Genomic DNA, 83304 nt, shown 5'->3' on the forward strand with positions numbered 1-83304 from the left:
GGTACTGCGTCTTAAGACGTGGGAGAGTAGGTCGCCGCCAGGTCACTTAGGCTCAAGAGACGCTCCATACACGAAGCTCATGCTTGCATCTTCACTGTCCATCATCTCACATCAGGAACATCCGCGGGGTGGAGCAGCCCGGTAGCTCGTCAGGCTCATAACCTGAAGGCCGCAGGTTCAAATCCTGCCCCCGCAACCAGATCGACAAGAAGCCCGCCTCCGTAAGGAGCGCGGGCTTTTCGCTATGGGAAATTGCCTGATCGATACCCGCACCATCCGACTGATCCGCTTGTCTAGGAACCGAAGGGCGGCTTGCGTCCGCCCCGCTCAAGACAAGGACAGTCGTGACTTCCATGCTCGACTGCCCGATCGTCGGCGGTGGCCCCGCCGGACTGACTGCCGCCATCCATTATCTGGCTCGCCACCGTCGGCCGGCGCTGGTGGTCGATGAGGCGAAGAGCCGCTGCACCCGGATCCCGACCTCCCACACTCTCGCAGGCTTCACCGGCGGTATTCGCGGCACCGACCTGCTGGCCCGCAGACATCCCCGCACCCACTTGTCACGACCCGCATTCTCTGGGCTGCGGTCATTGCGGTTGCGCCGCAGGGGCGGCATGTCGTACCCATTCCGCAAGCTGCGTCCACACGGATGCCCCCGCCGCGCATGCCGTCCCGTGTGCGCGCAAGTTGCGAGCAGATGGCGAGCCCATGGCCAAGCGCAAGGTTTTCGACGATTTCGATCCGGCCCAGTCCGGTCCCTCCGTCTCCGAGACTCTGCGCGCGACGCGCATGGCGCATGGCTATGACCTGCGTGACGTCGCGACGATGCTGCGTATCCGCTACCCCTATCTGCTGGCGATCGAAGAAGGGCGGTATCAGGAGCTGCCGGGCAGCACCTATGCCATCGGCTTCCTGCGCTCCTACGCGGAATGCCTTGGATTGGACCCGGACGCGGTCGCCACGCGATACAAGGAGGAGGCGGCGGGCACCGTCCGCCGTCAGGAGCTGTATCTGCCGACGCCGGCCGCCGAAGGGCGCGCGTCGGGTGGAACGCTGTTGCTCGGCACGCTGGTGCTGGCCGGCATCGTCTATGGCGGCTGGTATTATCTTTCCGCCACCGATCGCTCCATGGCGGACCTCGTGCCGACCTTGCCGGACCGGCTGGTTTCGCTGCTGGACGGCGTGCCCGCCAAACCAGCCGAGCAGGTGGCTGAGCAGCCCGCCGCTGCGCCGCAATCAGGTGCCGCACCTTCGGTGCCGGCGGCCACATCCGCTCCCCAGGCGAACCCGACCCCGGTCAACCCGTCTTCGGTCAACCCGGCTCAGAACGGTTCCGCGCCCGGATCGTCCACAACGGCGGTGCCCACCGGTGCGGCGCCTTCCGCCCCGTCGTCATCAGCCGCGGGCAAGCCGGCGCAGCCCGCCACGCCCGCACCGGCCACCCCACCGAACGGCGCGGCCAAGCCGCCGGTAACCGCGGCGGCCCCCTCCGTGCTGCCGCCCCCGGCCCAGTCGCCGCTGCCGTCCGCCAACGCGCCGACCACAAACCAGACGGGCGGGCAGGGGATCGTCAATGTGCCGGCCCCGCCGGCCGAGGATGACGACGAGGCTTCGCCGCAGGAACCGACCCCGTTGAACGCCGCGGCATCTCCGCCGGCCGCTCCTGCCGCGCCTGCGGCGACGGTACCGGCCAACGGCAAGGTCTATGGCACGTTGAATACCAATGCGAAGCTGATCCTGAAGGCGACGCAGGAAAGCTGGCTGCAGGTGCGCGACGGCAGCGAGATCGTCTTCACGCGCGTGCTGAAGCCGGGCGACACCTTCCGCGTTCCCGACAAGCCGAACGTGAAGATCCGGACCGGCAATGCCGGCGGTCTGGTGGTGATGGCCGACGGCGGTGAAAGCCCGCCGCTGGGGTCCGTCGGACAGGTTCTGCGCGATGTCGCCATCGACGGTCACGGAGTGGTGCGGCGCTGAAACCGGGCGGGCGGGCGCCGGCAGTCATGCATCGACAGCGCCCCACCACCCCCCTCCCTTGAATCCCGGGCGCCGCAGCGCACTTCTGGCCTGACGCCGGCTGCGCTAGGATGCGGCACCCGGCACCGCTTTTCGCTGTCCAGAGGCTGACCTGAGATGACCGTGCGCGCCTACCGCCAGATCCTTCGCCGCAAATCGCGCCAGATTCGCGTCGGCAACGTGCTTGTCGGCGGCGATGCGCCGATCTCGGTCCAAACCATGACCAACACGCCGACCACCGACGTGAAGGCGACGGTGGAGCAGATCCAGGCGGCCGAGCGCGTGGGTGTGGACATCGTCCGCGTCTCCTGCCCCGACCGCGACTCGGCGCTGGCGCTGAAGGACATCGTGCGCCAAGTGAAGGTGCCGATCGTCGCCGACATCCATTTCCACTACAAGCGCGCCATCGAAGCGGCGGAGAGCGGGGCCGCCTGCCTGCGCATCAACCCCGGCAACATCGGCTCGGCCGAGCGGGTGCGCGAGGTGGTGAAGGCCGCCAAGGACCATGGCTGTTCGATGCGCATCGGCGTCAATGCCGGCTCGCTGGAACAGGATCTGCTGGAGAAATACGGCGAGCCCTGCCCGGAAGCGATGGTCGAAAGCGCGTTGAACCATGCGAAGATCCTGGAAGACAACGATTTCCGCGAGTTCAAGATCTCGGTGAAGGCCTCCGACGCCTTCCTGGCCGTCGCCGCCTACCAGGGTTTGGCCGAGGCCTGCGATTATCCGCTGCACATCGGCATCACCGAGGCGGGCGGCCTGCGCGCCGGGACGGTGAAGTCGTCCATCGGGCTCGGCATGCTGCTGTGGTCGGGCATCGGCGACACGCTGCGGGTCTCGCTGTCGGCCGACCCGTCGGAAGAGGTGCTGGTCGGCTACGATATCCTCAAGTCGCTGGGCCTGCGCCGCCGCGGCGTCACGGTGATCTCCTGTCCCAGCTGCGCGCGGCAGAACTTCAACGTCATCAAGACGGTGGAAGTGCTGGAACAGAAGCTTGCCCACATCACCACCCCGCTGACCCTGTCGGTGATCGGCTGCGTCGTGAACGGCCCGGGCGAGGCGCGGGAGACCGACATCGGCCTCACCGGCGGCGGCAACAACACCCATCAGGTCTATCTGTCCGGCGTCACCGACCACCGGTTGAAGGACCAGGACATCGTCCAGCATCTGGTCGGGCTGGTCGAGAAGAAGGCCGCCGAGATCGAAGCGGCGAAGGCCGCGGCGGAAGCCGAGGCCATCCCGGAAACCACGCGAGACGTGGCTCCCGCCGCGGAGTAAGCTGCCCGGAATTCGGGCAGGGACAGCGACCCTAGGCGTGACCACCACCTCCTACCTCGTCATCGGCGCCAGCCACCGGACCTGTTCCGGCGCCGTCCGCGACCGCCTGTCCACCGAGGAGGCGGAAGTGGCGGGCATGCTGGACCGGCTGCGTGCCGCAGGGGTGGGGCAGGCGCTTTGGCTCAGCACCTGCGACAGGGTCGAGGTGCAGGCGGTCCACGAGCGTCCGAACGAGGCGGCCCTGGCGATCGCCGAGGTGATGGCCGACCGCGCCGGTCTGCCCACCGCCGATCTGGCGCCGCAGCTCTACACCCGCACCGGCATCGACGCGGTGCGCCACCTGTTCGCGGTGGCCTGCTCGCTCGACAGCCAGATCGTCGGAGAACCGCATATCCTGGGCCAGCTGAAGGCCGCCCATCGCGATGCCGCCGGTGCCGGGCTGACGGGGCCGGAGTTGGAGGCCGAACTCCAGGCCGCCTATGCCGCCGCCAAGCGGGTCCGCAGCGAAACGCCGATCGCGGAGGGGGCCACCTCGCTGGCCGCCGCCGCCATCCAGGTGGCGCGCGACCTGCACGGCGACATCAAGCGTTGCGGCGCCCTCCTGGTCGGCTTGGGCGACATGGGCGCCCTGGTGCTGGAGGGGTTGCGCGAGGCCGGACTGCCGCGGCTGACGGTGGCGGCGCCGGTGGATCGGCGGGCGGAAGCGGCGGCGCGGCGGCTGGACGGGCATTTCGCCCCCTGGACCGATCTGGAGGCGGCGATGACCGGCGCCGATATCCTGGTGACCGCGGCCGGTCTCGGGCGCTATATCCTGACTGCCCCGATGATGGAGGCGGTGTTGAAGCGCCGCCGCCGTCGGCCGGTCTTCGTGGTCGATGCCGCCATCCCGGCGGATGTCGATCCGGCGGTGGCGGGCATGGACGGCGCCTTCGTCTATGACCTGGGCGATCTGGAGCGGGTGGCGCTGAAGGGGCGCGTCGGGCGCGAGGCGGCGACCCAGGCGGCCTGGACGATCGTGGACGAGGCGGTGGCCGCCTTCGCCCGCGACCGTGCCGAACGTGCGGCGGTGCCTGCCGTGGCGGCCCTGCGCAGCCATTTCGAAGCGGAGCGGCGGCGCCTGCTGGCCGGGCACGCCGATCTGGACGCGGCGTCGGCGACGCGGCTGCTGGTCAACCGGCTGCTGCATGCCCCGTCGGAGGCTTTGCGGGGACTGGCTGCCGACGGCAGCGGCGAGGGGCTGGCCGAGCGGGCTGCGGCCGAACGGCTGATGTTCCGCCTGTTCGGGCTGGATAGGATCGGGCTGGACAGGCTGTCCGGCACGGCGGTGGAAGAGACTGAACGGGATAAGGACGAGCGACGTGAGCCTGGACGAGAAGTTCGATAAGGTGATGGCCCGGTACGACGAGCTGCGCGACACGCTTGCGGCCGGCCTTGCCGAGTCCGGCGACTTCGCCCGGCTGTCCAAGGAATATGCCGACCTCACCCCGATCGCCGAGGCCATCGCGGAGCTGAAGAAGGGCCGCGCCGAAGCCGGCGATCTGGCCGAGATGATATCGTCGATGATGGGCGATCCCGCCGCCGATCCCGAGATGAAGGCGATGGCGGAGGAGGAATTCCACGTCCTGACCAAGCGCATCCCGGAACTGGAGCGCAAGGTGCAGATCTCGCTTCTGCCCAAGGACGAGGCGGACGAGAAGAACGCCATCCTCGAGGTGCGCGCCGGAACCGGCGGCGACGAGGCCGCGCTGTTCGCCGCCGAGCTGTTCGAGATGTACCGCCGCTATGCCGGCCTGCGTGGCTGGCGGTTCGAGGCGATGGACGTCAGCGAGACCGGCATCGGCGGTTACAAGGAAGCCACCGCCAACATCACCGGCCGCGGCGTGTTCGCCCGGTTGAAGTTCGAGTCCGGCGTGCACCGCGTCCAGCGCGTGCCGGCGACCGAGGCGCAGGGCCGCATCCACACCTCGGCCGCCACCGTCGCCGTGCTGCCCGAAGCGGAGGAGGTCGACATCCATATCGACGAGAAGGATCTGCGGATCGACGTCTTCCGCTCCTCCGGTCCCGGCGGCCAGTCGGTCAACACCACCGACAGCGCCGTGCGTATCACCCACCTGCCGACCGGGCTGGTGGTGAGCCAGCAGGACGAGAAGTCGCAGCACAAGAACAAGGCCAAGGCGCTGAAGGTGCTGCGCGCCCGCCTGTACGACCGCGAGCGCGCGGAGAAGGACGCCGTCCGCGCCGCCGACCGCAAGAACCAGGTCGGCAGCGGCGACCGCTCGGAACGCATCCGCACCTACAACTTCCCCCAGGGACGGGTGACGGACCACCGCATCAACCTGACGCTCTACAAGATCGACAAGGTGATGGCGGGCGAAGCGCTGGACGAATTGGTGGATGCCCTGATCGCCGAAGACGAAGCGGCACGGCTGGCCGAGCTGGGGTGATTGCCTTAGCGATGCAACGCCTAATCCCCTCCCCCGCCCAGCGGGGGAGGATCAGGGTGGGGGCGAGTGTCCGCATCTCTTGGCCCTCCCAAAGCCTCCAGAACGCTGGTCACCACCCCTTCGGGATTGCGAAGAACATCATTGTTCCAGAACCTTAGAATCCGCCATCCGCGCTCCATCAGGAACGCCGTGCGCGCTTCATCATAGCTGGAGTCCGCATGCTGCCCGCCATCGACCTCAACCGCGACGCAGACCTCGAGGCACGCGAAATCAAGGATGTAGGGAGGGATCGGATGCTGCCGTCGGAACCGCCAGCCGCCAAGCTGACAATTACGCAGGTACTGCCACAGGCGGCGTTCGGCCTCGGTCGGCAACGTGCGCATGCCGCGGGCGCGCTTTTTGAGAATGGGGTCGCGCATCGGGTGAGTGCATATGTGTGCAGGGCTTGTCCCCACCCTAACCCTCCCCCGCTGGGCGGGGGAGGGGATGAGTTGTCGCGGGAGAGGGGAGTATATCCATGAACCTCCGCACCCTGCGCGTGCAGGCCGAGGCGCGTCTGCGCGAGGCCGGCATCGACACGCCGGAACTCGACGCCCGCTATCTGCTGGAACATGCGCTGACCCTGACCCGCACCGACTTCGCCACCAAGGCGGAAGCAACCGTCCCCGACGCCGATGCCGCCCGCGCCCTGGCGCTGGTCGAACGGCGCGCGGCGCGCGAGCCGGTGGGGCGCATCCTGGGGCATAGGGAGTTCTGGACCATCGACCTCACCCTCAACCCCGACACGCTGGAGCCGCGGCCGGACACCGAGACCGTGGTGGAGGCGGTGCTGGCGGCGGTCCCCGACCGCAAGGCCGCCCTGCGCCTGCTCGATCTCGGGACCGGGACGGGGTGCATCCTGCTGGCGCTGCTGTCGGAACTGCCGAACGCCACCGGTCTCGGCGTCGACCTCAGCCCCCTGGCGGTCGAAGGGGCGGCCGGCAATGCCGAACGCAACGAGCTGGCGGAACGCGCCCGATTCCGGACCGGCGACTGGGCCGAGGGAATTCAGGAGCGTTTCGACATTGTGGTCTCCAATCCGCCCTACATCCCCAGTGCCGAGATCGCCGGGCTGGAGCCGGAAGTGCGGGAGCATGACCCATTGCGGGCGCTGGACGGCGGACCGGACGGGCTGGAGCCTTATCGCATCATCGCCGCCGAACTGCCGCGCCTGCTGGTCGCCGGCGGGCTGGCCGCCTTCGAGGTCGGGCAGGGTCAGGCGGAGGATGTGGTGGCACTGGTGGAGGCGCAGGGGCTGGGGGAGACGGCGATCCTGTGTGACCTCGGTGGGGTAAAGCGCTGCGTGCGAGCCCGGAAGGGACTGTAAGGCGGGTGCTCCTCCAAAAAAACGGTTGGATCGGCCGGCTTTGACGGGTAGTGTGCGGTACACGACCGCGAACCTACGGCCTGCGGAGCAAGAATCTCGGATGGTTTTCTGCCGAGCGCTGACCGCCATGGCCTGCCGCACGCGATGCGGACGCGTCGTTTGAACCCCGTGAGCGACCCATGGAAATCGTCCATGGCGTGCTTGGTGGCCGGGCCGGAAGGCCGGATGGCCGCCGGAGCGTTCCGGGGACTGCGCTTCTCTTGCATGGGGCCTTAAGAGCCGAATGAGACAGGGACCGAACTCCAGGCGTTCGCGTGGTCGTGGCAACAGCGGCGGCGGGGGCAGCGGCGGCAGCGGCGGAGGTGGGGGCGGCAGCGCCGGCGCCGGCCGGCGCCAGAACGTTCCGCTGCGCCACCAGACCTTCGACAGCAACGGCCCCGACGTCCGCATCCGCGGCAATGCGTGGCAGGTGCAGGAAAAATATCAGGCGCTGGCCCGCGACGCGATGTCGTCCGGCGACCGCGTGCAGGCGGAAAACTACCTGCAGCATGCGGAGCATTACCTCCGCATCATCAACCAGATCCAGGAATCGGAAAACCGCCAGCGCGGTGGCCAGCCCATCAGCGGGCACGGCCATCAGCCGCAACCCTCCCTGCACGGCGGCGATGACGACGACTCCGCCGCCGAGGACGAGACGGACGGCGAGGAGCGGACGGCCGTCAACGCCTGATCCCCGATGCTCAATCGAACGGCGTGACCGGGTCGCCCATTGCGATCCGGCCGCCGCCGGTCACCCGGGCGCGCAGCAGGATTTGGCTGTGGCCATAGCCGCGATCCATGATGGTCGGCAGGCTGATATCGGCAATGCCGGTATCCGGGTTGACGTCGTTGCCGGGCGTGCAGTCCAGCGCCTCCACCACCTCCAGCGTCGCGCTCCCCACGGTCAGCTTGCGGCCGACCCAGCCGCGTTCCGCCCAGGGATCAATGCCGCCATCGACGCCACCGAACAGCAGGTTGGCGCGCAGGCGGCGGGGATCGACCGGCTGCTTGGCGATCCGCTCTTCCAGATCGCGCAAACTGGCGAGGTTCAGCAGCGTGATCGACGGCTCCTCGCTGTTGCCGAAAGCGCCGTGCCGCGCCTCGACCAAGCGGGGCATGCCGGGGACGATGCCGGCCAGATAGGCGGCGAAGAACTGTTCGAGCAGCGTGCGGCCCATCGGCTGGTCCAGCCGGCCGCGCGAGACCTGCCGCCCGCCCCGGCGGATCACCAGAGCCCGCGTCACCTCGTCGAACTCCGTCTGCAAGGCCGCCAGCTTTTCCGTGCGGTCCAGCGTGAAGAAGTCCGATGGCAGACGCCATCCTTCCGTTTCCGCATCCAGTGCCGCCGGGCCGTGCAGCAACCCGTAACGGCGGTCGAGCGGGATCGCCTGACCGGCGGTCAGGTCGGTGGCGGGAAGGTCCTGGCCGCTCATGCCCTTGACGGGGTAGCGGCGGATGGCGGTCAGTGTGGCGTTCATTGCACTGCACAATGAAAGGGCCGGAGCATCCCTGTCAACCGATGCGGTGCCCGTTTCTCACGCTGTGGCGAGGGGGGCGGCAAGGGTCGTGGCGGGTTGGATTGTCCGGACCGCCTGCTCCACCCCCGTGATCTGGTGCCGCTACCAGCGTTCGGCGACCGGCCGCCGGCCGAGAAATTCCTCCAGCCGCCGCCCGGTGGCCGGCGACAGCCCCGCCGGCAGCCGGTCGAGCGGGAAGAACCGGGTTTCCACGATCTCCACCCCGTCGGGTCTCGGGCTGCCGCTCCAGCCGCGCACGACGAAGACCGCCACATGGTCGCTCGCCCCGTTGCGGAAGCGGGCATAGATGCCGAATGGCTGAGCGGGACGGTCGGCGATCAGCCCGACTTCCTCCCGCACCTCGCGCCGCATGGCGTCGACCAGCGTCTCTCCCCGCCCGACACCGCCGCCCGGCAGGTGCCAGCCGTCGACATAGCTGTGCCGGATCAGCAGGACGCGGGGAACCGCCGGGTCCGACTCGTCCAGGATGATCGCCCGCACCCCCATGGTCAGCGGACGCGCCACCCGGTGCCAAGCCCCGCGCAGGCTCCAGGCGAGACGGAGCAGGCGGGCCGTCAGGGTGCGGGGCATCGGTTGGTCGACGGGCACGGGCTTCGTGCTGGTGCGGGAACCGGAGGCGGCCAGATCGGTCATGGTGAAATCCGGAACGGGGAACCATCGAAGGCGGGATGGCGGCAGTCTAGCGGTGGGAAGCAGGGGTGGTGTAGGGGGCAATCGGCGGGTCGCGCGCTACCCCTTTTTCCCGGTCCTAGGCGGTCTGGTGGGGGAGGCCATGGCCGGGGTTCTCCCCCGATAACCTTTCTGCACGGATGGTCTTGCATGGCCTGCCGCCTTGCCTACATCTTCGGCAGCATCCTTGCGGATCGCACAGTTACGTGGATCGGATCGACCGGGCTGCCTCGCGGACGGTCGATAGGAGAAGGGGAGCATCATGGATTTCGAGCAATACACCGAGCGGAGCCGCGGGTTCATCCAGGCCGCGCAGACCCTGGCCGTGCGCCGGGGGCATCAGCGCCTGACTCCGGAACATCTGCTGAAGACGCTGCTGGACGACAAGGAAGGCCTTGCCGCCAACCTGATCCGCGCGGCGGGCGGCGACCCCAAGGCGGCCCTGTCGGCGGTGGACGCCGAACTGGACAAGCTGCCGAAGGTCGAGGGCAGCGGCGCCGGCCAGCTCTATTTGACTCCCGAGCTTTCCCGCCTGTTCGAGCAGGCGGAGAAGGTTGCGGAGAAGGCCGGCGACAGCTTCGTCACCGCCGAACGCATCCTGCTGGCGCTGGCCATGGCCGACGGCACCCCGTCCGGCAAGGCGCTGAAGTCCGCCGGCGTGACGCCGCAGGCGCTGAACACCGCCATCAACGACATCCGCAAGGGCCGGACCGCCGACAGCGCCGGTGCCGAGCAGGGCTATGACGCGCTGAAGAAATACGCCCGCGACCTGACGGCCGCGGCGCGCGACGGCAAGCTCGACCCGGTGATCGGCCGCGACGAGGAAATCCGCCGCACCATCCAGGTGCTGGCGCGGCGCACCAAGAACAACCCGGTCCTGATCGGCGAGCCCGGCGTCGGCAAGACCGCCATCGTCGAAGGGCTGGCCCAGCGCATCGTCAAGGGCGACGTGCCGGAAGGGCTGAAGAACAAGCAATTGCTGTCGCTCGACCTCGGTGCGCTGGTGGCGGGCGCCAAGTACCGTGGCGAGTTCGAGGAACGGCTGAAGGCCGTGCTGTCCGAGATCCAGGCGGCGGCCGGCGAGATCGTCGTCTTCATCGATGAACTCCACACGCTGGTCGGCGCCGGCAAGTCCGATGGCGCGATGGACGCCTCCAACATGCTGAAGCCGGCATTGGCCAGAGGCGAGCTGCATTGCGTCGGCGCCACCACGCTGGACGAGTTCCGCAAATACATCGAGAAGGACGCGGCGCTGGCCCGGCGTTTCCAGCCGGTCTTCGTGTCGGAGCCGACGGTGGAGGACACCATTTCGATCCTGCGCGGCCTGAAGGAGCGCTACGAGGTCCACCACGGCGTGCGCATCACCGACAGCGCCATCGTCTCGGCCGCCACCCTGTCCAACCGCTACATCACCGACCGCTTCCTGCCCGACAAGGCCATCGACCTGATCGACGAGGCGGCGAGCCGCCTGCGCATGGCGGTGGACAGCAAGCCGGAGGCCATCGACGAGCTCGACCGCCGCATCATCCAGCTGAAGATCGAACGCGAGGCGCTGAAGCGCGAGCAGGATGCCGCGTCGCGCGACCGGCTGGTCAACCTGGAGCGCGAGCTTTCCGACCTGGAGCAGGACTCGGCCGAGCTGACCGCCAAGTGGCAGGCCGAGAAGGACCAGCTGCAGGGCGCGCAGAAGATCAAGGAGGATCTGGAGAAGGCCCGCACCGAGCTGGAGACGGCGCAGCGCGACGGCAACTGGGGCCGCGCGGGCGAACTGGCCTATGGCGTCATCCCCGGCCTGGAGAAGGCCCTGAAGGATGCCGAGGAGCATGCCAGCAACCGCATGCTGAACGAGGAGGTGCGCGACGGCGACATCGCCGCGGTGGTCAGCCGCTGGACCGGCGTGCCGGTCGACAAGATGCTGGCCGGCGAGCGCGAGAAGCTGCTGGCGATGGAGGACAAGCTGCGCGGCCGGGTCATCGGCCAGGACGAGGCGATCGTCGCCGTGTCCAACGCCGTGCGCCGGGCGCGGGCCGGGTTGCAGGACCCGAACCGTCCCATCGGCTCCTTCCTGTTCCTCGGTCCGACCGGCGTCGGCAAGACCGAGCTGACCAAGGCGCTGGCCGAGTTCCTGTTCGACGACGAGACGGCGATGGTCCGCCTCGACATGTCGGAATATATGGAGAAGCACTCCGTCGCCCGCATGATCGGCGCGCCTCCGGGCTATGTCGGCTATGAGGAAGGCGGGGCGCTGACCGAGGCGGTGCGCCGCCGGCCCTATCAGGTCGTGCTGTTCGACGAGGTGGAGAAGGCCCATCCCGACGTCTTCAACGTGCTGCTACAGGTGCTGGACGATGGCCGGCTGACCGACGGGCAGGGTCGCACCGTCGATTTCCGCAACGTCGTCATCATCATGACCTCCAACCTCGGCTCGCAGGCGCTGGCCGAACAGGCGGAGGGCGAGGACAGCGCCGCCGTGCGCGACGAGGTGATGGAGGCGGTCCGCGCCCATTTCCGGCCGGAATTCCTCAACCGCCTGGACGAGATCCTGCTGTTCCACCGGCTCGACCGCCGGCATATGGGCGGCATCGTCAAGATCCAGCTCGGCCGCCTGACCAAGATGCTCGCCGACCGCGAGATCACGCTGACGGTGGACGAGGCCGCGACCGAGTGGCTGGCCGAGGCCGGCTACGACCCGGTTTATGGTGCCCGTCCGCTGAAGCGGGTGATCCAGCGCGAGTTGCAGAACCCGATGGCGACCCTGATCCTGGAAGGCCGCATCAAGGACGGCCAGACGGTGGCGGTCGGTGCCGAAGGCGGCTCGCTGACCATCGACGGTCAGCCGGTCAGCGGGCTGGTGCGGAAAGGGTGAGGGTATGCCCGGACCATTCCCCTCTCCATGGAGAGGGGAATGGTCCGGCGATTTCTTATCAGCAATACGGCGCCGCCAGCCCCTCCGCCTCGAACACCGCCTTTACCGCCGGACGCTCCAGCACGCGGGCGAGGTAAGGTCCGAGATTGCCCAGCTTGCGGGCCGGGCGGCCCATGAAACGGGTCCAGCGGCAGAGCATGAACAGGTACGGATCGACCGCGCTGTACGTGTCGCCCAGCAGCCACCTACGCCCAGCCATCGCGCGGTCCAGCCCGTCGAAATGACCGTTCAGCCGCGCCTCGGTCGCCGCCTTGAAGGCGGCCTGCGCCTCCGCGCCCTCGACATAGCGTTCGGGATAGAAGTACAGCAGCATCTCGGCCTGGACGCTGTTGGTCAGGTAGACCAGCCACTTGTAGAACGCCGCCCGCTCGGGCGTGCCGATCGCCGGAGCCAGCTTCGCCTCCGGATGGCTGTCGGCCAGATGCAGGCAGATGGCGGCGGATTCGTACAGCACCAAGCCGTCGTCGCGATTTCCGTCCACCAGCGTCGGCACCCGGCCATGTGGGTTGAGTGCCAGATAGCCGGCACTCTTGTGTTCGCCCTTTTCGCGGTCGAGCAGCACGAGGTCGAAGGGCCGGCCGATCTCGCGAAGCAGGATGTGCGGCGCCATCGACGCGGTGCTGGGCATGCCGTAAAGCGTGGGCAAAGCGGTTCCTCCCTTTCGTCCGTTCGGATCAAGCTGTCCCATCGGCTCCGGCCTCCTGCCAGCGTCTTGCGCGCATGGCACGGATGACCAGCAAGCAGGTTTGTCGAGGGAGCGAACTGTGCGTATGATCGGCGGGAGTGTTTAACAAATCGAACACCCCCCGGTGGGCCGTCAGCAGCCGGCCGGGGGACCGAACCCGACAAGACAACAGCAAGACCGAACAGGAAGACCCTACTCCATGACCGCTCCGGGCAGCACCGCCGGCAACTCTGCCGCCAGCCGCGACAAGGCCTTCGTCCTCCATCCCTACACCAACCTGGATGTCCACGAGACGCAGGGCCCGATGATCATCGAGCGTGGCGAAGGCATCCGCGTCTTCGACGATGGCGGCAAGGATTACATCGAGGGCATGGCCAGCCTGTGGTGCGTCTCGCTCGGCTGGGGGGAAGAGCGGCTGGTCCAGGCGGCGACCAGGCAGATGCGGCAGCTGTCCAGCTATCACATCTTCGGCCACAAGTCGCACGAGCCCGGCATCGATCTGGCGGAAAAGCTGATCGCGCTGGCGCCGGTGCCGATGTCGAAGGTCTTCTTCGCCAATTCGGGGTCGGAAGCCAACGACACCGCGATCAAGCTGATCTGGTACTACAACAACGCGCTCGGCCGTCCGGAGAAGAAGAAGATCCTGTCGCGCCAGCGCGCCTATCACGGTGTGACGGTGGCGACCGCCAGCCTGACCGGGCTGCCCAACAACCACCGCGACTTCGATCTGCCGATCGCCCGCATCATCCACGGCGACTGCCCGCACCATTACCGCAACGCCCAAGAGGGCGAGAGCGAGGAGGCCTTCGCCACCCGCTTGGCCCAGCAGCTGGAGGCGCTGATCCTGGCCGAGGGGCCGGACACCGTCGCCGCCATGTTCGCCGAGCCGATCATGGGCGCCGGCGGCGTCGTGGTGCCGCCGGCGACCTACTTCGCCAAGATCCAACCGGTGTTGAAGAAATACGACATCCTGCTGGTCGCCGACGAGGTGATCTGCGGCTTCGGCCGCACCGGCAATTTCTGGGGCAGCCAGACCGTGGGCTTGCAGCCGGACATCCTGACCTGCGCCAAGCAGCTGTCGTCGGGCTACCTGCCGATCTCCGCCGTCCTGGTGACGGATGCGGTCTATCGCGCCTGCGTCGACGAGAGCCGGAAGATCGGCACCTTCGGCCATGGCTACACCTATTCCGCCCATCCGGTGGCGGCGGCGGTGGCGCTGGAAACGCTGAAGATCTACGAGGAGCGCGACATCGTCGGCCATGTCCGTTCGGTCGCCCCTGCCTTCCAGAGCCGTCTCAAGGCGCTGGCCGAGCATCCGCTGGTCGGGGAAGCCCGCGGCATCGGCCTGATCGGCGCCGTGGAACTGGTGGCCGACAAGGCGACCAGGATGCCCTTCGATCCGCCCGGCCGCGCCGGCGCCCTGGTCAACGGGCTGGCCCAGGACAACGGCCTGATCGTCCGCGCCATGGGCGATTCCATTGCGCTCTGCCCGCCGCTGGTGATCTCCGAGGCGGAAATCCACGAGACCTTCGACTGCCTGACCAAGGCGCTCGATGCCGCGGTACCGGTTCTGCGGGGATAAGGACCGGCCGGGGATGGGGCTTTCCGCCCTATCCCCGCCGCAGATGCATCTTGCCCAGCCCGCCCAGCGCATCGAACAGCTGGCGGAACTGGGTGAGGAACTGGTCCCAGGTCGCCTTCGTCGTCGGTTCGATGGCGGCGTGGAGGGCGCCGAGGCTGGTCTTGCCGTCGATCCGCGACAGGATCGGCCCGGCCAGCCGGGGCAGGGGAAGGGCGACCACGCTGCCCATCAGGTCGAATTCCAGGCTGCCGCCGGGCGGCACGCTCTTCGCCACGGTCGACCCGTCGATATCGCGCAGGACCGGGATCACCTCCGGCCGGTCGGGTGCGATGCGGGCGGCGTCCAGATCGGTCGGGCGCAGCAGATAGGCGATGTGCTTGGTGAAGGCGCCGGTGATGCGCTCGGTCCAGGCGGCGCGCTCCAGCATGCCCATCCCTTCCAGCCGCTTCAGGACGCGGGCATCCTTGATCCACAGAGACGGCTCGTAGCTCAGCGGGTCGATCAGCGTCGCGACGGCGAGGCCGGCACTATCCGCCAGTTCCGCCAGCTGCGGCACGCTGTAGGGACGGTCGCGGCTGTGCAGCAGCAGGTCGTAGAGGTTGGCGTCGGCCAGCCGGTGGTCGCTGATGTGCGGGTTGTTCAGCAGCCAGTTGGTCGGCGGCAGCGCATGGATCAGCCGGCGGGCCAGCGCGACCTTCTCGGCCGGCGGCAGCCCTTCGGTCATGCCGCGCAGAGCCTCCTGCATCGGGTAGACGCCGGTGCGGCCGTGGGGAGCGTAGACCATGATGCCGATGCCGCCGCCGGGCGCCAGCGCCCCGGCCAGCGAGCGCAGGCCCGCCGTCGGGTCGTCCAGATGGTGCAGCACGCCGCAGCAGTCGATGTAGTCGAACGGTCCGGCTTCGGACACCAGCCCGCCCAGTTCCAGCAGCGAACCGCGGCGGAAGTCGATGTTGGTCAGGCCGCGGGCCTTGGCCCGCGCCTCGGCGACGGCGCGGCTGGCGTCGGAGAGGTCAAGGTAGGCGATGCGGCCGGGATTGCCGGCATCGGCCATCTGCTGCGCCAGCATGATGGTGCCGTCCCCCGTGCCGCCGCCGGCCACCAGCACCCGCAGCGGCTTGCCATGGTCGATCCGTCCGCCGAAGACATGCTGGACCAGTTCGTCCAGGTGGCTGGGCGAGCCGGTGATCAGGCGCTTGGACTCGTCGGCCGGATTGCGCGCCGGGTAGGGATAGGCTTCGTACTGGGCGCGCAGATCGTCGATGCTCATGGGAAACCGCTCAACGGGGAAATGGGCGCGGCGACCATAGCACCGCGCCCGTCCGCTGGCAGCCCTTCGCCGGAACCTCAGCCTGCCAGCGGAATGCAGATCTCCGTCAGCCACTCGGCGGGCGGCAATGCCCGCGGGTTGTTGAGATATTCCTCGTAGCAGGGGGCGTCGCCGGGTGCATGGCCGCTGTTGGGCAGCCACTCGCCGTAGAGCCAGCGGTAGACCGCGCCCAGTTCGGCATACGGGCCCTTGTGCCGGACCACGGCATGAGGGCCGCCGGGGATATCCACCCCGTGGATCAACCCGTCTTCGACCACGCCCGGGTTCAGCATCAACCCGGCGAAGGAGCGCAGTTCCTCCGGCTTCACCGACTCGGGATCGTCGTAATAGATGGCGAAGCTGCGGGTGCCTGGACCGACCAGCCCCTGCTTGTAGGCCCAGGCATAGAGCCGGTCGAAGCTGACGCCGATGGTCATATAGGGGCCGGTGTGAGGCAGCCCGACGATGCGGTGGGCGGGAAGATCGCGGATTTCGACGTCGTACATTCTGTCCTCCAGTCGATGGTTGGCCGGGACTGGAGGATTGAGACGCCCCCGCTTGCGGTAGGCGGCCGGCGTCGCGCCATAGCCCTGTCCGAACGCGCGGGTGAAGGCCTCGACGCTGCCGTAGCCCGCCCGCCGGGCAATGGCCGGGATGGCGATGCCGTCGCGCACCAGATCGCCCGCCGCCCGGTGCAGGCGCAGTCGGCGCAGGGTCTCCGCCGCCGTCTCGCCGGTGATCGCCCGGTAGACGCGGTGGAAGTGGTAGGGCGAGAAGCAGGCGACCTCCGCCAGCCGGTCGAGGTCGAGCGGTTCGTCCAGATGGGCGGCGATATAAACCACCACCCGATCGATCCGGTCACCGTAGTCGAGCCGCGTGCCGGCTTTGGCCGCAACGGCGGAACACGGCACGGGCCAAGCTGCCGTTGCGTCCGCGGAGATGCTGTCGTTGGTCATGGCGTGACGTCCTCCAGTCCCGCCGATGCTAGCCGGCAGCCGCTTGATCGCGCTTGCGGAGTTAGGCCGCCGGCCAACCTGTCGCAGGCCGTACCTCGCCCACCCGCGTGCCGGCGCGGTTCAGCAGCGGCGTGGCCAGCAGATGCGGCACGCGGGCCCATTGCGCCTCGGTCAGCGCCCGGGTCGAGCGGATCAGGGCGGCCAGCGCCACCTCGCGGGCGCGGGCGGCGCCGTCCTCGATCTTGAGCGCGATGCCGATGCCCTGCTCCGGGATCACGGCGCAGCCCACCCCCTCGGCCCCGCCCTTGACGAGGACGGCGCCGCCGGCGGCTTCCATCAGCGCGGTGTCGAAGGTCCCGGTGCCGCCGATCAGGAAGGGGTGTTTGCCCCAGGCGGCGGCGATGCGGGTCACGGCCTCGGCCCGCGCGTCGGGCAGGTCGACCGGGTCGGCGATGCGGGCCATGGCATAGGCGATGGCACCCAGGGGGATGCCGATGGTGGGGATGGAACAGCCGTCGACTCCCCAGGGCGCGCCGAACAGATCCTGGCCGGTCATCTGTTCCATCACGCCCAGGATGCGCTGCTGCACCGGGTGTTCGTAGCGGACATAGCCCTTCAGCCGCTCGCCCTTGTGCTTCGCCGTGGTCAGGAAACCGCTGTGCTTGCCGGAGCAATTGTTGTGGAAGGCGGTCGGCGCCTCGGCCCGGCGGACCAGATCCTCGGCGGTGGCCGGATCATAGGGGATCTGTGCGCCGCATTCGTAGTCGTCCAGCGTCAGCCCGACCCGTTCGGCCCAGGACCGCACCAGGCCGGTATGGCGCGCCTCGCCATTGTGCGAGGAGCAGGCGAGCGCCAGTTCCTCATCCCCCAGCCCGAAGGCGTCGAGCGCACCGCTCTCCACCAGCGGGATCGCCTGCAGCGACTTGATGGCGGAACGCGGATAGACGGGAGCGTCGATGTCGCCCCAGCGCGCCAGCACATGGCCGCCGGCATCGACGATGCAGGCGCGGGCACGATGGACCGACTCCACCAGGCTGCCGCGCGTCACCTCGACGATGATCGGGCTTTCCGCCGGGCCGGAGAGATCGGCGCGGCCCTCGGAGCCCTCACGATGCGGATGGCCGTGGTGATGGTGATCGCCACCGCCGCAGCAGGAGGAATGGTCGTGGGCATGATCGGGGGTATGGTCTTGGCTCATGGCGGCAAGCTTGCCTCGGGCCGGCGGTGGCGGCAAGCTCCCGCCCGGTCATATCCTTACCTAGAGCAGCGGGTTCTTCATGCGTGGCTATTTCGGAATTGGAGTGGAGCGGATCAGCAAGCCGGGCAATGTCGGCAACCTGATGCGCACCGCCCATGCCTTCGGCGCCTCCTTCTTCTTCGCCATCGATCCGGAGCCGGATCTGCGGGAGACGAAGCTGGTCGACACCTCGGGCGCCACGCTGCATCTGCCGCTCTACATCCACCAGCGCGTCGCCGACTTCACCCTGCCGAAGGATTGCATGCTGGTCGGGGTGGAACTGACCGACGACGCGGTGGAGCTGCCGAGCTTCCGCCATCCGTCGCGCGCCGCCTATGTGCTGGGGCCGGAGCGCGACAGCCTGTCGCCCGCCCTGCTGGCGCGCTGCGACCATGTGGTGAAGATCCCGATGTCCTTCTGCATCAATGTCGGCGTCGCCGGTGCGCTGGTGATGTACGACCGCATGATCTCGCTCGGGCGCTTCGCCGAACGGCCGGTGCGTCCGGGCGGCCCGCTGGAGGGGCCGGCCCTGCACAAGCACGGGAAGCAGATCATGCGCAAGGCCGACCGCCGCCGCCGCATCCGCGGGGAGCAGAAGCCGGCGGAGGACGATGGCGGCGACGAGTGAGCGCGACGGTCAGAGCGGCAGCGGATCGTCTCCGGCGACGGCGCAGATCCGCTGCACCACGGCGGGCTTGGGCGCCGACACTTCGCCCTGTTCGAAAGCGACCACCTGGAGCCTGCCGTGCACGGCTTCCAGCAGCTCGCCCCGGCGCAGCAGGAAGCCGGGGGAGGAGGGGCGGCCGAAGCGGGCGTTGCCGTCGGCGAAGGTCTCGTAGATCAGCACGCCGCCGGGCTCCAGCGCCGCCAGCAGGGCGGGGAAGAGCGGGCGGTGCAGGTAGTTGGTGACGACGATCCCGGCGAACCGGCTGTCCGGCGGCAGGGAGCCGGGCGAGCCGCCCGATTCGCGGCTTGGATCGCCGCTTTCCAGGTCGGCCCGGATCAGGGTGATGCCCGCGCCGCCTTCCAGATCGGCGACGCCGGAAAGATCGCGGTCCAGGCCGACCACCGGATGGCCGCGCCGGTGGAACAGCCGCAGATGCCGTCCGCCGCCGCAGGCGAGGTCGAGCACCGGGCCGCCCGCACGCACCAGGTGGGCGAACCGCTCGACCCAGGGGGAAGGCGGGGACGGCGGATGGGGCGCGGAGGGCTTCGGCGCAGACATGGCGGACTTACCTTTCCGGGCTTTTCTTCGACGGTCGCGGGAACGATATCACAGGAGGTATGGGAAACAGGCTCGTCCGGCGTTTGACGGCGCGGTCCGGCCGTGGTGAATTAAGGCGATTCCCGAGTCGTGCCGCAACCCGGAGCGGCCGTGCCGGGGCCTTGTCTTTCCTGCTGCGGGTTAGTTTTGAGGCTTGTGGGGATATGATCCTCTTCGCGTTGAGATGTTCGGCCGACCACCAGTTCGAGGCGTGGTTCCGCAACGGTGCCGCCTATGACGAACAGTCGGAGGCCCACCAGATCGCCTGTCCGATCTGCGGCGACACCGTCGTCGGCAAGGCGCCGATGGCCCCGCGCATCGCCAAGGGGGTCGCCAAGGCCGCCGACCGCGCCCGCGAACAGGCCGAGGCGGTGGCGGCGAACGCCGCTCCGGCGGCGGTGCCGGCCGTTACGCCCAACGCAGTGCCGGCCACCCTTCCCGCGCCGATTCCCGCCCCCGTTCCCTTGCCGAGCGCCGCCGACGTCGTCGCCGCCCTGCCGCCCAGCCTGAACGATGCCCAACGCGAGGCGGTGGCGGAGGTGATGCGGCAACTGACCGAGGTGCGGCGCAGCGTCGAGAAGAACTGCGACTATGTCGGCGACCACTTCGCCGAGGAGGCGCGGCGCATCCACTACGGCGAGGCCGACCCGCGCGGCATCTATGGCGAGGCGTCGGACGAGGAGGTCGCCGAACTGCACGAGGAAGGTGTGACATTCCACCGCATCCCTTGGGTCCCGCGCACCGACTCCTGAGTTGTGCCCGGAGGAGGGGGGGGCCGGAAGGACCAAGCCGCCGCTCCGGCCACCCGACGGCATCCCCACCGGTTCCGGGCGGAACCGTTTGAAAAACCGACGATTTCCGAGGCGCGCCCGAAAGGGCGCGCCTTTCGTGTTCCTGCCGTTACAGCCTTGATCGGCCTTGGGTTTCCGGCACCGCCGCCTCGCTTGGCGCAACGCCCCATCGACCAAGGTAGGGGGTGCGCCAAACAATGATCTGTATCAAACAATTGGGCAGGTCAAGGGCGTACGAATTACGGGGAGAGAACCCGGACGCGACCGCCCGGACGGCAAATGCCCGCGTGTTCCATGGACTTGTCCCGAAGACTTTGTCTTACGGACCGCCGAACGCTTGCCGGCACTCGATGAGGGGACGCACATGAATCAAAATGCACAACGGATCGTGAACAATCCGAAGTTCCAGGAGTTGGTGACCAAGCGGTCCGCCTTCGCCTGGACTTTGTCGATTGCCATGCTGGTCATCTATTTCGGCTTCATTCTGCTGGTCGCGTTCGGGAAGGAGTTCCTGGGCACGCCCATCGGTTCGGGCGTCACCACCTGGGGCATGCCCATCGGCGTCGTCACCATCCTGTCCGCCTTCATCCTGACCGGCATCTACGTGTATAGGGCGAACGGCGAATTCGACGAGCTGAACCGCCAGATCCTGGAGGAAACCAAGTGATGCGCGCCGTCACCACCCGCATCGCCAGCACGGCCGCCGCCTCGGCCGCCGCGGCCGGCGCACTGCTTCCCATCTCGGCCTATGCCGCCGGCGCCGTCGACGGCGCGGTGCAGAAGCAGGCGACGAACGTCTCGGCCATCGTGATGTTCCTGGTCTTCGTGCTGTTCACGCTGGGCATCACCTACTGGGCGGCGCGGCGTACCAAGTCGGCGAAGGACTTCTACGCCGCCGGCGGCGGCATCACCGGCTTCCAGAACGGCCTGGCCATCGCCGGCGACTACATGTCGGCGGCCTCCTTCCTGGGCATCGCCGGCTTGGTGTACGCCAACGGCTTCGACGGCCTGATCTATTCGGTCGGCTTCCTGGTCGGCTGGCCGATCGTGCTGTTCCTGATCGCGGAGCGGCTGCGCAACCTCGGCAAATACACCTTCGCCGACGTCGCCTCCTACCGCTTCAAGCAGACGCCGATCCGCACGCTGTCGGCCTGCGGCTCGCTGGCGACGGTCACCTTCTACCTGATCGCCCAGATGGTGGGTGCCGGCAAGCTGATCCAGCTGCTGTTCGGCCTCGATTACATGTTCGCCGTCATCATCGTCGGCGTGCTGATGATCGGCTACGTGACCTTCGGCGGCATGCTGGCGACCACCTGGGTGCAGATCATCAAGGCGGTGCTGCTGCTGTCCGGCGCGTCCTTCATGGCCTTCATGATCCTCGCCAAGTTCGGCTTCAGCCCGGAGGCGATGTTCAAGGCCGCCGTCGACGTGCATCCGAAGGGCGTCGCCATCATGTCCCCGGGTGCCTTCGTCTCCGATCCGGTCGACACCATCTCGCTCGGCCTGACCCTGATGTTCGGCACCGCCGGCCTGCCGCACATCCTGATGCGCTTCTTCACCGTCTCCGATGCCAAGGAAGCCCGCAAGTCGGTCTTCTACGCCACCGGCCTCATCGGCTACTTCTACATCCTGACCTTCATCATCGGCTTCGGCGCCATCGTGCTGATCCTGGGCAAGGATGCCAACGGTGCCTATCCGTTCCTGACCGCCGCCCCGGCGGAGGGTATCAAGGCGGCCGTCGCCTCGGTCATCGGCGGCACCAACATGGCGGCCATCCACACCGCCCACGCGGTCGGCGGCGATCTGTTCTTCGGCTTCATCTCCGCCGTCGCCTTCGCCACCATCCTGGCGGTGGTCGCCGGCCTGACGCTGGCCGGCGCCTCGGCCGTCTCCCATGACCTCTACGCCTCGGTCTTCGCCCGCGGCCGCGTCAACGAAGCCGACGAGATCCGCGTGTCGAAGATCACCACGGTGGTGATCGGCATCGTCTCCATCGTGCTGGGCGTCGCCTTCGAGAACCAGAACGTCGCCTTCATGGTGGGCCTGGCCTTCGCCATCGCCGCCTCGACCAACTTCCCCATCCTGCTGATGTCGATGTTCTGGGGCAAGATGACCACCCGCGGCGCGGTGATGGGCGGTGCGATCGGCCTGATCTCCGCCTGCGTCATGATCGCCCTCGGCCCGACGGTGTGGAAGGCGGTGCTGGGCCATCCGACCGCGATCGTCGGCTATGCCAACCCGGGCGTGTTCTCGATCATCCTCGCCTTCGCCGGCATCTGGTTCTTCTCGATCACCGACAACAGCGCGCAGGCCCAGAAGGAGCGCCGTGACTTCGAGGACCAGTATGTCCGGTCGCAGACCGGGCTGGGTGCCGAGGGGGCGTCCGCCCACTAAGGGGGGCGAAGCAAGCAAGGGAAGGGATCGCGTCTCGCACCGCGTCCCTTCCCCCCTTCGGGGAAAGCGAAGCCCGTGCGGTGAAGCGAACACGCCGCCAAATGTCGCACCCGCTTCCGGCATTCCGCCCGGCGGGTGTATCCTGGAAAGCGCCCCCGGACCCGATCCGGAGGCGCTTTTTTCATGACCGGCCACCCCGCGATCCAGCCGCCCCGCAACGGAGTCCGCCCGTGCAGCATGCGACGCCGCCCGCTTCTCCGGACTTCGATTTCGGGCGTCCGCCCTTCGACCTGCTGACGGAGGGGCAGCGGACCGCGCTGGCCGGTGCGCTCGACATCGCGCTCCATCCGCGTGGCGCCGTCATCCTCAGCCGGGAGGAGCCGACCGACTCGCTGTTCGTCGTTCTGCGCGGCAGCGTCCAGGAGCGCCGCGGCGGCGAGGTGGCGGTGGTTCACGGACCCAGCGACCGTTTCGGTCTGCAGGCGCTGTATGGCACGGCGGGTGGGGATGGTACCGGTTCCCGCCGCTTCATCGCGGCGGAGGACTGCGTCTGCCATTTGATCCCGCGCGCCGCGCTGGAAGCGCTGGCTGGGGAGAATCCGGAATTCGGTTCCGCCATTCTCGGCGATTTCGCCCAGCGCATGCGCGATCTCGCGGCAGTGCGTTCCAACCGCGAGATGGCGGCGCTGACCATGGCGCGCATTCGGCAGGCCCATCTTCACCCGCCGCTGTTCGTCGATGCCGCCGCCAGCCTGCGCGACGCGGCCGACGCGATGCGGCGGAACCGCGCCAGCAGCGTGTTGGTCCGTGGGGAGGATGGACGCAGCGGCATCCTGACCGGCACCGACCTGCGCGATCTGGTGGTGCTGGACGGCCGGCCGGTGGCCGACCCGGTCGGGCCGCTTGCCCGCTACGGCTTGGTGACGCTCGACCGCGACGACCTGCTGTTCAACGCGCTGGTGCTGATGACCAAGCATGCGGTGCGCCGGCTGGTGGTGACGGAAAACGGCGCCATCGTCGGGCTGTTGGGGCAAAGCGACCTGCTGGCGGTGCTGTCCAACCATTCCCAGGTCATCGGGCTGCAGGTGGAGCATGCGACCGATCCTGCCGACCTGCGCCGGGCCAGCCGCTCCATCGTCGAGCTGATCCGCACCCTGCACGCTACCGGGGTCAAGGTCGCCTTCATCGCCGATCTGGTCACGGAACTGAACCGCCGCATCTTCCGCAAGCTGTTCGAATTGCTGGCCCCGCCGGACCTGCTGGCGAACAGCTGTCTGATCGTGATGGGCAGCGAAGGGCGCGGCGAACAGCTGCTGAAGACCGACCAGGACAACGGCCTGATCCTGCGCGACGGCTTCGACTGCCCCGATCTGCCGCGCATCGCGGCTGACTTCACCCGCCATCTGGTCGAATTCGGCTATCCGCCCTGTCCCGGCAACATCATGGTGTCGAACCCGGATTGGACCCGGTCGCTCGCCGGCTACAAGGATGCCCTGTTCAACTGGGTTCACCGCCCGGACGAAGCGGCGCAGATGAACCTCGCGATCTTCTACGACGCCGCCCCGGTGGCCGGGGACGCCACGCTGTTGGCCGACGCGAAGAATTATCTGTTGAGCCGCCTCCAGGACAACCAGATGTTCTTCACCCAGTTCGCCCGTCCGGCCCTGTCCTTCGACACGCCGAGCGGCCTGTTCGCCGCATTGTTCGAGCGGCGCCGGGCGGAGCCGGTGGACATCAAGAAGGCCGGTATCTTCCCCATCGTCCATGGCGTGCGCGCGCTGGCGCTGGAACGGCACCGGGCGGAGACCAACACGGTGGAGCGCATCCAGGTGCTGGCGGAACTGGGGGCGCTGGACCGCAAGATGGCGGCCGATCTGGTGGAGGCCTTCACCATCCTGTCGACCATCCGCCTAAAGGCACGAGTCGATCTGCCGGAAGAGGGGCCGGAGGCGGAACCGGTCATCGACAACCTCGTCCATCCCGACCAGCTGAGCAAGCTCGACCGCGACCAGTTCAAGGATTGTCTGGCCCTGGTGAAAAGCTTCAAGGAGCTGATCGCCCACCATTTCCGCCTGAATCATTGAGGCGGCGACGATGGCGCACTCCGATCACAGCGACGGCAGCCGGGGCCCCGATCACCGTCTTTCAGATCGCCGGGGCCATGATCGAAGAGACCGCGTGGCGATCCATTGCGAAGCGACCAGCTTCGATCCGGAGGCGGCAAGGCCGCTGTCCTTCGCCGCCATCCGCATCCGCGGTCCCCGCATCCTGACCGGCAGCGCCCTGCTGCTCCATCCCGGCAGCGACACCGGTCTGGCCGAGGCCGGCGACCGGCTGCATGCCTTCATCGGCGACCGCCCGCTGGTCGGCTATTACCTGGATTTCTCCGTCGCCATGGCGGAACGCCTGACCGGGCGGCCGCTGTCGGACGAGCGGACGGAGGTGTCCAGCCTCTATTACGACCGCAAGATCCGCAGCCTGTCCAAGCAGGCGGTCGATCTGCGGCTGGACAGCATGGTCCGCGACCTCGACCTGCCGGTGCGGCCCGACGGGGCCTTCGGCATCGCGCTGACCGCCGCCATGGCATGGCTGCGGCTGACGCAGGACGGGCGCTGAAGGCTCAGAACCCGACACGCTCCACGTCGAAGGCGCGATCGTGGGTCAGCGACGGGACCATGCCGCGCGCTTCGGCGATGCGGTCCAGGTCGAGGTCGGCGGTGATGAATCCGACCTCGGTTCCGGCATCGGCCAGCACCTCGCCCCAGGGGGCGACCAGCAAGGAATGGCCGTAGGTCTGGCGGCCCTGGTCGTGGCTGCCGGTCTGGGCCGGGGCGATCACGAAGCAGCCGGTCTCGATGGCGCGGGCGCGCAGCAGCGTGTGCCAATGGGCGCGGCCGGTCGGCACGGTGAAGGCGGCCGGCACGGTCAGGATCGATGCCCCCGCCTGGGCCAGCGCCCGGTAGAGAGCGGCGAAGCGCAGATCGTAGCAGACGGTCATGCCGATGCCGCCCCACGGGCTGGAGGCCACCACCGCCCGCTCACCCGGCCGGAAGCTGGCCGATTCGCGATAGGTCTCGCCATCCTTCAGCGTGACGTCGAACATGTGGATCTTGTCGTAGGAGGCGACGGTCCGCCCATCGGCGTCGAACAGGTAACTGCGGTTGGCGGCGCGCCCGTCGTCGAGCAGGACATGCAGGGTGCCGCCCAGGATCCAGGCCCCGGTCTCCCGGGCCAGATCGGCGAAGAACGGAATGGCGGGATGCTCCGCCTCGCTCCGGACTCGCTCCATGGTCTTGGCGCGGCCCTGGACGATCCAGCCGACATTCTCCGGCAGGGTGATGAAGGCGGCACCGGCGTCGCGGGCGCGGCGGACGATGTCGCCCGCCGCCCGCAGGTTCGGTTCGAGCTCCGTGCCCGCATTCACCTGGACGCAGGCGGCCTTCAGCAGGCCGCCCCCAGTGCCGCCCCCAATGGCGCCCCCGGCCGCATCGTCGCTCATGCGGCGATGCCGAGCAGCGGATCGAGCCTGCCGTCGCGGTCGAGCGCATGGATGTCGTCGCTGCCGCCATACGGCTTCCCGTCGATGAAGATCTGCGGGACGGTGGTCCGGCCTTCCGACCGCTCGATCATCTCGCTGCGGCGGCCCGGCTGGGCGTAAAGGTCGATTTCCTCGTAGGTCACGCCCTTGCGGTCGAGCAGGCTCTTCGCCCGTATGCAGTAGGGACAGAAGGGCGTGGTGTAGATCACGACGTCGGCCATGCCACTGGGCTCCTCTTTGACTTGGACAAACTATAGGATCAACCCACGGGAGGCGCCAGACGTTGCAGCCCGTGCGAAACGCCGGTCAGCGTCGCCGGATGCGGCCCTTCCCAAGCGTCAGCGCTGCACCACCCGCGCCAGCGTCAGCACGTCGACCCGGGCCGCCCCGGCTCGCAGCAGGACCCGCGCGCATTCGGCCAGCGTCGCCCCGGTGGTCATCACGTCGTCGACGAGCACCAGCCGCCGCCCCGTCACCTGGTCCGCCGCCGCCTGTCCCGGCCGCAGGCGGAAGGCGCCCTTGACGTTGCGCTGGCGCCCCTGGCGGTCCAGCCCGCCCTGGGTCGGGGTGGACCGCCAGCGTTGCAGCAGGTCGGGCGTGGTGGGGATGCCGCTGTGCCGCGACAGCGCCTGGGCCAGCAGGGCCGCCTGGTTGTAGCGGCGGCGGAACAGGCGGGCGCGGTGCAGCGGCACCGGCAGCAGCCGGTCGGCATCCTCCAGCAGCTCCTTCCCGGCGCGGGCCAGCCAGATGCCGTAGGATTTGGCGGCATGGATGCGGTCGCCGTGCTTGAAGCCCAGCACCAGCGGCCGGCTGCCGTCGTCATAGACCAGCACGGCGCGGGCGCGGGCGAAGCGGGGCGGGGCGGCGATGCAGGCACCGCACAGGGCTCCCTGCTGCGCCTCATATTCGAAGGGAACGCCGCAGCAGGCGCAGAGCGGCGGAGCGATGAAGGTCAGCTTGGTCCAGCAGGCCGCGCACAGCCCGCCCTGGCGGTCCACCGCCTCGCCGCAGCAGAGGCAGCGCGGCGGCAGCAGCGCGTCCAGCAGCAGGGTCGCCGCACCGGCGGCGGCGCGGCCCAATCCGGCGAGCGAGGTGACCAAGGGTGCCGGTGCCTGCATCGCCGCCGATCCGGTCACTGCAGCATGGCGATGCGTTCGAAGATCACGCCGGTGTAATCGCGCAGAGCCAGATAGATCGCCGGGCCGGTGACGAACAGGATCAGCAGGGTGGCGAAGAACTTGGTGTCCTGCTGCAGCGACGATTCGTTGATGTTGGTGGCGCTCTGGAACAGCATCAGCGCCGCCGACAGCAGGGCGGTGATGCCAAGCGGCGGCAGCGAGATCTTCAGGATGACCATCAGCGCTTCATGGCTGACGGCGATGGCCTCATCGATGCCCATTCCGATGCCCGTCCGGTTGCGGTCCCGACCGGTCTTCGCCGATCGGGGTTGGTGGCGTGGAGAAGGTGGCTGGCCTGCGAGTGTAGCACGGTTGTCGCGTCGCCGGGCTGGGGTATAGTGCGGCCATGACAAGCCCCGACAGCATGACCGTCTTCGACCGCGCGCTGGTCCGCCGCCGCCGCGACCGCGCCGTCGCCGAATTCACCGACCATTCCTTCCTGTTCGAGGAGATCGCCGACCGCTTGGCCGACCGGCTGGAGGACGTGATCCGTCCCTTCCCGCTGGCGCTGGACGTCGGCTGCCACGACGGGGCGATGGGCCGCATCCTGAAGGGTCGCAAGGGGATCGAGCGGCTGGTCGCCTGCGACCTGTCGCCGGACTTCGCCCGTGCCGCCGGCGGCACGGGCAACCGGGCGGTCGCCGCCGCGATCGCCGCCGACGAGGAGTTCCTGCCCTTCGCCCCCGGCAGCTTCGATCTGGCGGTCAGCAATCTCAGCCTGCACTGGGTCAACGACCTGCCGGGCGCCCTGGTCCAGATCCGGCAGGCGCTGAAGCCGGACGGTTTCTTCTGCGCCTCCATGCTGGGCGGCCAGACCCTGGCCGAGCTGCGCCGTTGCCTCTACGAGGCGGAGATGGAGGTTTCGGGCGGCGTCTCTCCCCGCGTGTCGCCCTTTGCCGAGATCAAGGATGCCGGCGGGTTGCTGCAACGTGCCGGCTTCGCCCTGCCGGTGGTCGACAGCGACGTCATCACCGTCACCTATTCCGACGCCTTCGCCCTGATGCGCGAGCTGCGCGGCATGGGCGAGACCAACGCCGTGCTGGCGCGGCGCAAGGTTCCGGCCTCCCGCGCCCTGCTGTTCGATGCCGCCCGGCGCTATGCCGAGCTCTATGCCGAGCCGGACGGGCGCATCCCGGTGACCTTCGAGGTGCTCTATCTCGCCGGCTGGTCGCCGCATGAAAGCCAGCAGCAGCCGTCGAAGCGCGGCAGCGGGCAGATCCCGCTGGGCGATGCGCTGAAGGGTGGCGGCCTGCAGTGAGAAGATGGTGACCGGCTGGTTTACGCAACCAGCTTCCACGCCATCCAGCCCAGCACCCCGGCGTTCACCAGCATGACCGCCGGGGCGATGCGGGCGACGGCGGTCCGCCAGGTGCGGCCGGCGATATGGCCGGCCAGCCCGACCGCCAGCAGGCTCGGCACCGTGCCGAGCGCGAAGGCGGCCATGCCGAGCGCGCCGGTCAGCGCGCTGCCGCTCGCCGCCGCCACCGCGACGGCGCCATAGAGCATCCCGCAGGGAATGAAGCCCAGCGCCACCCCCAGCCCATAACCGCGCCAGCCGGTCGGGTTGCCGAACAGCGGCCGGGCGAGGCCGGACACCCGCTCCGCCCACCGGCGCTGCAGCGGATTGCCGCCCGGCGACGGCATTTTCGGCAACCAGGACAGGACGCCGCGCGCGGAATAGCCGAGGAAGAACAGCGCCGCCAGCGCCAGCAGCGCCACCGACAGCCAGCGCAGCCCCGGCAGCGCCCCGACATGCCCGGCGACCGAGGCCGACAGCGCGCCGACCAGCGCGTAGGTCGTCGCCCGCCCGGCATGATAGGGCAGCACCGCCGCTCCGGTCAGGCGCCGGAACTCCGACATCGCCGACAGCGGCACCCGCTCCAGCCGCGCCGACACCTGGGCCAGCACGAAGGGGCCGCACATGCCGGCGCAATGGGTGGTGCCTCCCACCAGCCCGGCGGTCAGCAGGGCCAGCAACAGCCCGCCGTCGCGGTCGACGACCACGGCGCACTGGTTCAGTCCGGCATCCAGCAGCGACAGCGCGTCCAAGGGATAGCCTCTCCGTTTCGGGACCTGTCGGCGATCTTAGGGGGAGGGGACGGACGGTCCAATGACGTGGGTCAATGGAAGGAGCGGCCCTCCGGGGATGTGGGGGGAAGCGACCGGGGGATGTCCGTCGCAGGGCGTGCCGTGCGCGTTCTCCGGCCGCGGTCGCTTAACCCCACGCCCTCACGCCAGCAGGCGGGCGATGGGCGGGCGGCTGGGGTAGAGGACGACGCCGTCGTCGGCCGGCTCGACCTTGGCATCCGGATAGGCGGCCAGGGCATATTGCAGAGCCTGGACGAAGCGCGGCTTGAAATGCTTCATCTGGTCGTAGCCGGCGCCGAACTGGGCATAGAGCGACGGCCAGGAGATCGGCTGCGGCCGGCTCAGCGAATGCAGCCGGTAGGCCAGCCAGACATAGAGGTCGAGGCTGAGCGAGCGGTCCTTCAGCTGCCGCACCGCCTCTTCCAGCAGCGGGACCGGGTGGTCGCGCAGCGCCTGGAAGAAGGTTTCGTCCAGCTGGACCACGTCGTTCCACAGCGTGCCCTGGCGGTCGTCGCCGAGGTCGTCGTGGAAGATCAGGCCGCGCTTGACGATGCCGCCCTTCTCGAAGACATCGGCATCCTCGCCGTCCCAGAAGAATTTCAGCGAGCAGGCGGAAATGCGCAGAGACTGTTCGCGGAAGCCGCGGAAGGTCTCGCCGCCGACGCTGATGCCCATGCGGGTCAGCCAGTCGCGCATCGAGCGGCCGAGTTCGACCTCGCGGCGGCCGGTGCGCACGGCCTGGGTCTGCAGATAGATCAGGATCATCCGCGCCCGCGCGCCGTAGGGGACGCCGAACAGCTTCATCTTGCCGTTCACCTTCAGCCGGCCCGGTTCGACCAGCAGCGTCACCTGATGGCCGCGCTTTTCCCAAGGGACGTCGTCGGCCAGCTTCTTGTGCGGCAGGCTGGTCAGGCAGAATCCACTGTAGGTGATGCCGAGATGCTGGTTCTCGTCCGCCAGGATATCGGCGGCGATGTCGACCAGCGTCCGCTCCTCGGGCCGGACCAGGGCGCGCGCCTTGTCCCGCCCATGTTCGATCACCAGCCTGTGTATGTCGCCCATGGCAGCCTCACCCGGATGTTGTGGCATCCTGGTGAGCGGTGGGCGGCGGAGTCAATGTGGGGTTAGGCGACCGTGCTAATCGACGGTTAGTTGTTAGGCTTATTAGTTGAGTCGCCGCTTGTCCCCATGGGGAAAGCCCGAGTCGTGCCGCTTGTCCCCACGAATCCGCCGCTTTGCCCCACGGGGAACGGGGTGGAAAACCGCCTGCGGTCGCTTTTCCCCACGGATGGCCGAGGACGACTCGCGGTGGTTGCGGAGGGACTCGGGGGAAAGCAGGCGAGGACATCGGAGGAAGAGGGCTGGGCGGTCGCTTAACCCCACGGGTGGGGCGAGACGCGCTCCCCACCCGGCCATCCTTCCGACCTCGTCAATGGCTCATCAGCACCGGAACCGTCATGTGCCGCAGCATGAAGCGTGTCATGCCGCCAAGAACCAGCTCGCGGAAGCGCGAGCGGCCGTAAGCCCCCATCACCACAAGGTCGCAGCTCTCGTCGGCGGCCATGTTCAGCAGGGTATCGCCGGGTTCCACGACATCGGTGGCGACATGGGTGGCTTCGACGCGGCAGCCGTGCCGGGACAGGTGGCGGGCGATGTCGGCGCAAGGTTCGTCGCCCAGGCCGTTCGGGCCGGGTTTCGGGTTGGCGGCCATCACGACGACGCGCTTGGCGGTGGTCAGCAACGGCAGGGCGTCGCCGACGGCGCGCGCCGCCTCGCGGCTGCCGTTCCAGCCGACCAGAACCCGCTCGCCGATGGTGGGGAAGCGGCCGGCATAGGGGACAACTAGAAGCGGCCGGCCGCATTCGAACAGAAGGTCGCCCGGCTGGGCCACGAGTTGCTCGCGGTCGCGGTCCGGATCGGGCTGGCCCACCACGATCAGGTCGGCATAGCGGCCGCGCACGGCGGCGGTGATGGTCGGATCGCCTTCCTGCACCAGCCATTCGGACCGGTCGGTCAGGCCATGGCGGCGCATGGCGTCGTCGAAAGCCATTGCCAGACGGTCCGTCTGGTCCTTTCGGGACTGCCGACGGCTTTCGCGCAAGTCCTGCGGGATTTCAGCTTCGATGTAGCCGGGCAACACCATGTCGGTGAAGGCATAGAGTACGGTCAGGTGCGCATCGCATCGGGCTGCGAGCCGTGCCGCAAGGTCGAGACGCGCCACGGACGCGGGCGTATCGTCGACAACGACCAAGAAGTCCTTGAGAGCCATGGCGTAATTCCTTCCCAAATTGTGAGCGCCCGGATTGTGATCGTTGCCTTCCCGGCGGGAGACGGCCAGAGCGGCATCCGCCCGAACGACCGCTCGGCAGCTTTGGCCCCACTTGGATTGGCAGTATAAATCCGCTTACGCCCGCCGAAGCCTTTCCATTGCAAGGCACAGCCATGCCGCCTCCGCGTTCCTGCACTGCACAAAATCTACCACAAGTCGGATTTCCGTCCAAAAGCGCAATCAAAGGCGGCAATCTACGCCCCAGGGAAAGAAGAGAAGTCTTATGTTCCCCGAATACGGAACGAAAAAATCGGGATTGTGTGTGTTACCGTAACGCAACCCGCACTTGAATGAATACTATGATATGCCCATGCCTATACCCATGTGTCTCCGTTGCATCGCCTGTAGAAATGTCCAAGCTCTGCTGCACTTGGGCAGCTTTGGTTTTGACGGGCGGGTGACACTTCGCGTAAGTGTTGGGTATCGATTTCCTGTTGGGTACCTCGCTCTTACCTCGCCATGAGTCCTGATCCCCGAATCTCCGCGCTGGCCGACGCTTTATCGGGTGCCGCTTCCGGCGCGCCTGGGCTTGACGCCCTGCGTCAGATTCTCGACACCATGACGGTGAAGGTGGCGTTGATGGACCCGCAGCGCCGGCACATCTACGCCAACCGCTCCTATCTGGAGATGATGGCGACGACGCTGGACAAGGCGGTCGGCAGCACCGTCGGCGACCTTCTGGGCCCGGATCTTCTGCGCAACACCCTGACGGCTGCCGAACGCGCGCTGGCGGGCGAGACGGTGCAGACGGAAGGCTGGATCACCCAGGCCGACGGCCAGCAGCGTTACGTAACGCGGCTGCATGCGCCGCACCGGGCGGAAGACGGTGCCGTCACCGGTTATTTCGTCATCCTGCAGGACATGACCGAACGTCGGCAGGTCCAGGACGACCTGTTCCGCCTCGCCTACTACGACCCGGTGACCGGCCTCGCCAACCGTCTGATGCTGCTGAAGCACATGGCGGACTACCGCAACATGGGCGAGCCCTTCACGCTCGTCATCCTGGACATCGACCGTTTCGCCGAAATCCGCAGCAGCATGGGGCAGGGCTTCGCCAACGAGCTGCTGGACGGCTTGGCGCAGCGGATGGCGGCGCAGGCCGCCGCCTTCGACCTGATCGCGCGCGTCAGCGACCATGCCTTCGCCATGCTGGCCGGCGGCGCCTGCGACCGGCCGGCACTGGAAGGCGCCATCGACGATCTTGCGGCGGTGGTGCGCTCCGCCCGCTCCAGTTCCGGCGGCACGGTGTTCCTGTCCGCCAGCGTCGGCGTCGCCGTCGCGATGCCGAGCCACGAGCGCCCGGACGACGTGCTGCGGGATGCCGAGATCGCCACCGCCCGCGCCCGCGAGCAGGGCGGCGGGCGGCAGGCTTGGTTCGATCCGGCGATGCATTCCCATGTGGTCGAGCAGGTGCGGCTGGAGCACGACCTGCGCAGTGCGCTGGCCAGCGGCATCGACCTGTGGGTGGCCTACCAGCCGATCGTCGAGATGGTGACCGGCGGGCTGGCGGGGTTCGAGGCGCTGATGCGCTGGACCCACCCCGAACGCGGCAACATTCCGCCCGGCATCTTCATCCCCATCGCCGAGAGCACCGGCTTGGTGGTGTCGCTCGGCACCTGGGTGCTGCGGCAGGCCTGCCTGCAGATCGCCGAATGGCAGGACCGGCGCGAACCGGGCTCCGCCCCGCTGTTCATGAGCGTCAACCTGTCCACCCACCAGCTGTCCGATCCCAACTTCGTCCAGGTGGTGCGCGAGGTCCTGCGCGAAACCGGGGTGGAACCGTCCTGGATCAAGCTGGAGCTGACGGAAAGCGCCGTCATGGACAAGGCGGAACAGTCGATCCGCCTGCTGCGCGACCTGCGGGCCCTGGGCATCAAGCTATCGATCGACGATTTCGGCACCGGCTACTCGTCGCTGTCCTACCTGCACAAGCTGCCGATCGACAGCCTGAAGGTCGACCGCTCCTTCGTCTCCGCCATGCACCAGTCGGAGGAAAACCGCGCCATCGTCCGCATCATCATGGATCTGGCGCGCCTGCTCGGCTTCGACGTGATCGCCGAGGGGATCGAGACCAGTTCCGACGCCAACCTGCTGCGCGCCCTGGCCTGCGACTATGGCCAGGGCTACCACTTCGCCCGCCCGCTGCCGCCGAAGGAGGCGGGCAAGCTGGTCGGCGGAGAGCTGCCGTGGCAGATGCCGCGGTGAGAGGTCCGGTTTAAGCTCCCGCCGCGTGGCCTCTGCCTAAGCTTGCCGCCCCGGAAACGCCCCCGAACTCACTTCCCCCGAACGAATTTCGGCGTTCCCGCGGCTCCGGGCAGCAGGCGGATGGCGTAAGGGCTGGTGCGCATCTGCGCCACCGCCTGGGCCGGGCCGGGCACCCTCTCGTGATAGCCGACGACCAGGTCGGTGCCCGTCTGCTGCACGCTGTCGATGGCGACGCCGTAGCCCGCCGTGTCGCGCGGACCCAGGAACACCGCCACCGCCATCCGCCCACCGGGCAGCGAAGCCGGAGCAGGTTCGCCGACCCTGGCCCACAGAGCCGTCCATTCGCCGGTATCGCGGGCGACGACATAGGCACGTTCGGCGGCGCTGCTGTGGTCGCCCTGCCAGACGGTGCCGGCCTCCGCCTGGGCCGGCAACAGATTGCCTTCGGCGCGATCGTTGCCCCCCTGGCAGCCAGCCAGCAACAGACCAGGGAGCAGCAGCAAGGCCGGGAGCGGGCGGGGACGGAACGGCATCTTCATGGGACGGTCAGGCGCTCCGCGGCAGGATCGTCTCGACCAGCGATGCCCAATAGCTGGCACCGGTGGTGAGGATCGCGTCGTTGAAATCATAGTGCGGGTTGTGCAGTCGGCAGGACGGACCGCGGTGGCCGCCATGACCGAGCCAGATATAGGCACCCGGCCGTTCCTTCAGCATGTAGCCGAAATCCTCCGCCGCCATGGTCGGATCGGGAGCCCAGACCACGTTCTCCTCGCCGACCACCTTGGCGGCGGCGGCGGCGGCGATGCGCGCTTCGGACTCGCTGTTGATCGTGGCCGGGTAGCCGGGGCGGAAGCGCAGCTCGGCCTTGGCGCCCAGGCCCTCGGCGATGCTGGAGACGAGGCGGCCGAACTGCTCCTGGATGCGGCGGTGGTTCTCTTCGGAGAAGGTGCGCATGGTGCCGAGCATCCGCGCGCTGTCGGGAATGACGTTGGCCGCGGTCCCGGCCTCCACCACCGTGATCGACACCACGGCGCTCTCGGCCGGGTTGGTGCCGCGGCTGACCAGGCTCTGCGCCGCGGTGATGATGTGGGCCGACACCAGGACCGGGTCGATGCCGCGGTGGGGCATGGCGGCGTGGGCGCCATGGCCGCTCACATGGATTTCGAACTGGTTGGCCGCGGCCATCACCGGACCGGGATGCACGGCGATCCGGCCGGCCGGCAGCTCCGGCCAATTGTGCAGGCCATAGACCTGCTCGCAGTCGAACTGCCGGAACAGCCCGTCGTCGATCATCCGCTTGGCGCCGCCCAGCCCTTCCTCGGCCGGCTGGAAGATGAAATGGACCATGCCGTCGAAGTTGCGGGTCTCCGCCAGATAGCGGGCGGCCCCCAGCAGCATGGTGGTGTGCCCGTCATGGCCGCAGGCGTGCATCTTGCCGGCATGGCGCGAGGCATGGTCGAAGTCGTTGGCTTCCGGCATCGGCAGCGCATCCATGTCGGCGCGCAGGCCGATGGCGCGGCCGCTGCCGGTGCCGAGCCCCGTCAACGTGCCGACCACGCCGGTCCCGCCCAGGCCGCGGTGCACCGCGATGCCGAACTCCTCCAGCTTCGCGGCGACGATGCCGGAGGTGCGCTCCTCCTCGAACCCCAGCTCCGGATGGGCATGGATGTCGCGCCGCCACGCGGTCATGTCGTCCTGGAAGGCGGCGATGCGGTTGTTGATCGGCATGTCTCTGACGTCTGGTTGGAACGGCCGGATGGCGTTCGGGGGGGCCGAGGGAGTGGGGAAGGGGCGCAGGGCGTTCAGCCGGAAGCGGCCATGTCGGGAATCGCCATTCCGCGTTGGACCGCCGGTCTCGCGGCGACGGCGTCGTGCCAGCGCTTCAGGTTGGGAAACCGGTCCAGCAGCCCGCCGCCCGCCACCGCCGCGGCGGCGATGAAGGGGAAGCAGGCGATGTCGGCGATGGAGTAGGTGGCGCCGGCCAGATGCTCAGCCATGCCCAGGCGCTCTTCCAGCGCGGCGTAACAGCGCATCAGTTCGCCCTTGTAGAGGTCGATGGCGTAGGGAATGCGGTCGGGGGACCGGGCGGCGAAGCGCTGCATGTCGATGGCGGTGGGGCCGAGATCGCTGACGCCCAGCATGAACCAGCTCATCGCTTCGGTCCGCTCGTCCTCGTCCTCGGGCAGCAGGCGGCCGGTGCGCTCGGCGAAATGCAGCAGGATGGCACCGGAGCCGAACAGGCGCCGCACCCGGCCCCCAGGCAGTTCCTCCACCAGCGCCGGAATCTTGGTGATCGGGCTGACCGCCAGGAAATCCGGCCGCTTGTTCTCGCCGGCGGCCAGGTCGACGCGGTGGACGGCGTAAGGCAGTCCCAACTCCTCCAGCAGGATGGAGGCCTTGCGTCCGTTGGGCGTGGGGAAGCTGTAGAGCGTGAGCATGCTGAGACGGTCCCTGCGCTCCGTCCGAGGCCAAGTCTCCCGGGAGCGATGGCGCCAGTCTGGCCGATTTGCGCGGCGAACGCCAGCGACAGCAGGGGGCAATTCCGGGACTTAGAACAGCGAAGCGCAGCCGTCCGGCTTCACGACACGCATGGCCGACGGCGGGTTGGCCGCAAGCTTCGATGCCGGACGGATCGGCCGCCGCACCAATTCGCCCCCGCAGTTCGGGCAGCGCCGTTCCGGCAATCGGGTCCGGCAGTCCGCGCAGAAGGTGCATTCGAAGGAACAGATATAGGCGTCCGGCGCCTCGGGCGGCAGGTCGCGGTCGCAGCATTCGCAGTTCGGGCGCAGGTCCAGCATGGCGTGGTCTCCGGTCGGGGATGCGCCATGGAGGATAGCCGGGATCGTCTCGGGCGGTGAGTGGCACGAATGCCGATGGACGTGAAGATTTTGCCAAAAGCGACGCCGCCTTACCCGGGCTCCGGAGCTGCATCGCTTCCGCTCGGCGGCGGATGGAGCCACCCGACATGCCGTCGTCTCCGCGACCGGCACACAGGCGAAAACGGCCTCCGGAGCTGTGAGAAACGCACCGGCGCCGGACCGGCGGTCTTGGAATGGTCCGTCCGTTTGGGGTAGTGTCCGCCCGCACCCCACGGACCAACAACGAGCAGACGCAAGACCGATGTTGCTTCCCAACGCCGTCCGCCGAATTGCCGGGGCCGCCTTTGCCGGTTCTGTCCTCTCCACCTTCCTCGCCGCCGGCCTTGTCGCCGCGGGCCTGACCGCCGCAGGATTGACCGCGGCTCCGGCCGCCGCCGCCGACCCGCGCCATCTCGGCACCTTCAAGGACTGGAACGCCTTCCTGTTCGAGGAGAAGGGGCAGAAGGTGTGCTACATCTCCAGCCAGCCCAAGAAGACGGAGCCGAAGGCGAAGCGCGGCGACATCTACACGCTGGTCACCCACCGTCCGGCGGAGAAGGCGCTGGACGTCGTCAGCGTCATCGTCGGCTATCCGTTCAAGAAGGGCAGCGACGCCGAGGTCAGCATCGACGGCAAGGACTTCAAGCTGTTCACCGATGGCGAGACCGCCTGGGCCCGCGATGCCGACGGCGACCGCGCCGTGACGACGGCGCTGCGCAACGGCAAGCAGATGGTGGTGAAGGGCGTGTCCGGTCGCGGCACCAAGACGACCGACACCTACAGCCTGGCCGGCGTCGGCCAAGCCTATGAGGCCATCAACGAGGCCTGCGGCGTGAAGCGCTGATCGTCACAGCGCTTCACTTGGTCTTTTTTCACTTGGTCTTTTGACTCCGAACGCTCATGGCCCTATGTAATGGGGCCATGAGCGCCTCCAATCATGCCTCCGCCTTCGTTCTGCCGGCGACCGATGCCGACGGACGCAAGAACCTTGTCGGCCTGTCCCGCGAAGAGCTGGAAGCCGAGATGCTGTCCGTCGGCCTGGAAAAGTTCCGGGCGCGCCAGCTCTGGCACTGGATCTATCACCGCGGTTCCACCGATTTCTCCGAGATGACCACGCTGGCCAAGCCGGTGCGGGAAAAGCTGGCCGACGCCTACATCGTGGCGCGGCCGACGGTGGTGACGGACCTGAAGTCGGCGGACGGCACCCGCAAGTGGCTGCTGCGCATGCCCGACGGCCAGGAGGTGGAGAGCGTCCACATCCCCGAGGAGGATCGCGGCACGCTCTGTGTCTCCTCGCAGGTCGGCTGCACGCTGACCTGCCGTTTCTGCCACACCGGCACGCAGCGCCTGGTGCGCAACCTGGATGCGTCGGAGATCGTGGCGCAGGTGATGCTGGCGCGCGACATGCTGGGCGAATGGCCGGCGCCGCCCGACGGGCGCATGCTGTCCAACATCGTCATGATGGGCATGGGCGAACCGCTGTTCAATTACGACAACGTCGCCAAGGCGCTGAAGATCGTGATGGACGGCGACGGCATCTCGATCTCCAAGCGGCGCATCACCCTGTCGACCTCCGGCGTCGTGCCGATGATGGAGCGCTGCGGCGAGGAGCTGAACGTGAACCTCGCGGTCAGCCTGCACGCGGTGACCGACGAGCTGCGCGACATCATCATGCCCATCAACCGCAAATACCCGCTGCGCGACCTGGTGGAGGCCTGCCGCACTTATCCGGGCCTGTCCAACGCGCGGCGCATCACCTTCGAATATGTGATGCTGAAGGGCGTGAACGACACGCCGGCCGATGCGCGGGCGCTGGTGAAGCTGCTGGAAGGCATCCCGGCCAAGATCAACCTGATCCCCTTCAACGAATGGCCGGGCGCTCCCTATGAACGGTCGACCGCTCGGGCGATCCAGGTCTTCGGCGACATCGTCAACAACGCCGGCTATGCCAGCCCGGTCCGCACCCCGCGCGGCGAGGACATCATGGCCGCCTGCGGCCAGCTGAAGAGCGCCAGCCTGCGCCTGACCGCCGCCGAGCGCGCCGCCATCGCCAACGTGATCGCAGAGAAGGACGCGGCGCTGGCGTCCTGACGGCGGCTTGCGGGACGCCGGGAAAGGGCGCTTGACCATGGTTAGGGACGGCGAGGCAGGGGGGATCGGACAAGATATCCGGGCACCGGTGCCTTGCCGGCTGTGCGGGGCCGACAGCACCCCGACGTTCGAATTGCGTCTGATGGGACGTCATCGGGCGGGCTTCTTCCAATGCACCGGCTGCGGATCGATGCAGACGGAACGGCCCTACTGGCTGGCCGAGGCGTATGCCGACCCCCGTCCGCTGACCGATGTAGGGATCGTCACCCGCAGCCTGGATCTGTCGATGCGGGTGGACCTGATCCTGTCGATGCTCGGTATCGGCGCTGACGCTCTCTGCCTCGACTGGGCCGGCGGCAACGGACTCTACGCCAGGATGATGCGGGACCGCGGCTGGAACGTCTTTCTGCATGAGCCCTACACGCCGAATTTCTACGTACCTTTCCATTCCGCCGAACTGGCCGGGCTGGAGCGGGCGGACGTCGTCACCGCCTTCGAGGTGCTGGAACATCTTCCCGATCCGGCGCGCGATACCGAGGCATTGTTCGCCTTCGATCCGGACATCCTGATCGTCACGACCGAACTCTACGCCGGGCAGGACCGGGGCTGGTATTATTTCGGCGAGGACAACGGCCAGCATGTGTTCTTCTACAGCCGCAAGGCGCTGGAACTGATCGCCCGCCGTCATGGGCGCGGCCTGATAACCGCCGGATCGATGCATTTCCTGCTGCGCGCCAAGCCGCGGCGCTGTGCCTATGGCATGGCCGAGGTCCGCGCGCTGGCCGATCTGCTTGGGGATCCGGATCGCTTTCATGCCAGAGCGATGGAGCGGATGTCGGACCATATGCGCCATCCCTTCCGCCACGCCCTGCGCGATCATCAGGAGATCCTCGGCAGGCTTCAGGCGGGGGAGAAACCAGCCTGACCGGCGCCACGACCGGATTGCACCATGCCCGCCGCCTATGACAGGGTGTCAGCGCTTCCGCCAACCAGACCCGGTTCCAGCATCGGCATGCCCGCCCCCATCGAGGACATTATCGCCAAGGCGATCAAGGACGCCGACAAGTCCTTCTTCAACGAGGATTATGCCAAACAGGCGAAGGCTGTGACCGCCGCGCTGAAGAAGGCGGGGTACGAGGTGGCGCCGCTGAAGCCGCCGCCCGGGCTGGTCGAATGGGCCAAGGACAACATTCCGTTCGGCCGTCTTCGTCCGACGGAACTGATTACGCAGATGTACTCGATGATGGTGGAGAACGTGCGCCGTTTCGACAAGTAGCGGTGGGCCAAGCGCGACGGTCCCCGACTAGCCGCATCCGCTGGTAATACCACAGAACCGGAAGGCCGTTTCTTTTCAGCGACTTCCCGCGCTGCGCCAAAATCGTCACACCAGCACTTTCGGCCACCCCCCGCCGTTGACTCGGCTGCTGCGGGAGCGTAATTCATTGCGCCAACCAATAGGACGGGACAGCCGTCCCAAAAGGGCACGCACCACCCAGCCGCCGCGGCAATCGTCATGTTGCGCCGCGTCCGGCCGCGAACAGAGGACGACGCAATGGCAAACGGCAGCGGTCGGCCGCTCTCCCCGCACCTTCAAGTCTATAAACTCCCGTTGACCGCAGTCATGTCCATCACGCACCGCATCACGGGCGTCGGGCTGGCTGTGGGCACGCTCCTGCTGGTCTGGTGGCTGGTCGCCGCCGCCGCCGGTCCGGAGGCGTTCGCGCGCGCACAGGGCTTCATCGGCTCCTTCTTCGGCCTGCTGCTGATGTTCGGCTGGTCGGCGGCGCTGTACTACCACCTGTGCAACGGCATCCGCCATCTGGTCTGGGACGCCGGCAAGGCGATCGAACTGCCCGATGCCGAACGCAACAACAAGGTCGTCCTCGGCGCGACGGCGGTGCTGACCGTGCTGACCTGGATCGTCGGCTTGGCCGTGTGGTGAGGAGATAAGACATGGCGTCCAATAGCAAGACCCTCCGTTCGCCGCTGCAGGTCGCGCGCGGTCTGGGTTCCGCCAAGCATGGCACCGAACACTGGTGGTCGCAGCGCCTGACGTCGATCGCCCTGGTCCCCCTGACCGTCTGGTTCGTCTTCGGCGTCATCGGCCATCTGGGTGCCGGGCATGCCGAATTCATCGCCTGGATGAGGTCGCCCTTCTCGGCCGTCATGATGGTCCTCACCGCCGTGGTCACCTTCCACCATGCCCAGTCCGGGCTTCAGGTGGTCATCGAGGACTACGTGCATGCCGAATGGCAGAAGATGGCGCTGATCATCGGCGTCAAGTTCCTGTCCTTCGCCCTGGCGGCGGCCTGCGTGCTGGCCGTCGTGAAGATCTTCATCGGAGCCTGACGACCATGGCGACCGCCTACAACATCATCGACCACACCTATGACGTCGTCGTCGTCGGCGCCGGCGGCGCCGGTCTGCGCGCCACCTTCGGCATGGCCGAAAAGGGCCTGAAGACCGCCTGCATCACCAAGGTGTTCCCCACCCGCTCGCACACCGTGGCGGCGCAGGGCGGCATCTCGGCCGCGCTCGGCAACATGGGCGAGGACGACTGGCGCTACCACATGTACGACACCGTCAAGGGGTCGGACTGGCTGGGCGACCAGGACGCCATCGAGTACATGTGCCGCGAGGCCATCCCGGCGATCATCGAACTGGAGCATTACGGCGTCCCGTTCTCGCGCACGCCGGAAGGCAAGATCTACCAGCGCGCCTTCGGCGGCATGACCGCGCAGTACGGCAAGACCCAGGCCTACCGCACCTGCGCCGCCGCCGACCGCACCGGCCACGCCATCCTGCACACCCTCTATCAGCAGTCGCTGAAGCACGAGGCGGAGTTCTTCGTCGAGTACTTCGCGCTCGACCTCATCATGGAGGACGGCGTCTGCAAGGGCGTGCTGGCCTGGAACCTGGACGACGGCACGCTGCACCGCTTCCGCGGCCAGATGGTGGTGCTGGCGACCGGTGGCTACGGCCGCGCCTATTTCTCGGCGACCTCGGCCCACACCTGCACCGGTGACGGCGGCGGCATGATCCTGCGCGCCGGCCTGCCGCTGCAGGACATGGAGTTCGTGCAGTTCCACCCGACCGGCATCTACGGCTCCGGCTGCCTCATCACCGAAGGCGTGCGCGGCGAGGGCGGCTACCTGACCAATTCCAACGGCGAGCGCTTCATGGAGCGCTATGCCCCGTCGGCCAAGGATCTGGCGTCGCGCGACGTCGTGTCCCGCTCGATGACCATCGAGATCCGCGAAGGCCGCGGCGTCGGTGAGCACAAGGACCACATCCACCTGCACCTGGAGCATCTGCCGCCGGAGATCATCCACCAGCGCCTGCCCGGCATCGCCGAGACGGCCAAGATCTTCGCCGGCGTGGACGTGACCAAGGAGCCGATCCCGGTCCTGCCGACCGTCCACTACAACATGGGCGGCATCCCGACCAACGTCCATTGCGAGGTTCTGTCGCCGACGGCCTCGAATCCGGACCAGGTGGTGCCGGGCCTGATGGCGATCGGCGAGGCGGCCTGCGTGTCGGTGCACGGTGCCAACCGCCTGGGCTCCAACTCGCTGCTCGACCTCGTGGTGTTCGGCCGCGCGGCCGCCATCCGCGCCGCCGAGATCGTCCAGCCGGGCAAGGCCCCCTCGGTCAAGCCGGGCAGCTGCGACAAGGCGCTGGAGCGGTTCGACCGCATCCGCAACGCCAAGGGCTCGGTCAAGTCGGCCGACCTGCGGCTGGAGATGCAGCGGACGATGCAGAACAACTGCGCCGTCTTCCGCACCGGCGAGGTCCTGGACGAGGGCGTGAAGAAGATCGACGCGGTCTATGCCAAGAAGGGCGAGATGGCGATCTCCGACCGCTCGCTGGTCTGGAATTCCGACCTCGTCGAGGCGCTGGAACTGGACAACCTGCTGGGCCAGGCGGTCGCCACCCTGCATTCCGCGCAGAACCGTCCGGAAAGCCGCGGCGCGCATGCGCGTGAGGACTATCCGAACCGCGACGACGAAGGCTGGATGAAGCACACCGTCATCTGGGTCGCGGACAATGGCGAGACGAAGATCGATTACCGCCCGGTCCACATGTACACCCTGACCGACGAGGTCGAGGTCTTCCCGCCCAAGGCCCGTGTGTACTAAGGCCCGCCGGATAAAGGAAATCAGCCATGGTTGAATTCAACCTGCCAGCCAACTCCAAGGTCGGCGTCGGCAAGACCGTCAACGTCGCGAGCGGCGCCAAGCGGGCCAAGACCTTCAAGATCTACCGCTGGAACCCGGACGACGGCCAGAACCCGCGCGTCGACAGCTATGTCGTCGACCTCGACAAGTTCGGGCCGATGATCCTCGACGCGATCATCTACATCAAGAACCAGGTCGACAGCACGCTGACCTTCCGGCGCTCCTGCCGCGAGGGCATCTGCGGGTCGTGCGCGATGAACATCGACGGCACGAACACGCTGGCCTGCCTGAAGGCGATCGAGGACGTGCCGGGCGACGTCAAGATCTACCCGCTACCGCACATGCCGGTGGTCAAGGATCTCGTCCCCGACCTCAACCACGTCTACGCCCAGCTCGCCTCGATCAAGCCGTGGCTGCAGACCCAGTCGCCGGCCCCGAGCCGCGAGCGCCTGCAGTCGCCGGAGGACCGCGCCAAGCTGGACGGCCTCTACGAGTGCATCCTGTGCTTCTGCTGCTCGACCTCCTGCCCCAGCTACTGGTGGAACGGCGACCGCTATCTCGGCCCGTCGATCCTGCTCCAGGCCTATCGCTGGATCGCCGACAGCCGCGACGAGATGACGGGCGAGCGCCTCGACAACCTCGAGGATCCGTTCCGTCTCTACCGCTGCCACACCATCATGAACTGCACCAAGGCGTGCCCGAAGGGTCTGAACCCCGCCAAGGCCATTGCCGAGATCAAGAAGCTGATGGTCGTGCGCCGCTGATCGCGGATCGCGTTCGCGACAAGGAAAAGGCGCTCCCTCGGGAGCGCCTTTTCTGTTTCCGGGCCTCATACGCGGTCAGAAAAATTCTGACCGCTGCGTTCATACGCCACGCAGGCTTCGCGCCTGGCGGCGCGCGCCCGCAGTCGCGGGCGATACCGGGTTCGAAAAGTCAGAACTTTCCGAATCCGGTATCAGGCGAAGTCCGGATCGGTCGGCCGCGATGGCGGCAGGTCGTTGCCGGGGACCGGACTGTCCGTGGTGCCGGGACCTCCGGGGTCGGGCAGATCCGGGTTGTCGGTTCCCGGCAGACCGACGCCGGGGATATCCTCGTGCGGGCCGGGGAAGGGGTTGGGCGGGGTGGCGCTGAAGCCTGGATCGGTGATCGGCATGAGGTGTGTCTCCTCCATTTGGATGGCCGCGGTCGTGCGCTTCCCCCTATCAACGGCCGAATCCGCAATCCGCTCCATCGCACGGGACGATTGCGCGCGGACCGGTTGACCGGCGGCGGCGAGGGGGTATGCTCTTCGGGAGATCACCAACGACGACGAACCACGAATGGGCGGTGCCGGCCGGCGGCGCCCAGCGCAGGATCATATTTTCATACTAGGGAAGGACCAATCATGGGCGGCATGGCAGGCCAGGCGTGGAGCTGGATCCAGGGCGAATGGGTGGAGGGCAACCCGCCGATCGTCGGACCGCTGTCCCACACGCTGTGGCTCTCTTCGACGGTCTTCGACGGTGCGCGCGCCTTCCAGGGCGTCGCCCCCGACCTGGACCTTCATTGCGCCCGCGCCATCCGCTCGGCCCAGGTGATGGGGCTGGAGCCGATGGTCACCGCCGGCGAGATCGAGGAGCTGTGCTGGGACGGGATCCGCCGCTTCCCCAAGGAGGCGGAGCTGTATATCCGCCCGATGTTCTATGCCGAGGACGGCTTCGTCGCCCCGGCGCCGGAGAGCACGCGCTTCGTCCTGTCGATCTACGAGGATCCGCTGCCGCAGCCGACCGGCTTCGCCGCCTGCCTCTCCACCCGCCGCCGCCCGATCCCGAGCATGGCCCCGACCGAGGCCAAGGCCGCCTGTCTCTACCCCAACGCCGGGCTGGCGCTGACCGAAGCGCGCAAGCGCGGCTTCCAGAACGCGATCATGCTCGACGCCATCGGCAATGTGGCGGAGTTCGCCACCTCCAACATCTTCATCGCCAAGGACGGCGTCGTGCGGACGCCGGTGCCGAACGGCTGCTTCCTGAACGGCATCACCCGCCAGCGCGTCATCGCCCTGCTGCGCGGCGACGGCGTCACGGTGGAGGAATGCACCCTGACCCCGCGGGACGTGCTGGAGGCGGACGAGGTCTTCTCGACCGGCAACCACGCCAAATGCGTGCCGGTGACCAAGGTCGAGGATCGCAGCTTCGCGGCGGGGCCGCTGTTCCAGCGGGCGCGGGCGCTTTACTGGGAATTTGCGTTCCGCTGATCGAGCAGCGCCACCGCCGCCCGGCGGTGATGGGCCAGCGTGGCGGCCAGCCGGGTCAGCCACGCGTCGGCCCGGCAGGTCGCGGCGGTCAGGCCGTCGCGGCGCCGGGATGCGGCGAGGCGCGCTTCGGCTGCGAGACTGGTGTGGAGATGGAGCGTCGCGGCACGCTTGAGGGCTATGGCGCGGCCGGGTCCGCCCAGCAGGGTGACGCGCAGCTCGGGCTTCGGCGCTGGGCCGTCATGGGTGCGGTAGAGGCTGTCCAGGCGGGCGATGCGGTCCATGGGATGGACGGTACCGCCTGCCTGGGTGAGTAGTAAAGGTAAATCTTCCTAGGACGCTGCGCCGGTGCCGGAGGTGTCAGTTCCAACCCTCACTGGCTCGACCAGATGATCCGCGCCATCCAGGCGACATCCGACAACGGAATGCTGCGGTCGGGGTGGGCACGGTTGATCGACAGCAGTTCGATCTTGGTCGCGGTCTCGCGGATCAGCTGCTTGGCCATCACCTCGCCGCCCTTGGTGCGGACGACGACGCGATCGTTGCGGCGGATTTGGGCGGCCGGCGAGACGATGATGGTATCGCCGTCGCGATAGACCGGCTCCATGCTGTCGCCGGAGATCTCCAGCGCATAGGCATGCGGGTCGCCCAGGCTGGGGAACAGCAGTTCGTCCCAGCCGCTGCCGGCCGGGAAGCCGGCATCGTCGAAATAGCCGGCCGATCCCGCCTGGGCATAGCCGATCACCGGAACCCGCTGCAGCGGGGTGGTGCCGGCACCGTCGCCGACCAGCGACACGAATTCCGACAAAGACGCGCCCGTGGCGTCCAGCACCTTGGAGATGCTTTCCGTCGACGGCCAGCGCAGCTTGCCGTCGTTGGTCGTGCGCTTGCTCTTGTTGAAGGTGGTCGGGTCCAGTCCGGCGCGCCGCGCCAGCCCGGAGGCGGAGAGCCCGTGCTGTGCCGCGAGGCGGTCGATGGCCCGCCAGATGTCCGTATGTTTCAGCATGGGACGATAATCTCATAAACCGGCGACAGCGTCCCTAGGAACTTTTTCATATAATTATTGACCGCGCGCATCGGCCGGATCATAACGCAACCGGACGACGCGGCCGCGATCCCGGGCCCGCGCACCCCCTTTCAAATATCCGAAGCCGCAAGGAGACCAGCATGCTGAGTCCGGCCGCCCCCGCTTTGCCCGCCGCCCGCCGATCGGAGATCGTCCCGCTCAAGCCGGAGCCTTACCGCGCCGACGGCGAACCCTTCGCCACCGCGGAGGAGGCGTGGTTCTGGGCGGTCCAGGCGCAGGACGCCAAGGCGGCCGGGGCCCGGGTCGTCGCCGGATGCGGGCGGGTCGCGCGGCCCTGCGAGCCGCAGGACGTGCTGCGCGTGGTCGACCGGCTGTACCGGATGCGCAAGCTGACGCGTGACCATCTGCATGTGCTGGTCCATTACGGCCGCCGCCAGAGCGTGCCGGAACCGGAGCGCTTCCGCGAACAGCGCGCCCATTCCCTGTGGCGGGAGGCCTTCGACCTCATCGCCCCGGCGCTGGGCGACAAGGGCATGACACGGGGCGTCGCCCGATGACCGCGGTCCGCGCAGGCGCCTGGGTGGTCTACCGGGGGGAGGCGTCGCTGTGGTGGCTGCGGCTGCTGAAGCCGGGCTTCCGCCATTGCCTGGCCCTGCTGAATGACGGGCGGCGCTGGGTGGCGGTCGATCCGCTGGCCGGCTTCACCGACGTGGCGGTGCTGGATTTGCCGGCCGACTTCGACCTGCCGGGCTGGTACCGCGCCCAGGGGCTGACGGTCGACGCCGCATCGTTGCGCCGCTTGGCCGGTCCCGCCCCCTGGGGGCCCTTCACCTGCGTCGAGGCGGTCAAGCGCCTGATCGGCCTGCGCGACCGGCGGGTGCTGACCCCCTGGCAACTGCACCGCCACCTGACCGGAGGAGACCGCGAATGCCCGCATCCGCAGCCGTGAAGCCGCCCACCCGCCGGAAAGCCGATCTGTCGGAGCCCGAAGCCCTGCTGGAGCGCTACCGCATCGCCCGCGAGCGGCGCACCGTCTGGGAAAGCCATTGGCAGGACTGCTACGACCACGCGCTGCCCAACGGCCGGCCCTTCCGCGGCGGCGGCACGCCGGGCGAACGCCGCGTCGACCGGCTGTTCGACGGCACCGCCCCCGATGCGGTGGAGCAGCTGGCGGCCAGCCTGCTGTCGGAATTGACGCCGCCCTGGTCGCGCTGGTTCGGCTTCCAGCCCGGTCCCGCCCTGGCGGGGGCCGAGCGCGACCGCATCGCTCCGCTGCTCGACCGTGCCGCCGGGATCGTCCAGGCGCATTTCGACCGCTCCAACTTCGCGGTGGAGGTGCATCAGGCCTTCCTCGACCTCGTCACCGTCGGCACCGCCAGCCTGCTGATGGAGGAGGCCGCCCCCGGCGCTCCGTCCAGCCTGCGCTTCACCGCCGTGCCGCTGGTCGAGGCGGTGCTGGAGGAGGGGCCGGACGGACGGCTGGACGCCACCTTCCGCCGCAGCGAGACGACGCTGGCGCAAATCCTCCAGCGCTTTCCGGGCGCCGAGCTGCCGGAAGATCTGCGTCGGCAGGCGGAAGAGGAACCCGACAGCCGCTTTCCCCTGGTCGAGGCGGTGCTGCCCGACGGTGCCGCCTATCGCTGGGCGGTGGTGCTGGACAGCGGGCTGGCCGAGCCGTCCTGGCTGGCCCAGGGCCGCTTCGCCCAGTCGCCCTTCGTGAATTTCCGCTGGCTGAAGGCACCGGGCGAGACCTACGGCCGGTCGCCGGTGATGAAGGCGTTGCCCGACATCAAGACCGCCAACAAGGTGGTGGAGCTGGTGCTGAAGAACGCGTCCATCGCCGTCACCGGCATCTGGCAGGCGGAGGACGACGGGGTGCTGAACCCGGCCACCATCCGGTTGGTGCCCGGCACCATCATCCCGAAGGCGGTGGGGTCGGCCGGGCTGACGCCGCTGGCCAACCCCGGCCGGTTCGACGTGTCGCAACTGATGCTGGACGATCTGCGCGGGCGAATCCGCCACGCGCTGCTGGCCGACCGGCTGGGGCCGGTGGAGTCGGCGCGGATGACGGCGACCGAGGTGCTGGAGCGATCGGTCGAGATGGCGCGGCTGCTCGGCGCCACCTATGGCCGGCTGCAGGCCGAACTGATGACCCCGCTTCTGCTGCGGGCGGTGTCGATCCTGCGCCGGCGCGGCGAAATCCCCGACATCACCGTGGATGGCCGGCTGGTGGAGTTGCAGCACCGCTCCCCGCTCGCCCAGGCCCAGGCCCAGCGCGACGTCCAGGCGGCGCTGCGCTGGCTGGACAGCGTCAGGGCGCTGGGACCGGAGGCGGAGGCCGCGGTGGATGCCGCGGCGACCGCCCATTGGCTGGGCGAGGCCTTCGGCGTGCCGGCCAAGCTGATGCGCGCGGAGGTCGCCGCTCCCCCTCCGGTTGTGCCGGCATCCCCGGTGACGATGGCCGATGCCGTTTCACTTGATGCCGGGGGTGCGCAATGACCGACCGCGACATGACCGGGCGTCCAATGACCCAGCGGACCGGCTGGGATTGGTTGGAGACGGCGCCACTTGCCGATCCGGCCCCGGCCGCGGTGCCCCAGGCCGATCCGGCGCCCAGCTTCGCCCGCTGTTTCACCGGGGCCGACGGCGCGCGGGTGCTGGCGGTGCTGCGGGCGATGACGCTCGACCGCGCGCTGGGGCCCGACGCGCCGGAAGCCGCGCTGCGTCACCTCGAAGGACAGCGCCAGCTGGTCGCCACCGTCCTTGCGCTGATCGCGCGCGGGCGGGCGGCCTGACCGGCGGCATGCCCCGCCATTTTCCCTTCCCTGCAGGAGTTTGATGATGGCCGACATTATGCTGACGGAATCCGCCGCATCCGCCGATACGGCGCCGCCGCTGCCGATCCCGGACAAGTTCCGCGATCCCAAGACCGGCGCCCTCCGCGTGGAGGCCCTGTTGAAATCCTATCTGGAACTGGAGCGCCGCCTGTCGTCGCAGGGCCAGTCGCGGTCGGCGCCGTCCGATCCCGAAGCGGCATTCGAAACCGATCCGAGCCCGACTCCCTCAAGCCCGACGACTCCAAAGGCGGAACCCTTCGATCCGGCCACTCTCGATCCGGCGCAGCTTCGCCGGCTGCTGGGGGCGCCGGAGACGCCGGACGGCTACAGCATCGCCTGCGATCATGGCCTTTTCCAGCCCGATCCGCAGGTCAACGGCCGCCTGTTCGAGGCGGGCTACACCCCGACCCAGGCACAGCTTCTCTACGATCTCGCCGCCGAGCGGATGATCCCGCTGATGCAGACCCTGGCCGCGGAGTTCCAGGCGGAGCGCGAGGTCGAACGGCTCGTCGCCCGGTTCGGTGGGGAGGAGCGCTGGAGCGAGGTGTCTCGACAATTGCTGGCCTGGGCCGGCAAGACCCTGCCGTCGGCCGCGGTGGAAGGGCTGGCGACCACCTACGAAGGTGTCATGGCGCTTTACGCGATGATGACCGGCAGCGAACCGACGGCCCTGTCCGTGACGGTCGACCGGCCCGCCGCCGGCGAGGGCGAGGGCGAACTGCGCACCCTGATGCGCGACCCGCGCTATTGGCGGGAGCGCGACCCGGCCGTGATCGCCCGCGTCACGCAAGGCTTCCAGCGCCTCTATCCCGGTCAGGGGTGATGCCCGGCCAAGGGGGGCGGATTTCCGACGCGGGTTGAACCATGGCCGGCCTCCCTCCCTGCCGGTGCAGGGAGGGAGGCCGAACGGTTTGCGGCCAGTGGCGCTGCTGGGCGCCCTGTACGGGACAAAGCGTCGCAGCATGCAACGTTCGTATGGGTTGGACATTGGTATGTTGCGCATGCGAAGAAAAATTGCATTGCACGACTGAAATGAAGTCGTCACTTTTCCCTTGGTATGTCTAACCGTCCGTTCGTCGAACGGACAAGAGAGCGACGCCGGGCCCGATGACGCTGCGCCGCAAGATTCGCTGGCTGACCTGGATCGGCCTGATCGGCTGCCTGATGGCGGCGATTCCCGCGCTTCACCTGCTGCGGCAAGGCATGGTCGCCGAGCGGGAGCAGGTCGCGGCCGCTCTGGTGGATTCGGCGAAAAGGCTGGCGGGTGATTTGGAACGGTCCGCGGCGTCCGGGGCGATCTCCGGCGACGAGGCGCGCGACCGTGCGCGGACGGCCTTGCTGGCGCTGGCGGCAAAGCCCTTTCATGTCAGAATCTTCACGGACGGTGTCATCCCGCCGGGATGGTCGGCCATCGACCGCGCGGTGACGGCCGAGGGTCGGTTCGAACCCTGGGGCTGGGCCATCGCCGCCGCCGGCGACATCGGCGACCTCGACCGCGACTTCCTGGTCCAGGCGTCGGGCTTCCTGCTGTTCCTGGCGGCACTTCTGGTGCTGAGTTGGCCGGGATCGTTGTTCCTGTCGCAGCATGTCGTCGGTCCGCTGGAGGCGTTGTCGGACCGCATGCGCCTGCTGACGGAGGGGCGGACCGACATCGACATTCCCGGCTGCGACCGCCGCGACGAATTCGGTGCGATGGCGCGCGCCATGGAGTTCTTCCGCCGCGCGGCCATCGCCCTGATCGAACGGGACGAGCGGCTGGCCGGCATCATGAACAATGTCGGCGAAGCGATCCTGCTGGTCGATGCCCGCGGCCGGATCGAAGAGCATAACCCCGCCGCCGTCGCCCTGTTCGGCGTGCCTGCCGAGGGTCTGCGCGGCCGGCCGCTGTCCGGGCTGTTCGCCATCCCCGACCGCCCGCGGATCGAGTCGCTGCTGGCCGACATGGCGGCGCAGGCGGAGGTGCCTGAACCGGTGCGGGACGAGGAGGTGGCGATCGAGCGGGCCGCAGGCGGCGAGCGGGTCGACGCTTCGCTCAGCGTGTCGCCGCTGGTGGTGCAGGGGCGGCGCGGCTTCGTCTGTACGCTGGCCGACATGACCGAGCGGCTGCGGCACGAGCGCGAACTGATGCGTCTGGCCACCCGAGACCGGCTGACGGGCCTGCCCAACCGCGCGATGATCGAATCGCTGCTGGAGGCCGCGGTGGAACGCAGCCGGCGCTGCCGGCGCCCCTTCGCCGTGCTGTGCCTGGACCTGTCGCGCTTCAAGCTGATCACCGACACGCTGGGCCATCAGGCCGGCGACGCGCTGCTGCAGGAGGTGGCGCGGCGGATCGCAGCCTCGGTGCGTGCCACCGATCCGGTCGGCCGCATCGGCACCGACGACTTCGCCGTCGTCCTCGAGGAAATCGAGGACGCCGACGAGGCGGCGGCGATCGCCGGGCGGATCCTCGATGCCTTCGACGTGCCGGTCACCCTGCCGGGTTGCGAGCATTATGTCCGCCCGGCGGTCGGCATCGCCGTCTATCCGACCGACATCCTCGCGGACGGTACTGGAGACGGGGAGAGCCCGCAGGTGCTTCTGCGGGCTGCCGAGACGGCGCTCTATGCCGCCAAGCGGATGGGCGGGCGGCGCCATGCCTTCTTCCGCCCCGAACTGGCCGAGCAGGCGCGGCGCCAGCTGGCGCTGGACGGCGATCTGAGGGTGGCGCTGGCGCTGAAGCAGTTCCGCCTGCATTACCAGCCCAAGGTGTCGCTGATCGATTTCTCGCTGGAGGGGTTCGAGGCTCTGCTGCGCTGGGAGAAGCCGGGGCTGGAGCAAGACCAGGGAATGATGATCCCGCCCGGCGAGTTCATCCCGGTGGCGGAGGAGACCGGCTTCATCGTGCCGCTGGGCGATTGGGTGCTGGACGAGGCCTGCCGCCAGATGCGCGAATGGCTGGATGCGGGAATGGAGCCGGTGCCGGTCGCCGTCAACATCTCGCCCAAGCATCTGCGCAACCGCAGCGCCGAGGATTTCCGCCGCATCATCGACCGCCATCGCCTGCCGCCCGGCCTGATCGAGCTGGAGATCACCGAGGGTGCGGTGATGCAGGATCTCGACCACGCGCTGGCCGTGCTGGCCGCGCTGAAGGCGATGGGCATCCGGGTGGCGGTGGATGATTTCGGTACCGGACATTCGTCCTTGAGCTATCTGAAGCGGCTACCGATCACCACGCTGAAGATCGACCGCTCCTTCATCAACGGCGTGCCGAACGAGCGCGAGGATGCCGGTATCGTGTCGACCATCATCGCCATGGCCGACATGCTGGGGCTGGATGTGGTCGCCGAAGGGGTGGAGAAGACCGAGCAGGCCAATTTCCTGCGCCACCACAACTGCACCCAGGTCCAGGGCTGGCTGACCGGCCGCCCGGTGCCGGCCGACACCGCCTGCGGCCTGCTGACGGAGCGGCTGCGGCAGACGGCGTGATCAGAGCAGAGCGTCGCCTTCGGGCGCCTTCTTCCGCCGCGGACGCGGGACGATCAGGTCAGCCAGCGTGACCGGGCGGAAATTCCAGACATCGACGCCGACGTCGATCTGTCGGGGCTGCGGCTTCAGCTGGCCGTGGCTGTGGCCATGCAGGTTCAGCGCCTTGCGGTGCATGCCGTTCCAGGTGCGGAAGGCGTAATGGCACATCACCAGATCGATGCCGTCCAGCGTCAGCTCGGCGTAATGCCCGACGCTGGCCCAGCCGGGCAGGGCCAGCGTCGGCGGGCCGTCGTTGTTGCCGGCGATCAGGTGCTTGGTGCCGTTCAGCCGGCCGAGCAGCGCCGCCATGGCGTCGGGCTTCATGTGCAGGGCGAAATCGCCGAGGTGCCAGACTTCGTCGCCAGGAGCGACGGCGGCGTTCCAGTTGGCTTCCATCGCCGCGTCCATCTCGTCGGTGGAGTCGAAGGGGCGGCGGAAGCGGCCGCGGGCGCCGCCATGGCCGAAATGGGTGTCCGAGGTGAAGTATACGGTCATCGACCGGTCAACGCCGGCGCGCCGCAGGCTGTTCCCGCAGGCGCGCCGGCCGGCCCGGCTCAGTGCCCGTCCTCAGTGCTTGTGGTCGCCTGCCGCCGGGTCGAGGAAGCGGTGCAGGTGGACGATGTAATAGCGGGTGTGGGCGTCGTCGATGGTCTGGCCGGTGGCGCCGCGCCATGCCTTGTAGGCCTCGTCATAGTTCGGGAAGATGCCGACGATGTGCAGCTTCGACGGATCGACGAACCGATCCGTGTCCGGACGCACGAGTTCGCCGCCGAACACGAGGTGGAGGAGCTGTTTGTCGGGCATGGCGGGGTCCTTGTAACCGGGGTGATGGGGAATTCTGGCTGCCGTTGCGCCGGCAGCCCGGCTGATGCTTCGCATTCTCATATCCGTCGTCCGGGCGGTGCTTCAAGCCTGTTGACTCGCCCATCGGCCTTTGCCACCACGGGAGTGCGGCGTTTTCGGGATCGTCATAAAGAATCCGGCCATTCGCCGCAGATGACGGGTGCCAAAGATACGGCAGAACACTGCGAGGATCGAGCGATGGCAAGTGGTCATACCGCGACTCGGGAGAAACGCGGGCGCGAGCTGCGGGTCTGGGACCTGCCGACCCGCCTGTTTCATTGGGCGCTGGCCACCGCGGTGGCGGTCGCGATTCTATCGGCCGAGCTTGATGTGCTTGCGGTTCATATGTTGGCGGGTGAAACAGTCCTGGTTCTGGTGCTGTTTCGCTTGGCCTGGGGCATGGTGGGCAGCCAGACCGCGCGCTTCGCCGAGTTCGTCAAGGGGCCGGGTGCCATCCGCGACTATCTGAAGCGGTCACGGGCGGGCGGGGAGGCCGCCTTCACCCCGGGCCACAACCCGCTGGGCGCGCTGATGGTGGTGGCGCTGCTGCTGGTCCTGCTGGCCCAGGCCGGCAGCGGCCTGTTCACCAGCGACGACATCCTGGTCGACGGCCCGCTGGTGCCGCTGGCCTCCGGCGCCACGGTGGCGCGGCTCGGTTCGCTGCACCGGTTGCTCGCCAACGGCATCTTCTTGCTGGTCGGGCTGCATGTGGCGGCAGTGCTCTTCCATCTGCTGGTCAAGAAGGACGATCTGATCCGCCCGATGGTCACCGGCCGCAAGGTTCTGCCGGGGCGGCTGGCGGTGACGGAGCCGCGGCGCGCCCCGGCGGCGCTGGCGCTGGCGATCCTGGCGGCTTCGGCCGGACTGGTCTTCCTGGTGCTGCGCGCCGCTGGCTGATCTTGCGCGGCATATGCCATTGGTCGCGTGCGACAATGGGTCGTCTGGAGCCGTGCGGCATCTAGTTTAGAATAACTCCAGATTGATCCGCCCAAAACGCCACGAAACCAATGATGCCGGCCCGATTTCCGGGATCGATCGACCTTCGCCTGAAGCGATCTTCAGGGTTTGGTGGGGATGTCGGCCGGCCGGGGGACCGCCAGTCATGAACGCACGAACCGGACACCGCCTGACCACAGCGCTGAAAGGCCTGCTGGTCGCCACCGCCGCCGCCCTCGGCATCCTTGCCGCCACCGCCGGGACGGCACCGGCCGCCGATCCGCCGTCTGGCGGCGGCGATGCCCTGATGGGCCGGGCGCGCGAGCTGTTCAAGCCGCTGCCCGCGACCTTGCCGGTGGTCCGCAACAATGCGGTCACCCGCGAGAAGATCGATCTGGGCAAGATGCTGTTCTTCGATCCGCGCCTGTCGGCCAGCGGCATCTTCTCCTGCAACAGCTGCCACAATCTCGGGCTCGGCGGTGTCGACGGGCTGGAGACCTCGGTCGGCCATGGCTGGCAGAAGGGACCACGCAATGCCCCCACCGTTCTGAACGCCGTGCTGAACGTCGCCCAGTTCTGGGACGGCCGGGCGGAGGATCTGAAGGCCCAGGCCAAGGGGCCGATCCAGGCCGGGGTGGAGATGAACAGCACGCCCGACCGCGTGATGGCGGTGCTGAACAGCATTCCCGCCTATCAGGCCAAATTCGCCGATGCCTTTCCCAACGAGAAGACTCCCGTCAGCTTCGACAATGTCGCCATGGCGATCGAGGCGTTCGAGGCGACGCTGACGACCCCCGCGGCTCCCTTCGACCAGTATCTGGAAGGCAAGGCCGATGCGCTGACCGACACGCAGAAGGCCGGGCTGGAGCTTTTCATCGACAAGGGCTGCGCCGGTTGCCACAACGGCGTCAATGTCGGCGGCCATGATTACTTCCCCTTCGGCGTCGTGGCCAAGCCGGGGGCGGAGATCCTGCCGCCAAGCGACAAGGGCCGCTTCGCCGTCACCAAGACCGCCGACGACGAATATGTCTTCCGTGCTCCCACCCTGCGCAACGTCGCGCTGACCGCCCCCTATTTCCATTCCGGCAAGGTGTGGGACCTGCGCCAGGCGGTTGCGGTGATGGGGTCGAGCCAGCTCGGCGCCACCCTGTCCGACCAGGAGATCGACAAGATCACCGCCTTCCTGACGGCGCTGACCGGCCAGCAGCCGCGCGTCGATTACCCGTTGCTGCCGGCCAGCACGCCGGCCACGCCGCAGCCCGTCTTCAAGTAAGGGATGGGCGAGGAAAAAAGCCCTTCCCCACCGCCGTGGGGAAGGGCTTTTCCCTCAGACCGCCTGCTTATTCCGAGCGGTAGCGTTGGTGGCAGGCCTTGCAGCTGTCGGCCATGGTGCCGAACGCCTTGCCCGTGGCGGCCTTGTCGCCGGAAGCGGCGGCGACCTTCAGCGCCTTGGTCGAGGTCTGCAGATCCTGCGCCTTTGCGGTGAAATCCGGGAAATTGGCCCAGATCAATTCCTTGGCCGCCGTTTTGCCCTTGTCGGAACCCGGTGGGAACAGGGTGGGGATCTTGCCGGCGAAGGCATCGATGCGATCGGTGACCGGACCGATGGCGGCAAGGTCTCCCTTGCCGACCGCATCCTTGATCTCGCCCATCGCCTTCTTGAAGTCGTCGAACCCGGCCTTGCGGGTCTGGATCACATCCTGGGCCAGAGCAGCGCCGCCGGTCAGAATCAGCGCGGCCGACACCGCAAGCACGATACGGGAAAACACAGTTCCTATTCCTTCTCGAATTTGTCCCCCGGCTGGACCTTACACACCGACGCAGCCGAAGCTGTCAAGTGAAGTGGGCATGATGGGGCGGTACCGTCACGGCGATCATTTGTGAAATAAGGATCAATGCTGGAAAGGGCTGGACAAGAGATTTGCCCGGGAGCCGGATCGACCCGCGGACGGTCGGAATTATCGGGGGACGACGGTTCGGCCGCCTGCCGGCGATGCGGCGGTACGGCTGGAAGACTGCGCGGCTACGACGCCGCCACAGGGTGGAAAAACCGCGGAACCGCGTGGTTTTCACCGGCCGACCGGCCTTGCAACCGGGGTGGAGCGGAAGTAAGGTCCGGCCTCGCGCCTTCCGCACCGGAGGGGCAGGCGTCTCAACGACGTCTCCGCCACACCGTCTCCATAGCCCTGAGGGGGCCTGCCGCCATGTCGATTATTGCGTCCCGTCTCTCGCGCATCAAGCCGTCGCCGACCATCGCCGTGACCAACAAAGCCCGCGAGCTGAAAGCGGCCGGTCGCGACGTCATCGGCCTGGGTGCCGGCGAGCCGGACTTCGACACCCCCGACAACATCAAGGCCGCCGCCATCAAGGCGATCGAGTCCGGTGACACCAAATACACCGCGGTGGACGGCACCCCCGCCCTGAAGAAGGCGATCTGCGCCAAGTTCGAGCGCGAGAACGGCCTGACCTACACGCCGGACCAGATCACCGTCGGCGTCGGCGGCAAGCAGGTGCTGTACAATGCCCTGATGGCGACGCTGAACCCCGGTGACGAGGTCATCATCCCGGCCCCCTACTGGGTCAGCTACCCGGACATGGTGGAGCTGGCGGAAGGCACGCCGGTCGCCGTCTCCTGCCCGGCCGAGCAGGGCTTCAAGCTGCAGCCCGCCGACCTGGAAAAGGCGATCACGCCGAAGACCAAGTGGCTGATCCTGAACTCGCCGTCGAACCCCTCGGGCGCCGCCTACACCCGCGCCGAGATGAAGGCGCTGACCGACGTGCTGGTCAAGCACCCGCATGTCTGGGTGATGACCGACGACATGTACGAACACCTGCTGTATGACGGCCTGGAGTTCGTCACCCCGGCCCAGGTCGAGCCGTCGCTGTACGACCGCACCCTGACCGTCAACGGCGTGTCGAAGTCCTACGCGATGACCGGCTGGCGCATCGGCTATGCCGGCGGCCCGAAGGAGCTGATCAAGGCCATCGGCGTCATTCAGAGCCAGTCGACCTCCAACCCGACCTCTATCGCCCAGGCCGCCGCCGTCGAGGCGCTGAACGGCCCGCAGGACTTCATCAAGGAGCGTGCGGAAGTGTTCCGCGAGCGTCGCGACCTTGTGGTGTCGATGCTGAACCAGGCCACCGGCCTCAACTGCCCGAAGCCGGAAGGCGCCTTCTACGTCTATCCGTCCTGCGCCGGCACCATCGGCAAGAAGACCCCGGACGGCACGGTGATCGGGACCGACGAGGATTTCGTCACCTACCTGCTGGAGTCCGAAGGCGTCGCCGTCGTCCAGGGGTCGGCCTTCGGCCTCGCCCCGCATTTCCGCATCTCCTACGCGACCTCGACGGAAGCGCTGGAAGAGGCGTGCAAGCGCATCCAGCGCGCCTGCGGCAACCTGCGCGACTGATGTCAGCCGCGGGAGCCGAATGAGAAAAGGGCCGGCGCCGCAAGGACGCCGGCCCTTTTCCTTTGGGGCGTTACTTCGCCGCGCTCAGCCTGTCGATGGCGCTCAGTGCGAATTTCAGCACCGCTTCGTCGGCCAGTTTGCCGTCCTTGATCTTCTCGCCGACGCTGCCGACGACGACCTGCGGGCCGGCCAACAGCTTGGCGGGCAGCGCCAGCAGCGTATCGTTCACCTGCTGATGCGCCCGCACGCCGCCGGTGAAGGCGGGCGAGTTGGAGATGACCAGCACCGGCTTGCTGATCAGCGCCGATTTGCCGTAGGGGCGCGACGCCCAGTCGAGCGCGTTCTTCAGCACGCCCGGCATGCCGTAATTATACTCCGGCGTCACGATGACCACGCCGTCGGCCTCCGCGATAGCCTGACGGAAGGCGTGAACCTCCGCCGGGGCGTCGGGCGTGTCGATGTCCTGGTCGTAGAGCGGCAGGCGCAGATCGCGGATGTCCATGCTGACGCCAGCCGGCAGGCCGTCCTGCAGTCCGCGCAGAATGGCCAGCGAGTTGGAGTTGCTGCGCAGGCTGCCGGGCAGGCCCAGCAGTTTGGTGCGCACCGTTGCATCGGTCATGAAGCGGGAACCTTTTCTCTGTTCGTCGACGAGTGATTTTATGGGCGACTGCCCCTCCGGGTCCAGGTGCCGCTTTCCAACAGGCCATGGTCGATTTGCCGTCGGGGCAGAACCGGCGGGAGTGCGCGATCCGCCTGTGACCATCTTGGGTTTTGACTGTTGATGGAGACGAAGACTACCTAATTAGAGGGAACACAAAGGGTGACACGCCTGACCGGGCGTGACCATCGGGTTTCACCTTCGGTTCGGGCGGACCGGAAAACGGGAGGCGACATGGCGACGCGGCGACTGGATCGGGACGACCACGTCCGTAAACATCTGGCGCTGATGCTGCAGGAATGGCAGGAACTGACCGGCCGCGACATGGCGACCGCCACTGCCGACCAGCGGCTTCAGAGCTGCACCACCCTGCTGATCGACCTGCTGGGTGAGGCGGAACGGGCGGACGAAGCCGCCATGGTCGAAGTCTGACGTCGGGGGCGGCCCCTGCGTGGGAGCCGCTCCGCCGCTTGAGCGACTGTCTCATACCGATGCTGGAAGGTTCCGACCCTTGGTCGGCACTTTCCAGCCGCTCGAATGCAGGGCAGCCGCAGGTCTGCGGGCCCTGGCTTCGCGGGCATGCGCCTGCACGGCCGCCGTTGCGACCGTATCAGAGCCGAAAAGTTCCAACTTTTCGGCTCTGATATTATTGGGGTCAGAGGTGGTCACTGCACCACCAAACCTATTGACCTAGAGAATTCAGCAGAAACTGATTCTATTCGTAGTAATCGCCTCTTTTCACACTGAAGGCACAGGCGCGTTTTACGCAGGACGCGTGGTGCGTTTCATGGAGCCACGTCCCTGACGTGGCTGTGGTGAAAGGAGGATTGATATGATTACGTTGAAACGGCCGAAGGTCGTGCGCCGCACATGCGTATCATCAGGCTCGATCATCGGGCTCGGTTCGGGCCCCGCGAGAGTGCCTGTTCTCAACGGCGCTCAATGCCGAGGCAGTTGGAGTTCACTTTTACGTAAGTCGTCTCGTTAACTGAGCGGTCACCGCTGCCCTTCCACACACTGCCCTTCCACACACTGTGAGTCTCTCGCGACTCGGCGTCCGTTAAGTTTAGCGAACGGCGTTCGCTGAAGTGCGGATGTGGACGTTGAGTCGAGGCAAAATTCACGGCGATTGTTGTATGGTATCAGGTCCCTGCCGGTTGGGTGGAGGGTTGGGTTGCGCCTCATCTGATTAGTGCGATAGCGGAACCGGCTCCATGAAATACATCAGGCCTGAATTAATAGAATGCGCCCCGGTCAGCTTTGCGATCAGTCGCGCCTGCTCGCTATCGAGCGGATAACAACCAACTGCTTCTGTATCATCCGGCGGAACATGGGCAATTTCTGCGGCCATAGGGAACCGTTCTGCCGGGATCGTCACGGCGACGCTCAGCAACTCGGTCTTGCTGTCATAGCCAACAAGCTGATGCTTCATGCGCATGTCACGGCTCCACCCTTCGATTCGGCTTTGCAGGGCCGGTTTGCCGACCTGTCTGCGGATCGAACTCCCCCAAATGATGACCCTGACTATCGTACAGCTCAACAACCCCATGTTGATAGTCCCATTCGTAGATCGTTCCGTGCCGGTCCTTCCAGCGCATCCGCAATCCTCCACCGGACCGCGGCGTCTTCGGCACAGATCGTCTCGCTATGGGAAACCCAGGCAGTTCTAGGAGGAACAACGTGGGGCATCGCTGATAGGTTCCCGGGCACTTGTATCGCCCCATTCGCGAAATAGAGAGCCATTGTCACACGATTACGCGACTCGTACCGGAATAGCGCAATCAATAGGGCCTGGAGAAGCTATGTTCACCTGTCGAGGCTCAACTTGTGACTTTCAGCCAGCCTCCTGGGCTGCCTCTTCCGTGATAGGCACCGGGTGGAATGGACTCGACTTGGGCCGTCTCTAAGAACGCTGGACGGGCTGCTGTCTGACCGGAAAGCCCTGCAGTCCACGCCGATGCCCGTTCGGGACGCCCTGACGGACATCTCGACCGCATGATCCGGCTTACCCTGTCGAGAACCCGCTCGAACAGTCTGGCCCGGCTCATACGGCTTCGGCTGCCGATTGCGCCAACCACGCGGCGTAATGTTGGCAAGCCGAGCAATCGCCGTCGGCCGGCAATAGACGAACCGATCATGCAGGATAGGCGGCAAGGTCAAAGGCCGTGTCGCCGGTCTACCAATTCTCACGACCTCGATCTCACGCTTCCGTTCGCGCCATGTCTCATACCCGGCGTGCAATTGTTATCCAATGACGGCGGCGGAGAGGGTGTTACCCGCCATCCCCGCCGCAGATCTCAGCTAAGTCATTGGGGTGCCATGCGGATGGCGCCGTCCAGGCGGATGACGTCGCCGTTCAGCATCTCGTTCTCCACGATGTGCTGGACGAGGCGGGCATATTCCTCCGGCTTGCCGAAGCGCTTGGGGAAGGGGACGGTCGCGGCCAAGCTGTCCTGCACGTCCTGCGGCATGTTCAGCAGCATCGGCGTGCCGATCAGGCCGGGAGCCACCGTCATCACGCGGATGCCGTGGCGGGCGAGGTCGCGGGCGGCGCAGATGGTCAGGGCAACGATGCCGCCCTTCGACGCGGCATAGGCGGCCTGCCCGATCTGTCCCTCATAGGCGGCGACCGAGGCGGTGTTGACGATCACGCCGCGCTCTCCGCTCTCCAGCGGATCCAGTTTCGCCATGTCGGCGGCGGCCAGCCGCAGGATGTTGAAGCTGCCGATCAGGTTGATCTCGATCACCGACCGGAAATTCTCCAGCGGCATCGGACCGTCGCGGCCGACGATGCGCTGGGCCGGGGCGATGCCGGCGCAGTTCACCGCGATGCGGGCCGGCCCATGGGCGGATTGCGCCTGATCGATCGCCCGCTCGGCCGAAGGGCCGTCGGTGACGTCGCAGACCAAGCCCAGCCCGCCGATCTCGTGCGCGGTCTTCAGCACCGCGTCCTCGTTGACGTCCAGCACGGTCACCTTGGCGCCGAGCCCGGCCAGATGACGCGCCGTCGCCGCTCCCATGCCCGAGGCGCCGCCGGTGACGATTGCGGACAGACCCTGAATGTTCATGGCATCTCCTCCTTAATTGCGACCGGTCCGCGCATGGCGCCGGCCTTGTGTCCAACAGGATGCGATCGCACTTGTTGTCTATCGGATGGCCGGCGCACCATACCACACCGTATGGAACGAGACATCATGCTGACGAAGAGGCCGTCTGCCAGTTCCGAAAGGGCCATTCCCAAAGAGGTTCGAGCGTCCATGACCGCATCGTCCGTCTCCGCCTCCCTTGGTACAGGCACCGCGCTGACGGTTCCCGATCCTGTTCGGGTCGAGCGCGACGAAAGGCTGGTCCGCCGCCGTTTCTGGCAGAAGCTGCGCGCCAACCTGCACCGCGTCCCCTTCCTGGAAGAGGTTCTGGCTGCCTATTTCTGCGCCACCGATCCGGCGACGCCCTACCGGGCGAAGGCGATCCTGTTGGGCGCACTTGCCTATTTCGTCATGCCGGTGGATGCGGTGCCGGACTGGCTTCTGATCGCCGGTTTCACCGATGACGCCGCGGTGCTGGCCGCGGCGGTGCAGACGGTGCGCACCAACCTGACGCCGGCCCATTGGCTGCGGGCGAAAAACGCCCTGCGTGTCGAAACGGGCGATGTCGAAACGGCTGTCGGGGATATGGAGGAGACCGTCCGGAGTCCTTCGGGTGCTCACTGAGGCGCCTGAAGGGGTCCAAGCTTTCGGTTCCGCGTGATCGGGGCAAGGGATGCCGTTTGAAACGGTCACATCCCAGGCAGGTTTTCCGAACTCCGCCCACAGATGGGCGGGCTCGGAAAACCTGCTTAGGCGCGTTGTGCCTGCGCTTTGCGACCGTCCGCTACGTCGCGGTGCATGGTGTAGAGGGCGGAGCCGGCGATCACCAGGGCCCCCACCCAACCCCACAGGTCCATGGTCTGGCCGAAGGCGATCCAGGCGACGAAGGCGGTGAAGGGGAGGCGGGCATAGTCGTAGGGCATCATCGCCGAGGATTCGGCAAGCGACAGCGCCTTCGTCATCGCCAATTGCCCCAGCGTCAGCAAACCGCCCAGAAGCGCCAGTCCGCCCAGCACGCTCCAGCTCGGCCATGTCCAGACGAACAGCGCCGGCACCAGCGCCATCGGGGTGACCAGGAGGCCCAGGAAGGTGACGATCACCGCCGTACCGTCCTTGCGGCTGAGCAGCCGCATCTGCAGGATGGTGCCGGCGGCGGCGATGCAATGGGCGAACAGCGCCAGGAAGGCCAGATCGAGCGGCGCCGCACCCGGCCGCAGGACGATCATCACCCCGGCGAAGCCGGCACAGACCGCCGCCCAACGCCGTGGCCGCACCTTTTCACCCAGGATCAGTGCCGCTCCCGCCGCGACGAACAGCGGTATGGCGAAGCTGACCGCGGTCGCCGTCGGCAGCGGAATATGGGCGATCGAATAGAACCATGCCGTCATGGCGCAGAGCGTGGTCAGCGCCCGCGTCAGGTAGGGACCCAGGCGCCGTTCCGTCAGTACAGCCCGGCAGGCGGGCGCCCCGGCCGTCAGCGCCCAGGGCAGCATCCACAACAGGCTGAACAGATTGCGGAAGAATACGACCTCCAGCGGGTCCATCACCGTCGAGGCCCAGCGCACCGCCGAGTTGCCGATCCCGAACAGCAAGGCCGATAGAAGCATGAAGCCGGCGCCGAGCAGAAGCCGGTTGGTGGGTGCCTGTAAGCGGGAGCCGGTGTCCATGGCGGAGGAGGCGGAGACGGTCATGATCAATCGTCCCTGGCAAGCCGTTGGCGGATGGTCCTGGTTCAACCCGCTGTCGGTCGCCTCAGCGCGAACGATGGGCCGCCCGAAGCACCGGCTGCCGGTGCAGAAGCAGCGATCCTCCGGAGAAAACCACAACGGCGCAAGTAAAATACGGCGGACGGGAGCGATAATACTCCCGTATGACGTGTGGCGACGTCATGAGAGGGGGGGCGGCGTGCCTCCCTTGCTTGCCGCTTTCCCCGAACCGTCGCCCGGATGTCAGCCGGAGGTCCGGACGCCGTCCGAATCCCCATCGCCGGATGTCGGCTGCGGCAGGCCGATGGTGAAGCGGACTCCCGGGCTGGTGTTCTCCACGGTCAGGGTGGCTCCCAGCTGTTTGGACAGGGTATGGATCAGCCGCATGCCCAGACTGCGGTTGCGGCGCCAGTCGAAGTCGGTCGGAAGTCCGATACCGCGGTCGCCGACGATCAACTGCAGCACATCGCCACTCCGCCGCAGTCCGACGAAAATGACGTTGGTCGCCTTGTGCGTGTCCGGCTCCGCCCAGCTGGGATCGCCGGTGGCGGCCATCGGAACGGCGAGCGGCCGGTACGCGTGCTTGATCGCGTTCATGACCAGCTCATTGGCAAGCAGGCCCAGCTGGACCGCATGGTCGGTCGGTACCTCCACCGGTTCCACCACCAGCTCCAGACGCCAGTTGCCGCCATCGGAGCGGGCCGAGCGCTCCAGTTCCCGGCACAATTCGGTCAGATAATCGTGGAAGGGAATGAAATGCACGTCGTCCACGCGGTAGAGCAGCCGGTGGATGTCGGCGATGGCTTGGACGCGCCGCCCGGCTTCCAGCAGATGATCGTTCAGCCGCGGCTCGCCCACCGCCTGTCCCTGCAGGCTCAGCAGGCTGGACACCACCTGCAGGCTGTTCTTGATGCGGTGATTGGCCTCGCGCATCAGCAGATCCTTCTGCGCCAGCGCCGCGTCGCGTTCGCCGACGGTCTTCTCCAGCGAGGCGGTGCGTTCGCGCACCCGGCGCTCCAGTTCGCGCTGCACCTGCCGGGCGCCGCCGGCCTGACGGAAGCCGAAGACCGACAAGGCCGCCAGCGCCATGGCCGCCGCCGCCGCCAGCCCGGCGTAGGGCGCAATCAGGCGCCGCCACGTTTCCAGGACCGGTGCCAGCTCCAGCTGGACCACCACATGGACCGGCCAGCTGTCGACCCGGCGGTGGGCGACGATGGCGGTGTCATCCCGGGCAACGCCGCCACCCTGCTGCGCCAGGATCGATCGGCGGGTCAGGTCGGACAGCCGGGCGGGTTCGGCGGAACCGTCCGGCTCGCGCACCAGAACGTCGAGGTCGTCGGCACGCACCAGGATCGTCACCGGTTCGTGCGGAAGATCCAGCTCCTTGTAGAAGCCCGACAGGTATGAAGGATCGATGGTGACGGAGGCGATGCCGCGGAAGCCGCCATCCGGTTCGGACAGCCGGCGGCTGAGCAGGAAAGTCGCCTTGTTGGTCACCCGGCCGATGATGCGCGGGCCGATATGGGGCTGGTCGACGGGGCGGCCCTGCTGCGCATTGCGCAGATGGAACAGGAAGGCCTCACGGTCGGACGCATCGGAGTAGGGCGTCGGGAACGCCGCCGTCGTCAGACGCAGCAAGCCCGTCGCGTCATTGAGCCACACCGCGTCCAGAAAGGGCAGCCGGGCCCGCTGGGCGTTCAGCTTGTCCCACAGGGCGCGCGACCGGGCGACCTCGTCCCACGGCCGGCCGGCCGATTCCTGGGCCGCATACTCCACCAGCAGGTCGGCGGCGTCGAACAGGCGGGCGGCATGCTCCGCCAGCACCCGGACGGCGGCCCGCGCCCGATCCTGGGCCCCGGTGATCGCCCGCTCGCGCGATTGCACCCCGACGACCACGATGACCATGGCCAGGAACAGGAAGCCGCAGGCGGCCAGCCAGCCGATCGCGGCCTCCAGCCGCGGTTTGCGGAAAGGCTGCGTGCCGTCCGAAGCAGGGTGTCCGGCACCGGCGGGGTCGTCAGGAGGCGGGGCCATGCAATCGGCCGTTCCTTTCCCATCGGTGCGAACCGCCATGCCGGTTGGCGGTCGGGCCGGAGCAATCGTGGAATAGTAGCGCAGGACGCATTCCCCGTAACCCGGTCTTTCGGAGGATCGGCTCTTCCGGACGGTTCGGCGGGTCGACCCGCTGCGGATCGACCTTCAGCGGATCGAATCGTTGTGCAGCACCATTTCCGTCGCCAGCCGGGCGGCGCACAGGTCGGCAAGCGCGGTGCCCGCCGACTTGAACAGGGTGATCTGGTCGTAGAAGCGTCGGCCGGCCCGTTCTCCGCGGCTGAGTTCGAACAGGTCGCCGGCGATGTCGTCGGGATTCAGCACGCCGGAGGCCAGCGGCCGTGCGATGTCTCCCGCCTCGACCGGAGTGCGGATGCGGCAATCGACGAAGACGCGGGCGCGGCGGATGCAGCCGTCGTCGGCCTCGCGCATCTCCGGCGTCACGCCGCCCAGCAGATCCAGATGCTGGCCGGGCTGCAGCCAGTCGCCGCGGACCAACGGGTCATGCGCCGCGGTGGCGCAGGCGACGATGTCGGCGCCGCGCACCGCCCCCTCCAGGTCGGCGGTGGCCTCGATGCGGAATTTCGGCCGGTGGAAGCGGGCGGCAAGTTTGCGCGCCCTCTGGGGATCCCGCCCCCAGACCAGCACGTGGCGGAGCGGGCGGACGGCGGTGTAGGCCTCCACCACTTCCATGGCCAGCGGACCGGTGCCGACCACCAGCATCCGCTCCGCATCCGGCCTTGCCAGATAGGAGGCGGCCAGTGCCGACGACGCGGCACCGCTGCGCCGGCCGAGCGTGGCGGAGGAGTCCATCAGCACCTGCGGCACGCCGGTCTTGCCGTCGGCCAGCAGATAGACGCCCTGGGTTCGTGGCAGGTCGCTGCCGGCATTGTCGGGAAAGACGGTGTCGATCCGCACCCCGACCGCCTGGTTCACTTGCCAGGCGGGGGCAAGCAGCAGTGCCGCATCGCCGGAGCCGTAGGTCTCGACCCGATGGATGTGGGCCGGCGGAGCCTCTATCCCGGCGCGGAAAGTCTGCCGCAGGCGCTCGACCAGCATGCGGTGGTGCAGAACGGATCGAAGCTCTGCGCCGCTGACGGTGCGCATGGACCCCCCCTTCCGCCGGCCGGCAAGCTGTCCCCTGCTGCCGTTGACTCTCAGTGAACGGCCCGCTCAGTGAACAGTGGGCGCGGTATTCTCGCCGGCCGGGACCGGCAGGCCGCCGGCCGAGCCGGGCAGCGTGCCCGAGACCGGGCCGGAAACCGGCCGGGTGCTTTCGGCCAGGCGCTTTTCGGCGGCGGCGGCGCGGGCCTGCGCTTCCTTCAGCTCACGCTCCAGATACAGGACGCGGTTGCCTTCGCGGCGGGCGCGGCGGCGATGGCGGCGCTGGCTGTTCCAGACGATGAAACCGCCGGCGATGAAGCCCAGCACCAGCGCCAGCAGGGCGGCCAGATAGACCGGGGTATCGAGCGTGAAGGGCAGCGGCCACAGCGACAGGGTCACGATGCCGCGGTTGGAGATCGCGAACAGGATCGCGACGAGGGCCACGGGAATGGTGACGATCCAGGAAATATGGCGCAAGGCGAAGGTTCCTTAGAGATACGGCGGGGAGAATGGCCGGGCCGGCGCTCACTCCGTGTTCAGGCGCTCGCGAAGCTGCTTGCCGGTCTTGAAGAAAGGGATGCATTTCTCGCCGACGTCAACCGATTCTCCGGTCCGGGGGTTGCGGCCGGTCCGCGCGTCCCGCTTCTTGATGGAAAAGGCACCGAAGCCGCGCAGCTCCACCCGGTCGCCACGTGCCAGCGCCTCGGTGATCTCGTCGAAGATGGTGCCGACGATCTTCTCGATGTCGCGCTGGTACAGGTGCGGGTTCCGCTCCGCCAGCCGTTGGATCAGTTCCGACTTGGTCATGACCGTTGACGTTCCCCCATTCGATGCGGGCGCTTATGGTCGGGCCGCGCCTCGCTTGGACAGCAGCGTGCCACCGGCGGCATGAGGCGTCAAGCCCCACCCTCGGGGCTAAGCCGTTACGACACAACCGTTTTTCCGGACTGTGGAAGTGGTTTCGCCGCCGATGCGACCGGGGGTGCAGCGGGTCCGCCCGATGCCATTCGCGACGATCTCCCCTATGGATCGTGACGGAAATTTGAAACCAATCAACGGCTTCGCGAAAATTGCCATCGCCCGAACGGCCGGTTCCGGGCCGCTTCAGATCCCGCCCAGCCGCGTCCCCTCCAGGATGGCACCCTCCAGCACCGCCGACGAACGGTCGCAGCCGGTCAGGTCGGCCAGGGTCAGGTCGCTGCCCTTCAAGTTGGTCTCGGCCAGCGAGGCGCCGGCCAGCCGCGCCCGCACCAGCGAAGCCCGCATCACCTTGGCTCCGGCGCTGACCAGCAGCATTCCCAGGTTGGCGCCGTCCAGCCGGCTGTCGATCAGGATGGCGCGGTCCAGCTTCACCCCGCGCAGGTCGGCGCGGCTGAGATCGGCGGAGCGCAGGTCGGCACCGTCGAACTGGGCGGCCTGAAGCTGGGCACCGTTCAGCCGGGCATGGCGCAGCCGGGCACCGGTGGCCTTGGCCAGCGTCAGGATCTTGCCCGTCAGGTCCGCCCCCTCCAGGTTCAGCCCGGTCAGGTCGAGTTGGAAGCCCTGCTTGCCGCTGGTGCCCAGCCAGATCATGTGCTGCCGCAGCATGCCGTCCAGCTGGTCGACCGGCAGGGCCGGCAGTTCGGCAGCGAGGTCCTCCGCCTCCGGTTCGGACGCCGGGGCCTGGGGGAGCGCCTGCCGGGCGGCATGGGCCTGCTCGTCGCTGCGGATCGCCTGTTCCAGCCCGCCGTCGTCAAGGTTCGCCCCGTCCAGGATGGCGCCGCGCAGGTCGGAACCGTGAAGATCCGCCCCGCGCAGGTCGGCGCCGGAGAAGTTGGCGTCGCGCAGGTCGGTGCGGTCCAGCCGGGCGCCGGCCAGCCGGGTGTTGGTGAAGTCGGCCGCCCGGGCGAAGCTGCCCGACAGCTTGGCCCGCGCCATGTCGGCGTTGGTCAGCCGGGCGGACGCCATGTCGGCCGGACCGGGGTCGAAGCCGATCACCTTCAGTTCGCCGGCGCTGTTGCGGTTGACCATGCTGCCGTCGCGCAGGTCGACCTCCACCATGGCGGCGCCGTCGAGCCTGGCGCCGCGCACGTTGGCGCCGCGCATGTCGGTTCGGAACAGCCGTGCCTCCGACAGGTCGGCTCCGCGCAGGTCGGCGCCGTAGAGGTCGGCATGATCCAGCACCGTGCCGCGCAGGTCGGCATCGCGCAGGATGGCGCCGGCCAGATGGGCGCCGGTCAGGTTGCGGCCGGCCAGCGACAGGCCGGACAGGTCGAAGAAGGGCAGGTTGGCGCGGGCGCCGTTCGGACGCCCCTCGGCGAAGCGCACATGGCGCTCACAGACGCGGTCGAGCTGGTCCTGGGTCAGTCGGATGCGGGATTTGCCGTCTTGCGCCATGGCCGGTCACGCGAACAGGGCGTCGATGTCGGCCTGGGAGATCGCCCCGCCGCCATCGCCGCCCGGATCGGCGGGCGGCGGAGGGGGCGGGACCGGCTTCGCGACGGGAAGGGGAGGCGGCGGGGGTGGGGAAGGAGCCACGTCGGCCGGCAGCGGTTCCGCCCGTTCGGCGACCTCGGGCACGCTGGCGAACAGCGCGTCGATGGCGTCCTGGCTGACCTCCGGTCCGCCCAGCTGCGGACCGTTCAGCAGATGCGCGTCGGGCCGGGTGTCGCCCCTCTTGCGGTGCGAGGCGACGTCCCCCGCGGCATGGTGCTGGTCGGCCACCGCCAAGCGCTCGACACCCCAGATCTCGATCATCGTGTTCACGCGCTCTTCGATGTAGCGCAGCGTGTTGACAACCTTGGTTGTGCGCTGGCCGGTGATGTCCTGGAAGGAGCAGGCGGTCATGACCTCGATGCACCACGCCTCGATCGCATCGATCCGTTCGGCCAGATCGGCGTCGTCGCGCGGCATCGACATGGTGATTTCCTGGATCTTCTCCGTCGCGTTCAGGATGTCGGTGGTGGCGCGTTCGGTGGCGGCGACGATCTCGTCCAGTTCGCCGGTCGCCGCCTCGATCCGGTTGGACCCGGTGTCGGTCGCCTTCAGCGCGGCGATGTCGCTGCGCGCTTCGCGCACCACCTGGGTGATGGCGGTCAGCTCCTGCTGGATGCGCGGATCCTCGCCGGGGGCGAAGGAGGGCAGGGTACCGGACGGGGCGCCGTTCAGGCGGTCGACCTGGGTCTCCAGCTTGTCGACCAGCCGATGGAACTCGTCGGAGGCGACGACCCGGCAGCGCCGGTCGCGCATGCGCAGGAAGGCGCGGCCCCGTGCCGTCTGCGACAGAGCCTCCTCCATCTGCAGATATTCTTGCTCGGTCAGTTCGAGCAGTGACCCGCCGCCCATTGCGCTCAACCCGTCTTCGACAGACACGCCGTCCCGGCATCCCCCGGGACCTGTGCCGACCCGGTCCTATAGCACTGAATTTCTTTACCGGGAGTTTCCGCCGCCGCCACGCTATCATCGGTCCGGCAGGCAGGCATGAGCGGGAGGGTTTCATGGTGCCGGCCGCTGACAGGCTTGAACCGCCTTCCTTTTTGTCCCAAATCAGCCCGGTCGATCACGATCCCCACACAAAATTGTCAGCAAGAAAGGAAGAGGCCATGAAGATGGCGGTGCGTCCGGTGGTGTTTGCGGCGGCGGTCGGGATGGCGGCGCTGACCGGCGGCGCGCTGGTCGCACCGGCCGATTCGGCGCTGGGCCGGTTCGGCTCCGCCATCGGCCTCGGCGCCTCGCCGGCGGCGGCGGCGCTGCCGCTGGGCGCGGTTGGCGGCGGCACCATCGCGCCCATGCTGGAGCAGGTGACGCCGGCCGTCGTGAACATCTCGGTGCTGAGCCAAGCGCCCCAGGCGGAAAACCCGCTGCTGCGCGATCCTTTCTTTCGCCGCTTCTTCAACCTGCCGGACCAGATGCCGCAGTCCCGTCCGCAGGTCAGCGCCGGGTCCGGCGTGATCGTCGACGCCCGCAACGGCTATGTCGTCACCAACAACCATGTGGTGGAGAATGCGCAGGAGATCGCGGTCACGCTGAAGGACCGCCGCCGTCTGCGCGCCAAGCTGATCGGCCGCGACGCCGCCACCGACATCGCACTGCTGCAGATCAAGGCCGAGGGACTGACCGCCCTGCCGCTCGGCGACTCGGACCGCCTGCAGGTCGGCGACTTCGTCGTCGCCATCGGCAACCCGTTCGGCCTGGGCCAGACGGTGACCTCCGGCATCGTCTCCGCGCTGGGCCGGAGCGGGCTGAAGATCGAGGGGTACGAAGACTTCATCCAGACCGACGCCTCGATCAACCCCGGCAATTCCGGCGGGGCGCTGGTCAATTTCCAGGGCGAGCTGATCGGCATCAACACCGCCATCATCGGCCCGGCCGGCGGATCGGTCGGCATCGGCTTCGCCGTACCGGTCAGCATCGTCCGCTCGGTGACGGAGCAGCTGCGCGAATATGGCGAGGTGCGGCGCGGCCGGCTGGGCGTGGCCATCCAGGACCTGACCCCCGATCTGGCGGAAAGCATGAGCCTGAAGGGCGACGAGGGCGCGCTGATCGCCAAGATCGAACGCGGATCCCCCGCCGACAGCGGCGGTCTGCGCAGCGGCGACGTGGTGATCGCGGTGGATGGCCGCCCCATCCGCAGCGCCACCGATTTCCGCAACCGCATCGGTCTCCTACGCGTCGGCACGCCGGTGCAGTTGACGGTGATGCGCGAGGGCGGGCAAAAATCCGTCACCGTCCGCACCGCCCGCTGACAAGCCGCGCGGACCGTAGAGGAGCCACCCCGTACCGGCATGATCCGTTCCAACCCGCCCCGCCGCCCGGCCGCCCCGCCGGCCCCGTCGCCCGGCCGCAACGCGGCCCAGCGCCAGCGCGAGATCGCGACGCTGCTGATGCGCCTCGACGCCATGCTGAAGCAGTCGGCGGAGCTGGCCCAGACGGCGCGCGAGCGGGTGTCGGTCGGCGGGCTGGCCCGCTACCGCCGTTTCAGCCGGCGGGTGCGCGACTTCTTCGCGCTGGCGGCGCTGACGCAGGAGCGGCTGGACGCGGCGCCGGAGGAGATGGAGGATCTGATCGATCCCATGACCACCGCGCTGGAACGTCTGCACGCCCGCATGGTGGTGCAATTCGTCGAGGGCAGCGCCGGCTTCTTCTCCAGCTTCGCGCGGGTGAAGGCCCTGCCCATCGGCACCCATGAGATGTGCGGGGTGGAACTGCGCGGCGTGCTGGAGATCCGCAAGTTCCTCGACGACCCGCTCTATGAGGGGGAACGCGGGCAGGTCCTGCGCGCGGAGACCGACCGCATCGCCGCCCTGATCCGCCGCGTGATGGACCGCATCCCGCCGCTGCCCGACTTCGGCGACGAGCCCAGCATCGGTCCGCGCGGCACGCTGAACAGTCCGCTGAAGGGCCCCAACGCCCACCTGCCGCCGGGGCGGGCCGCCGGCCGCCCGGCCCCTGCCCGACCAGCTGCCGGCATGCCGCCGCCCGCCCCGCCGGCCTCGAATCCCAGCACCGAGGTCCGTTCGCTGAGCCTCGACCAGTTCGAGGACGACGGGGACGAGTGACGAGGGCAGGGGGCGGAGTTCACCCCCTTTGTCACCGGCTACCGCCGGTGCCTGCCCTCATCCGCCGTCAGTGCGCCGACCGCGGCGCCGGCGGCGCCGCCGAGCAGGCCGCCATAGACCGCGCTGCCACCGGTGACGGCGCCGATCGCCGCACCGCCGGCCGCCCCGATGGCGCCGCCGGTCAACGCGCGGTTCTCGCGATGGTTCAGGTTCGAACAGCCGCCGAGCAGGGTCGCGCCGATCAGCAGCGCCATCGTCCCGGTGGTGAGTGTCCGCATGGTCGTCTTCATCGATCCCTTCCTTCACAGGCACGGCGATACAAGGGCCGCCGACGCTCCGTCATCGAGCAGGGCATGGCGGCCAAGCTTATGTTTGGTGAGCGGCCCGGTCCGCCGCCGTGACAATTTGGGGGTATCGATGCCATCCGACCGGGATGCCGCACCCCTTTGGTATTTCAAGGCTGACGAGGGCTGGAAATATGGCACCCAGGGAAGCTGGCGACGGCACCGGAGGGACGGCTTCTTCCACGCCGTCCACCGATAAGGTGTCGGCCATTCTCCTTCCGGGGGATGGGATCGTGACGAACGGACAATTGCACGGGTGGTGGGCTTCTTCCAATATCCGAAGCACCGGAAAAAACCTGATATCGCCGGTCCGCAATCTCTGATTCATCGGGGCCTATGGAAGACATCGACCGCCAAAGAGCGCTTGCCTATTTCGAAAGGCTGGGGAAAGAGCGCGTTCGACTCTATACCGCCATCGACTGCGACCGTTATCTCGGTGATTGGCAGGTTCGTGAATTGGCCGACCAGTGGCTTGATGCGAAGAATGCGGAAGACATGCCAAAGACGTTGGGGTTGCCGTTGTGGCGGCGGCTGTTGTCCAACCGCCGCCTTTGAGATTTCGTCAACCTCGTTCCGGAAACAAATCCCGCAACCCGTCGCGTGACGCCGCGCAGACGCCGCGTTCGGTGATCAGGCCGGTCACCAGCCGCGCCGGCGTGACGTCGAAGGCGTAGTTGGCGACCGGACTGCCGTCGGGAGTGACGCGCACCGTTTCGATCCGGCCATCGGCGGTGCGGCCGGTCAGTTCGCTCACCTCGCGGCCGTCGCGCTCCTCGATCGGGATGTCGCGCACGCCGTCGGCGATGGTCCAGTCGATGGTCGGCGACGGCAGCCCGACATAGAAGGGCACGCCGTTGTCATGCGCGGCCAGCGCCTTCAGATAGGTGCCGATCTTGTTGCAGACATCGCCGGTCGCGGTGGTGCGGTCGGTGCCGACGATGCACAGGTCGACCTTGCCATGCTGCATCAGGTGGCCGCCGACATTGTCGGCGATGACGGTGTGGGGGACGCCGTGGTGCTTCAGTTCCCAGGCGGTCAGGCTGGCGCCCTGGTTGCGCGGCCGCGTCTCGTCGACCCAGACATGCAGCGGGACGCCCTGTTCGAAAGCGGCATAGACCGGCGCCAGCGCGGTGCCCCAGTCGACGGTGGCGAGCCAGCCGGCGTTGCAGTGGGTCAGCACGTTCACCGGCTCGCCCGGCGCCTTGCGCTCCGCCGCGGAATGGATCAGGGCGGCGCCGTGGAGGCCGATGGAGCGGTTGATCTCAACATCCTCGTCGGCGATGGCCGCGGCCTCAGCCTCGGCGGCTTCGCTGCGCTGCGACTCGGGAAGAGGCGCCAGGCGGCGGCGCATGCGCTCCAGCGCCCAGCGCAGGTTGACCGCGGTCGGACGGGTCGCCAGCAGCGCCGCGCAGGCGTGATCCAGCCCCCGGTCGCTCGCGTCGGCACGCAGGGCCAGCGCCACGCCATAGGCCGCCGCGGCCCCGATCAGCGGGGCGCCGCGCACCAGCATGGCGCGGATGGCGTGGGCGGCGTCTTCCAGGCTGGTCAGGCGGACGATGGCGAAATCATGCGGAAGCCGGGTCTGGTCGATGATGGCGACCGAACCTCTGCCATCCGGCCATATGGTGCGATAAGCCGTCCCGTCGATCCGCATAACACCATCCTCCCGATGACCGTTCCATCCCTGCCAATGCGGGATGACTTTGTCGGCACCTCACAATAGGTGGTGGCCGCTACGGCTTCAACACGGGTAGCGTTCGGCGGAACCGTCACCCGCCGGACGGTGTTACCGTTTCCGGCTAAGAATGAAGTGGCCGTATCCCCACATGGTTTCCAACACGATGCCGTTGCGCGCGCTGCGTTCCCATCCTTCCCCGCTCTACCGGCTGCCCGGTTCGGCGCTGGTCCTGATCGCCTGCACCGCCGCGGTTCTGCTGACCATCGGGCTGTCGGCCGTCTTCGCTTGGCGCGACCGCAACGAGGCGGTTCAGCAGGCGACCGGCGTCGCCGGCAACATTGGGCTGCTGGCGGGGGAACATGCCGCCCGGCTGATCGAGTCGGGCGACCTGCTGCTGACACAGGCGGCCACATTGGCCGGGCCGCCCGGAACCCCGCTGCCCGACGACGTGGCGACGCGCGACCGCATGGCCTTGCTTGCGGCCAGCGCTCCCCATGTGGTCGGGCTGGAACTCCGCGACTCCTCGGGCGCGCTGCGCCTGTCGAGCCTGTCAAACTCGGCCTCTGGCGCGGCCCCGGGCGCCGCGTCGCCGGCGCTCAAGCCGAATGGGATGGCCATCGGCACCGGCCGGATGCAAGAGCGTTCGGTGATCACCCTGGCGCAGCCCCTGCCGGGAGCTTCGGCCGGGAGCGGGACGCCGCGCGGCTGGGCGGTCGCCGGTCTGGACGCGCGGGCCTTTCGCGACGTCTACCGTTCGCTCGACGTCGGCTATGGGCACAGCATCGCCATCCTCCAGCCGGACGGCACCCCGCTGCTGCGCGAGCCGGAAGGTGGCGGCACCATGGGCGGCAACGCCGGCGACGACACCGCCAGCCATGCCGACGACATCACCGTGACCCGCCCGATCGGCGACACCGGCCTGTCGGCGGCGGTGACCATCTCCACCGGCAGCGTGCTGCGGCGCTGGAGCGAGCGGCTGTGGATCTATGCCGCCTTCGCCGCGGCGGCCTGCGCCACGGTCGCGGTGATCGGTGCCCTCGCCATCCAGCGCGCCCGGCGCGAACGCGAGGCCGAGGATGCCCTTCAGCACGCCTACGACACGCTGGAAGAGCATGTCCACCAGCGCACCGCCCAGCTGGAGCGCGCCAACGCCCAGCTGGAAGCCGCGGTGACCGACAAGGAGGTGTTGCTGAAGGAGGTGCAGCATCGGGTGAAGAACAATCTTCAGGTCATCTGCAGCCTGCTGCGCCTGCAGGCGGCCCGCATCGACGAGCATGCCCGCCGTGGCTTCGACGAGAGCCTGCGCCGCATCCAGACCATGAGCCTGCTGCACGAACTGCTCCATCGGTCGGAGGAGCCGGCGCACATCAACTTCGCGGACGCGCTGCGCCAGATGTGCGACGGGCTCGTGCGCTCCGACAACCCGACCGCCGCCCGGCTGGAGTTGGAGACGCAGGACTGGATCGTCGATGCCGACCGGGCCACGCCGCTGGCCATCGCCACCAGTGAGCTGGTGTCGAACGCGCTGCTGCACGCCTTCCCGCACGGGCATCCCGGTACCGTGCGCGTCGTGCTGGAGCGCGAGGGTGCCGGCATGCGGCTGATCGTGCGCGACGACGGGGTCGGGCTGCCGGCCGGCATGCCGAGCCAGCACAAGCGGCCCGGCAGCGGCGGGGCCAGCAGCGGGCTCGGCCTGAATCTGGTGCAAGCACTGTCGCACCAGGCCGGGGCGACGCTGAAGATCGAGCGCGATGGCGGCACCATCTTCACACTGACGATTCCCAACCAGCCGGTCCGTCAGCATGCCAAGACCGCGGCGTAGCTGACGACGGCATGAAGGACCGGACGGTCTCATACGCGGTCAGAAAAATTCTGACCGCTGCGTTCATACGCCACGCAGGCTTCGCGCCTGGCGGCGCGCGCCCGCAGTCGCGGGCGATACCGGGTTCGAAAAGTCAGAACTTTCCGAATCCGGTATCATACGGAAAAGGGCCTCCCCATCCTGCCGGACGGGAAGGCCCTGACCTTGTAAGCCGGTCCCGCGACTATTCCAGCATGCTGCGCAGCATCCAGGCGGTCTTGTCGTGGATCTGCAGGCGCTGGGTCAGCAGGTCGGCCGTCGGCTCGTCGCTGCCCTGCTCGGCCAGCGGGAAGACGCTGCGGATGGTGCGGGCGGCGGCCTCATGGCCTTCGACCAGCTGGCGGATCATGTCGTTCGCCTTGGGAACGCCCGCCTCTTCCTTGATCGAGGCCAGCTGCGCGAACTGCGAGAAGCTGCCCGGCGCCGGATAGCCCAGCGCGCGGATGCGCTCCGCGATCTCGTCCAGCGCGGTCCACAGCTCCGTATACTGGGTCATGAACATGGTGTGGAGCGTGTTGAACATCGGCCCGGTGACGTTCCAGTGGAACGAGTGGGTCTTGATGTAGAGCGCGAAGGTGTCGGCCAGAACCTTGTTCAGCCCTTCGGCGATGGATTTGCGGTCTTCATCCGAGATCCCGATGTCGATCTTCATGCTTCGATCCTTCTTCTTGGGTCCTGCATCATAATCCCCGCTTTGGCTCGGGCTCCAGCGCGGCGGTCACCGGCCGCTGCCCCGCGGTCCCGGACAACAGCTTGGGCGCAAGCGGGCTGTTTCAAGGCTGATGCGACCAAACTTCGCGGATGGGTGGCCCGCCTCGGGCGTATAGGCCGCCTCAGCCCGCCCTCAGCCGGCCGATGAAGTGAGACACCTCGCGGTTCAGCGTCACCGCTTGGCCATCCAGCAGTTCCGCGGCGCGCAGGACCTCGCCGGCGGCGGTGCCGGTCTCGCCGGCGCTGACGGAGACGGCGGCGATGGTTTGGGAGACTTCGGCGGTGCCGGCGGCGGCCTCCTGGACGTTGCGGGTGATCTCCTGGGTGGCGGCGGCCTGCTGCTCCATGGCGCCGGCGATGGAGCCGACGATCTCGTCGATGCCGACCACCGTGTCGCCCACCCCCTTGATGGCGGCGACGGCGGCGCCGGTCACCTGCTGCATGGCGGCGATCTGGGTGCCGATGTCCTCGGTCGCCTTCGCCGTCTGGGTGGCGAGGTTCTTCACCTCGCTCGCCACGACGGCGAAGCCTTTTCCGGCTTCCCCCGCCCGCGCCGCCTCGATGGTGGCGTTCAGCGCCAGCAGGTTGGTCTGGGCGGCGATCGAGTTGATCAGGCCGACGATCTCGCCGATGCGGTGGGCGGCGTCGGACAGGCCGACCACATGGCCGTTGGTCTCCTCCACCGCCTGCACCGCACCGCGCACCATGTCGAAAGAACGGCGGACTTGGGCGCCGATCCCGGCGATCGAGGCCGACATCTCTTCCGTCGCGACGGCTGCGGTCTGGACGCTGGTTCCGGCCTGGGCGCTGGCGGCGGCGACGATGGCGGCCTGCCGGTTGGCGCCGTCGGCCCGCTCCAACATGCCGGCGGCGTTGCTGCGCACCTGATGGGCACCGGCCCCCACCTGCTGCACCACCTCCGCCACGCGGGCCTCGAACAGGTCGGCCAATTCCCGGATGGCGCGCTGCTTTTCCGCCTCAGCCTCCGCCTTCTGGCGCTGCTGGTCGGCGGTCAGCCGCTCCACCTCGCGGGCATTGGCCTGGAACACCTCCAGCGCGCGGGCCATGGCGCCGATCTCGTTGCGCATCCGGCCGCCTTCGACCACGCCGTCCAACCTGCCGGCGGCGAGTTCCGTGGTGGTGCGCGAAAGTTGCTGCAACGGCCGGGTGATCGAGCGGGCGAACAGCAACCCGGCCGACACCATCGCCAGCAGCAGTCCCCCCATCACCAGCGCGAAGTCGCGCCGTGCCGCGGCGGTGGCGTCGCGGGTGGCCCGGGTGGCGGCGGCGGTGGAGTGGCCGATGGCCGCCTGCGTCTCCACCACCTTGGCGGTCAGGGCGTCGAACTGGTCGTCGGCGTGGGCCATCATCGGGATGCCGATCAGGCGGTCGATGGCCGCCATCTGATTCATCTCCTCCACCGCCTTGGCATAGGCGCCGATCCGGACCGACACATCGTCCAGCATCGTCCGCTCCGCCTCGGCCAGCGGCATGGCGCGCAACTCCGCGACGGCGCTGCGCGCCTTGTCCAGATTGGCGGCGATGGCGTCGCGCATGGCCTGGAGCTTGGCCTCCTCGATTCCGGAACCGGACAGGGCGAGGTGCCGGGACACATCGCTGAGGATGACATAGGCGATGGCGACCAGCCGGTCGATCCGGCCCAGCCGCTCCGCTGCTTCGCGGTGGATACCGTCCACCGCACCCAGCGCCTGCTCCGACTGGCGGTCGGCCAGGGCCAGCGCGGCCACCGTCAGGACGATCCCCATCAGGGGGGCCGCGAACACCCGGCCCGTCACCGACAGGCCCGAAAGACGCGCAAAGACACCGCCGTTCATCCCAACCCCCTCAATCGGCTCCGCACATGCATCGCGTCAGATGCCGGCCGTCACTTGTAGATGCCGACATAGGCGACCAGCTCCTGGCCGGGCACGCGCTTCACGTAGGTGATCTTCGGCTCGATCTTGTTGCTGGCGGGGTTCAGCCAGCGGTATTCGACCCAGCCCTCGCCCTTCTCCCTGGCGACCGCCAGCACGTCCTGGACGATGAAGCGGCCGTCCGGATCCTTGACGTTGATGACGCTCTGGCCGACGCCGGCCGGGCGCGGCGGATAGACCTTCCAGACGCCGGCGAAATCGATGACGTTGACGTAGATCTCACCGTGCTTGAACGGGCCGTCGGCGTTGAAAGCCTTGGCGGCCTCGTCCAGGCCCTGGGCGAAGATCCGGTCTGCGGCCTTCAGGGTGATGGACTTGGCGTCCTCCTGCGTCGGCTTGGCCTCCTGCGCGAGGGCGGAGGGGAACAGGGGGGCGGAAACGACGGTCCCGGCGGCGGCCAGGGCGACAGCGAGCAAACGAAACCACAGGCGCATATGCTCTTTCCCCGAGGAATGCGGAGCGGCCGGCGACCCGGGCGCGCTCCTGAAGGTGTTGTTCGGCCTTCATCGCCCTTGGGCGCGGCCATTATCACGCAAGGTTACCGGTGGAAGGTTTCATTCATTTGTCCGTCTTATTTCTTTGCGATCACACCGCGTTGCAGCATAGCAATATTGCGACTCTATGATCAAATTTTACGCGCATAGGATGCGTAATCCTTGTTTCAAATCCTGCAACGGGCGACTTGATGGAGGTGACGGAGAGTTTGGGCCGACCGTCAGCCGATGCGGCCTATCGACGCATGGACGGCTCCCCTGCTTCGCGCGTGACGGTTTGCCGCCCCTTTTTTCCATCGACAGCCGCGTCGTTCAGGTGGAGCATCGAAACTCCGATGCGGGCGCTCCGCCGGCTCCGGACCCGATGCGCTGATCCAGCGCCTGTCCGCCGCCGCCCGTCGCCTGGTCCGGACATGCCAGTCCTTTGAAGGTGCCAGTCTGAAGAGCCACATGCGAACGGGCCGCCCCGGCGGCCGGCGCCAGCGGCCCATTCCCGGCCCAGGCCCGTCCCCCGGTCACGACAGCCCGAAGCTTCGACGGGAGGTGTGAATGCCGCATACGCAAATCCGGACGGCGCGCTGCGCGGCGCTGGTCGGCCCCTATCTCGCCGGCAAGACGACACTGCTGGAAAGCCTGCTGTTCGCCGCCGGGGCCGTCACCCGCAAGGGCAGCGTGCGCGACGGCAATGCCGTGGGCGACAACTCGCCGGAGGCCAAGGCCCGCTCGATGAGCACCGAGCTGAACGTCGCCTCCTTCGATTACCTGGGGGAACGCTGGTCGATCCTGGACTGTCCCGGCTCGGTCGAACTGACGGGAGAGGCGCAGGCGGCACTGATGGCCGCCGACATCGCCATCGTGGTGGCGGAGGCGGCGCCTGAGAAGGCGGTGTTGCTGGCTCCGCTGTTCAAGATGCTGGACGACCACCGCATCCCGCATCTGCTGTTCATCAACAAGATCGATGCGCTGGGCGACATCAGGGTACGCGACGTCGTCGCCGCCTATCAGGAGGTCTCGGCCCGCAAGCTGGTCCTGCGCGAGGTGCCGTTGCGCGAGAACGGCCAGATCACCGGGCTGATCGATCTGGTCAGCGAACGCGCGTGGCGCTTCAACCCGCACAAGCCGTCCGAACCGGTGGCCCTGCCCGACAATGCCCGCGACTGGGAGGCGGAGGCGCGGCAGGCGATGCTGGAATCGGCCGCGGACTTCGACGATGGCCTGCTGGAGAAGCTGCTGGAGGAGATGGCCCCGGACAGTGCCGAACTGTACCGGACGCTGGCGCAGGAACTGGCCGACGACCTGATCGTCCCCGTCTTTTTCGGGTCGGCGGAGAACGACAACGGTATCCGCCGCCTGTTGAAGGCCCTGCGGCACGAGGGGCCGGAGGTCGCCACCACCGCGGCCCGCATCGACCTTCCCGCGGGCACGGCAGTCGCGGCCCAGGTGGTGAAGACGATGATGGGCTCCCATGCCGGTAAGCTCAGCCTCGCCCGCGTCTGGCGAGGCACCGTCACCGATGGCATGACGCTGGGGGCCGAGCGGGTGTCCGGCCTCTTCCAGCTGTTCGGCCGCGACCAGACCAAGGTGCCGCAGGCCGTGGCCGGCGACTTCGTGGCGCTTGGCCGGCTGGAAAAGGCGGCGACCGGCGACCGGTTGACCGAGAAGGCCGACCTCGGCCCGCCCGCCGACTGGCCGGCCGCCGCCCCGCCGGTGCATGGGCTGGCCCTGCGCGCTGAGAACCGCAATGACGAGGTGAAGTTGTCCGCCGCCCTGCAGAAGCTGCGGGAGGAGGACCCGTCCCTGACCATCGACCAGTCGGCGGAAACCGGGGAACTGGTGCTGTGGGGGCAGGGCGACGTGCATCTGAAGCTGGCGATGGACCGGTTGCGCAGCCGCTTCAACGTCGCGGTGAAGGGCCAGCCGCCGCAGGTTCCCTATAAGGAGACGATCCGCAAGGGCACCAGCCATCATGCCCGCTTCAAGCGGCAGACCGGCGGCCACGGCCAGTTCGCCGACATCCATGTGGAGGTCCGGCCGCTGCCACGCGGAGCGGGGATCCAGTTCGAGGATGGAGTGGTCGGCGGCGCCGTGCCGCGCCAGTATATCCCGGCGGTGGAGGCCGGCGTGCGCGAGGCGGCGGTGCGCGGGCCGCTGGGCTTTCCGGTGGTGGATTTCGCGGTGACGCTGACCGGTGGCCAGTTCCACGCCGTCGACAGCTCCGACATGGCCTTCAAGACGGTGGCGCGGCAGGCGATGGCGGACGCGCTGCCGGGCTGCGAGCCGGTTCTGCTGGAGCCGATGCTGACCGTCACCATCGCGGTGCCCAGCGCCTTCACGCCGAAGGTGCAGCGTTTGGTCAGCGGCCGGCGCGGCCAGCTTCTGGGCTTCGACGCGCGGCCGGGCTGGCCCGGCTGGGACGAGGTGAAGGCCTGCATGCCGCAGGCGGACATGCAGGATCTGATCGTGGAGCTGCGGTCGCTGACCTTCGGCGTCGGCAGCTACAGCGCCGAATTCGAACGGCTTCAGGAGGTGGTCGGCAAGGCGGCGGACCGGGCCGTCGAAATCCGCCGCGACATGCTGGCGGCACAATAGGCGACCGGACGCTGCACCGCCCGGCTGACGAGCGGTGCAGCGGGTCCGTCCGTCGACCTCCCGCTTTCTACCGTGCGTCGGCGGCGGCGAATTCCTTGACCTTCGTCTTCAGCAGATCGAAGGTTCCGCTCAGGTTGTTGGCGGAAGAAAGCACCTCGGCGGACATCTCGCCGCTCTTCGCTGCGGCATGGGCAACCGCGTCGATGTGGGCGGCGACCATCCGGGTCCCCTCCGCAACCGACCGCACCCGTTGGGCGATGTCGTGCGTGGTTGCCCCCTGCTGTTCGGTGCCGGCGGCGATGGCGGACGAAATCTCGCGAACCTGCGTGATCACCAAGCCGATGTTCTTGATCGCCTCGACCGTTTGCCGGGTCTGATCCTGAACCAGCGAGATCTGGCCGGTGATGTCCTCCGTCGCCTTCGCGGTCTGGTTGGCGAGATTCTTGACCTCGCCGGCGACGACGGCGAAGCCCTTGCCGGCTTCGCCGGCGCGGGCGGCTTCGATGGTGGCGTTCAGCGCCAGCAGATTGGTCTGGCTGGCGATGTCCTGGATCAGCTTGACCACCGTTCCGATCTTGCTGGCGGTTTCCGCCAGTCCCTGGACCATCGCGTCGGCCCGCCCGGTCTCATCCGCCGCCTTGTTGGAGATGCCGGCCGCGTCGCCGATCCGCTGGGCGATTTCGTTGATCGAGCTGGCGAGCTGCCCGGTCGCGCTGGCGACGGCCTGGGTGTCGGCCGACACCTGATTGGCGGAGACGGTCGCCTGCTCCATCTTCTGCTCGCCCTCTTGCGACAGGCTGGACAGGGAATGGGCGACGGTCTGCAGGTCGTCGGCCATCGTCGCCGACCGGCCGGCAAGCTCCGACACCTCGTCCGCGAGCTTATGGCTGCGATGACGCTCTTCCTGCAGGACGGTCAAATCCTTCCAGTAGGTGATGACATAGTCCTTGCCATCCTGTTTGCAGGCCACCAGCGTCACTTCCACCGGAGCGAGGCTGCCGTCCAGCCGGCGATGGTACCAGTCGAAGCGGACGAAACCCTCCCTGGCCGCCGCGGTGATGTATTGCACCGCCGCTTCCTGCGACGAGCGTTCGTCCGGCTGCGTCACCGGCGACAGGGCTGAGGGGTGCATGCCGACGATGTCATTCCGTGACCGTGCCCGCAGGAAACGCACGGCGGCCTCGTTGCAGGCGCAGAACCCCTCCATGGTCGCCACCAGGATCGGGTCGGCCGATTTTTCGAACGCCATCAGGCTCATCGCATCTTCGGGGGAGAGGGTGTTCTTCTCCGTGTCGTTCCGCTGTTCCCGGCCCAGCAGCAGCCCGCTGGCGAGGATTGCCAACCCGACGACCAACGCCACCCAGAAGGTCCAACCGGACAAGGCGGCAGTGCCGCCACCGGCCAGAAGGGCGGCCGGCACGGCCAGACCGGAAACCACGATGCCGGCAATCCGCCGGCCGCTCAACGCTTCGACCATTGACGCTATCCCCGATGATGCTCTTTTGCGTGCGACTGTTCGCGCTAAAATCTTGAGGGCCGCATTTAAAAAGACGAAAAGTTAAATAAGGCGTAAAGATTCAATCCAAAAGGAGGATGGCTTTGGTTTCGCATCTGAGGGGTTGTGTCGCGCAAGAGAACTGTGAGAAATCCATTCGCAGATCAACCAAAAGAAACAATTTTAGACTAATTGACTGTAATCATCATCAGGCATTCCTTATGATCTGGGCTTTGCCGACTGGTTCTGATCTCGACTTTGCGCATTTATGCGGGGAAGCAGATGGCCTGAATGAGGCGGTCGAGCAAGGCG

The 83304-nt window shown here is 68.0% G+C and carries 84 protein-coding genes and 1 tRNA gene; 43 read left to right on the forward strand and 42 right to left on the reverse strand.

What is annotated here, in order from left to right:
* Positions 1-122: 122 nt before the first annotated feature.
* From JHL17_RS05795 to prfA, 5 genes are all read left to right on the forward strand, one after another.
* Positions 123-199: transfer RNA gene (locus JHL17_RS05795), tRNA-Met, on the forward strand.
* 509 nt (positions 200-708) lie between these two features.
* Complete coding sequence (locus JHL17_RS05800) at positions 709-1977, forward strand: helix-turn-helix domain-containing protein (RefSeq protein WP_200191112.1); 1269 nt, start codon at positions 709-711, stop codon at positions 1975-1977.
* 156 nt (positions 1978-2133) lie between these two features.
* Positions 2134-3294 carry a flavodoxin-dependent (E)-4-hydroxy-3-methylbut-2-enyl-diphosphate synthase gene (gene ispG / locus JHL17_RS05805; protein ID WP_200191113.1) on the forward strand — a complete coding sequence of 387 codons (1161 nt, stop codon included), beginning with the start codon at positions 2134-2136 and terminating at the stop codon, positions 3292-3294.
* Between the two features lie 37 nt (positions 3295-3331).
* Complete coding sequence (gene hemA, locus JHL17_RS05810) at positions 3332-4678, forward strand: glutamyl-tRNA reductase (RefSeq protein WP_200191114.1); 1347 nt, start codon at positions 3332-3334, stop codon at positions 4676-4678.
* Entirely contained in the window at positions 4653-5738 is a 1086-nt protein-coding gene (prfA, locus tag JHL17_RS05815; RefSeq protein WP_200191115.1) for a peptide chain release factor 1, read from the forward strand. Before hemA ends, prfA begins: the two co-directional genes overlap by 26 nt.
* A 20-nt stretch (positions 5739-5758) precedes the next feature.
* Here prfA and JHL17_RS05820 read toward each other — a convergent pair whose 3' ends face one another.
* The gene (locus JHL17_RS05820) at positions 5759-6157 is read right to left on the reverse strand and encodes an endonuclease domain-containing protein (protein ID WP_200191116.1); all 399 of its coding nucleotides are present in this window, start codon (positions 6155-6157) and stop codon (positions 5759-5761) included.
* 98 nt (positions 6158-6255) lie between these two features.
* Between JHL17_RS05820 and prmC the strand changes: the two genes are divergently transcribed.
* Together prmC and JHL17_RS05830 are read left to right on the forward strand one after the other, a co-directional pair.
* Positions 6256-7104, forward strand: a complete 849-nt coding sequence (gene prmC / locus JHL17_RS05825; protein WP_200191117.1) for a peptide chain release factor N(5)-glutamine methyltransferase — start codon at positions 6256-6258, stop codon at positions 7102-7104.
* Positions 7105-7387: 283 nt separating this feature from the next.
* Complete coding sequence (locus JHL17_RS05830; RefSeq protein ID WP_200191118.1) at positions 7388-7834, forward strand: DUF4167 domain-containing protein; 447 nt, start codon at positions 7388-7390, stop codon at positions 7832-7834.
* Positions 7835-7844: 10 nt separating this feature from the next.
* Here the strand turns inward: JHL17_RS05830 and JHL17_RS05835 are convergent, their stop codons facing one another.
* A complete protein-coding gene (locus tag JHL17_RS05835) occupies positions 7845-8621 on the reverse strand; it encodes an MOSC domain-containing protein (RefSeq protein ID WP_200191119.1) in 777 nt (258 codons plus the stop codon).
* A 141-nt stretch (positions 8622-8762) separates the two neighbouring features.
* On the reverse strand, positions 8763-9314 hold the full coding sequence (locus JHL17_RS05840; protein WP_200191120.1) for an NUDIX domain-containing protein: 552 nt from the start codon (positions 9312-9314) through the stop codon (positions 8763-8765).
* A gap of 298 nt (positions 9315-9612) precedes the next feature.
* Between JHL17_RS05840 and clpB the strand changes: the two genes are divergently transcribed.
* The gene (clpB, locus tag JHL17_RS05845; protein ID WP_200191121.1) at positions 9613-12216 is read left to right on the forward strand and encodes an ATP-dependent chaperone ClpB; all 2604 of its coding nucleotides are present in this window, start codon (positions 9613-9615) and stop codon (positions 12214-12216) included.
* A gap of 58 nt (positions 12217-12274) precedes the next feature.
* Here clpB and JHL17_RS05850 read toward each other — a convergent pair whose 3' ends face one another.
* The gene (locus tag JHL17_RS05850) at positions 12275-12922 is read right to left on the reverse strand and encodes a glutathione S-transferase family protein (protein WP_200191122.1); all 648 of its coding nucleotides are present in this window, start codon (positions 12920-12922) and stop codon (positions 12275-12277) included.
* 238 nt (positions 12923-13160) lie between these two features.
* Here JHL17_RS05850 and JHL17_RS05855 point away from each other — a divergent pair, with 238 nt between their 5' ends.
* Positions 13161-14543 (forward strand): aspartate aminotransferase family protein, encoded by a 1383-nt coding sequence (locus JHL17_RS05855; RefSeq protein ID WP_200191123.1) that lies wholly within the window; start codon positions 13161-13163, stop codon positions 14541-14543.
* Positions 14544-14571: 28 nt separating this feature from the next.
* Here JHL17_RS05855 and JHL17_RS05860 read toward each other — a convergent pair whose 3' ends face one another.
* From JHL17_RS05860 to JHL17_RS05870, 3 genes are all read right to left on the reverse strand, one after another.
* Positions 14572-15810, reverse strand: a complete 1239-nt coding sequence (locus JHL17_RS05860; protein WP_200191124.1) for a class I SAM-dependent methyltransferase — start codon at positions 15808-15810, stop codon at positions 14572-14574.
* A gap of 77 nt (positions 15811-15887) precedes the next feature.
* Positions 15888-16805, reverse strand: a complete 918-nt coding sequence (locus JHL17_RS05865) for an AraC family transcriptional regulator (protein WP_200191125.1) — start codon at positions 16803-16805, stop codon at positions 15888-15890.
* A 61-nt stretch (positions 16806-16866) separates the two neighbouring features.
* On the reverse strand, positions 16867-18003 hold the full coding sequence (locus tag JHL17_RS05870) for an asparaginase (protein ID WP_200191126.1): 1137 nt from the start codon (positions 18001-18003) through the stop codon (positions 16867-16869).
* Between the two features lie 79 nt (positions 18004-18082).
* Between JHL17_RS05870 and JHL17_RS05875 the strand changes: the two genes are divergently transcribed.
* Complete coding sequence (locus JHL17_RS05875; protein WP_200191127.1) at positions 18083-18670, forward strand: RNA methyltransferase; 588 nt, start codon at positions 18083-18085, stop codon at positions 18668-18670.
* A 9-nt stretch (positions 18671-18679) separates the two neighbouring features.
* Here JHL17_RS05875 and JHL17_RS05880 read toward each other — a convergent pair whose 3' ends face one another.
* Positions 18680-19267, reverse strand: coding sequence for a class I SAM-dependent methyltransferase (locus JHL17_RS05880; RefSeq protein ID WP_200191128.1), 588 nt, complete (start codon positions 19265-19267; stop codon positions 18680-18682).
* A 203-nt stretch (positions 19268-19470) separates the two neighbouring features.
* Between JHL17_RS05880 and JHL17_RS05885 the strand changes: the two genes are divergently transcribed.
* The 5 genes from JHL17_RS05885 (at position 19471) to JHL17_RS05905 (ending at position 25107) form a co-directional block, all read left to right on the forward strand.
* Positions 19471-20058: a DUF1178 family protein gene (locus tag JHL17_RS05885; protein WP_200191129.1), complete on the forward strand. Its 588-nt coding sequence runs from the start codon at positions 19471-19473 to the stop codon at positions 20056-20058.
* Between the two features lie 403 nt (positions 20059-20461).
* Positions 20462-20764 (forward strand): DUF485 domain-containing protein, encoded by a 303-nt coding sequence (locus tag JHL17_RS05890; protein ID WP_200191130.1) that lies wholly within the window; start codon positions 20462-20464, stop codon positions 20762-20764.
* Complete coding sequence (locus JHL17_RS05895) at positions 20764-22491, forward strand: cation acetate symporter (RefSeq protein ID WP_200191131.1); 1728 nt, start codon at positions 20764-20766, stop codon at positions 22489-22491. The genes JHL17_RS05890 and JHL17_RS05895 overlap by 1 nt, the downstream gene beginning before the upstream one ends.
* A 230-nt stretch (positions 22492-22721) precedes the next feature.
* Positions 22722-24575 carry a DUF294 nucleotidyltransferase-like domain-containing protein gene (locus JHL17_RS05900; RefSeq protein ID WP_345773758.1) on the forward strand — a complete coding sequence of 618 codons (1854 nt, stop codon included), beginning with the start codon at positions 22722-22724 and terminating at the stop codon, positions 24573-24575.
* Positions 24576-24669: 94 nt separating this feature from the next.
* On the forward strand, positions 24670-25107 hold the full coding sequence (locus tag JHL17_RS05905; protein WP_345773759.1) for a 3'-5' exonuclease family protein: 438 nt from the start codon (positions 24670-24672) through the stop codon (positions 25105-25107).
* Between the two features lie 4 nt (positions 25108-25111).
* Here JHL17_RS05905 and JHL17_RS05910 read toward each other — a convergent pair whose 3' ends face one another.
* The 4 genes from JHL17_RS05910 to JHL17_RS05925 all read right to left on the reverse strand — a co-directional run bounded on the left by JHL17_RS05910 (position 25112) and on the right by JHL17_RS05925 (position 27428).
* A complete protein-coding gene (locus JHL17_RS05910) occupies positions 25112-25990 on the reverse strand; it encodes a carbon-nitrogen hydrolase family protein (RefSeq protein ID WP_200191134.1) in 879 nt (292 codons plus the stop codon).
* The gene (gene grxC / locus JHL17_RS05915) at positions 25987-26250 is read right to left on the reverse strand and encodes a glutaredoxin 3 (RefSeq protein WP_200191135.1); all 264 of its coding nucleotides are present in this window, start codon (positions 26248-26250) and stop codon (positions 25987-25989) included. The genes JHL17_RS05910 and grxC overlap by 4 nt, the downstream gene beginning before the upstream one ends.
* Positions 26251-26367: 117 nt before the next feature.
* Positions 26368-27147, reverse strand: a complete 780-nt coding sequence (locus JHL17_RS05920) for a ComF family protein (protein WP_200191136.1) — start codon at positions 27145-27147, stop codon at positions 26368-26370.
* Positions 27148-27161: 14 nt separating this feature from the next.
* Positions 27162-27428: a flagellar biosynthetic protein FliQ gene (locus JHL17_RS05925; RefSeq protein ID WP_200191137.1), complete on the reverse strand. Its 267-nt coding sequence runs from the start codon at positions 27426-27428 to the stop codon at positions 27162-27164.
* 125 nt (positions 27429-27553) lie between these two features.
* Between JHL17_RS05925 and JHL17_RS05930 the strand changes: the two genes are divergently transcribed.
* Positions 27554-28465 carry a methyltransferase domain-containing protein gene (locus JHL17_RS05930; protein WP_200191138.1) on the forward strand — a complete coding sequence of 304 codons (912 nt, stop codon included), beginning with the start codon at positions 27554-27556 and terminating at the stop codon, positions 28463-28465.
* 20 nt (positions 28466-28485) lie between these two features.
* Here JHL17_RS05930 and JHL17_RS05935 read toward each other — a convergent pair whose 3' ends face one another.
* The 3 genes from JHL17_RS05935 to JHL17_RS05945 form a co-directional block, all read right to left on the reverse strand.
* Positions 28486-29256, reverse strand: coding sequence for a sulfite exporter TauE/SafE family protein (locus JHL17_RS05935; RefSeq protein WP_200191139.1), 771 nt, complete (start codon positions 29254-29256; stop codon positions 28486-28488).
* A 180-nt stretch (positions 29257-29436) separates the two neighbouring features.
* A complete protein-coding gene (locus tag JHL17_RS05940) occupies positions 29437-30357 on the reverse strand; it encodes a replication protein RepA (RefSeq protein ID WP_200191140.1) in 921 nt (306 codons plus the stop codon).
* Positions 30358-30724: 367 nt separating this feature from the next.
* A complete protein-coding gene (locus JHL17_RS05945; RefSeq protein WP_200191141.1) occupies positions 30725-31564 on the reverse strand; it encodes a universal stress protein in 840 nt (279 codons plus the stop codon).
* 519 nt (positions 31565-32083) lie between these two features.
* Between JHL17_RS05945 and JHL17_RS05950 the strand changes: the two genes are divergently transcribed.
* Positions 32084-33829, forward strand: a complete 1746-nt coding sequence (locus JHL17_RS05950; protein ID WP_200191142.1) for a putative bifunctional diguanylate cyclase/phosphodiesterase — start codon at positions 32084-32086, stop codon at positions 33827-33829.
* 68 nt (positions 33830-33897) lie between these two features.
* Here the strand turns inward: JHL17_RS05950 and JHL17_RS05955 are convergent, their stop codons facing one another.
* The 4 genes from JHL17_RS05955 to JHL17_RS05970 form a co-directional block, all read right to left on the reverse strand.
* Entirely contained in the window at positions 33898-34368 is a 471-nt protein-coding gene (locus tag JHL17_RS05955) for a protease complex subunit PrcB family protein (RefSeq protein WP_200191143.1), read from the reverse strand.
* Positions 34369-34375: 7 nt separating this feature from the next.
* Positions 34376-35557 (reverse strand): M20 aminoacylase family protein, encoded by a 1182-nt coding sequence (locus tag JHL17_RS05960; RefSeq protein ID WP_200191144.1) that lies wholly within the window; start codon positions 35555-35557, stop codon positions 34376-34378.
* Positions 35558-35631: 74 nt separating this feature from the next.
* Positions 35632-36267, reverse strand: a complete 636-nt coding sequence (locus JHL17_RS05965; RefSeq protein WP_200191145.1) for a glutathione S-transferase family protein — start codon at positions 36265-36267, stop codon at positions 35632-35634.
* Positions 36268-36378: 111 nt separating this feature from the next.
* Positions 36379-36627 carry a DUF1272 domain-containing protein gene (locus JHL17_RS05970; protein ID WP_200191146.1) on the reverse strand — a complete coding sequence of 83 codons (249 nt, stop codon included), beginning with the start codon at positions 36625-36627 and terminating at the stop codon, positions 36379-36381.
* Between the two features lie 322 nt (positions 36628-36949).
* Here JHL17_RS05970 and JHL17_RS05975 point away from each other — a divergent pair, with 322 nt between their 5' ends.
* The 8 genes from JHL17_RS05975 to JHL17_RS06010 all read left to right on the forward strand — a co-directional run bounded on the left by JHL17_RS05975 (position 36950) and on the right by JHL17_RS06010 (position 43720).
* A complete protein-coding gene (locus tag JHL17_RS05975) occupies positions 36950-37531 on the forward strand; it encodes an invasion associated locus B family protein (RefSeq protein ID WP_200191147.1) in 582 nt (193 codons plus the stop codon).
* Positions 37532-37608: 77 nt separating this feature from the next.
* Positions 37609-38778: a dual-specificity RNA methyltransferase RlmN gene (rlmN, locus tag JHL17_RS05980; RefSeq protein WP_200191148.1), complete on the forward strand. Its 1170-nt coding sequence runs from the start codon at positions 37609-37611 to the stop codon at positions 38776-38778.
* A 142-nt stretch (positions 38779-38920) separates the two neighbouring features.
* Complete coding sequence (locus JHL17_RS05985; RefSeq protein ID WP_200191149.1) at positions 38921-39703, forward strand: methyltransferase domain-containing protein; 783 nt, start codon at positions 38921-38923, stop codon at positions 39701-39703.
* Between the two features lie 24 nt (positions 39704-39727).
* Positions 39728-40054 carry a hypothetical protein gene (locus tag JHL17_RS05990; protein WP_247893345.1) on the forward strand — a complete coding sequence of 109 codons (327 nt, stop codon included), beginning with the start codon at positions 39728-39730 and terminating at the stop codon, positions 40052-40054.
* Between the two features lie 276 nt (positions 40055-40330).
* On the forward strand, positions 40331-40720 hold the full coding sequence (sdhC, locus tag JHL17_RS05995) for a succinate dehydrogenase, cytochrome b556 subunit (protein ID WP_200191150.1): 390 nt from the start codon (positions 40331-40333) through the stop codon (positions 40718-40720).
* Between the two features lie 11 nt (positions 40721-40731).
* The gene (gene sdhD / locus JHL17_RS06000; protein WP_200191151.1) at positions 40732-41127 is read left to right on the forward strand and encodes a succinate dehydrogenase, hydrophobic membrane anchor protein; all 396 of its coding nucleotides are present in this window, start codon (positions 40732-40734) and stop codon (positions 41125-41127) included.
* A gap of 5 nt (positions 41128-41132) precedes the next feature.
* Positions 41133-42917, forward strand: a complete 1785-nt coding sequence (gene sdhA / locus JHL17_RS06005; RefSeq protein ID WP_200191152.1) for a succinate dehydrogenase flavoprotein subunit — start codon at positions 41133-41135, stop codon at positions 42915-42917.
* Positions 42918-42943: 26 nt separating this feature from the next.
* Entirely contained in the window at positions 42944-43720 is a 777-nt protein-coding gene (locus JHL17_RS06010; protein ID WP_200191153.1) for a succinate dehydrogenase iron-sulfur subunit, read from the forward strand.
* A 191-nt stretch (positions 43721-43911) separates the two neighbouring features.
* Here the strand turns inward: JHL17_RS06010 and JHL17_RS06015 are convergent, their stop codons facing one another.
* Complete coding sequence (locus JHL17_RS06015) at positions 43912-44109, reverse strand: hypothetical protein (protein WP_200191154.1); 198 nt, start codon at positions 44107-44109, stop codon at positions 43912-43914.
* Between the two features lie 231 nt (positions 44110-44340).
* Between JHL17_RS06015 and JHL17_RS06020 the strand changes: the two genes are divergently transcribed.
* Entirely contained in the window at positions 44341-45189 is an 849-nt protein-coding gene (locus JHL17_RS06020; protein ID WP_247893346.1) for a branched-chain amino acid aminotransferase, read from the forward strand.
* Here the strand turns inward: JHL17_RS06020 and JHL17_RS06025 are convergent.
* Both JHL17_RS06025 and JHL17_RS06030 read right to left on the reverse strand, forming a co-directional pair.
* Positions 45165-45470 (reverse strand): hypothetical protein, encoded by a 306-nt coding sequence (locus JHL17_RS06025; protein WP_200191155.1) that lies wholly within the window; start codon positions 45468-45470, stop codon positions 45165-45167. The genes JHL17_RS06020 and JHL17_RS06025 overlap by 25 nt on opposite strands.
* Before the next feature lie 89 nt (positions 45471-45559).
* Positions 45560-46192 (reverse strand): S24 family peptidase, encoded by a 633-nt coding sequence (locus JHL17_RS06030; RefSeq protein ID WP_109051851.1) that lies wholly within the window; start codon positions 46190-46192, stop codon positions 45560-45562.
* A gap of 161 nt (positions 46193-46353) precedes the next feature.
* Between JHL17_RS06030 and JHL17_RS06035 the strand changes: the two genes are divergently transcribed.
* From JHL17_RS06035 to JHL17_RS06060, 6 genes are all read left to right on the forward strand, one after another.
* A complete protein-coding gene (locus JHL17_RS06035) occupies positions 46354-46770 on the forward strand; it encodes a hypothetical protein (protein ID WP_200191156.1) in 417 nt (138 codons plus the stop codon).
* Positions 46767-47162, forward strand: a complete 396-nt coding sequence (locus JHL17_RS06040) for a hypothetical protein (protein WP_200191157.1) — start codon at positions 46767-46769, stop codon at positions 47160-47162. Before JHL17_RS06035 ends, JHL17_RS06040 begins: the two co-directional genes overlap by 4 nt.
* Positions 47141-48712, forward strand: coding sequence for a portal protein (locus JHL17_RS06045; RefSeq protein WP_247893347.1), 1572 nt, complete (start codon positions 47141-47143; stop codon positions 48710-48712). The genes JHL17_RS06040 and JHL17_RS06045 overlap by 22 nt, the downstream gene beginning before the upstream one ends.
* On the forward strand, positions 48709-49008 hold the full coding sequence (locus JHL17_RS06050; RefSeq protein ID WP_247893348.1) for a Bbp19 family protein: 300 nt from the start codon (positions 48709-48711) through the stop codon (positions 49006-49008). Before JHL17_RS06045 ends, JHL17_RS06050 begins: the two co-directional genes overlap by 4 nt.
* 46 nt (positions 49009-49054) lie before the next feature.
* Positions 49055-49873 (forward strand): capsid assembly protein, encoded by an 819-nt coding sequence (locus JHL17_RS06055; protein WP_200191188.1) that lies wholly within the window; start codon positions 49055-49057, stop codon positions 49871-49873.
* A gap of 284 nt (positions 49874-50157) precedes the next feature.
* Positions 50158-52515 carry a putative bifunctional diguanylate cyclase/phosphodiesterase gene (locus JHL17_RS06060; protein WP_200191158.1) on the forward strand — a complete coding sequence of 786 codons (2358 nt, stop codon included), beginning with the start codon at positions 50158-50160 and terminating at the stop codon, positions 52513-52515.
* Here JHL17_RS06060 and JHL17_RS06065 read toward each other — a convergent pair whose 3' ends face one another.
* Complete coding sequence (locus tag JHL17_RS06065) at positions 52516-53049, reverse strand: metallophosphoesterase family protein (RefSeq protein ID WP_200191159.1); 534 nt, start codon at positions 53047-53049, stop codon at positions 52516-52518.
* A gap of 72 nt (positions 53050-53121) precedes the next feature.
* Positions 53122-53358, reverse strand: a complete 237-nt coding sequence (locus tag JHL17_RS06070; RefSeq protein WP_200191160.1) for a DUF4170 domain-containing protein — start codon at positions 53356-53358, stop codon at positions 53122-53124.
* Between the two features lie 237 nt (positions 53359-53595).
* On the opposite strand from JHL17_RS06070, the gene JHL17_RS06075 reads away from it, so the two are divergent.
* Together JHL17_RS06075 and JHL17_RS06080 are read left to right on the forward strand one after the other, a co-directional pair.
* Entirely contained in the window at positions 53596-54294 is a 699-nt protein-coding gene (locus JHL17_RS06075; RefSeq protein ID WP_200191161.1) for a cytochrome b/b6 domain-containing protein, read from the forward strand.
* A 205-nt stretch (positions 54295-54499) separates the two neighbouring features.
* Positions 54500-55606 (forward strand): cytochrome-c peroxidase, encoded by a 1107-nt coding sequence (locus JHL17_RS06080; protein ID WP_200191162.1) that lies wholly within the window; start codon positions 54500-54502, stop codon positions 55604-55606.
* Positions 55607-55673: 67 nt separating this feature from the next.
* On the opposite strand, the gene JHL17_RS06085 is transcribed toward JHL17_RS06080, so the two are convergent.
* A complete protein-coding gene (locus JHL17_RS06085; protein WP_200191163.1) occupies positions 55674-56102 on the reverse strand; it encodes a cytochrome c in 429 nt (142 codons plus the stop codon).
* Positions 56103-56537: 435 nt separating this feature from the next.
* On the opposite strand from JHL17_RS06085, the gene JHL17_RS06090 reads away from it, so the two are divergent.
* Complete coding sequence (locus tag JHL17_RS06090; RefSeq protein ID WP_200191164.1) at positions 56538-57743, forward strand: aspartate transaminase; 1206 nt, start codon at positions 56538-56540, stop codon at positions 57741-57743.
* Positions 57744-57813: 70 nt separating this feature from the next.
* Here JHL17_RS06090 and JHL17_RS06095 read toward each other — a convergent pair whose 3' ends face one another.
* Positions 57814-58362 (reverse strand): NADPH-dependent FMN reductase, encoded by a 549-nt coding sequence (locus tag JHL17_RS06095; RefSeq protein WP_200191165.1) that lies wholly within the window; start codon positions 58360-58362, stop codon positions 57814-57816.
* A 273-nt stretch (positions 58363-58635) separates the two neighbouring features.
* Between JHL17_RS06095 and JHL17_RS06100 the strand changes: the two genes are divergently transcribed.
* Complete coding sequence (locus tag JHL17_RS06100; protein WP_200191166.1) at positions 58636-58833, forward strand: hypothetical protein; 198 nt, start codon at positions 58636-58638, stop codon at positions 58831-58833.
* A 757-nt stretch (positions 58834-59590) separates the two neighbouring features.
* Here JHL17_RS06100 and JHL17_RS06105 read toward each other — a convergent pair.
* From JHL17_RS06105 to JHL17_RS06115, 3 genes are all read right to left on the reverse strand, one after another.
* A complete protein-coding gene (locus JHL17_RS06105) occupies positions 59591-59839 on the reverse strand; it encodes a DUF7683 domain-containing protein (protein ID WP_200191167.1) in 249 nt (82 codons plus the stop codon).
* A gap of 1 nt (position 59840) precedes the next feature.
* Positions 59841-60125, reverse strand: coding sequence for a colicin E3/pyocin S6 family cytotoxin (locus tag JHL17_RS37970; protein ID WP_282189282.1), 285 nt, complete (start codon positions 60123-60125; stop codon positions 59841-59843).
* Between the two features lie 582 nt (positions 60126-60707).
* Positions 60708-61469: an SDR family NAD(P)-dependent oxidoreductase gene (locus tag JHL17_RS06115; protein WP_200191169.1), complete on the reverse strand. Its 762-nt coding sequence runs from the start codon at positions 61467-61469 to the stop codon at positions 60708-60710.
* Positions 61470-61658: 189 nt separating this feature from the next.
* On the opposite strand from JHL17_RS06115, the gene JHL17_RS06120 reads away from it, so the two are divergent.
* The gene (locus JHL17_RS06120) at positions 61659-62111 is read left to right on the forward strand and encodes a YkvA family protein (protein WP_200191170.1); all 453 of its coding nucleotides are present in this window, start codon (positions 61659-61661) and stop codon (positions 62109-62111) included.
* A gap of 125 nt (positions 62112-62236) precedes the next feature.
* Here the strand turns inward: JHL17_RS06120 and JHL17_RS06125 are convergent, their stop codons facing one another.
* From JHL17_RS06125 to JHL17_RS06155, 7 genes are all read right to left on the reverse strand, one after another.
* On the reverse strand, positions 62237-63178 hold the full coding sequence (locus tag JHL17_RS06125; protein WP_247893350.1) for a DMT family transporter: 942 nt from the start codon (positions 63176-63178) through the stop codon (positions 62237-62239).
* Between the two features lie 258 nt (positions 63179-63436).
* Positions 63437-65227: a sensor histidine kinase gene (locus JHL17_RS06130; RefSeq protein ID WP_200191171.1), complete on the reverse strand. Its 1791-nt coding sequence runs from the start codon at positions 65225-65227 to the stop codon at positions 63437-63439.
* A gap of 165 nt (positions 65228-65392) precedes the next feature.
* Positions 65393-66352, reverse strand: a complete 960-nt coding sequence (gene lhpI, locus JHL17_RS06135; protein ID WP_200191172.1) for a bifunctional Delta(1)-pyrroline-2-carboxylate/Delta(1)-piperideine-2-carboxylate reductase — start codon at positions 66350-66352, stop codon at positions 65393-65395.
* Between the two features lie 66 nt (positions 66353-66418).
* The gene (locus JHL17_RS06140; RefSeq protein ID WP_200191173.1) at positions 66419-66826 is read right to left on the reverse strand and encodes a lipopolysaccharide assembly protein LapA domain-containing protein; all 408 of its coding nucleotides are present in this window, start codon (positions 66824-66826) and stop codon (positions 66419-66421) included.
* A gap of 48 nt (positions 66827-66874) precedes the next feature.
* The gene (gene ihfB / locus JHL17_RS06145; RefSeq protein WP_085090428.1) at positions 66875-67156 is read right to left on the reverse strand and encodes an integration host factor subunit beta; all 282 of its coding nucleotides are present in this window, start codon (positions 67154-67156) and stop codon (positions 66875-66877) included.
* Positions 67157-67453: 297 nt separating this feature from the next.
* Entirely contained in the window at positions 67454-68725 is a 1272-nt protein-coding gene (locus tag JHL17_RS06150; RefSeq protein ID WP_200191174.1) for a pentapeptide repeat-containing protein, read from the reverse strand.
* Between the two features lie 6 nt (positions 68726-68731).
* Positions 68732-69700: a hypothetical protein gene (locus JHL17_RS06155; RefSeq protein WP_345773760.1), complete on the reverse strand. Its 969-nt coding sequence runs from the start codon at positions 69698-69700 to the stop codon at positions 68732-68734.
* 230 nt (positions 69701-69930) lie between these two features.
* Here JHL17_RS06155 and JHL17_RS06160 point away from each other — a divergent pair, with 230 nt between their 5' ends.
* Both JHL17_RS06160 and JHL17_RS06165 read left to right on the forward strand, forming a co-directional pair.
* The gene (locus tag JHL17_RS06160) at positions 69931-71073 is read left to right on the forward strand and encodes a Do family serine endopeptidase (RefSeq protein ID WP_200191175.1); all 1143 of its coding nucleotides are present in this window, start codon (positions 69931-69933) and stop codon (positions 71071-71073) included.
* A 39-nt stretch (positions 71074-71112) separates the two neighbouring features.
* Positions 71113-71886 (forward strand): hypothetical protein, encoded by a 774-nt coding sequence (locus tag JHL17_RS06165; protein ID WP_200191176.1) that lies wholly within the window; start codon positions 71113-71115, stop codon positions 71884-71886.
* Between the two features lie 38 nt (positions 71887-71924).
* Here the strand turns inward: JHL17_RS06165 and JHL17_RS06170 are convergent, their stop codons facing one another.
* Complete coding sequence (locus JHL17_RS06170; RefSeq protein ID WP_200191177.1) at positions 71925-72176, reverse strand: hypothetical protein; 252 nt, start codon at positions 72174-72176, stop codon at positions 71925-71927.
* 390 nt (positions 72177-72566) lie between these two features.
* Here JHL17_RS06170 and JHL17_RS06175 point away from each other — a divergent pair, with 390 nt between their 5' ends.
* Positions 72567-72785 (forward strand): hypothetical protein, encoded by a 219-nt coding sequence (locus JHL17_RS06175; RefSeq protein WP_200191178.1) that lies wholly within the window; start codon positions 72567-72569, stop codon positions 72783-72785.
* Positions 72786-72792: 7 nt separating this feature from the next.
* Here the strand turns inward: JHL17_RS06175 and mtnA are convergent, their stop codons facing one another.
* On the reverse strand, positions 72793-73884 hold the full coding sequence (mtnA, locus tag JHL17_RS06180) for an S-methyl-5-thioribose-1-phosphate isomerase (RefSeq protein WP_200191179.1): 1092 nt from the start codon (positions 73882-73884) through the stop codon (positions 72793-72795).
* Between the two features lie 172 nt (positions 73885-74056).
* Here mtnA and JHL17_RS06185 point away from each other — a divergent pair, with 172 nt between their 5' ends.
* Positions 74057-75730 carry a sensor histidine kinase gene (locus JHL17_RS06185; protein WP_200191180.1) on the forward strand — a complete coding sequence of 558 codons (1674 nt, stop codon included), beginning with the start codon at positions 74057-74059 and terminating at the stop codon, positions 75728-75730.
* 223 nt (positions 75731-75953) lie between these two features.
* Here the strand turns inward: JHL17_RS06185 and JHL17_RS06190 are convergent, their stop codons facing one another.
* The 3 genes from JHL17_RS06190 to JHL17_RS06200 all read right to left on the reverse strand — a co-directional run bounded on the left by JHL17_RS06190 (position 75954) and on the right by JHL17_RS06200 (position 78848).
* A complete protein-coding gene (locus JHL17_RS06190; RefSeq protein ID WP_200191181.1) occupies positions 75954-76421 on the reverse strand; it encodes a Dps family protein in 468 nt (155 codons plus the stop codon).
* A 181-nt stretch (positions 76422-76602) separates the two neighbouring features.
* Entirely contained in the window at positions 76603-78315 is a 1713-nt protein-coding gene (locus JHL17_RS06195) for a methyl-accepting chemotaxis protein (RefSeq protein WP_200191182.1), read from the reverse strand.
* A 50-nt stretch (positions 78316-78365) separates the two neighbouring features.
* The gene (locus tag JHL17_RS06200) at positions 78366-78848 is read right to left on the reverse strand and encodes a cache domain-containing protein (protein WP_200191183.1); all 483 of its coding nucleotides are present in this window, start codon (positions 78846-78848) and stop codon (positions 78366-78368) included.
* Positions 78849-79457: 609 nt separating this feature from the next.
* On the opposite strand from JHL17_RS06200, the gene JHL17_RS06205 reads away from it, so the two are divergent.
* Positions 79458-81497, forward strand: a complete 2040-nt coding sequence (locus JHL17_RS06205) for an elongation factor G (RefSeq protein ID WP_200191184.1) — start codon at positions 79458-79460, stop codon at positions 81495-81497.
* Positions 81498-81564: 67 nt separating this feature from the next.
* On the opposite strand, the gene JHL17_RS06210 is transcribed toward JHL17_RS06205, so the two are convergent.
* Positions 81565-82974 (reverse strand): methyl-accepting chemotaxis protein, encoded by a 1410-nt coding sequence (locus JHL17_RS06210; protein WP_200191185.1) that lies wholly within the window; start codon positions 82972-82974, stop codon positions 81565-81567.
* Positions 82975-83096: 122 nt separating this feature from the next.
* Here JHL17_RS06210 and JHL17_RS36805 point away from each other — a divergent pair.
* On the forward strand, positions 83097-83304 hold a 208-nt coding region (locus JHL17_RS36805), incomplete at its 3' end, for a hypothetical protein (RefSeq protein WP_211113326.1).

The organism is Azospirillum endophyticum (assembly GCF_016595245.1).
Lineage (GTDB): Bacteria > Pseudomonadota > Alphaproteobacteria > Azospirillales > Azospirillaceae > Azospirillum > Azospirillum endophyticum.

What these genes read in the sequence shown, in the direction of transcription:
- JHL17_RS06050 (WP_247893348.1), top strand. Translation starts at nt 48,709, where the DNA reads ATGACCGACCGCGACATGACCGGGCGTCCAATGACCCAGCGGACCGGC.
- JHL17_RS05960 (WP_200191144.1), bottom strand. Translation starts at nt 35,557, where the DNA reads ATGCCGATCAACAACCGCATCGCCGCCTTCCAGGACGACATGACCGCG.
- JHL17_RS05875 (WP_200191127.1), top strand. Translation starts at nt 18,083, where the DNA reads ATGCGTGGCTATTTCGGAATTGGAGTGGAGCGGATCAGCAAGCCGGGC.
- JHL17_RS05970 (WP_200191146.1), bottom strand. Translation starts at nt 36,627, where the DNA reads ATGCTGGACCTGCGCCCGAACTGCGAATGCTGCGACCGCGACCTGCCG.
- JHL17_RS06025 (WP_200191155.1), bottom strand. Translation starts at nt 45,470, where the DNA reads ATGGACCGCATCGCCCGCCTGGACAGCCTCTACCGCACCCATGACGGC.
- mtnA (WP_200191179.1), bottom strand. Translation starts at nt 73,884, where the DNA reads ATGCGGATCGACGGGACGGCTTATCGCACCATATGGCCGGATGGCAGA.
- JHL17_RS06090 (WP_200191164.1), top strand. Translation starts at nt 56,538, where the DNA reads ATGTCGATTATTGCGTCCCGTCTCTCGCGCATCAAGCCGTCGCCGACC.
- JHL17_RS06105 (WP_200191167.1), bottom strand. Translation starts at nt 59,839, where the DNA reads ATGCGCATGAAGCATCAGCTTGTTGGCTATGACAGCAAGACCGAGTTG.
- JHL17_RS06010 (WP_200191153.1), top strand. Translation starts at nt 42,944, where the DNA reads ATGGTTGAATTCAACCTGCCAGCCAACTCCAAGGTCGGCGTCGGCAAG.
- JHL17_RS05855 (WP_200191123.1), top strand. Translation starts at nt 13,161, where the DNA reads ATGACCGCTCCGGGCAGCACCGCCGGCAACTCTGCCGCCAGCCGCGAC.
- JHL17_RS05990 (WP_247893345.1), top strand. Translation starts at nt 39,728, where the DNA reads ATGCCCGCCGCCTATGACAGGGTGTCAGCGCTTCCGCCAACCAGACCC.
- rlmN (WP_200191148.1), top strand. Translation starts at nt 37,609, where the DNA reads ATGAGCGCCTCCAATCATGCCTCCGCCTTCGTTCTGCCGGCGACCGAT.
- JHL17_RS06065 (WP_200191159.1), bottom strand. Translation starts at nt 53,049, where the DNA reads ATGACCGTATACTTCACCTCGGACACCCATTTCGGCCATGGCGGCGCC.
- JHL17_RS06030 (WP_109051851.1), bottom strand. Translation starts at nt 46,192, where the DNA reads ATGCTGAAACATACGGACATCTGGCGGGCCATCGACCGCCTCGCGGCA.
- JHL17_RS06200 (WP_200191183.1), bottom strand. Translation starts at nt 78,848, where the DNA reads ATGCGCCTGTGGTTTCGTTTGCTCGCTGTCGCCCTGGCCGCCGCCGGG.
- ihfB (WP_085090428.1), bottom strand. Translation starts at nt 67,156, where the DNA reads ATGACCAAGTCGGAACTGATCCAACGGCTGGCGGAGCGGAACCCGCAC.
- JHL17_RS05820 (WP_200191116.1), bottom strand. Translation starts at nt 6,157, where the DNA reads ATGCGCGACCCCATTCTCAAAAAGCGCGCCCGCGGCATGCGCACGTTG.
- JHL17_RS06130 (WP_200191171.1), bottom strand. Translation starts at nt 65,227, where the DNA reads ATGGCCCCGCCTCCTGACGACCCCGCCGGTGCCGGACACCCTGCTTCG.
- JHL17_RS06100 (WP_200191166.1), top strand. Translation starts at nt 58,636, where the DNA reads ATGGCGACGCGGCGACTGGATCGGGACGACCACGTCCGTAAACATCTG.
- JHL17_RS06165 (WP_200191176.1), top strand. Translation starts at nt 71,113, where the DNA reads ATGATCCGTTCCAACCCGCCCCGCCGCCCGGCCGCCCCGCCGGCCCCG.
- JHL17_RS05965 (WP_200191145.1), bottom strand. Translation starts at nt 36,267, where the DNA reads ATGCTCACGCTCTACAGCTTCCCCACGCCCAACGGACGCAAGGCCTCC.
- sdhA (WP_200191152.1), top strand. Translation starts at nt 41,133, where the DNA reads ATGGCGACCGCCTACAACATCATCGACCACACCTATGACGTCGTCGTC.
- JHL17_RS06035 (WP_200191156.1), top strand. Translation starts at nt 46,354, where the DNA reads ATGCTGAGTCCGGCCGCCCCCGCTTTGCCCGCCGCCCGCCGATCGGAG.
- JHL17_RS05955 (WP_200191143.1), bottom strand. Translation starts at nt 34,368, where the DNA reads ATGAAGATGCCGTTCCGTCCCCGCCCGCTCCCGGCCTTGCTGCTGCTC.
- JHL17_RS37970 (WP_282189282.1), bottom strand. Translation starts at nt 60,125, where the DNA reads ATGGGGCGATACAAGTGCCCGGGAACCTATCAGCGATGCCCCACGTTG.
- JHL17_RS05880 (WP_200191128.1), bottom strand. Translation starts at nt 19,267, where the DNA reads ATGTCTGCGCCGAAGCCCTCCGCGCCCCATCCGCCGTCCCCGCCTTCC.
- JHL17_RS06195 (WP_200191182.1), bottom strand. Translation starts at nt 78,315, where the DNA reads ATGAACGGCGGTGTCTTTGCGCGTCTTTCGGGCCTGTCGGTGACGGGC.
- JHL17_RS05870 (WP_200191126.1), bottom strand. Translation starts at nt 18,003, where the DNA reads ATGAGCCAAGACCATACCCCCGATCATGCCCACGACCATTCCTCCTGC.
- JHL17_RS06115 (WP_200191169.1), bottom strand. Translation starts at nt 61,469, where the DNA reads ATGAACATTCAGGGTCTGTCCGCAATCGTCACCGGCGGCGCCTCGGGC.
- JHL17_RS06175 (WP_200191178.1), top strand. Translation starts at nt 72,567, where the DNA reads ATGGAAGACATCGACCGCCAAAGAGCGCTTGCCTATTTCGAAAGGCTG.
- JHL17_RS05890 (WP_200191130.1), top strand. Translation starts at nt 20,462, where the DNA reads ATGAATCAAAATGCACAACGGATCGTGAACAATCCGAAGTTCCAGGAG.
- JHL17_RS05930 (WP_200191138.1), top strand. Translation starts at nt 27,554, where the DNA reads ATGACAAGCCCCGACAGCATGACCGTCTTCGACCGCGCGCTGGTCCGC.
- JHL17_RS05940 (WP_200191140.1), bottom strand. Translation starts at nt 30,357, where the DNA reads ATGGGCGACATACACAGGCTGGTGATCGAACATGGGCGGGACAAGGCG.
- JHL17_RS06205 (WP_200191184.1), top strand. Translation starts at nt 79,458, where the DNA reads ATGCCGCATACGCAAATCCGGACGGCGCGCTGCGCGGCGCTGGTCGGC.
- JHL17_RS06210 (WP_200191185.1), bottom strand. Translation starts at nt 82,974, where the DNA reads ATGGTCGAAGCGTTGAGCGGCCGGCGGATTGCCGGCATCGTGGTTTCC.
- JHL17_RS06020 (WP_247893346.1), top strand. Translation starts at nt 44,341, where the DNA reads ATGGGCGGCATGGCAGGCCAGGCGTGGAGCTGGATCCAGGGCGAATGG.
- JHL17_RS05895 (WP_200191131.1), top strand. Translation starts at nt 20,764, where the DNA reads ATGCGCGCCGTCACCACCCGCATCGCCAGCACGGCCGCCGCCTCGGCC.
- JHL17_RS05835 (WP_200191119.1), bottom strand. Translation starts at nt 8,621, where the DNA reads ATGAACGCCACACTGACCGCCATCCGCCGCTACCCCGTCAAGGGCATG.
- JHL17_RS05985 (WP_200191149.1), top strand. Translation starts at nt 38,921, where the DNA reads ATGGGACGTCATCGGGCGGGCTTCTTCCAATGCACCGGCTGCGGATCG.
- ispG (WP_200191113.1), top strand. Translation starts at nt 2,134, where the DNA reads ATGACCGTGCGCGCCTACCGCCAGATCCTTCGCCGCAAATCGCGCCAG.
- JHL17_RS05925 (WP_200191137.1), bottom strand. Translation starts at nt 27,428, where the DNA reads ATGGGCATCGATGAGGCCATCGCCGTCAGCCATGAAGCGCTGATGGTC.
- JHL17_RS05910 (WP_200191134.1), bottom strand. Translation starts at nt 25,990, where the DNA reads ATGAGCGACGATGCGGCCGGGGGCGCCATTGGGGGCGGCACTGGGGGC.
- JHL17_RS05975 (WP_200191147.1), top strand. Translation starts at nt 36,950, where the DNA reads ATGTTGCTTCCCAACGCCGTCCGCCGAATTGCCGGGGCCGCCTTTGCC.
- JHL17_RS05945 (WP_200191141.1), bottom strand. Translation starts at nt 31,564, where the DNA reads ATGGCTCTCAAGGACTTCTTGGTCGTTGTCGACGATACGCCCGCGTCC.
- JHL17_RS06095 (WP_200191165.1), bottom strand. Translation starts at nt 58,362, where the DNA reads ATGACCGATGCAACGGTGCGCACCAAACTGCTGGGCCTGCCCGGCAGC.
- JHL17_RS06015 (WP_200191154.1), bottom strand. Translation starts at nt 44,109, where the DNA reads ATGCCGATCACCGATCCAGGCTTCAGCGCCACCCCGCCCAACCCCTTC.
- JHL17_RS06075 (WP_200191161.1), top strand. Translation starts at nt 53,596, where the DNA reads ATGGCAAGTGGTCATACCGCGACTCGGGAGAAACGCGGGCGCGAGCTG.
- JHL17_RS05885 (WP_200191129.1), top strand. Translation starts at nt 19,471, where the DNA reads ATGATCCTCTTCGCGTTGAGATGTTCGGCCGACCACCAGTTCGAGGCG.
- JHL17_RS05830 (WP_200191118.1), top strand. Translation starts at nt 7,388, where the DNA reads ATGAGACAGGGACCGAACTCCAGGCGTTCGCGTGGTCGTGGCAACAGC.
- JHL17_RS06060 (WP_200191158.1), top strand. Translation starts at nt 50,158, where the DNA reads ATGACGCTGCGCCGCAAGATTCGCTGGCTGACCTGGATCGGCCTGATC.
- JHL17_RS06125 (WP_247893350.1), bottom strand. Translation starts at nt 63,178, where the DNA reads ATGACCGTCTCCGCCTCCTCCGCCATGGACACCGGCTCCCGCTTACAG.
- JHL17_RS06160 (WP_200191175.1), top strand. Translation starts at nt 69,931, where the DNA reads ATGAAGATGGCGGTGCGTCCGGTGGTGTTTGCGGCGGCGGTCGGGATG.
- JHL17_RS05800 (WP_200191112.1), top strand. Translation starts at nt 709, where the DNA reads ATGGCCAAGCGCAAGGTTTTCGACGATTTCGATCCGGCCCAGTCCGGT.
- JHL17_RS06150 (WP_200191174.1), bottom strand. Translation starts at nt 68,725, where the DNA reads ATGGCGCAAGACGGCAAATCCCGCATCCGACTGACCCAGGACCAGCTC.
- JHL17_RS05865 (WP_200191125.1), bottom strand. Translation starts at nt 16,805, where the DNA reads ATGACCAACGACAGCATCTCCGCGGACGCAACGGCAGCTTGGCCCGTG.
- sdhD (WP_200191151.1), top strand. Translation starts at nt 40,732, where the DNA reads ATGGCGTCCAATAGCAAGACCCTCCGTTCGCCGCTGCAGGTCGCGCGC.
- JHL17_RS05840 (WP_200191120.1), bottom strand. Translation starts at nt 9,314, where the DNA reads ATGACCGATCTGGCCGCCTCCGGTTCCCGCACCAGCACGAAGCCCGTG.
- JHL17_RS06055 (WP_200191188.1), top strand. Translation starts at nt 49,055, where the DNA reads ATGGCCGACATTATGCTGACGGAATCCGCCGCATCCGCCGATACGGCG.
- JHL17_RS06170 (WP_200191177.1), bottom strand. Translation starts at nt 72,176, where the DNA reads ATGAAGACGACCATGCGGACACTCACCACCGGGACGATGGCGCTGCTG.
- lhpI (WP_200191172.1), bottom strand. Translation starts at nt 66,352, where the DNA reads ATGCGCACCGTCAGCGGCGCAGAGCTTCGATCCGTTCTGCACCACCGC.
- JHL17_RS06120 (WP_200191170.1), top strand. Translation starts at nt 61,659, where the DNA reads ATGACCGCATCGTCCGTCTCCGCCTCCCTTGGTACAGGCACCGCGCTG.
- JHL17_RS06070 (WP_200191160.1), bottom strand. Translation starts at nt 53,358, where the DNA reads ATGCCCGACAAACAGCTCCTCCACCTCGTGTTCGGCGGCGAACTCGTG.
- JHL17_RS06190 (WP_200191181.1), bottom strand. Translation starts at nt 76,421, where the DNA reads ATGAAGATCGACATCGGGATCTCGGATGAAGACCGCAAATCCATCGCC.
- JHL17_RS06040 (WP_200191157.1), top strand. Translation starts at nt 46,767, where the DNA reads ATGACCGCGGTCCGCGCAGGCGCCTGGGTGGTCTACCGGGGGGAGGCG.
- JHL17_RS05950 (WP_200191142.1), top strand. Translation starts at nt 32,084, where the DNA reads ATGAGTCCTGATCCCCGAATCTCCGCGCTGGCCGACGCTTTATCGGGT.
- sdhC (WP_200191150.1), top strand. Translation starts at nt 40,331, where the DNA reads ATGGCAAACGGCAGCGGTCGGCCGCTCTCCCCGCACCTTCAAGTCTAT.
- grxC (WP_200191135.1), bottom strand. Translation starts at nt 26,250, where the DNA reads ATGGCCGACGTCGTGATCTACACCACGCCCTTCTGTCCCTACTGCATA.
- JHL17_RS06080 (WP_200191162.1), top strand. Translation starts at nt 54,500, where the DNA reads ATGAACGCACGAACCGGACACCGCCTGACCACAGCGCTGAAAGGCCTG.
- clpB (WP_200191121.1), top strand. Translation starts at nt 9,613, where the DNA reads ATGGATTTCGAGCAATACACCGAGCGGAGCCGCGGGTTCATCCAGGCC.
- prmC (WP_200191117.1), top strand. Translation starts at nt 6,256, where the DNA reads ATGAACCTCCGCACCCTGCGCGTGCAGGCCGAGGCGCGTCTGCGCGAG.
- JHL17_RS06045 (WP_247893347.1), top strand. Translation starts at nt 47,141, where the DNA reads ATGCCCGCATCCGCAGCCGTGAAGCCGCCCACCCGCCGGAAAGCCGAT.
- JHL17_RS06185 (WP_200191180.1), top strand. Translation starts at nt 74,057, where the DNA reads ATGGTTTCCAACACGATGCCGTTGCGCGCGCTGCGTTCCCATCCTTCC.
- JHL17_RS05920 (WP_200191136.1), bottom strand. Translation starts at nt 27,147, where the DNA reads ATGCAGGCACCGGCACCCTTGGTCACCTCGCTCGCCGGATTGGGCCGC.
- JHL17_RS05860 (WP_200191124.1), bottom strand. Translation starts at nt 15,810, where the DNA reads ATGAGCATCGACGATCTGCGCGCCCAGTACGAAGCCTATCCCTACCCG.